General features: G+C 31.4%; 110 protein-coding genes and 1 riboswitch. Of the genes, 107 read left to right on the top strand and 3 right to left on the bottom strand.

Annotated elements, in window-relative coordinates; genetic code table 11:
• Positions 1-167: 167 nt before the first annotated feature.
• The 3 genes from asnA to HNR33_RS11785 all read left to right on the top strand — a co-directional run bounded on the left by asnA (position 168) and on the right by HNR33_RS11785 (position 2,754).
• Complete coding sequence (gene asnA, locus HNR33_RS11775) at positions 168-1,181, top strand: aspartate--ammonia ligase (RefSeq protein WP_429083523.1); 1,014 nt, start codon at positions 168-170, stop codon at positions 1,179-1,181.
• A 107-nt stretch (positions 1,182-1,288) separates the two neighbouring features.
• Positions 1,289-1,762 carry a hypothetical protein gene (locus HNR33_RS11780; RefSeq protein WP_429083525.1) on the top strand — a complete coding sequence of 158 codons (474 nt, stop codon included), beginning with the start codon at positions 1,289-1,291 and terminating at the stop codon, positions 1,760-1,762.
• A gap of 56 nt (positions 1,763-1,818) precedes the next feature.
• The gene (locus HNR33_RS11785; protein ID WP_429083526.1) at positions 1,819-2,754 is read left to right on the top strand and encodes an aminoglycoside phosphotransferase family protein; all 936 of its coding nucleotides are present in this window, start codon (positions 1,819-1,821) and stop codon (positions 2,752-2,754) included.
• Positions 2,755-2,818: 64 nt separating this feature from the next.
• Here HNR33_RS11785 and HNR33_RS11790 read toward each other — a convergent pair whose 3' ends face one another.
• Positions 2,819-3,013 (bottom strand): hypothetical protein, encoded by a 195-nt coding sequence (locus HNR33_RS11790; protein WP_429083528.1) that lies wholly within the window; start codon positions 3,011-3,013, stop codon positions 2,819-2,821.
• 182 nt (positions 3,014-3,195) lie between these two features.
• On the opposite strand from HNR33_RS11790, the gene HNR33_RS11795 reads away from it, so the two are divergent.
• From HNR33_RS11795 to HNR33_RS11870, 16 genes are all read left to right on the top strand, one after another.
• Positions 3,196-3,369 carry a hypothetical protein gene (locus tag HNR33_RS11795; protein WP_429083529.1) on the top strand — a complete coding sequence of 58 codons (174 nt, stop codon included), beginning with the start codon at positions 3,196-3,198 and terminating at the stop codon, positions 3,367-3,369.
• A 155-nt stretch (positions 3,370-3,524) separates the two neighbouring features.
• Complete coding sequence (locus HNR33_RS11800; RefSeq protein ID WP_429083531.1) at positions 3,525-4,145, top strand: DedA family protein; 621 nt, start codon at positions 3,525-3,527, stop codon at positions 4,143-4,145.
• An 11-nt stretch (positions 4,146-4,156) separates the two neighbouring features.
• Positions 4,157-4,834: a TIGR01906 family membrane protein gene (locus HNR33_RS11805; RefSeq protein ID WP_429083532.1), complete on the top strand. Its 678-nt coding sequence runs from the start codon at positions 4,157-4,159 to the stop codon at positions 4,832-4,834.
• A gap of 78 nt (positions 4,835-4,912) precedes the next feature.
• Positions 4,913-5,887: a restriction endonuclease gene (locus tag HNR33_RS11810; protein WP_429083534.1), complete on the top strand. Its 975-nt coding sequence runs from the start codon at positions 4,913-4,915 to the stop codon at positions 5,885-5,887.
• 64 nt (positions 5,888-5,951) lie between these two features.
• Positions 5,952-6,053: riboswitch (THF riboswitch) on the top strand.
• A gap of 71 nt (positions 6,054-6,124) precedes the next feature.
• Entirely contained in the window at positions 6,125-6,895 is a 771-nt protein-coding gene (locus HNR33_RS11815) for a folate family ECF transporter S component (RefSeq protein ID WP_429083535.1), read from the top strand.
• 55 nt (positions 6,896-6,950) lie between these two features.
• Complete coding sequence (locus tag HNR33_RS11820) at positions 6,951-7,523, top strand: flavodoxin family protein (RefSeq protein ID WP_429083537.1); 573 nt, start codon at positions 6,951-6,953, stop codon at positions 7,521-7,523.
• A gap of 150 nt (positions 7,524-7,673) precedes the next feature.
• Complete coding sequence (gene pduL, locus HNR33_RS11825; RefSeq protein ID WP_429083539.1) at positions 7,674-8,246, top strand: phosphate propanoyltransferase; 573 nt, start codon at positions 7,674-7,676, stop codon at positions 8,244-8,246.
• A gap of 13 nt (positions 8,247-8,259) precedes the next feature.
• Positions 8,260-8,931, top strand: a complete 672-nt coding sequence (gene deoC, locus HNR33_RS11830) for a deoxyribose-phosphate aldolase (RefSeq protein ID WP_429083541.1) — start codon at positions 8,260-8,262, stop codon at positions 8,929-8,931.
• Positions 8,932-9,056: 125 nt separating this feature from the next.
• Positions 9,057-9,869: a metallophosphoesterase gene (locus HNR33_RS11835; protein ID WP_429083543.1), complete on the top strand. Its 813-nt coding sequence runs from the start codon at positions 9,057-9,059 to the stop codon at positions 9,867-9,869.
• 96 nt (positions 9,870-9,965) lie between these two features.
• Complete coding sequence (gene hgcA / locus HNR33_RS11840) at positions 9,966-11,051, top strand: mercury methylation corrinoid protein HgcA (RefSeq protein ID WP_488167841.1); 1,086 nt, start codon at positions 9,966-9,968, stop codon at positions 11,049-11,051.
• A 21-nt stretch (positions 11,052-11,072) separates the two neighbouring features.
• Positions 11,073-11,282 carry a 4Fe-4S dicluster domain-containing protein gene (locus HNR33_RS11845; RefSeq protein WP_429083545.1) on the top strand — a complete coding sequence of 70 codons (210 nt, stop codon included), beginning with the start codon at positions 11,073-11,075 and terminating at the stop codon, positions 11,280-11,282.
• Positions 11,283-11,428: 146 nt separating this feature from the next.
• Positions 11,429-12,181 (top strand): YwaF family protein, encoded by a 753-nt coding sequence (locus tag HNR33_RS11850; RefSeq protein ID WP_429083547.1) that lies wholly within the window; start codon positions 11,429-11,431, stop codon positions 12,179-12,181.
• A gap of 108 nt (positions 12,182-12,289) precedes the next feature.
• On the top strand, positions 12,290-12,967 hold the full coding sequence (locus HNR33_RS11855; protein WP_429083548.1) for a metal-dependent hydrolase: 678 nt from the start codon (positions 12,290-12,292) through the stop codon (positions 12,965-12,967).
• 92 nt (positions 12,968-13,059) lie between these two features.
• Positions 13,060-14,022: a 1,4-dihydroxy-2-naphthoate polyprenyltransferase gene (locus HNR33_RS11860; protein ID WP_429083550.1), complete on the top strand. Its 963-nt coding sequence runs from the start codon at positions 13,060-13,062 to the stop codon at positions 14,020-14,022.
• 91 nt (positions 14,023-14,113) lie between these two features.
• Complete coding sequence (locus HNR33_RS11865) at positions 14,114-14,545, top strand: DUF2383 domain-containing protein (RefSeq protein ID WP_429083552.1); 432 nt, start codon at positions 14,114-14,116, stop codon at positions 14,543-14,545.
• A gap of 215 nt (positions 14,546-14,760) precedes the next feature.
• A complete protein-coding gene (locus tag HNR33_RS11870; protein ID WP_429083554.1) occupies positions 14,761-15,573 on the top strand; it encodes an alpha/beta fold hydrolase in 813 nt (270 codons plus the stop codon).
• Positions 15,574-15,695: 122 nt separating this feature from the next.
• On the opposite strand, the gene HNR33_RS11875 is transcribed toward HNR33_RS11870, so the two are convergent.
• Positions 15,696-16,022 (bottom strand): DUF1904 domain-containing protein, encoded by a 327-nt coding sequence (locus HNR33_RS11875; protein WP_429083555.1) that lies wholly within the window; start codon positions 16,020-16,022, stop codon positions 15,696-15,698.
• Between the two features lie 171 nt (positions 16,023-16,193).
• On the opposite strand from HNR33_RS11875, the gene HNR33_RS11880 reads away from it, so the two are divergent.
• From HNR33_RS11880 to HNR33_RS12080, 41 genes are all read left to right on the top strand, one after another.
• Positions 16,194-18,896: a sigma-54-dependent transcriptional regulator gene (locus HNR33_RS11880; RefSeq protein ID WP_429083556.1), complete on the top strand. Its 2,703-nt coding sequence runs from the start codon at positions 16,194-16,196 to the stop codon at positions 18,894-18,896.
• Between the two features lie 247 nt (positions 18,897-19,143).
• Entirely contained in the window at positions 19,144-20,058 is a 915-nt protein-coding gene (locus HNR33_RS11885; protein WP_429083558.1) for an N-acetylglucosamine kinase, read from the top strand.
• Positions 20,055-20,366 (top strand): PTS sugar transporter subunit IIB, encoded by a 312-nt coding sequence (locus HNR33_RS11890; RefSeq protein WP_429083560.1) that lies wholly within the window; start codon positions 20,055-20,057, stop codon positions 20,364-20,366. The genes HNR33_RS11885 and HNR33_RS11890 overlap by 4 nt, the downstream gene beginning before the upstream one ends.
• A 79-nt stretch (positions 20,367-20,445) precedes the next feature.
• Entirely contained in the window at positions 20,446-21,729 is a 1,284-nt protein-coding gene (locus HNR33_RS11895; protein WP_429083562.1) for a PTS sugar transporter subunit IIC, read from the top strand.
• Between the two features lie 130 nt (positions 21,730-21,859).
• Entirely contained in the window at positions 21,860-22,168 is a 309-nt protein-coding gene (locus HNR33_RS11900; protein ID WP_429083564.1) for a PTS sugar transporter subunit IIA, read from the top strand.
• 78 nt (positions 22,169-22,246) lie between these two features.
• Positions 22,247-23,581: a 6-phospho-beta-glucosidase gene (locus HNR33_RS11905; protein ID WP_429083566.1), complete on the top strand. Its 1,335-nt coding sequence runs from the start codon at positions 22,247-22,249 to the stop codon at positions 23,579-23,581.
• A gap of 1 nt (position 23,582) precedes the next feature.
• Positions 23,583-24,677 (top strand): DUF871 domain-containing protein, encoded by a 1,095-nt coding sequence (locus HNR33_RS11910; protein WP_429083568.1) that lies wholly within the window; start codon positions 23,583-23,585, stop codon positions 24,675-24,677.
• Between the two features lie 132 nt (positions 24,678-24,809).
• Entirely contained in the window at positions 24,810-25,109 is a 300-nt protein-coding gene (locus HNR33_RS11915) for a hypothetical protein (protein ID WP_429083569.1), read from the top strand.
• A gap of 131 nt (positions 25,110-25,240) precedes the next feature.
• Entirely contained in the window at positions 25,241-27,052 is a 1,812-nt protein-coding gene (gene pepF / locus HNR33_RS11920) for an oligoendopeptidase F (RefSeq protein WP_429083571.1), read from the top strand.
• 454 nt (positions 27,053-27,506) lie between these two features.
• Positions 27,507-29,711: an extracellular solute-binding protein gene (locus HNR33_RS11925; protein WP_429083573.1), complete on the top strand. Its 2,205-nt coding sequence runs from the start codon at positions 27,507-27,509 to the stop codon at positions 29,709-29,711.
• Positions 29,712-29,934: 223 nt separating this feature from the next.
• Positions 29,935-31,428, top strand: coding sequence for a S8 family serine peptidase (locus HNR33_RS11930; RefSeq protein ID WP_429083742.1), 1,494 nt, complete (start codon positions 29,935-29,937; stop codon positions 31,426-31,428).
• A gap of 33 nt (positions 31,429-31,461) precedes the next feature.
• Entirely contained in the window at positions 31,462-33,675 is a 2,214-nt protein-coding gene (locus HNR33_RS11935; RefSeq protein ID WP_429083575.1) for an extracellular solute-binding protein, read from the top strand.
• A 56-nt stretch (positions 33,676-33,731) separates the two neighbouring features.
• Positions 33,732-35,936, top strand: coding sequence for an extracellular solute-binding protein (locus tag HNR33_RS11940; protein ID WP_429083576.1), 2,205 nt, complete (start codon positions 33,732-33,734; stop codon positions 35,934-35,936).
• A gap of 57 nt (positions 35,937-35,993) precedes the next feature.
• Complete coding sequence (locus HNR33_RS11945; RefSeq protein ID WP_429083578.1) at positions 35,994-36,866, top strand: carbohydrate ABC transporter permease; 873 nt, start codon at positions 35,994-35,996, stop codon at positions 36,864-36,866.
• An 11-nt stretch (positions 36,867-36,877) separates the two neighbouring features.
• Positions 36,878-37,741 carry a carbohydrate ABC transporter permease gene (locus tag HNR33_RS11950; RefSeq protein WP_429083580.1) on the top strand — a complete coding sequence of 288 codons (864 nt, stop codon included), beginning with the start codon at positions 36,878-36,880 and terminating at the stop codon, positions 37,739-37,741.
• A gap of 12 nt (positions 37,742-37,753) precedes the next feature.
• Positions 37,754-39,043, top strand: a complete 1,290-nt coding sequence (locus tag HNR33_RS11955) for an efflux RND transporter periplasmic adaptor subunit (RefSeq protein WP_429083582.1) — start codon at positions 37,754-37,756, stop codon at positions 39,041-39,043.
• 21 nt (positions 39,044-39,064) lie between these two features.
• Positions 39,065-40,483, top strand: a complete 1,419-nt coding sequence (locus HNR33_RS11960; protein WP_429083584.1) for an ABC transporter permease — start codon at positions 39,065-39,067, stop codon at positions 40,481-40,483.
• 79 nt (positions 40,484-40,562) lie between these two features.
• Positions 40,563-40,997, top strand: coding sequence for a hypothetical protein (locus tag HNR33_RS11965; RefSeq protein WP_429083585.1), 435 nt, complete (start codon positions 40,563-40,565; stop codon positions 40,995-40,997).
• Between the two features lie 225 nt (positions 40,998-41,222).
• Positions 41,223-41,933, top strand: a complete 711-nt coding sequence (locus tag HNR33_RS11970; protein ID WP_429083586.1) for a GntR family transcriptional regulator — start codon at positions 41,223-41,225, stop codon at positions 41,931-41,933.
• Between the two features lie 132 nt (positions 41,934-42,065).
• The gene (gene phnG / locus HNR33_RS11975) at positions 42,066-42,488 is read left to right on the top strand and encodes a phosphonate C-P lyase system protein PhnG (RefSeq protein ID WP_429083588.1); all 423 of its coding nucleotides are present in this window, start codon (positions 42,066-42,068) and stop codon (positions 42,486-42,488) included.
• Between the two features lie 17 nt (positions 42,489-42,505).
• Positions 42,506-43,090, top strand: coding sequence for a phosphonate C-P lyase system protein PhnH (phnH, locus tag HNR33_RS11980; RefSeq protein WP_429083590.1), 585 nt, complete (start codon positions 42,506-42,508; stop codon positions 43,088-43,090).
• A 12-nt stretch (positions 43,091-43,102) separates the two neighbouring features.
• A complete protein-coding gene (locus HNR33_RS11985) occupies positions 43,103-44,206 on the top strand; it encodes a carbon-phosphorus lyase complex subunit PhnI (RefSeq protein ID WP_429083592.1) in 1,104 nt (367 codons plus the stop codon).
• Position 44,207: 1 nt separating this feature from the next.
• Positions 44,208-45,053: an alpha-D-ribose 1-methylphosphonate 5-phosphate C-P-lyase PhnJ gene (locus HNR33_RS11990; RefSeq protein WP_429083594.1), complete on the top strand. Its 846-nt coding sequence runs from the start codon at positions 44,208-44,210 to the stop codon at positions 45,051-45,053.
• A 14-nt stretch (positions 45,054-45,067) separates the two neighbouring features.
• Complete coding sequence (locus tag HNR33_RS11995; RefSeq protein WP_429083596.1) at positions 45,068-45,913, top strand: ATP-binding cassette domain-containing protein; 846 nt, start codon at positions 45,068-45,070, stop codon at positions 45,911-45,913.
• 18 nt (positions 45,914-45,931) lie between these two features.
• Entirely contained in the window at positions 45,932-47,110 is a 1,179-nt protein-coding gene (phnM, locus tag HNR33_RS12000) for a phosphonate metabolism protein PhnM (protein WP_429083597.1), read from the top strand.
• Positions 47,111-47,203: 93 nt separating this feature from the next.
• Entirely contained in the window at positions 47,204-47,902 is a 699-nt protein-coding gene (phnL, locus tag HNR33_RS12005) for a phosphonate C-P lyase system protein PhnL (protein WP_429083599.1), read from the top strand.
• 87 nt (positions 47,903-47,989) lie between these two features.
• Entirely contained in the window at positions 47,990-49,600 is a 1,611-nt protein-coding gene (locus HNR33_RS12010; protein WP_429083600.1) for an inositol monophosphatase family protein, read from the top strand.
• A 125-nt stretch (positions 49,601-49,725) separates the two neighbouring features.
• Positions 49,726-50,766: a phosphate/phosphite/phosphonate ABC transporter substrate-binding protein gene (locus HNR33_RS12015; RefSeq protein ID WP_429083602.1), complete on the top strand. Its 1,041-nt coding sequence runs from the start codon at positions 49,726-49,728 to the stop codon at positions 50,764-50,766.
• Between the two features lie 59 nt (positions 50,767-50,825).
• On the top strand, positions 50,826-51,587 hold the full coding sequence (gene phnC, locus HNR33_RS12020) for a phosphonate ABC transporter ATP-binding protein (protein WP_429083604.1): 762 nt from the start codon (positions 50,826-50,828) through the stop codon (positions 51,585-51,587).
• A 10-nt stretch (positions 51,588-51,597) separates the two neighbouring features.
• Entirely contained in the window at positions 51,598-52,383 is a 786-nt protein-coding gene (gene phnE / locus HNR33_RS12025) for a phosphonate ABC transporter, permease protein PhnE (RefSeq protein WP_429083606.1), read from the top strand.
• Positions 52,383-53,234, top strand: coding sequence for a PhnE/PtxC family ABC transporter permease (locus HNR33_RS12030; RefSeq protein WP_429083607.1), 852 nt, complete (start codon positions 52,383-52,385; stop codon positions 53,232-53,234). Before phnE ends, HNR33_RS12030 begins: the two co-directional genes overlap by 1 nt.
• Before the next feature lie 354 nt (positions 53,235-53,588).
• Positions 53,589-54,182 carry a 5' nucleotidase, NT5C type gene (locus HNR33_RS12035; protein WP_429083609.1) on the top strand — a complete coding sequence of 198 codons (594 nt, stop codon included), beginning with the start codon at positions 53,589-53,591 and terminating at the stop codon, positions 54,180-54,182.
• A 350-nt stretch (positions 54,183-54,532) separates the two neighbouring features.
• The gene (locus HNR33_RS12040; RefSeq protein ID WP_429083611.1) at positions 54,533-56,110 is read left to right on the top strand and encodes a PTS transporter subunit EIIC; all 1,578 of its coding nucleotides are present in this window, start codon (positions 54,533-54,535) and stop codon (positions 56,108-56,110) included.
• The gene (locus tag HNR33_RS12045; protein WP_429083613.1) at positions 56,107-56,862 is read left to right on the top strand and encodes a MurR/RpiR family transcriptional regulator; all 756 of its coding nucleotides are present in this window, start codon (positions 56,107-56,109) and stop codon (positions 56,860-56,862) included. Before HNR33_RS12040 ends, HNR33_RS12045 begins: the two co-directional genes overlap by 4 nt.
• 4 nt (positions 56,863-56,866) lie before the next feature.
• On the top strand, positions 56,867-58,195 hold the full coding sequence (locus HNR33_RS12050) for a family 4 glycosyl hydrolase (RefSeq protein WP_429083615.1): 1,329 nt from the start codon (positions 56,867-56,869) through the stop codon (positions 58,193-58,195).
• 10 nt (positions 58,196-58,205) lie between these two features.
• Positions 58,206-59,399 carry an N-acetylglucosamine-6-phosphate deacetylase gene (locus HNR33_RS12055; protein WP_429083616.1) on the top strand — a complete coding sequence of 398 codons (1,194 nt, stop codon included), beginning with the start codon at positions 58,206-58,208 and terminating at the stop codon, positions 59,397-59,399.
• A gap of 82 nt (positions 59,400-59,481) precedes the next feature.
• Complete coding sequence (locus tag HNR33_RS12060; protein ID WP_429083618.1) at positions 59,482-59,955, top strand: PTS sugar transporter subunit IIA; 474 nt, start codon at positions 59,482-59,484, stop codon at positions 59,953-59,955.
• Between the two features lie 278 nt (positions 59,956-60,233).
• Positions 60,234-61,172 carry a helix-turn-helix transcriptional regulator gene (locus tag HNR33_RS12065; RefSeq protein WP_429083620.1) on the top strand — a complete coding sequence of 313 codons (939 nt, stop codon included), beginning with the start codon at positions 60,234-60,236 and terminating at the stop codon, positions 61,170-61,172.
• Positions 61,173-61,273: 101 nt separating this feature from the next.
• Positions 61,274-62,227: a hypothetical protein gene (locus HNR33_RS12070; protein WP_429083622.1), complete on the top strand. Its 954-nt coding sequence runs from the start codon at positions 61,274-61,276 to the stop codon at positions 62,225-62,227.
• Positions 62,228-62,340: 113 nt separating this feature from the next.
• Positions 62,341-62,982, top strand: a complete 642-nt coding sequence (gene trhA, locus HNR33_RS12075; protein ID WP_429083624.1) for a PAQR family membrane homeostasis protein TrhA — start codon at positions 62,341-62,343, stop codon at positions 62,980-62,982.
• Positions 62,983-63,449: 467 nt separating this feature from the next.
• Positions 63,450-65,000, top strand: coding sequence for a hypothetical protein (locus tag HNR33_RS12080; protein WP_429083626.1), 1,551 nt, complete (start codon positions 63,450-63,452; stop codon positions 64,998-65,000).
• A gap of 173 nt (positions 65,001-65,173) precedes the next feature.
• Here HNR33_RS12080 and ychF read toward each other — a convergent pair whose 3' ends face one another.
• Positions 65,174-66,265, bottom strand: coding sequence for a redox-regulated ATPase YchF (gene ychF, locus HNR33_RS12085; RefSeq protein WP_429083628.1), 1,092 nt, complete (start codon positions 66,263-66,265; stop codon positions 65,174-65,176).
• 336 nt (positions 66,266-66,601) lie between these two features.
• Between ychF and HNR33_RS12090 the strand changes: the two genes are divergently transcribed.
• From HNR33_RS12090 to ltaE, 47 genes are all read left to right on the top strand, one after another.
• Positions 66,602-67,564 carry a PstS family phosphate ABC transporter substrate-binding protein gene (locus HNR33_RS12090; RefSeq protein WP_429083630.1) on the top strand — a complete coding sequence of 321 codons (963 nt, stop codon included), beginning with the start codon at positions 66,602-66,604 and terminating at the stop codon, positions 67,562-67,564.
• A 188-nt stretch (positions 67,565-67,752) separates the two neighbouring features.
• Positions 67,753-68,679: a phosphate ABC transporter permease subunit PstC gene (gene pstC / locus HNR33_RS12095; RefSeq protein ID WP_429083632.1), complete on the top strand. Its 927-nt coding sequence runs from the start codon at positions 67,753-67,755 to the stop codon at positions 68,677-68,679.
• The gene (gene pstA / locus HNR33_RS12100) at positions 68,679-69,536 is read left to right on the top strand and encodes a phosphate ABC transporter permease PstA (protein WP_429083634.1); all 858 of its coding nucleotides are present in this window, start codon (positions 68,679-68,681) and stop codon (positions 69,534-69,536) included. The genes pstC and pstA overlap by 1 nt, the downstream gene beginning before the upstream one ends.
• Before the next feature lie 12 nt (positions 69,537-69,548).
• Positions 69,549-70,304: a phosphate ABC transporter ATP-binding protein PstB gene (gene pstB, locus HNR33_RS12105; protein ID WP_429083636.1), complete on the top strand. Its 756-nt coding sequence runs from the start codon at positions 69,549-69,551 to the stop codon at positions 70,302-70,304.
• A gap of 14 nt (positions 70,305-70,318) precedes the next feature.
• A complete protein-coding gene (phoU, locus tag HNR33_RS12110) occupies positions 70,319-70,966 on the top strand; it encodes a phosphate signaling complex protein PhoU (protein WP_429083637.1) in 648 nt (215 codons plus the stop codon).
• A 96-nt stretch (positions 70,967-71,062) separates the two neighbouring features.
• On the top strand, positions 71,063-71,563 hold the full coding sequence (locus HNR33_RS12115) for a YhcN/YlaJ family sporulation lipoprotein (RefSeq protein ID WP_429083639.1): 501 nt from the start codon (positions 71,063-71,065) through the stop codon (positions 71,561-71,563).
• A 103-nt stretch (positions 71,564-71,666) separates the two neighbouring features.
• Positions 71,667-72,860, top strand: a complete 1,194-nt coding sequence (locus HNR33_RS12120) for a ferrochelatase (protein WP_429083641.1) — start codon at positions 71,667-71,669, stop codon at positions 72,858-72,860.
• 23 nt (positions 72,861-72,883) lie between these two features.
• Positions 72,884-74,161 carry an EF-P 5-aminopentanol modification-associated protein YfmF gene (yfmF, locus tag HNR33_RS12125; RefSeq protein WP_429083642.1) on the top strand — a complete coding sequence of 426 codons (1,278 nt, stop codon included), beginning with the start codon at positions 72,884-72,886 and terminating at the stop codon, positions 74,159-74,161.
• Positions 74,162-74,186: 25 nt separating this feature from the next.
• Positions 74,187-75,458, top strand: a complete 1,272-nt coding sequence (gene yfmH, locus HNR33_RS12130) for an EF-P 5-aminopentanol modification-associated protein YfmH (protein WP_429083643.1) — start codon at positions 74,187-74,189, stop codon at positions 75,456-75,458.
• Positions 75,459-75,591: 133 nt separating this feature from the next.
• On the top strand, positions 75,592-76,338 hold the full coding sequence (gene lgt / locus HNR33_RS12135; protein ID WP_429083644.1) for a prolipoprotein diacylglyceryl transferase: 747 nt from the start codon (positions 75,592-75,594) through the stop codon (positions 76,336-76,338).
• 178 nt (positions 76,339-76,516) lie between these two features.
• Positions 76,517-76,687 (top strand): aspartyl-phosphate phosphatase Spo0E family protein, encoded by a 171-nt coding sequence (locus HNR33_RS12140; RefSeq protein WP_429083646.1) that lies wholly within the window; start codon positions 76,517-76,519, stop codon positions 76,685-76,687.
• A gap of 264 nt (positions 76,688-76,951) precedes the next feature.
• Positions 76,952-77,383, top strand: coding sequence for a division/cell wall cluster transcriptional repressor MraZ (mraZ, locus tag HNR33_RS12145; RefSeq protein WP_429083648.1), 432 nt, complete (start codon positions 76,952-76,954; stop codon positions 77,381-77,383).
• A 63-nt stretch (positions 77,384-77,446) separates the two neighbouring features.
• The gene (gene rsmH / locus HNR33_RS12150; RefSeq protein ID WP_429083650.1) at positions 77,447-78,379 is read left to right on the top strand and encodes a 16S rRNA (cytosine(1402)-N(4))-methyltransferase RsmH; all 933 of its coding nucleotides are present in this window, start codon (positions 77,447-77,449) and stop codon (positions 78,377-78,379) included.
• Positions 78,380-78,409: 30 nt separating this feature from the next.
• Positions 78,410-78,871 carry a hypothetical protein gene (locus tag HNR33_RS12155; RefSeq protein WP_429083651.1) on the top strand — a complete coding sequence of 154 codons (462 nt, stop codon included), beginning with the start codon at positions 78,410-78,412 and terminating at the stop codon, positions 78,869-78,871.
• Positions 78,872-78,882: 11 nt separating this feature from the next.
• Complete coding sequence (locus tag HNR33_RS12160; protein WP_429083652.1) at positions 78,883-81,060, top strand: stage V sporulation protein D; 2,178 nt, start codon at positions 78,883-78,885, stop codon at positions 81,058-81,060.
• 126 nt (positions 81,061-81,186) lie between these two features.
• A complete protein-coding gene (locus tag HNR33_RS12165; protein WP_429083653.1) occupies positions 81,187-82,656 on the top strand; it encodes a UDP-N-acetylmuramoyl-L-alanyl-D-glutamate--2,6-diaminopimelate ligase in 1,470 nt (489 codons plus the stop codon).
• A gap of 61 nt (positions 82,657-82,717) precedes the next feature.
• Complete coding sequence (gene mraY / locus HNR33_RS12170; protein WP_429083655.1) at positions 82,718-83,683, top strand: phospho-N-acetylmuramoyl-pentapeptide-transferase; 966 nt, start codon at positions 82,718-82,720, stop codon at positions 83,681-83,683.
• A 27-nt stretch (positions 83,684-83,710) separates the two neighbouring features.
• Positions 83,711-85,066 carry a UDP-N-acetylmuramoyl-L-alanine--D-glutamate ligase gene (gene murD / locus HNR33_RS12175; RefSeq protein WP_429083656.1) on the top strand — a complete coding sequence of 452 codons (1,356 nt, stop codon included), beginning with the start codon at positions 83,711-83,713 and terminating at the stop codon, positions 85,064-85,066.
• A gap of 2 nt (positions 85,067-85,068) precedes the next feature.
• On the top strand, positions 85,069-86,172 hold the full coding sequence (gene ftsW, locus HNR33_RS12180) for a putative lipid II flippase FtsW (RefSeq protein ID WP_429083658.1): 1,104 nt from the start codon (positions 85,069-85,071) through the stop codon (positions 86,170-86,172).
• A gap of 5 nt (positions 86,173-86,177) precedes the next feature.
• Positions 86,178-87,284: an undecaprenyldiphospho-muramoylpentapeptide beta-N-acetylglucosaminyltransferase gene (gene murG, locus HNR33_RS12185; protein ID WP_429083660.1), complete on the top strand. Its 1,107-nt coding sequence runs from the start codon at positions 86,178-86,180 to the stop codon at positions 87,282-87,284.
• A 98-nt stretch (positions 87,285-87,382) separates the two neighbouring features.
• Positions 87,383-88,633 carry a UDP-N-acetylglucosamine 1-carboxyvinyltransferase gene (murA, locus tag HNR33_RS12190; protein ID WP_429083662.1) on the top strand — a complete coding sequence of 417 codons (1,251 nt, stop codon included), beginning with the start codon at positions 87,383-87,385 and terminating at the stop codon, positions 88,631-88,633.
• A 58-nt stretch (positions 88,634-88,691) separates the two neighbouring features.
• Positions 88,692-89,453, top strand: coding sequence for a cell division protein FtsQ/DivIB (locus HNR33_RS12195; RefSeq protein ID WP_429083664.1), 762 nt, complete (start codon positions 88,692-88,694; stop codon positions 89,451-89,453).
• A 10-nt stretch (positions 89,454-89,463) separates the two neighbouring features.
• Complete coding sequence (locus tag HNR33_RS12200) at positions 89,464-90,198, top strand: DUF881 domain-containing protein (RefSeq protein ID WP_429083666.1); 735 nt, start codon at positions 89,464-89,466, stop codon at positions 90,196-90,198.
• Between the two features lie 18 nt (positions 90,199-90,216).
• Positions 90,217-90,948, top strand: a complete 732-nt coding sequence (locus tag HNR33_RS12205; RefSeq protein ID WP_429083667.1) for a DUF881 domain-containing protein — start codon at positions 90,217-90,219, stop codon at positions 90,946-90,948.
• Positions 90,949-90,950: 2 nt separating this feature from the next.
• A complete protein-coding gene (locus HNR33_RS12210) occupies positions 90,951-91,295 on the top strand; it encodes a small basic family protein (RefSeq protein WP_429083669.1) in 345 nt (114 codons plus the stop codon).
• Between the two features lie 106 nt (positions 91,296-91,401).
• Positions 91,402-92,649: a cell division protein FtsA gene (ftsA, locus tag HNR33_RS12215; protein WP_429083670.1), complete on the top strand. Its 1,248-nt coding sequence runs from the start codon at positions 91,402-91,404 to the stop codon at positions 92,647-92,649.
• Positions 92,650-92,673: 24 nt separating this feature from the next.
• On the top strand, positions 92,674-93,765 hold the full coding sequence (gene ftsZ / locus HNR33_RS12220) for a cell division protein FtsZ (protein WP_429083671.1): 1,092 nt from the start codon (positions 92,674-92,676) through the stop codon (positions 93,763-93,765).
• 147 nt (positions 93,766-93,912) lie between these two features.
• Positions 93,913-94,818 (top strand): sigma-E processing peptidase SpoIIGA, encoded by a 906-nt coding sequence (gene spoIIGA / locus HNR33_RS12225; RefSeq protein ID WP_429083673.1) that lies wholly within the window; start codon positions 93,913-93,915, stop codon positions 94,816-94,818.
• A 3-nt stretch (positions 94,819-94,821) separates the two neighbouring features.
• On the top strand, positions 94,822-95,550 hold the full coding sequence (gene sigE / locus HNR33_RS12230; protein WP_429083675.1) for an RNA polymerase sporulation sigma factor SigE: 729 nt from the start codon (positions 94,822-94,824) through the stop codon (positions 95,548-95,550).
• 156 nt (positions 95,551-95,706) lie between these two features.
• On the top strand, positions 95,707-96,480 hold the full coding sequence (gene sigG, locus HNR33_RS12235) for an RNA polymerase sporulation sigma factor SigG (protein ID WP_429083678.1): 774 nt from the start codon (positions 95,707-95,709) through the stop codon (positions 96,478-96,480).
• 110 nt (positions 96,481-96,590) lie between these two features.
• Complete coding sequence (locus HNR33_RS12240) at positions 96,591-96,866, top strand: YlmC/YmxH family sporulation protein (RefSeq protein WP_429083680.1); 276 nt, start codon at positions 96,591-96,593, stop codon at positions 96,864-96,866.
• 142 nt (positions 96,867-97,008) lie between these two features.
• Positions 97,009-97,464, top strand: coding sequence for a transcriptional regulator NrdR (gene nrdR / locus HNR33_RS12245; RefSeq protein ID WP_429083682.1), 456 nt, complete (start codon positions 97,009-97,011; stop codon positions 97,462-97,464).
• A 74-nt stretch (positions 97,465-97,538) separates the two neighbouring features.
• Entirely contained in the window at positions 97,539-98,360 is an 822-nt protein-coding gene (gene pgeF, locus HNR33_RS12250) for a peptidoglycan editing factor PgeF (protein WP_429083683.1), read from the top strand.
• Positions 98,361-98,377: 17 nt separating this feature from the next.
• Positions 98,378-99,073 (top strand): response regulator, encoded by a 696-nt coding sequence (locus HNR33_RS12255; RefSeq protein WP_429083685.1) that lies wholly within the window; start codon positions 98,378-98,380, stop codon positions 99,071-99,073.
• An 11-nt stretch (positions 99,074-99,084) separates the two neighbouring features.
• Positions 99,085-100,860 carry a two-component system histidine kinase PnpS gene (pnpS, locus tag HNR33_RS12260; protein ID WP_429083687.1) on the top strand — a complete coding sequence of 592 codons (1,776 nt, stop codon included), beginning with the start codon at positions 99,085-99,087 and terminating at the stop codon, positions 100,858-100,860.
• A gap of 164 nt (positions 100,861-101,024) precedes the next feature.
• Positions 101,025-103,142, top strand: coding sequence for a methyl-accepting chemotaxis protein (locus HNR33_RS12265; protein ID WP_429083689.1), 2,118 nt, complete (start codon positions 101,025-101,027; stop codon positions 103,140-103,142).
• Positions 103,143-103,228: 86 nt separating this feature from the next.
• Positions 103,229-104,638: a sigma-54 interaction domain-containing protein gene (locus HNR33_RS12270; RefSeq protein WP_429083690.1), complete on the top strand. Its 1,410-nt coding sequence runs from the start codon at positions 103,229-103,231 to the stop codon at positions 104,636-104,638.
• A gap of 204 nt (positions 104,639-104,842) precedes the next feature.
• A complete protein-coding gene (ord, locus tag HNR33_RS12275; protein WP_429083692.1) occupies positions 104,843-105,889 on the top strand; it encodes a 2,4-diaminopentanoate dehydrogenase in 1,047 nt (348 codons plus the stop codon).
• Positions 105,890-105,900: 11 nt separating this feature from the next.
• Positions 105,901-106,215 carry a 2-amino-4-oxopentanoate thiolase subunit OrtA gene (gene ortA, locus HNR33_RS12280; protein WP_429083693.1) on the top strand — a complete coding sequence of 105 codons (315 nt, stop codon included), beginning with the start codon at positions 105,901-105,903 and terminating at the stop codon, positions 106,213-106,215.
• Entirely contained in the window at positions 106,208-107,626 is a 1,419-nt protein-coding gene (gene ortB / locus HNR33_RS12285) for a 2-amino-4-oxopentanoate thiolase subunit OrtB (protein ID WP_429083695.1), read from the top strand. Before ortA ends, ortB begins: the two co-directional genes overlap by 8 nt.
• Positions 107,627-107,641: 15 nt before the next feature.
• Positions 107,642-108,007, top strand: a complete 366-nt coding sequence (locus tag HNR33_RS12290; protein WP_429083697.1) for an ornithine aminomutase subunit alpha — start codon at positions 107,642-107,644, stop codon at positions 108,005-108,007.
• Positions 108,007-110,223, top strand: a complete 2,217-nt coding sequence (gene oraE, locus HNR33_RS12295) for a D-ornithine 4,5-aminomutase subunit OraE (RefSeq protein ID WP_429083699.1) — start codon at positions 108,007-108,009, stop codon at positions 110,221-110,223. The genes HNR33_RS12290 and oraE overlap by 1 nt, the downstream gene beginning before the upstream one ends.
• On the top strand, positions 110,213-111,580 hold the full coding sequence (locus HNR33_RS12300) for a GlmL-related ornithine degradation protein (RefSeq protein ID WP_429083701.1): 1,368 nt from the start codon (positions 110,213-110,215) through the stop codon (positions 111,578-111,580). Before oraE ends, HNR33_RS12300 begins: the two co-directional genes overlap by 11 nt.
• A 163-nt stretch (positions 111,581-111,743) precedes the next feature.
• Positions 111,744-112,808 carry an ornithine racemase Orr gene (gene orr, locus HNR33_RS12305; protein ID WP_429083702.1) on the top strand — a complete coding sequence of 355 codons (1,065 nt, stop codon included), beginning with the start codon at positions 111,744-111,746 and terminating at the stop codon, positions 112,806-112,808.
• Between the two features lie 77 nt (positions 112,809-112,885).
• Positions 112,886-113,215: a DUF4870 domain-containing protein gene (locus HNR33_RS12310; protein WP_429083703.1), complete on the top strand. Its 330-nt coding sequence runs from the start codon at positions 112,886-112,888 to the stop codon at positions 113,213-113,215.
• A 61-nt stretch (positions 113,216-113,276) separates the two neighbouring features.
• The gene (locus tag HNR33_RS12315) at positions 113,277-114,230 is read left to right on the top strand and encodes an NAD-dependent epimerase/dehydratase family protein (RefSeq protein ID WP_429083705.1); all 954 of its coding nucleotides are present in this window, start codon (positions 113,277-113,279) and stop codon (positions 114,228-114,230) included.
• A 48-nt stretch (positions 114,231-114,278) separates the two neighbouring features.
• Positions 114,279-115,313: a low-specificity L-threonine aldolase gene (gene ltaE, locus HNR33_RS12320; RefSeq protein ID WP_429083706.1), complete on the top strand. Its 1,035-nt coding sequence runs from the start codon at positions 114,279-114,281 to the stop codon at positions 115,311-115,313.
• Positions 115,314-115,343 lie beyond the last annotated feature (30 nt).

Below are 115,343 nucleotides of genomic sequence, written 5' to 3' on the forward strand. Positions count from 1 at the left end.
TTGAACAATGTGAAAGCCAGCGTCTTTAGGCGCTGGCCGGTAACAGCCCCTTATAGGGGCAGAGCAAACCACCCGTTAGACGGGTGGTGCTGATTTTCAAAAAAATATGTTTGTGAATAAGAAAACTTAAACTATATTAAATTTACTAAAACTAAGGAGGCAAAATTATGGTAAACAGTTTATTAATACCTGATGAGTATTTCTCGAATCTTGATGTAATAAGTACTGAGATAGCAATTAAGAAACTTAAAGATTTTTTTGAAGAGGAGTTAGCAAAGGAACTTAATTTGACTAGAGTATCTGCACCACTTTTTGTTAGACCAGAAACTGGACTTAATGATAACTTAAATGGTATTGAAAAGCCGGTATCATTTATGGTAAGAAGTGATAATAACTCTAAACTGGAGATAGTTCATTCCTTAGCCAAATGGAAAAGAATGGCGTTGCATAAGTATGGATTCAAACCTGACGAAGGTCTTTATACCGATATGAATGCAATAAGACCTGACGAAGATTTGGATAACATACACTCAATATATGTTGATCAATGGGACTGGGAGAAGGTTATAGAAAAAACTCAAAGAAATGAAGAGACTCTTAAAAGTATAGTTAGTGGGATATTTGGTGTATTCAAAAGAACTGAAGATTATGTTTCAAATCTTTATCCACAGCTTGCTAGAATCTTACCGGAAGAAATCACATTTATTACAACACAAGAATTAGAAGATAAGTACCCTCAGCTTACTCCAAAAGAGAGAGAGCATGCTATATCAAAAGAAAAAAAGGCTGTATTTATTATGAAGATAGGTGATGTTCTTAAGTCAGGAATAAAGCATGATGGAAGATCACCGGATTATGATGATTGGGATCTAAATGGAGATATAATATTTTGGAATCCAGTTCTTAATCAAGGGTTAGAATTATCGTCTATGGGAATAAGAGTAGATGCAAATGCTTTAAGCAGACAGCTACAGAAAGCTGACTGCGAAGACAGAAGTGAACTCGAGTATCATAAGTTACTATTAGAAGAAAAGCTGCCACTTACAATTGGTGGAGGTATAGGGCAGTCAAGAATATGTATGTTCTTCCTTCAAAAGGCTCACATTGGTGAAGTACAGGCGTCTATTTGGCCAGAAGATATGATTGACAAATGTAAAGAATCGAATATTTACTTGCTATAAATTGATACAAATAGAGATATACATTTAGCTTTGTATATCTCTATAATTATGTTATTATATTGTAAGAAGGAAATAGAATGTAATATTTTTATAGGGAGTTAGACTTTATGGCTATCAATAAAAAAAACATGTATTTTTTATTATTAGGGATTGGAATAGGAATGCTAGTAACTAGCCTGCTAAATATGATTTACCCAGAAGTTAAACATACTCAGTACACCGACGAACAGATAAAGCAGAGAGCTACTGAATTAGGGATGGTTTCTTTAAAAGATGTTATTAATGAAAATGAAAAAGAGAAGGAAATGGCTGCAAAAGAAAAAAATGATGATAATGCAGCTGCAACCAACGAGAATAAACAAAAACAGGAATCTGAAACAGTTAGCTTCATAATAAGAAAAGGGGATACAAGTGAGGAAATAGTTGAAGGGCTTTATGAACAAAAAATCATAACGGATAAAGAAAAATTAATGGATGTTATTATACAGAAAAATGCACAACGTAGGTTTAATTATGGAAAGTATGATATACAAAAAGGAATAGACTATGAAGCTTTAGTTGAAATTCTAACAAAAAAGTAGCAAATAATACTTGATAAGACCCTTTGCTGAAAATTGCAGTCTGTGGGGGAATTTAAATGAGCTATATTAATGAGAGATTAGAAAATATAATCAATGAAACTATAAAAGGAAACTACAGCATTAAGGATATTGGACATCATCAGCTTGGAAGACACTATGTATATGAAATCACTGGAGAAGATAAATCAGAATATATATTAAAAATATACGGGAAAGCATTTAGATTTTGCAATGAGATTATTGGACTGGAATTGCTAAACGAAAAGATAATATGTCCGAATATTATTAATAAAAGCAAATCAGAAAGTGAAGTCGAATGGCTACTTATGAATAAATTAGATGGAGTAGTATTAGAAGATGTTTGGAACGATATAACAACTGATAACAAAATAGCTATTATTGAAAAACTTGGTGAATTAATGGGGAAAATGCATAGCTGCTATAAATATGATTACTACGGTATATGGGAAACTTGTGGTACAGCAATCCTCAATCACAAGAATTTTATAGAGTATAGAAAAGATAAAGATAGAGTAATAATTAATAACATAATTAGCCAACAGCTACCTCATATGGAGTTGTTGGCAGACGCTTATTACAATTTGACAAAATATTATCAAACATTGTTTACTGATAGTTCTCCAAGGCTATGTCATCACGATTTTTCTCCAAGAAACATTCTAGTTGTAAAAGATGATGAGTATTGGAGAGTAAATGGAATCATTGATTTTGAGCATTGCTATCCGGATGATCCAGACATAGACTTTACTGATCTATATCAAACAATTTTTCTTGATGAACCATACTTGGCTAAATATTTAATTAATGGATATTCTAAATATATGAGTATTTCTGAGGACCTAGCTTATAAAATGCAGTATTATTTATTAAATAAAGGATTATTTATATGTAGCTGGGCATATGAATACACCATAGATTATTATAATCAAGGAGTTAATCTACTAAGAAGACTGCTATATAATAATCCATAAAAGGGAGTGGATAGTAATTAATATCCACTTTCTTATTTATTAGGTACAAGTAGAGTTTTTATTGTTAGTATTTGAAATTAGATCCACCAAATAAGAAGATAATTATAATAATAATAAGAAATAACCAAATATAGCCATCAAAAAAATAGTTTGTGATTGCTTCTTTGTTTTCTACAATATTTATTTCTGGTCTTTCATTTTCTGGCTGCTTTATCTGTTCTAATTTTGGCTCAATATTGATTCTTTTTCTTCTAGCCATTATACGGCACCTCCTTTTATACGCTCAATATATATTATGTTAGTTATAGTATATTGTTACTTGTCTAGAAGGTGTTAATGTACTACTTTGAATTATTAAATCTTTAATATAGATTTTAGAATATTTTAGTTCTCTCTTTATCATACTATTAATGAATGAGTTAATAGTAAAGGAGTGGTACGATGCAAAACAATGTTAATTTTGAAGATATTAAAAAAAGATTCCAAAATGCAAGTGTTGATGAAAAGATACAAATATATACTACAACACAAGGACTAACAGTTGAACAATTTAAAGAGCTTCTTAGAATGTTTCCTATACAGCATTTAGATAAACTAGAAAGAGCAATGGCATGAGACCCGGATAACCGGGTTTTTTCTTTATATATCATAAAATGTTAAAGAATTCTATTAATAATGAGTGTTGATTTTATAGCAATTTTCTAATATTATACTTTTCAGGATAAGTTTTTCGGGTAATAATATTTTGAAAAATATAAGGGGAAGATTTTATGGAGCAAGCTATAGTTCAATTTGCAAAAAATATTGTTTTAAACAATACATTATTATCATATATATTCTTTTTTTTATCTCAATCATTACAGGTATTATTTCCACCTTATCCTGGAGATATGATTCTTATTTTAGAAGGATATTTATCAGGATTAGTTGGATTAAATACACTATTGATTGTAGCAAATGCAGTTACTGCAACAATTCTCTCGTCTGTTTTGCTATACAATATAGGATGGGTAAAAGAAGAGAAAATTTTACATTTGAAAATAATACATTACCTATTTGAAACTGGCAAAATAGACAAGCTTAAGAAGCTTTTTAAGAAACTAGGTGTGTCTGTTATAATATTAAGTAAGTTTATACCGGGAATTTATTCGTTAACAGTATTAGCTGCAGGTATATTTAAGCTCAATAAGAGGAATTCATATATTGCAATTTCAGTTATATCATTTTTACATAATACTGCATTTATAATGCTTGGTAAAGTTGTTGGAGAGAACTGGTCTATAATATTTAACAAAATAAACATATACAATAAGTACATAAGCATTATATTAATAGCTGGAGTTCTTATATACTTACTATTATTATCACTTAAAAAGAAACTGCTAGAATAAGGGGGATTATCTTGAAAAAGACATTACTGTTCAAAATTTTACTAGTTATTTCGTTACCTTTATTATTACTTCTTACAAATATAGAAGTAGCTACATTTGACTTAAGCTTTTTTGAAAAAAAGTATACTGAATATAACATCATGGATGAAACAGGAATAGATAAAGAGAACCTTATGAAAGTTACAGAGGGGCTACTTGATTATCTAAAAGACAAAAGACAGGATATTATTATGTTTACCGAAGTAAATGGGGAGGTCGAGCAAGTATTTGAGGAACGAGAAATCCTACATATGAAGGACGTAAAAGATCTATTTGATAAGGGGTATAGATTAAGAAATATATTCTTATTTACATCTATCATATCTATGGCTTACATGGTATTATTTCAAAGAAAGCAGCTTGGTAAGACATTCTTGATTTCGGCCATTTGGCCGCTGGTATTGATGATCATTTTAGCCATATTAATGTATATCGATTTTTACAAATATTTCACTTACTTCCATGAGATTTTCTTTACTAATGACTTGTGGTTGCTTAATCCTAAAACAGATATTCTTATTCAAATGCTCCCGTTAGAATTCTTTAATAGTATAGCTTATAAAATAGTTGTATTTTTTACTATAGAACTAGCTTTAATTTTGATAATAGGGACAGTTCTATATAAAAAAAGCAAGCATATTCAAAACTGATTGTAAGCAATAATTACCCTCAAATAGTTATAGATTATTTCATTTTTGGAAATAATTTAGAAAAATAGGAGGGTTAAAATGGATACTAATGTATATATAAAGAAAGTAAAAAATAAGTTGACTGAAACTACAAATAAAATAAGGCTGCGAAGATACTATACTGAGAAATTAAGTGAAGGTAAAACTTATATAGCTACAATAGTAGACAAGATTGTTTTTAGATCTTTTATTACCTTAATTTGCTTTTTATTTATTAACATTAACACAAAGAGTATATTATTTTCTTTACTAATTACATTCCAACTGTTTATTTTATACAACATTTTAGCTTATAAAATAAATCAAAAAAGATTAAATAAAAGAATTGAAAAAATAAATCATGTAGTTGTAGGTGAAAAAATACTTAAAGATTTACTAAATAAGTCTCCCTATGATTTTGAGGAATACATTAAAGAAATTCTTGAGAAATGTGGGTTCCAAAGCATCGAATCAGTAAATAGAAAAGATATAGACCTAATAGGGACTTTAGGTAATCAGAAAACAGGGATAAAGCTTTACCAATACAATAGCGATTATAAAGTAAGTATTAACAATATAAGAGATTTTTTTCTTGAACTAAGGGAACTGGACATTTCAGAAGGGATAGTAATTACAACATCCACATTTTCTAAAGACATTAATAATTTTTTGCCTAAACTAAAAAACTACGCTGCCATTAGGTTATTTAATCTAGAAGCAATTATTAAGCTAATGAAAAAAGCAGATATGTATCCTTCAGAATCAGAAATTAAAAGAATAATTCTAAGTGAAATAATAGAAGGTAGGCCTAAGTTAAAGAACTATAAAGATACGGTGCTTTCTAAGAATAAGACATTAAAATATTTTGTTATCAGCTTTATATTGATGATGTTTAGTAGAATTACTCCATACAAATCATACTATAAGATAGTTTCTTATATATTAGTGTTTATTGGTGTTATTTCCATTATTGGTATAGTCATTGAGTTTTTTGCTAATAGAGCTACTGCTCAAGAAGATAATAATATTTTGTAGAAATAACACAAAGTCAAAAGTATTTACAATAGCAAATAAATAATATAGAATATGCTTGTTAAAAGACAGAGTAGGTAAAGCGCGTTAAGTGTTAAAGGATGGGAAGTTGCCTTTGAACGAAGGGCTTATCGAAGTAAGTCTGCGATACTTTACTGCATCCGCTGTTACATTAGAGAGCTGATCTTCTCTTTAGTGTGGCAAAAGACTGTCACATAAAAGAGAAGGGAGGTGAAGTAAGTGATCAAATTGTCATCAAGAAAGTTGATGGACACAAGAACACTTGTAGGAGCTAGCTTGCTTACTGGGATAAGTATAATATTGACAAGAGCATTTTCTGTTATTTTACCACTTGCAGGTCTTCCTGCTTTAAGGTTTGGATTTGGAGAGATACCCCTTGCTGTTACAGGTATATTATTTGGACCTTTAGCTGGTGGATTAAGCGGTGCAGTTGCTGATATACTTGGAGTAATAATAAATCCTCAGGGAGCATTTTTCCCAGGGTTTACACTGAGCAGTATTTTATGGGGAGTAATACCAGGCATTATTTATAAATTAATTAGAAAAAGAATGTTTCGTATTAACTTCAACATTATAAATACCTCGGTACTAATAGGATTAGCTTTTGGAGTAGTAAATGTTTTGTTTAGTAATAATGTATTGACATTGAAAAACGGGACATACTATTTATATGCTAAACCTATGCCTATATTCTATGCTGTAGGTTACGTAGCTATTGTTTTAGCTTTTATTGTTGTGCCAATCATAGTAAGTAGAAAAGAAAAGCAAAAGAACAAGTTATACACCTTAGACAAAATTCTTTTTACCATCACTGTTCCATACGTAATAATATCATTAGGGCTGAATACTCTTTGGCTTTCTATTATGTTCCAAAAAGGATTTGTAATACTTTTGCCAGGTAGAATATTAGCTGGGTTGGCAGTTATACCAATGCATTCAACTATAGTATATACGCTTTCTAAGTATTTTAAATATGTTAAAGAAAAATAATAATAAGCTACTAGTCTATCTAGTAGCTTTAATTTTAAGGAGGGTAAATTCACACATGAAAAAAGTTTTAGCTATAATGGGTAGCCCTAGAAAAAATATGAATACAGACAAGCTTCTTGACAGTGTATTAGATGGAGTTAAAACTACTGGTGCGCAAATAAAGAAAATATACCTTAAAGACCTTAAATTTTCACCATGCATAGGTTGTGATTCATGTACTAAAACGGGAATATGCTTTATGAAAGATGATATGAAAAGTGTTTATGAGGATTTCAATACTAGTGATGCTATAATAATTGCTTCTCCACTATATTTTAATACTGTAAGTAGTTTAACAAAAATGATGATAGACAGATGTCAAGTTTATTGGTCAAGCAAATACGTTTTGAAGAATCCATCTATTGATGTGAATAAAAAGAGAGAAGGGTTATTTATTTCTGTTGGTGGAGCGCCGTTTAAAGAGGATCATTTTATTGCATGTATTCCTGTGATGGATTTGTTTTTTAAAGCGATCAATACTAAATATAAAGATAATATTTTTGCATCTCATACAGACGCTTCGCCAATATGGGAGAGGAAAGAATTATTAGCAGAAGCTTATAATAAAGGAACTAAAATATTTGAATAAATGATGATAGTTTCTCATACTCATGTAAAGTAACTCATAAAGATTTTTATGTGACATTTGATTTTTCTCACTAAAAGCTTTATAATCTTATTGTTAGATCGTTTGTTAAATGTCAACAATATATAAAAGATACATAAGGAGGAAGAAAGTATGAGAAAAGAACTACCGATAGCATTATCAAACAGACACGTACATCTAAGCAAAGAACATATTGAAACATTATTTGGTGAAGGATATGAGCTCAAAAAGATGAAAGACCTTTCACAACCGGGACAATATGCATGTGAAGAAAAAGTTGATGTAGTTGGACCTAAAAATACATTAAAAGGTGTAAGAGTATTAGGACCAGCTAGAGGAAACACCCAGATTGAGGTATCATTAGCTGATGGATTTGTATTAGGTGTTGTACCACCAGTTAGAGATTCAGGTGATTTAGCTGGAAGTCCAGGAGCTAAGCTTATAGGACCTAAAGGCGAAGTTGAAATAAGTGAGGGAATAATAGCAGCTGCAAGACATATTCATATGCATACATCTGATGCTGAAGAATTTGGGGTAAAAGATAAAGATAGAGTAAAAGTAAGAATATCAGGAGAAAGAGGACTTGTATTTGAAAATGTCTTAGTAAGAGTGCATGAAAACTATGCATTAGAAATGCACGTAGATGTAGAAGAAGGAAATGCCGCAGGAGTAAAAAATGGCAATATAGTTGAATTAATAAAATAATGGAGGTATCTTGATGAATAACATAGCTTCGTTTATCGATCACACCATTTTAAAACCAGATACAACAAAAGAAATGGTAAGGAAGGTTTGTGAAGAAGCAAAAAAGTATAATTTCGCTTCTGTATGTGTTAATCCTTACTATGTAAAATACGTTAGCGAACAGCTTAGTGGAACAAATGTAAAGGTCACTTCTGTCATTGGGTTCCCTTTAGGAAGTTCTACTAAAGAGATTAAAGCTCTTGAGGCTAAGAATGCTATAGAAAATGGAGCTCATGAGTTAGACATGGTTATTAACGTTGGAGCTTTAAAGGATAAGGATTATGACATTGTAAGAGAGGATATAAAGGCAGTAGTTGAGGCTGCAAAAGGAAAAGCTTTATTAAAAGTTATAATCGAAACTTGTTTGTTAACTGATGATGAAAAAGTAATGGCATGTAAGCTTTCAAAAGAAGCTGGCGCAGATTATGTTAAGACTTCTACTGGATTTAGTACAGGAGGAGCTACTGAACATGACATTAAGCTTATGAGAGAAACTGTAGGATCAGAAATGGGAGTTAAAGCTTCTGGTGGTATAAGAGATCGTGAAAAAACTGAGGCTATGATAAACGCAGGAGCAACAAGAATTGGAGCTAGTTCATCTGTAGCAATAGTTCAAGGAAAAAATTCTGCTGAAGATACTTACTAAAGATAGCTCATTTATAAAATTGAGTAGTGAAATTATAGGATAGATGGTATACAATATACTTATCTATCCTATTTATTTTTTTGCATTCTAATTATCATATATTTCTCAATGAAAGGAAATGTGTTATGAAAAGTATTATTAAATATTGCAGTATCATATTATTGATAACACTAATTATAGTTATTTTTGAAATAAGATATCCAAAAGTAAACCATGTGTCTATAAGATCGAGTAAAATAAATAGAGGAAAACAGTTAAAAATTCTTCAATTATCTGATATTCATAATAAGATCTACTTAAATAAAAATGATAAGCTCATAAAAAAGATAAAAGAACTTAATCCAGATATTATAGTAATTACTGGTGATTTGATTGATTGGAAAACAAGGGAGTATGGTGATATATATTTATTGGTTGAAAAATTAGCTGAAGTCAATGCTAATATATATTTTGTTTCAGGAAATCACGAATGGAGAAATGGAAATGTTGAACAGCTTGTAAAAGAACTTACGCGAAGAGGGATAACTATTATAAATAATTCTAATGAGATTTTTTTTAACAATAATATTCAGGTAAATATGTGTGGAATAGATGACCCTTATTCAAACCATGATGATCTAGATACAGCTTTAAATAGCATAGACAGAAATCTATATACAGTGTTGTTATCACATTCACCTAATATAATATTCAAGAAAGATGTTAGTCAAATAGATCTTATATTATCTGGTCATACTCATGGAGGGCAGATAAGGCTTCCAGGTATAGGAGCAATTGTTGTACCAGGGCAAAAAATATTTCCTAAATATGATAAAGGATTGTTTAATGTTTCAGAATCAACTAAACTATATATAGATAGTGGGCTAGGTACAAGTGTATATCCAATTAGATTGTTCAATAGAAGTCAGATGACACTAATAAAAATACAAGGGATATAATTTTATGAAAGGAGTATCTATATGAGCACAGATGTTTCTAAGAGTAAAGCATGTTGAGTAGTTGAAAAACCAAAGTCTTCTAGTTTAGAAGAAAAATTGAAAGATAAAATTAGACAAAAAGAAGAGATTGTAGATGATAAAAAAATTAAGCATCTGTTAAAGGGACGGATAGAAACTTCTTCTGGGGAAGTAAACGTTTTAACTACTGAACTCATGGCTATAGATAAAATAAGAAATATAGGAGTAAGATTAGGAATAGGTAGGGATGATTACAGAGTTCCTGTAGGCATCTATGCAATAGGTGCTCCGAACGAAGAGTCTCCAGTATTGGTAACAGCAAATTATAAACTAACAGTAGATAAGCTAAGGATAGAGCTTGAAGGGCTAAATCTATGGCTTCTAGTAATTGACACAAAAGGTGTAAATGTTTGGTGTGCAGCAGGTAAGGGTACATTTTCTACTGAAGAAATAATTTATAGAATACAAAAAACTAAGCTTAAGAAGCTAGTTACTCACAATCAATTAATTTTGCCACAGTTAGGTGCACCAGGTATAAGTGCTTACGAAATTACCAGATTTACAGGATTTAAGGTTATATACGGACCAGTATATGCTAGGGATATAAAAGAATTTTTTAAGAATAACTATGAAGCAACAGAAGAAATGAGAAGAGTTAGATTCAGTCTTTTAGAGAGGGTAGTTGTCTCACCACTTGAAGCAGTAAGGACTATTAAATATTTACCTTTTGTGTTCATATTTTTTTTATTAATGCAATTACTTGAAGGGAACGATGGAGGAGTTACTCAGGCGTTGGAAAATGGATTAATAAATACTGTACCTTATGCTATAGCAGTAATAATTGGCACGATATTAGTTCCCATACTTCTGCCAATACTTCCGTTTAGGATGTTCTCTATGAAGGCACTTATTCTAGGGGGCATATGGTCAGTCGTTGTTATTAAATATTCTAGTGCGTTTAATTATGATAATAATTTTATGATTTATATTAGTAATTCATTATTATTAACTTCAATAATAAGTTTTTTAGGTATGAATTTTACTGGAAGCACAACTTTTACATCTTTGTCTGGTGTAAAAAAAGAGACGCTGCTGACGGTACCTGTTGTAGTGGCTGCTTCACTTGCAGGCGTAGTGCTTATGATACTTGAAAAATTTGTATAGGTCAGAAGGGGGTAAAGAGACATGGAGTATATTAAAAATGTGGCAAAAATAGAAATTCATTCTGAGAGATGTACAGGATGTGGTATCTGTGTTAATGTGTGTCCCCATGCTGTAATCAGGATAAAAGAAGGCAAGGCTTTCTTGGATAATAAAAACAGATGTATTGAGTGCGGGGCGTGTGGTAAGAATTGCCCTGTAAACGCTATTGAGGTTGAAGCAGGAGTTGGTTGAGCTTATGCTATCATAAAAGGCTGGCTCACAGGTAGTGAGACAAACTGCTGCTAATTATTAAATGATTCATCAAAATTAAAAGGATACTGAAACAACAGAAAATTTGAGAAGTACTAAAAGTACTATAGATAAAATGGAGGCAATATATGAATCATATTATTGATCAATTATTTAAATCATCAAACCCAGGACTAATACCATTTTCTTTGCAGCATATTATTTTACTAATTGCACCAATTGTTTTGATACTACTATTAGTGCTAAACAAAGAAAGGCTTAAGAGTAAAAAATATTCGTGTGTAATTAAAAATGGACTATTAATAATGCTGCTTATACATCAGGTATTGTTATACACATGGTATTTATTTACAGAAAGCTTTAATATAAAGGATGCTCTTCCCCTCTATCCATGTAGGATATGTGGTATACTTTGCATAGTACTATTAATAAAAATGAACAAACAGTTATTTGATTTGCTTTTTTTCTGGGGGCTGCCTGGAGCTACTATAGCACTTTTAGTACCTGATACTTCTAATCTAGGATTCCCTAACGCTATGTTTATACAGTTTTTTATTGGGCACATAGGGATATTAGTAGCTATCGTATATCTTTTGCTCATACAGAACTATTATCCTACAAGAAAATCGCTATTAAATTGCTATAAAATTAGTTTTGTTTATGTAGCAGGAATAATTATATTCAATAAGCTTGCTAATAGCAACTATGCTTATTTGGCCGAAAAACCCAGTAGTTCTTTTTTAGATAAATTGCCTGGGTATCCGTTTCACATACCGATTTTTGTTGGCTTTATGTTTTTATCATTTTATATAATTCAGGCTTTATGGACTTTTCTTTTTTATACAGATAATATAACTAATACAGCTGATACTACCATATAGACAGTCATGGCATTTTTGGTTTACTAAAATGCAAAAGTATTATAAAATTAAGGTAAATGCCTAATCGGGTAATTTTTCGTTTATTATATTAACTAGGATGGTGATATAATGAAAATTAGATTTCTTGGACATTCTGCCTTTATGATTGAAGGCAGAACAATTAAGGCTTTAGTTGATCCGTTTATTAGTGGGAACCCAAACAGTGGCATAGGTGTGGATGAGCTAAAAGGAATTACGCATATTTTTGTTACACATGGTCATGGCGATCACTTAGGAGACACTATAAACATTGCCAAGAGTAATAATTCAAAAGTAATATGTAACTTTGAAATTGGTCAATATCTCAGCGATAAAGGGTTATCTGTGCATACTATGCATATAGGTGGAAGAACAAGCTTTGAGTTTGGCATAGTTAAGATGACACCAGCGCTACATGGATCTGGAATATATAATGGAGAGTATTTTATCTGTGGAGGAAATCCATGTGGTTTTTTAATTAAGTTAGAAGGGAAAAAGGTTTACCATGCTGGAGATACAGGACTTACAATGGATATGAAGCTACTAGAGGATGAAAATATTGATGTAGCATTGATTCCTATAGGAGGAAACTACACTATGGACATATATGATGCAGCTAAGGCTGTAGAATTTATAAAGCCTAAATTAGTTGTTCCAATGCATTATAATACATTTCCAGTAATAAAGGCTGATCCAGAAAAGTTTAGAGAAAGTGTTCGAAATACAGGGGTAAGAGTTATGTCAATAGGAGAAACTATCGAAATATAGCTTCTAGATTGCTCAATATTTAAAATGCTATATACTAGAATACATAGTATATAGCATTAATTTTGCTTATAACTAAAGATGGGGGTAGAAAAATGACATTAACTAGTTATCTTAAATTAGTGGAAATACAAACAAAAGTTGCTAGTGTGTTCCCTTTTTTATTAGGAACAGTGTATACGTTATACAGATTTAAAGCATTTAATCCAGCAAACTTTATAATTATGTTCATTTCTTTGATATCCATAGATATGGCAACAACAGCGATCAATAACTATTTTGACTATATAAAGGCCAAGAAAAAGCATGGGTTTAATTACGAGAGCCATAATGCAATAGTTAAGTATGGTTTAAAAGAATATACAGTACTAGCGGTTATAGGTGTATTGCTAACGACTGCTACAGTATTTGGAATCATGCTGTACACTAAAACAAATATAATAGTTTTAATATTAGGAGCTATATCCTTTGTTGCAGGTGTAATGTATTCTTTTGGACCAGTTTCTATTTCTCATACCCCTTTAGGAGAATTATTTTCTGGAATATTTATGGGATTTATAATTGTATTTATATCTATATACATTCATATATTTAATGAAAATATTTTGACCCTCACATATATTAATGGCTTGTTGAATATTAGGATAGATATTAAAGAAATATTGTATATTGCACTTGTGTCAATACCTGCAATACTGACTATTTCAAATATTATGCTTGCAAATAATATATGTGATATAAAAGATGATATTGAAAACAAAAGATACACCTTACCAATATACATAGGTAAATCAAATGCATTAAAGCTTTTTAAAATATTGTATCGTATTGTTTATATTGACATCGTGATACTTATTATACTAAGAATAGAACCTATTGTTTCAGTTGTTGTATTATCCACATTAATACCTGTTAGCAAGAATATAACTCAATTTTTTAAAAAGCAAACAAAGAAAGACACTTTTGCTTTAGCAGTAAAAAACTTTCTATTGATAAATGGTACACATGTACTGGCATTAGGAATAGGTGTAGTTATTAAGCTGATAAAAGCTTTATGATATAAAAAATTATTATAATTGACTCCTAAAATTATAGTGATAAGGGAATACTAAAGCTATGAACTATATTAATATGAAAGGGGTCAGTTGAATGGATAAGGATGTAAAACCAATAAAATCTCTTAATCAATTACTACAGGGAGAATATATGGCTGTTGATGCGTTCAATGTCTTTATATCAAAGGTTGAGGAAGAAAAAGTGAAAAAGACATTTCAACAAGTTCAGGACAACCATAGAAACAATATAAAGACATTGGCCAAATTTATTCAAGATATGGGAGGCCAGCCTGATGAAAATATTGGGCTAAAAGGAAATATGGCAGACATGAAAATAAACATAGAGCTAGGGTCAAAGGCTGATACTTCTCGAGTAGTAAAGAAAGCTATTGAAGGTGAAACTCAAGGTATAAATATGGCTGAGAAGGTATTGAGAGGTAACTTAGAGGATAAATCAAGAGATATAGCAGGAGAAATACTTCACAAAGATAGAAGTGCTCTTGATAAATTAAGAACCTTAATGTAATATCAAGCTAAAAAAACATAGTGTACGAATTGCATACAAATAGATTGTACAAAAATCAAACAATTTAGTTGTATTATTTCATTAGAATATTGTTACTAGCGCTATGCCTGTGAATTCAACACATATATTCTAAACATTCTCTAGAATCTGTATAATTGGTTGGCATGTTATTTGCTTGTATAAATATTAAGAATATTATATAGGAGGTAACATATATGGCTAATTTCAATTTTAATGGAGTTAATTTATACTATGAAGTAAGAGGTGATAAAAACTCAAAAAATGCTATAGCTTTTTTAAACGGTGTAATGGCTTCTGTAAATAGCTGGAATTACCAAATCCCAATATTTGAGAAAATGGGATGGAAAATAATTTTACATGATTTCAAAGGACAAATGCTATCAGATAAACCTGAAGGGCCATATACATTTGAACAGCATGCTAAAGAAGCTAAAGCACTTTTCGAATACTTAGGAGTGGAAAAAGTTCATTTAGTGGGCACATCTTATGGGGGAGAAGTAGGGATGAAATTTTCTATTCTATTTCCTGAGATGACTCAATCATTAAGTGTAATTAATTCTGTGAGCGAATTAGATAACGTTTTAGACCTATTTATTTCTGGATGGAAAGTATTGGCACGTTTAGAAGACGGAGAGCAATTTTTCTGGGGAATGGCACCATCTATATATGGTGATAATTTTATGAAAAAAAATGCTTCATTTCTTGAAGATAGAGCATCTGCACTCGCAAAAATACCGTCAGACTATTTTAGAGGACAACTGATTCTATATGATACATTTGAAAGGGATGTCTATATGACTGATAGTCTACATAAGATAAAATGTCCTGCATTGGTTGTATGTGGACAAGACGATTTATTAAAGCGACCAAAATTCTCTCAAGTTATTGCAGATAATATTTTGAACTCTGAATATGTATTAATTCCTGATTGCGGGCATGTGACAATATTTGAAAAACCAGAGGTTTTGAATAGTATTCTTCTAGGATTTATAATGAAGAATAGTTAGGGACTTTTACGAGTTCCTGCTTTTAAAAAATATATTTTCGAAAAGGACCCTTAATAACTTTAATATAACAAATAAAACGACCACTGAAAATACGCTTCTTATATTTTCAGTGGTCGTTTCATTTAAAAGTGTTTTCCGTTCTCATAATATGAAGATTCTTTGAACAAAGTAAAAAATATATCGCATGCAGAGTATCCTGCGTTTTTAAGCTCTTCTGTTATTATCTCAGCAACTTTATCTTGTATCTCTTGACCTCTATCGAACCAAGCAACTTCAATAAATGGGTATCCATTTGATATTTTTCCTTCGTTTATAAATGTTGATGGAATATGTTCTAGAGTAAAGTACTCTCTTGGGCATTTCAATATGTTTTCTAGTTGATCTACAAGTGAAATTGAAATAGTGCATATATCTTCTACTTTAACTCCTCTAAATTTTAGCTGCGGCATTATACTCCTCCTCTAAAAGATTATAAGATTTTTTCTATACTTAATATATAACTATAATGTAGAAAATTCAAGTATAAGTAGTTTAATGCAGGTTCTTTTGTTTGAAAATTGCGACATATAATAGTAAAATAAATGTATAAATATCATAAAAATGGGAACAAGGGGGATAAAATGAGGAGGATTACTCAGATATATGAAATGCTTGTGAAAATTGAACAACAAAATCAAGATGGAGTTACAGCAGCAGAATTGAGTGAAAAGCTTAAAATAGATCGTACTAATACAAGTAGATATTTAAACCAGCTTTATAATGAAGGAAAAATTCAAAAATCAAATGGCAGACCTGTATTTTATAGAACAAAATCTTCCTGTCCAACTCATAATACTGTTGTAAATAACGAATATAGTTTAGACATGATAGTAGGTGCTAATCAAAGTTTATCAATACCTATACAAAAAGCAAAAGCAGCAGTTTTATATCCTCCTAAAGGCTTACATACACTTTTGCTTGGTGAAACAGGTGTTGGAAAATCGATGTTTGCAGAAATGATGTATAAATTTGCAAAGGAATCATTGACGATAGAAGATGATGCACCGTTTATACGATATAATTGTGCTGATTATGCAGATAATCCTCAACTTCTTATAGGTCAGATATTTGGAGTTAAAAAAGGAGCATTTACTGGTGCAGAACGTGATAAAGACGGCTTATTGAAGAAAGCTGATGGAGGATTTCTTTTTTTGGATGAAGTCCACAGATTATCAGCTCAAGGCCAAGAAATGCTCTTTACTTTTATAGACAAAGGTTATTTTAGACCTTTAGGAGAAACTGAAAAGGTTACTTACGTAGACGTAAGACTTATAGCAGCTACAACAGAGGATACACACTCATATTTACTTGATACTTTTTCTAGAAGAATACCTATGATCATTAAGATGCCTCCATTAAGAAAGCGAAGCATATGTGAAAGATATTCTCTTGTAGAGACTTTTATCAATGAAGAATCTAGCCGGATAGGAAATACTATCTATATAAATAGGAATTCGTTAATCTCTTATCTGATTTATGAATGCCCTAACAACATAGGCCAGCTTAAAAGTGATATTCAGCTAGCTTGTGCTAAAGCATTTTTAAACTATAAGTCGTCAGATATAAGGTATATACTGATTACTCAAAATGATATTCCAAATCATGTTAGAAAAGGATTAATGAAGATAAAGTATTATAGAGAAGAAATTGAGCATGTGCTGATTAATAAAGATAATATATTAGGGTTTAGTAAAAATGAATACATTGACTTGTATAACGACTATGAAGTAGATAATCCTGAAGATTTTTATAACTTGATAGAGAGAAAGCTTGAATCCCTAAAGTCCATAGGTATTGAAGAAAATGAAATAAATGAAATACTAAATATAGATATAGAAGCTCATTTTCAAAAATATATTGGAAATATATCGAGAAAATTCAGAAAAAATGAGATTATTAAGATTGTTGATATAGAAATAGTTGAAGTAGCAGAAGAAATATTAGGACTTGCACAGAAAAGTTTTAATCGAGAATTTGATGAAAAGATTTATTATGGTCTAGCACTTCACTTAAAAAGTAGTATAGAAAGAATAAGGAACGGAGAAAAAATATATAATCCTAAGCTTAACTTTATAAGAGTTAACCATGAAGAAGCTTTCTTATTTGCCATGAAAATAGCTAAGCTAATTGACAATAGATTTGATATTGAGACACCTGTTGATGAAATAGGATATTTAACCATGTTTCTAACATCAGGTTCGTATGAGTTAGACAATGATCAGCAGAAAAAAGTTTCAGTAATCTTAATAATGCATGGAAATTCTACGGCTAGCAGTATGGCGGATGTTGTTAATAGCTTGATTGGTATAGACCATGCTATTTCACTTGATATGCCTCTTAATATGAAGCCTGAAATAATGTATGATATGGTTAGAAATAAGATACTTGACATTGAACAAGGCAAAGGAGTCATATTATTAGTTGATATGGGATCTCTTACGGGGTTTGGAGATATGCTACATGAAGAAATAGGAATAAAAATAAAAACTATAGATAAGGTTAGTACTCCAGTAGCATTAGAGATATGCAGAAAGGCAGTTATGGGATATGATATTGATCAGGTTTATAGTTCATTTAAAGATAAAAATAGTAATTTTGAAAACATATCTAATATGAAAGAAAATGAAAAAAATAATATTATAGTAACTGCTTGCTTCACAGGCCAAGGCTCGTCAGTTAAGCTAAAAGAGATAATACAAGACAGCTTGACGGATTATGAATATGTAGAATACGTTGCTTTAGAGATTTCCAGTCGTAGTGAGTTTATAAGAAACCTTAATAGTCTTAATAAAAAATATAATATTATATCTGTAATAAGCGCAATAGATATAGAAGTTGAGTATATTCCGTTGTTTTCACCAATAGAAATACTAGATGGAAGTGGTATTTCAAAAATAAAGAAGTTAGTTGAAGAAGAAGATATGTTTAGAAAAGTTGGGAAGTCCTTAAATGACCATATGACAGCAATAAGAGGAGAAGAAATAGTATATAATACAAAGCTTTTAATAAGCAATATTGAATATAGCCTAGATGTTAAAGTTCCTAGTGATGTAAAGCTAGGGGTCACACTACATATTTGCTTTTTAGTTGATAGTATACTAAATGGTATAGAAACTAAGAAATTTGAAAATTTGAAGGAATATAAAAGACAGCATGAATCTGAGCTTAGCAAAATAAAAAAATGTATGTCTTTAATAGAGAAAATATATAACATTGAGATAGGTGATAATGAACTAGCTTTTATATTAAAGCAGGTTTTATCAAATAGTGATACTGTGCAATAGTGTGTAAATGTTTTACACACTATTTTTATATAATTACACGCAGAAATTTTCATGGAAAAGTAACCTTTATAATTATATTTTCTGAAATCGTTCAGTTAGCTTGATACATGATATCATTCGTGAAAAAAAGGCACATTCTAAATTTGGCACGAATGTTGCTATATATTGATAATGTAATGGTTTCAAATATAAACATAATTATGTTTTCTGTACAAAGCCATATTTTGCATATGAGAGGAGGGAGAAAGTGAAGTATTATGTTGGTATTGATGGGGGTGGTTCAAAGACATTTGCATGCATAAGCGATGGACATAACATGATTTCTTCGGTCGAAGTAGGTGCTACTAATTATCATTCGGTGGGAATTGAGTCAGTACAAGTTGAACTGGAACGAATATTTCTATACTTATTAAAAGAGCTTCATATACAAAAAGATGATATAAGATCTTTGTGTTTGGGTTGTGCTGGAATAGACTGCACTAAAGATGAGCAGACAATCTATAACCTTTTTAGAAAAATCGGATATAAGAATAGATTACAGGTATGCAATGACAGTATTATCGCATTAGTAGCTGCTAATGGTAAAAAAACAGGTGGACTAATTATCAGTGGTACAGGCTCTATTGCAGTTGGAGTAGACGAGAATGGTCAAGTTTATAGAGTAGGGGGATGGGGACATATTTTAGATGATATTGGAAGTGGTTATTTTATAGGAAAAAGAGCTATTCAAGCTATTATGAAGTATTATGATGGAAGGGGTAGTAAGACTATACTATGGGATGAAATTAAGGAAAAGTTAAAAATAACTAGCCCAGAAGATTTAATACCTTATACATATGATAATAAGCTGTCAAAACAAATGATTTCATCTCTAGCTGAAAGTGTTATTAATGTTTCTAAATTTGATGGAGTTGCTAGAAATATAATAGATGAAGCAGTTAAAGGGCTTACAGATATGGCGATAACTCTTATTTCTAAAATTGACAAGTATGATATTCCTTTAGGATTATACGGCAGTATTTTATTGAAATCTGAAATTATAAGAGAAGAGTTGTGTAAACAAATCAATAACCATTATCCGGATATCATTATAAAAATACCTACTATAAGTGCTGCAGAAGGTGCTTTGATTTTAGCTATGGAAGGAGATGCATGTCAATGAAGAAAATATTATTAATATGCTCAGGAGGTATGTCTACTAGCTTACTTTCTACGAAGATGAGTAATGCGGCAGCAAAAAAAGGAATAGAAGTTAGTATATCTGCAGTTGCTGAAGCAGATGTAAAAAATAATATAGATGATGTTGATGTTTTGTTGCTTGGACCACAAGTTAGATATCTTCTTCCTAAAGTGAAAGAATTACTTGGGTCTAAAGAGGTTCCAGTAGACATTATAAATGGAATACATTATGGAACAATGAACGGTGAAGCAGTATTAGATCACGCATTAAAGATGATAAAAGGGGATTAACGGGAAAATAATTTTAGAATCAATTGATTCTAAAAAGAGAGAAAGTAGTATTTTAAAATTATACTAGGGGGATTGTAATATGGATGGTTTTTTAAGGTTTATGGAAAAACGATTTGTTCCTGTAGCATCTAAAATAGGTGGGCAAAGACACTTATTAGCTATACGTGATGGCTTTTGTTCAATTATGCCGATACTTTTAGCAGGTGCATTTGCAGTGTTATTAAATAATACTTTGGGTGCGTGGATTCCACCATTAGGTGCGATATTGACGCCAATAAATGGTAATGCATGGTGGGGTACGTTTGCAATAATAACTTTAGTTGTTACTTTTTCTATCTCATATCACTTAGCTAAAGGATACGGAGAAGATGGTCTTGCAGCTGGATTAATAGCTGTTGCTTCATTTTTCTGTATAATGCCACAAGCACATGGTGACGCAGGTTGGGGATATATTCACTGGGGATATCTAAATTCTTCAGGTTTATTCACTGGTATGATTGTTGCTCTAATTGCAACTGAAATATTTGTAAAACTAACAAAAAGAGGTCTAATAATAAAAATGCCTGAAAACGTACCTCCAGCAGTAGGTAAAGCTTTTGCATCAGTAGTGCCAGGCTTTGTTGCAATATTTGTCTTTGGAGCTATAGCCTTTATAATCAATAAGCTAGGAGCTAATAGCTTGTACGATATAATTTACAACGTAATTCAAAAACCATTACAAGGATTTGGCCAAAGTATAATATCAGTTTTATTATTACCTATCCTTATGAATTTATTTTGGTTCTTTGGATTACATGGAGCCAATATATTCGAACCAATAATGCAAAGTGTCTATTTACCAGCACTTGAAGCAAATGCTAGTGCAATACAACAAGGATTGGCAGCTCCTAATTTAATAACTAAGTCATTCTTTGATTCTTATGTACATTTAGGAGGTTCTGGTGCTACTTTAGCTTTGATAATTGCAATATTAATTGCTTCGAAGAAGAGAAAAGAATACAAAGAAGTTGCAAAGCTGTCTCTGGCTCCTGGAGTATTCCAAATAAACGAGACAGTTATATACGGATTACCAATAGTTCTTAACCCAATGTTATTTATACCTTTTTTAATCACACCTGGAATTCTTTCATTAATTGCATATATCGCAACTGCTACAGGTTTAGTACCTCCAACTTATGTCCCAATACCGTGGATTTCGCCAGTTGGCATTGGTGCTTTTCTAGCAACTGGAGGGGCTGGATTTGCTAGTATAAGAGCTGCTATTCTAGCTATAATAAACTTTGTGATTGCTATAATAATATATTTGCCTTTTATTAAACTATCAGATAGGCAGGTTAAAGATAAAGAAAAACAGAGTGCTTAATAAAGGGTAGGGTAAAGGGCATTTGCCCTTTACCTTGCTATTTGAGCTATACCAAATATTTTATGCTGTTTTTATAAGATAAAGGTATAATTAATATAAAAGGCTTTGAATAGAGGAAGGGGACATAAATATGGATTTTGAAATGGTCATAATAAATATTATAAACCATAGTGGAGAAGCTAGAAGCTTAAGCATGGATGGAATAAGATATGCTAAGAATAATGATATCGAAAAGGCAAGAAAATGCATCGAAGAAGCTAATGGAAAGCTTTCTCTTGCTCATAAAAGTCAAACAACTCTTATCCATGAAGAGGCACAAGGAAATAAGCAAGAACTATCATTACTTCTCGTTCACGCTCAAGACCACTTAATGAATGCAATAACTATAAGAGATTTAGCAAATGAGTTTATAGATATTTACAGCAAAATGACTGAGTAGGACAGCAGCCTATTCAGTCATTTAATATATAACTAAGCATAGTGAACAACTAAAAACTTTGATCAGGGAGGAACTACAATGGCAGGACTCAAAATAGCTGTTATCGGTGGAGGAAGTAGTTATACTCCTGAATTAATAGAGGGTTTTATTAAAAGATATGAAGAATTGCCCGTCAGTGAAATTTGGCTTGTGGATATAGAAAAAGGCAAAGAAAAACTAGAAATTGTATCAGATTTAGCTAGAAGAATGATAAAAAAGAAAGAAATGAGAATGAAAATAATTAATACTTTAGATAGACGAAAAGCTATCCAAGGAGCAGATTTTGTTCTTACACAGCTAAGAGTAGGAGGATTAGATGCTAGAGCGAATGATGAAAAGATTCCACTTAAATACGGTGCTATAGGACAAGAGACTGTTGGTGCAGGAGGGTTTGCAAAAGCAATCAGAACTATTCCAGTTATTAAAGAAATCTGCGATGATATTGAAGCATTATCTCCTAATGCTTGGCTTATTAACTTTACTAATCCTGCAGGAATAATTACTGAAATGGTATTGAAGTACACAAAGGTAAAAGTAATAGGCCTATGCAATGTTCCTATTAGTATGTCAAATAATATTTCGAAGATAATGGATGTGAATGTAAATAGAATAAAAATTGATTTTGTTGGTCTCAATCACATGGTGTATGGCAAAGAAGTATATCTTGATGGGCACATTGTTACTAATGAAGTACTTAATAAAATAGCCGATGGGGAAAGCTTCTCAATGAAAAATGTTCCAGATATGAGATGGGATACAGATTTTATCAAAGCTCTAGGTATGATTCCTTGTCCATACCATAGATATTACTATATGAAAGATGAGATGTTAAAGAAGCTGTTAAAAGATATGCAAACTAATATAAAAAGTAGAGCGGAACAGGTTATGGAAATAGAAAAGAAGTTATTTAATATATATGTGGATCCTTTACTTAATCATAAGCCGAAAGAATTAGAGGAAAGAGGAGGAGCATATTACTCAGATGCAGCAGTATCCCTTATAAGTGCAATATTTAATGATAAGAATGAGATTCATACTGTAAATGTAGAGAACAATGGAACTATTCCTGAATTACCCTATGAATCAGTTATAGAAACCAATTGTATAGTAAACAGAAATGGTGCTCATCCATTAAATATTGGCAAGCTTCCCGATAAAATTAGCGGTCTTATAAGAATGATAAAGGACTATGAAGCTTTAACTATTAAATCAAGTATGCAAGGAGACTATCATATTGCACTACAAGCTCTCATCGTAAATCCTTTAGTTCAATCTGTAGATAAAGCTATAAAAATTTTAGATGAAATATTGAAAGTGAATAGGGATTTTATTTACAGTTCATACAGCGAATATTTTAAAAAAATGGAGGTATGAAATGAAAAGATTAGGTATATCAATTTATCCCCATCATGGAACTTTGGATGAGAATAAAAATTATATAGATACTGCTAGCAGTTATGGTTTCGAGAGAATATTTTCTTGCCTGATTTCTACACAAGATAATAGTGATAAGTTAGTATCTGAGTTCAAAGACTTAGTAAACTATGCCAATGAGCTAAAAATGCAAGTTGTAGCTGATGTCAGTCCAGAAGTTTTTACAAAATTCAATATAAAATATGATGATCTAGGTTTTTTTCATGAGTTAGGTTTACATGGAATAAGGCTTGATATTGGATTTTCAGGAAATGAAGAAAGTATTATGACATATAATCCATACGGTTTAAAAATAGAAATCAATATGAGCAACGGTACGAAATATTTAGATAACATATTATCATATAAACCAAATGTAGAAAACTTAATAGGATGTCATAACTTTTATCCTCATAGATATTCAGGTCTTTCTAGAGAACATTTTTATAAATGCAGCAAACAATTTAAAGAAAGTGGAATTAAGACTGCAGCTTTTGTTTCTTCTAATGTCGGGAAAATTGGACCATGGAATGTAACCGAAGGGTTACCTACTTTAGAAGAACACAGGTTTTTACCTATAGAGGTACAAGCAAAAGATCTATTTAATACAGAATTAATAGATGATGTAATCATTTCTCACTGCTTCTCTTCACAAGAAGAATTAAAGTCTTTATCTAATTTAGATAAGAACATACTTACTTTAAATGTTAAATTAAATCAAAATATTTCTGAGATTGAACGTAAGATAGTGCTAGAAGAGTTTCATTTTAATAGAGGCGATGTGTCTGAATATATGATACGTTCTACTCAAAGCAGGGTAAAATATAAAAACAATACATTTGAGCTTTTTAATCCAGCTGAAATTAAAAGAGGAGACATTCTAATAGAGAGCTCACTATATGATAGATATGCAGGTGAATTGCAGATAGCATTAAAACCAATGACTAATAGCGGCAAAACTAATGTGGTTGGGAAAATTGTTGATGAAGAAATATATTTACTAGATTATATTAAACCGTGGCAAAAGTTTAAATTTAGACTTCTAGATGATCAGTAGAGTGAAAAGTACAGTATACTTCACTTTATAGGAGTTTTTGATTTTATTTTTATGATATAATACTGTTAATTGATTTGCTAAAATAATGCCTATTAGTACAAAAGAATAACTAAGATTAAGGAGGAGATGCAAATGATAAATTATGATTCAGATATAGTGTCAAATGAAGAGATGAAAGATAATTTTCATGTAATAAAAAAGAACTTGCCTATATTTAAAGATAAATTTGATATAGTTTTAAGAGATACAGATGGAGATGCTTCAGTTTCTGATTTAGATAGACTCATAAGAGAGTCCTTAGAAGAAGGAAATTTAAACTTTTCAGAAAAAAGAATATTAAATGGCTTCTATGAGACATGGATGGCTATATTTATGATGGTTGGAAGCGCTGAAAAATCTCTTGAAATACTTTTTCGAGACATAGAAGTCTAGTTTTATATCAGACAATTAAAACACCATTTAGTAGAAAGTTATACTAAATGGTGTTTTAATTGTTTTTATTTTCAGATTATTGATGTAAAATAAAACATAGAACAAATATTATTGAAAGAAGGTAGATAATTTTGAGTAGTGAATTAAAACCAAGAAAAGAAATAGACATATCATTGACTTGGAACTTATCCCATATTTTCAAAACAGATGAAGAGTACGAAAAAACACTAAAAGAAGTCATAGAAAGCTCCAGTGAAATAGAAAGCAAATACAAAAGTAAGTTAAGCAGCACTGATACTATTTTAAAATGCATAGAGGAATATGAAGAACTATACATAAAAGCTATGTTGACAAATACTTATGCATCATTAGCAACTTCTGTAGATCAGACAGATGTGGATAACCAAGCTAAAGAAACTAAAAATAACATGATATTGTCAGAAGTTTTTAGTAAGTTAACCTTTATAGAAAGTGAGTTAAAAGAAACAGATGACAAAGTTCTAGATGAAGCTATAAATAAAACTGAGAAATATAAAGTATATCTTGAAGATATAAAAAGAAGCAAGCCTCACACACTTCACCCAGAGGTAGAAAAAGCTTTTGCAGGGCTTTCTCCAGTACTTGAAGCTCCTTATAATGTGTATAATCAAGCGAAGCTAGTTGATATGGATTTTGGAAAATTTGATATAGACGGGAAAGAATATCCTCTTAGCTTTGTTTTGTTTGAAAATACTTATCAGGGAGACAAAGATACAGATGTTAGACGAGCAGCTTTTGATGCTTTTTCTAAAAAGGTTAGAGAATATCAAAATACAGTAGCTACAGCATACCAAACTCAAGTACAAAAAGAAAAAATCATATCAAGCATGAGAAAATATAATTCGGTATTTGATTATTTGTTGTTTGATCAAAAGGTTGATAGAGAGCTTTATGACAGGCAAATAGATGTAATAATGGATAAACTAGCACCGCATATGAGAAAATATGCAGGACTTATAAAAAGAATATATGGGGTAGAGGAAGTAACCTTTGCAGACCTTAAAGTGTCTATAGATCCAGACTATGATCCAGAAGTTACTATAGAAGAATCTAAAAAATATATAAAAGGTGCTTTATCTGTTATGGGTAAAGATTATCTTGAACTCATGATGAAATCCTATGATGAAAGATGGGTAGATTTTGCTCAAAACATAGGTAAATCTACTGGAGGATTCTGTGCAACACCTTATGGAGTACATCCTTACATACTACTCTCATGGAATGGACTAATGAGTGAAGTGTTCACCTTAGTACATGAGTTAGGTCATGCAGGCCATTTTGTGCTGTCTCAGCAACATAATAATATGTTTAATGAGTCTCCATCACTTTATTTCATAGAAGCACCTTCAACAATAAATGAAATGCTTCTAAGTAATTATCTGATTAAACAGAAAGATGATCCAAGATTCAAAAGATGGGTTTTATCCTCCATGATCACTAATACATATTACCATAACTTTGTAACACATCTATTAGAAGCTGCTTATCAAAGAGAAGTATATAAAATAATTGATGAAGGCGGCAGTGTTTATGCAAAGAAACTCAATGAGATTAAAAGAGATGTATTAGAAAAATTCTGGGGAGATGCTGTAACTATAAATGAAGGCGCAGAGCTTACTTGGATGAGACAGCCTCATTATTATATGGGACTCTATCCATACACATATAGTGCAGGTCTTACAGTTGCAACTCAGGTGAGCCAAAGAATATTAAGCGAAGGAGAAAAGGCAGTAGAAGATTGGAAAGGGGTGTTAAAAGCAGGAGGAACCAAAACTCCAGTTGATCTTGCTAAGATGGCAGGTGTAGATATAACTACAGATAAACCACTATTAGATACTATAGAATACATAGGAAATCTAATAGATCAGGTTATAGCTCTTACAGACGAAATAAAAAGAAAGTAACTATAATATCATTTTAAAAAGCTCTTTTCTAGATTAATTTTTTCTAGAAAAGAGCTTTTTTATGTTTAGATGTATTACTTCATTTTAAATAGAATATAGGACATATTTTACAATTTTCCGTTATTTTCTATATTTCAAATTTATAATACATATTTTACTTTTATTCTACATTATGCTATAATTTTCCATAGATAATAAGGTAGTTTTTCATATATAAAGATAAAAAAATATAATCTTAAAGAAGTGATTTATATTCAACTAAAAAATATTTCTTACCATGCTCATCTTAATAATATCAAATCTAATGTATTTAATTTCTTCCATTATAAATAGATATGTCATTGACAGAGGATTATAAGTTTCAAATTGAGAGAGTAATTTAACTTATATTTTTAAATCTATTATTCCCCAAAATTATAAAATGAAAGAATTATCAAAAAAGGAGAGAAACAATATGAAGTATAGGAAAGTAATGATTATGTTACTTATACTCTCACTCATGATTACATCCTACGGTTGTAAGGGAACATTAGACACAAATGGAGGTGTTTCATCGTACAAGGAAATCATACTAAGTGATATTTTAGGAGAAGAGTACATATCAAGAATAGATATAAATAGCGATAATGAATTAGTACTGTGCAGCGAAGGAGATAACAGCAGATATCTAATACTAGATGAAAAAGGAGAAATAAAGAAAGAAATAACAGCAGATTTTGGTGGAAGCAAGGATGTTTTTGCTATTAATAATGCAAATAACATGTACATACTATCAGAAATATCAAAGAGAAATAAAAACAAAGACATAATAGGCTTAGGTACAAAACTCCTTTCCTATAATAATGAAGGTAACTTGATTAATGAAGATAACGTAATAGCAGAAGCAAGTGATAATACTGTAAGGTCAGCACAGGATATGACAATAAAAGTAGAGGTAGACAGTAAAGGAAACATATATGCGTTAAAATTAAATGGAACCATAGAAGTGTATGATAGTAGCTTAAAGTCAAAGAAGACAATAGATTCAGTACAGTATAGGGACATAGAAATAGACGAAGAAGATAATCTTTATGCATTACATAGAAATATACAGAAAAAGATTTTAGATAAGATAGATACAGATAATTACAAGACAATATGGAGTAAAGAATATAAAGATACAGATGCGCCGGAAAGTATATACTACAACAAAAACACTAGGAGTTTATACGGCATAAATGCAAACTGGATAGTGAAGTATGATTCAGAAGGAAAAATGACAAAAAGAATACTAAACACAGGAGAACTATCAATTATAGAGTTCATAGTAGATTTTGCAGTAGATGATAAGGACGAAATATATCTGATAGCACAAAATGAAGATAAATACTATCTGATTAAATATATCAAGTCAGAAGGTGAATTAGGAGTGTATAAAGAAGGTGAAGCAGAGAAAAAAGAGATAACTATTGAATTACGGAAAGATGAGGAAAAATTCCTTACAAATGCAGCAAAGAAATTTGGAAAGGAACATCCTGATATAAAGGTTACAGTTAAGACAAATCCTGATATTGAGGAGAGTCAATATAGAGAGAAACTGAATACAGAGCTGATGGCTGGAAAAGGACCAGATATCATATATTTGGACCATTATGACTATATAAGAACGTATATGGAGAAGGGTATATTAGTCAACCTAGATGATATGATAGAAAAGGACAAAGATTTTAACATGATTGCTTATGACCAAGGAATAATTGATATGGTAAGGCTTAAGGAGAAACTATATACTATGCCTATAGACTATGAGTATTTTCACGTCTTTGTATTAAACGAAAGACTGTTAAATGAGAGCGGAATAAGTCTTGATGATAATATGACTTGGAGAGATGTATACAATATTTCTAAGATCTTGAACAAAAACAGTAAAGAAAAAATATATGTTTTACCTAAAATAGAAGATAATAAATTATTTGATCAGATAATATGGCAGGATATTGATTACTATATGGACTGGAATAAAAAAGAAGCTAGGTTTGATAGTACGGAGTTTGCTGATACTTTAGAGTTATATAGAGATATAAAAGAAGATGATATAATGCATCCAGAGCTAGACTGGTATTATATTTTAACAAAATATGGCCGTATAGATATGGATTTAAGCAACATTGCAATATATCCAGGCTATATTGGTACTTATCACTATATTCGTTTTTTTGGTTCGTATTTTGATGATAAATTTGTGGTAGTATCAGGACCAAAGGGTGAATATACAGGAAGTAGAGAGTTTTATAGTCATTTCTTATCAATAAACACTAATTCTAAACACAAAGAAGAGGCATGGAAATTTATTAAATTTGTTTTAACAGAAGAAATACAGTTAAGTAATGAAGGATATTTTTATATAAATAACAAAGCGAATGAAAAGCAAATAGATGATGTGTTTAAATTTCAGGAGAAGTATAAAAAAGATATGGAAAAACGTAATTATTACTATGTACAGGAAGAAGATATAGAAAAAGTCGATAGACTAAAGAATAATATAAATAAGCTTAGAATAAACGATCCGTTCTATGACGTTATTTACGAAGAAATCCAACCATTTCTAAAGGGTGAGAAAACAGCAGAAGAAACAGCAAAGATGATACAAAATAAAGCTGAAATATATTTACTTGAATAGAAACAAATAAAGAAAATTTGGGAAGGCTGTAGCATTACAGTCTTCCCGCATGATTTTTTTGTATTATTTGCATTAAAGTATCTTGATTTTTTACTATTCCAGGAGGATTTTTCTAATGAACTATAAAAATATTCATGTTGTTGTAGTCGACGATGGAGTAAATAGCTAATATTTTGATGGGATATCTCTCAAATATGACATTGAAATTACAAGAGAGCTAAAAATAAAAGAGAGACTTCCAGAATCCTCATACTCCAATAGTCATGGAACCACATGTGCAGCTATTATAAGAAAGTATTATAAGAAAGGAATACTAAGTAGTATTAAGATTTTAGATGAAAATGATTTGGGAAGTAAGCAAAGACTAATTAGAGCAATAGAATGGTGTATTGATAATAAAGTGGATATAGTACATCTAAGTATTGGGAGTGTGTACTATGGAGATAAAAAAGAATTACAGAAGATAATTGACAAAGCAAATGATTTTGGCTTATTAATTATAGCTGCAAATAAGAATGAAGATGTTATTACATACCCAGCTTCTTTTCATAACGTAATAGGAGTCAAATCTCAGAGACATAAAAGTCTTGAAGAAGGACAATATACATACACATTTAAACCATTTGATGGTATAGAAATTACATCTTGCGGTAGTCATTTACTTGAAAATTATAAAGGGAAACAATATACAACACAAAATTGTAATAGCTTTGCAGCACCAATGATAACAGCAATGGTTGCAGAAATTATTGAAAACCTTTCAAATTATTCAATTGAATTAATAAAGAAAATATTATGGGAAAAGTCAAATAATTATAATGAAGATATGCCTTTTTATCAATCCTATAATAGCTTGGAATGGATAAAAAATGCATTAATATTCACTACTTATGATAACCAATTATCTGTTAAGAATTACATTTTTAATATAAAAGAGATAATTAGTATTAATTTAAATACTAAACTTGAAATGTTCAGAGAAGTTTTTAAATATTTAAAATATCATAAATACGCATTAAATGATATAGATACTGTTATAGTGGAATCAGATATAAATATACATGACAGTTTTACTGAAGATATTTTATTACAATTATTTAATTATTTTGATTTTTATCGAAAAAGCATAGTTTTTTTAAGCCCAGAATCTAACAACTTAGTTATTGTAAGCTCTCTGGATATCAGTATTAAGCCTATTTATTACAACCTCCTAAGTCAAAGTAACTATATGAAAATAGAGCAGAACCAGGATAAACCTATTATACTAGTATATGGTGAAATATGGTATAATGTATTAAATGTACTGTCCCAAATAAATGATGAGCTTATGAAAAGAGGCTATATCCCTATAGTGCTTACCGATGATATAAGAGGTGCATACTTTGGATATCATCATTTTTTCGTGCAAGAAGAAAAGTTATTTAATTATGATACAGAAATAAATGAAAAAGTTAATAATTTTATAGGCATATATAATGGAGATATTGGACTGATAGGATTTAGTGGCTTTAGTAAAGATAATAATTTTGTTGAAAAAATAAAAAAGGTACTTGATATAGATATAGTTATTTTAGTAGATGTCAATAAAGAGAACTTCCTATATAATGAAGCACTAGATGAAAGCAGTACTATTATTTTATCAGACCATAAACTACACAAAGATTCTTATAAAGCTGTAGTTGATAGAATATTAGAAATGTATGAAGTCCAAAAATAATATTTATTAAGATTTCAAAAGGGGGAAAAGAAAATGAAATACAAGAAAATAATCGTTCTAATGCTTATACTTTCACTTATGATCACATCCTATGGTTGTACACAAGACAAAAAAACATCAGACACAAATGTAAATGACTTATCCTATAAAGAGATTATATTAAGCGATACCTTGGGAGAAGAGTATATATCATCAATAAATATAAACAGTAAAAGTGAACTTGTGCTATGTAGTGAAGGAGATAAAATCAAATATCTAATACTGGACGAAAAAGGAGAGATAAAAAAGGAAATATCCTTAGACTTTGACGGAAGAGCAGATCTTTTTACAATTAATAATGAAAACAGCATGTATATACTATCACAAATACCGAAGAGAAATGAAAACAAAGATATAGTAGGCTTAGATACAAAACTCCTTTCCTATAATAATGAAGAAAACTCAATTAATGAAGATAATATAATAGCAGAAATAAGCGATAATACTGCAAGGACGGTACAAGATATGACAATAAAGGTAAAATCAGATAGCAAAGGAAATATATATGCACTAAAGCTAAATGGCAGTATAGAAGTGTATGATAATAATCTGAAGTCAAAAAAAATAATAGACTCAGTGGAGTATTGGGATATACAAATAGACGAAGAAGATAATCTCTTTGCACTTCACAAAAACTTTGAAAAAAAGGCTTTAGAAAAAATAGATACGAATAATTACAAGACAATATGGATTAAAGAATATAAAGATACAGATGCACCAGAAAGTATATACTACAACAAGAATACTAAGAGCTTATACGGCATAAACGCAAACTGGATAGTAAAGTATGATTCACAAGGAAACATGATAAATAGAATATTAAACACTGGAGAACTATCAATTATAGAGTACATAATCGACTTTACAGTAGACGATAATGAAGAAATATATATAATAGCACAAAATCAAGATGAAAGTAACTTGATTAAATATACAAAATCAGAAGTTGGATTGGAGTTAAATAAAGAATCAGAAGAAGAAAAAACAGAGATAGCTATTGAATTATGGAAAGATTGGGGCAATTTCTTTGCGAATGCAGCTAAGAAATTTGAAAAAACTTATCCAGATATAAAAATCACAGTTAAAACAAATCCTGACCTAGATTATAAACAATATAGAGAAAAGTTAAATACTGAACTAATGGCTGGAAAAGGAACTGATATTCTATATTTAGACTCAGGGAATAGCCTGATAACGTATATAGAAAAAGATATATTAGTTAATCTTGATGACATGATAAAAAAGGATAAGAACATTAATCTTGATGATTACAATAAAAGTATTATTGATTTATCAAGGTATAAAGATAAATTATATACTATGCCAATAAACTACTACCAATTTTATGGATTTATATTAAATGAAAAATTGTTAAATGAAAAAGGAATAAGCCTTGATGATAACATGACTTGGAGAGATGTGTACAACCTTTCTGAGAGCTTAAATAAAAACAGTAAAGAGAAAATACATGTCTTGCCTAAAATGCAGGAAGAACTATTATTTGAACAAATAATATGGCAGGATATAGATTATTATTTAGATAAAGACAAAAAAGAAGCTAGATTTGATGGAAAAGAGTTTATAAATACTCTAGAGTTATTTAAGACTATAAAAGAAGATGGCATAATGCATCCAGAAATAACTTGGGATCATATTTTGCAAGAATATGGTACTTTGGAGACTGAATTAAATAATATTGCAATATGTCCAGGACAAATTCATGCATATCATTATATTAACTCTTTTGGTGCGTTTTTTAACAATAATTTCAAAGTGGTATCAGCACCAAAAGGAGAATATACAGGTAATAGACTATTTTATAGTGACTTTCTATCAATAAATACTAATTCTAAATATAAAGAAGAAGCATGGGAATTTATTAAATTTATGCTTACAGAAGAAATACAGACAACTAATGAGGGCGTATTTCATGTAAATAACAAAGCAAATGAAAAGCAAATTGCTGAGATTTTTGAATTTCAGGAGAAATATAAGAGTGTTATGGAAAAAAATAAACTTTACTATGTAAAGGAAGAAGATATAAAAGAGCTTGACAGAATAATAGAGAATTTGAATAAATCTGGGACAGGAGATCCATTCTATGATGTCATTTATAAAGAGATTGAGTCATTTCTAAAGGGCGAAAAAACAGCAGAAGAAACAGCAAAGATGATACAAAATAAAGCTGAAATATATTTACTTGAGTAGAATTATAACTAAATATGCTTTTTAGGAAGCATATCATAACAAAGAGGAGATGGAGGATGAGAACTAAAAGAGAAATAATTTTACTACTTATACTTATACTTTTACTTATCATTACATCCTATGGCTGTACAGGAAAAAAAGAGGCATTAGACACAAATGGAAATAATCTATCATACAAGGAGGCTATACTAAGTGATGCACTAGGAATAGACTACGTATCAGCAATAAATATAAACAATAAAAATGAACTTGTACTGTGCACTGAAGGAGATAATACTAAATACATAGTATTAAACGAAAAAGGAGAAGTGCAAAAGGAAATAACCCTAGACTTTGATGGAAGGGCAGATCTTTTTACAATTAATAGTGAAGATAATATATATATACTGTCAGAACTATCAAGAAAAAATGAAAACGATGACATGGTAGGTCTAGATACAGAGCTTCTTTACTATAATAATGAGGGAAATTCAATTAATGAAGATAGTATAATAGCGCAATCAAGTGACAATACTGCAAGAACAGTACAAGACAGGACAGTAAAAGTAGAGGCAGACAGTAAAGGAAATATTTATGAACTAAAGTCAAATGGTAGTATCGAAGTGTATGATAATAATCTAAAGTCAAAAAAAATAATTGGTTCAGTACAGTATTGGGATATACAAATAGACGAAGAAGATAATCTTTTTGCACTTCATAAAAATACTTTAGAAAAAATAGACACGAGCAGCTACAAGACAATATGGAGCAAAGAATATAAAAATACAGATGCACCGGGAAGTATATATTATAACAGAAATACTAGGAGTTTATATGGAGAAAATTCAAATTGGATATTAAAGTATGATTTAGAAGGAAACATGACGAATAGAATACTAAGTACTGGAGAACTATCGACTATTGAGTACATAATCGACTTTACAGTAGACAATAACGAAGAGATATATGTAATAGGAGAAAATCAAGATAAATATAACCTGATTAAATACATAAAATCAGAAGAAGAAATAGAAGAAAGGCAAGATGAAGAAGAAAAGACAGAGATAACTATTGAATTATTGAAAGACTGGGGTAATATCTTCGGAGTTGCAGCTAGGAAATTTGAAGAGCAATATCCTAATATAAAAGTTACAATTAAAAGAAATCCTGATCTTGATAAAGAACAGTATAGAGAAAAGTTAAATACTGAGCTAATGGCTGGAAGAGGAACTGATATTCTACTTTTGAGTTCAGAGGATAGCTTAATAACATATATAGAAAAAGGTATACTAGTTGATCTTGATGACATGATAGAAAAAGATACTGATTTTAATATTGATGATTACAATAAAAATATAATTGATCTAACAAGGTATAAAGAGAAGTTATATACCATGCCTATAAATTACCACAAATTCTATATCTCTGTATTGAATACAAAATTATTAGATGAAAAAGGAATAAGTCTTGATGATACCATGACTTGGAGAGATTTATATAATCTTTCTAGAAAACTAAATAAAAACAGTAAAGAGAAAATATATGTTTTGCCTAAAGTACAAGAAGATATATTATTCGAACAAATAATATTGCAGGATGTAGGTTATTATTTGGATAAGGATAAAAAAGAAGCTAGATTTAATAGCAAGGAATTTATAGATACTCTAGAACTATTTAAAGACATAAAAGAAGATGACATAATGCATCCAGAACTAACTTGGTATCGAATTTTTCAAGAATTTGATAGGTTGGAGACTGAATTAAATAAGATAGCAATAATTCTAGAAGAAATCAATGAATATTACTATATCAACTATTCAGGTGCGTATTTCAATGACAGCTTTAAAGCAGTATCAGCACCAAAAGGAGAATATACAGGTAATAGACTATTTTATAGTGATTTTCTATCAATAAATACTAATTCAAAACATAAAGAAGAAGCATGGGAATTTATTAAATTTGTGTTGACAGAAGAAGTGCAAAAAAGAGATGAGGGAAGGATTCATATAAATAACGAAGCAAATAAAAAACAAATATCTGAAATGTTTGAACAACAGGAAAAAACTAAGAATGCTCTGAAAAAAAGTAATCTTTACTTTATAAAGGAAGAAGATATAAAAGAAATGAATAGAATAATAGGCAATCTGAACAAAGTTAGGGTAAATGATTCTTTCTATACTATTATATATGATGAGATTCAGCCATTCATAAAGGGTGAAAAGACAGCAGAAGAAACAGCAAAGATGATACAAAATAAAGCTGAAATATATTTACTTGAGTAAAATTAAGATTAGCATAATAAATGCCATGAATTCTTGAGGGGAAGAGGGTAGTATTACATGTTTTTAAGGTTTAGTAAAAAAGATAAGCTTTTAGCTGCCTTATTTATTGCACCAAGTATAATTGGACTACTAGTATTTTACATTCTTCCGTTTATATGGATGATATTATATTCTTTTTTTGACCAGCCTGTAAATGGAAGCTTTGTAGGATTTAATAACTATATTGGGTTAATTAATAACGGAATATATAGAAAAGCACTGCTTAATAGTGGCATATTTACTGGAGTCAGCGTTCCATTGATAATTGTTCTATCATTAGTATTAGCTATTTTGTTAAATCAAAAGATACATTTTAAAAATACTCTAAGAACCTCTTTTATAGTCCCTTTAGTTGTACCTGTAGCTTCGATTATTTTATTTTTTGAATATCTATTTGATTATAATGGATTTATAAATAAGATTTTATCATTATTCAATATGACTAATATTGACTGGGTAAATTCGTCGTGGGCTATGTATTTAGTAATAATTATTTATATATGGAAAAATCTTGGATACAACATAGTATTATTTTTAGCTGGTCTTCAAGGTATTCCTAAGGAATATTATGAAGCAGCAGATATAGATGGAGCTGGAGTTCTGGCAAAGTTTTTTAATATAACAATAATTTATTTAATGCCCACTACCTTTTTTGTAATTATTATATCAATAATTAACTCCTTTAAGGTTTTCAAAGAAATATATCTTTTATCAGGGAACTACCCTCATGAAAGTATATATATGCTCCAGCATTATATTAATAATATGTTTAATAAGCTTGATTATCATAAACTAGTTACATCTGCAGTATTAATGGCTATCTTTGTTTATTTAATCATATTTATACTGTTTAGACTTCAAAAAAGAGTTGAAAGATATATCGAAGGTTAAGGGGGATAGATATGAATAATAATAGAAAGTTATTATTAACTGCGTTTTTAATAGTAATAGCTATAATAATACTTATGCCTCTTATAGTAACAATTACTAATTCCTTCATGGGAGATAGTGAAATAAGAGAAAGCTATGGAGCATTTTCTGATGAGACTGTGGAGGGCAAAGAAGAAAAATATAGAAGTATTAAACTGATTCCAGATAGTATTGTGCTAGATCAATATTATGAAGCTTTAATAGCAAAGTCTAAATTTCTAAGAATGTTCTGGAATTCTGTTTTCATTGTGCTCCCTATTGTAATAGTTCAGACAATAATTTCTTCAATGGCTGCATTTGTGTTTGCGAAAATTAATTTTAAAGGAAGAGATATACTCTTTTTTGTCTATATAATAATAATGATGATGCCATTCCAAGTTACACTTGTTCCTAATTATTTAGTTTTAGACAGATTAGGTATAATAGATAATTTCTTATCTATTATACTGCCAGGGAGCCTAGGAGCTTTTGGAGTTTTCCTCTTAAGGCAGTTTATGATTTCAATTCCTAACGAGTATATTGAATCTGCAATGGTAGACGGATGTTCATTGCCTCGTATTTTTTTAAAGATCATACTTCCATTATCAAAAGGAGGAATTGCTTCGTTAGCCATATTGTCTTTTATAGATAACTGGAATATGGTTGAGCAACCATTGATATTCTTAAAGGATATAAATAAACATCCATTATCTATATATCTTTCTGAAATAAATAATTCTGAACTAGGTATCGCATTTGCTGCTAGTGTTATATATATGGTGCCTGCGCTGCTAGTGTTTTTATATGGTCAAAATTATTTAATCGAGGGTATTTCCCATTCTACAATAAAAAAATAGGGAGAGGTTTGTATGTATGAATTAGAAGATGATAAAAAAGTTGAGTTAAGAAAGAGAAAGATATTAAGAGCAGGTCAAATATTTTTTATCATTATTATAATCCTTACCTTTACATCCAAAAGCATTCATAATTTAACTCTTCCAAAGGTCAATGCTGAAAATGTAAAGTCTGGAAGCTTAACTAAAGAAATTGTTGGTAAAGGGATAGTAGGTGCTAAGGAAAGGATAGAGTATTATACTAGCTTTTCTGTCCCTGTTAAGGATGTTAAAGTATCTGTTGGTGACACTGTTAAGAATGGAGATATCCTATTGATTTTAGATAAGGAACCATTAGTGTCGGACTTAGAAAAAAAGAAGATTGAGCTTAAGGAACTAATGCTTAAATATGAAAAAACTTTGTTAGAAAATCTAGAGAATACATTACATACATATGAACAAAAGGTTGAAGAACTACAGGTTGATTTGTTGAAGTCAGAAAAAGAATTGACAATATATACACAATTGTATAATGAAGGGGCTGCGTCAAAAAATGACCTAGATGATAAGAAAAGTGAATATGAATTAGCAAAGATGAAGCATGAAAATGCTAAAAATGAGGTTGAGATACAAAGAGAAAAGGCTAAGAAGGATAAGGAGAACCATGAGAAGCAAATTGAACTTATGGAGCTTAATATATCAAGTACTCAAATGGAAATAGATGAACTAGAGAAGAAGACTGATAAGGCTACTGTGACGGCACCAACTGATGGTGTAATAAAGGAGCTTAATTATAAGAAAGGCATGGTTGTCAATAATTCCAGTCCTTTATACATACTTGATAGTTCTAATAAGGGATTTGAGATTGAGGTTACACTTAATAATGCAGATTGTGAATATTTACAACCAGGGGACGAAGGACAAGTTTTTGTTAAAAATGAAGATAACAGTGTAATAGATGGAAAAATTGAAACTATAAAGAGAGCTGACAATAAAGATAAAAGAGCAGTAGTGGTAGAACTTGATAGTGTTGATCTTGCCGGAGGAGAATCAGGAGAACTATATATAAAGAAGCCTATAGGTTCATATGAATTTCTCATTCCACGACAAGCTTTAAGAGAAGATGACGAAGGTAAGTTCGTTTATATATTACAGGAAAAGGAAGGGCCTCTAGGCAGAGAATATTATGCTATGAGAAAGAACGTAACGGTAGGAGATTCTGACAATAGATTTATAGGCATAATCTCAGGGTTAATAGGAGATGAAAGAATTATTGTAAGGAGTAGTAAATTTTTAGATGATGGAAGTCAGGTTGTTGTTGAATGATGAAAGTAAGGAGGGGGTGATATGAAAATACATTTTGAAAGAAAATATGTTGTTCTATTTCTATTTATTTTTTCTCTACTCCTATGTCAATCAATATATATTTATATAGAAGAAATTAATAGTACTACTGGATATGAAAAATTGATAATTGGATTAAAAGAGGGTATACCTATTGAAAATGGAATGAGTGTTGATGAAGTTGAAGCACTTAACAGAGCTGTATCACCACAAATGTCTACATATTATGCAACTGATGAGTCAGTTGTAACTTCTGACTATGGGGCCTTTCAGGCTCAAGTTTACGGTGTGCTGGGAAATTTTAATGAATTTAGTAAGGTTGAATTAAATAATGGTTCATTTATAAATGACAATGATAACAATTCTAATAACTATGTAGTAGTAATAGAAGATACTATAGCTCAGAAAATATTTAAAAGCGAAAATGTTATTGGCTTAAATATGAACATATATAATGAGAAGTTTGAAATAATCGGAGTAGTTTCTTCAGAAGGTGCAATAATGGAAAAGATGTTGAACAAAGAGTTGCCACATATATATATACCATTAAACACCATGAAAGACATTAATTCTAATACATATATAGGAAATATTGAATACAAGAATAATGACAGCTATTTTGACAAAGCATTTATGCTGGATAAAATAGAATTAGTGGGAAAAAACTCCAATAATTATTTTGTTGAAGATTTAAACATAACAGGAATTCAGCAAAAACAGAAATATGATATTTTAATATTTATATTAGGAGCATACTGTTTATATAGACTACTAAAAGTTTTATTTTCTATTATTAAATCTATGCATAATTATTTCAAGGATAGTATTAAGAAGGATTATTTGACAGACGCACTTAAGATTGGAAAATTAAGATATATGAAAGGGCTTATAATGATTGCTGGAATAGTGTTATTAGGAGTGTTTATATGGAAGGAAATATCTTTTAGCTTATATATTGCTCCAGAAAAGATTCCAGATAATCCCGGAAGTATTTCTCAACATTTTTTAGTATTGAAAGAGTATTTATTTGATTTTGTCAATTTTGATTATATTCATCCACTGTATAAAATTAAGTTATCTAGATTTTTACAAAGAGTTAATAACATAGTATTTTTAATAGGTATCGTATGTGAGCTTTATTTGATACTATATGTTATTAAAGATAAATCAAATGAAATAAAGGATAAGATAAATAGATTTTTAAATTTAGGTATATATTTAGTTGTATCTGTCTTATTGTCAGCTTTTCTGCTTTATCTATCGGGACTACCAGTTTTGTTATCAGCTGTAGATATAGTATTAATATGGATTTGTTTTACAGTTATTTTACTACCTTATAAAGAAGAATATTTAAAATTACTATATAACATAAATCATTATACAAATAAAATTTACAAAAGTGAATCAAAAAACATTAACTAAAGCGAAACAAAAACTTCAGTGAAAGATCTCAAAGTAGTGTATAATATAAATACTTAGCTTTAAGAAAGGAGGGTTCGTCGTGTCAAATGAAATTCTTCAACAAGTGCTTAGTACGATGAAAGATATGCAAAATGAATTTAAGGGCATGCAGAATGAAATTAGAGGTATAAACAGCAGACTTGATGGCGTAGAAAGCAAAGTTGATAGGCTTGGAAATAAAGTTGATAGTTTTGAAAATAAAGTCAATAGCATTGAAAGCAAAGTCGATAATCTTGAAAATAAAGTCAATAGCATTGAAAACAAAGTTGATAATAACCATAAAGAAGTTTTATCTCGCTTTGACAAACTTGAGGATAAACTAGATGATTTAGAAGGTAGAAATGCTGCAAATCATGTTGCTACGAATACTAGGCTCGATAAACTGACAGACGACTTAGATTTCCTTACTCATAAAGAGCTCCAAACTGAAAAAGAAGTATTTAATATTAAGAAAAGACTCGAAGCTATTAGCTAGATTACGAGTATAAAGATAAAGATTTGAGTTGTTAATATTATATGAGGACTATTATATAGAGGATATTAGTACAAAATTATGTACTGATATCTTTTTGTTTTATTAACTTATCTTTAACATAGAATTTGCTATATATTAACATAGCCATGATATTATCAAAACACAATAATGCAACAATTGGTACTAATGATTCTCAAAAAATTGATTATTTGGGAAGTGATTAATTTGAAAGATGAAAAAGATGTGCTAATAATAGATAGGCTCTTAGAAGATATTGTTGCAGGAAAGTATAATGAAAATGATAAATTGCCATCAGAGAATGATCTTGCTGATAAGCATAAAGTGACTAGGATAACGGTTAGAAAAGCTTATAGTAGATTAGAAGAAATGGGATATTTGTACTCTAAACAAGGAAAAGGAAGGTATTTAAACAATAAGCAGCAAAAAATTGACCTGTCTCTTTCAGGAGATGTAAGCTTTAGCCAGAAAATGAAGGATAAAGGATATAATTTTGATTCTAAAAACCTGTTTTGTAAACAAGTTAAATATAATGAAAAAATTTATAAAGAATTAAATATTGGTGAAAATGACAAAGTATATAAAGTCGGACGATTAAGATTAATAGATAATAAGCCTATTGCATTACACATATCTTATATAGCTCAATCATTGTTTAATGACATTAATATAGTAGGTAAAGATATTAAATCAATGTTTGAGTATTATAAGAATAATGGATACAAGGAATTTGACTCTACTAAAAGTATGCTAAGCATATCTTTTCCTACCCATTTTGAAAGAAAAATATTCGAATGCTCAAATTTAATTCCAATGCTTATTGTAGAAAGTAATTGCATTGACAAGTATACAAGAAAAACCTTAGAGTTTACTAAAATTATATATCGCAGTGATATATTTAAATATCAAATAAAATAGCTACCTTTTGGTAGTTTTTTTGTTTGTTAAAAACTTCCATACATTTAATGTAGAATTAACACTGCTTAACATAGCTTTAACAGTGTATAGCTTGGCAACAAGTTATAATTACAACTGTAGAGGAGGGAGCTTATGAAAAAACGTCGGAGAACAGAAATTTTAGTAAGAGGCTCAATAGACATTGCAAAAAAATTAGCTGAAGAAATAATAAACAATTACAACGTAAAGATAATCGAAGAACCTAATAGTGGGCTTGTAATGATAAAAATGCGTGAAACAGCAAAGAAGAACCTATTTTATTTAGGAGAGATGTTTGTAACAGAGGCAAAAGTTCAAGTAGAAAACAATTTAGGCATCGGTATTGTTTATGGAAACAATCAAGAACTAGTATATTATTTAGCGATTATTGATGCAGCATATAATGGCAGCCTAAAAGAGACAGAGAACTGGTCGGACATTTTAATAAATGAAGAAAATAATATTAGAATACAAAGAGATAGGTATCAGGCAAAGGTAATGAAAACAAAAGTTAGCTTTGAAACTATGGATGTCTAATTAAGGAGAGATAAATCATGAAATTAGATTTAGTGCATGATATTCAAAAGTCTTACCGTAGTGTAATTGATTCTATGTCCAAACCTGGCCATATAAACAGTATAAAAGATCAAGCTAATAAAATTGATTTGGATATAGATTTTGAAAACTCTACTTTTGTATTGATGTTAATGTTACTAGATGCAGAAGTAAGCTTTAAAGTATTTTCTAAAAAAGAAAAAGAAATCACAAAACTTATAAGCCAGTTAACTTATGCTAAGCCAGAAGCCGTCGAAAATGCCAACTATATTTTCGTAATGGAAGATGCTGAAGATGGTGATATAGAGAATGCCATAGAAAAAGCTTATGAAGGTAATTTGATAGATCCGCATAAATCTGCAACAATTATCGTTGAAGTTTTGAAAATTACAAATGATAAAGAAATTGTTTTAACAGGTCCCGGAATAAAGGATGAAAATTATTTAAAAGTAGATGTATGTGGTAATTGGATTGAAAAGCGTAAATTAAAAAATGTCGAATATCCTTTAGGTGTAGATATCATCATGGTTGATAAAAAAGCTGATTTGATTTGTATACCTAGAACAACTAATATTTCCGTATAGGTGGTGAAATAAATGGGATATGTAGCAGTTAAAGGCGGTACTATTGCAATTGATGAGTCAATCAGAAGGCTAAAATATGAGCGTTTTAAGAAAAAAGAGATACTTAATGTAAAAAAAATACAAGCAGGCATGCGTGGGTTAATTGATCAAGTAATGTCTGAAAGTAGTATTTATTGTGAAGAATTAGCAGCGATTTCAATAAAACAAGCTGAAGGAAATCCAGAAGAAGCAGTATTTTTATTAAGAGCTTATCGTTCAACACTTCCTAGAAAGCACTATTCAAAGATTATAAACTCGGAGAATATGATAGTAGAGCGTCGTATATCAGCAAGCTTTAAGGACATTCCAGGAGGACAGATATTAGGTGCTTCATATGATTATACTCACAGATTAATTGATTTTGATTTAGTAGATGAGACAGAGCAAGAATGCTTAGAATGGTTGGAAGATTATGAAGAGGAAAATGACAAGAGGTTAGATACCGTTGATATGAATAAATTACCTAAGGTACTAGATTATTTAAGAAATCAAGGCTTGATTGTAGATTGTAAGGAAAACAATAAAGAACCTAAGGATATTACTAAGAAAAGTATAGAATTTCCAACTGAAAGAAGTGAGAGATTACAGATTTTAACACGTGGCCAAACTGGAGCCGTTACTTCATTAGGATATGCAGCTCTCAGGGGGTACGGCGACACTCATCCAACAATTGGAGAGCTTCGTGTTGGGAGATTACCAATCTATATAGATGATCCATTAAATACTTCACATGATGATGAAGATTCATTTTATATTGGTGAAATAAAGGTAACAGAAGTAGAAACAATATTTCCAAACTCTATAAAAAAAGAAAATGGTAAAAATGAGATGGAATTTGAAATAGGGTACGGAATCTGCTACGGGCAAAATGAAACTAAAGCCATTGCCATGAGTATTTTAGACCATTGCCTAGAAACTAGAGATCCAAGATATCCTACACATGACGAGGAGTTTGTGCTGCTTCATATAGATTCAGTTGAATCTACTGGGTTTATTTCTCATTTGAAATTGCCTCATTATGTAACATTCAAATCTAAACTTGACAGTGTTCTTAAAACAAAAAAAGGAGAGGAGTAAGATGAGAGTAAATTATAATTTTGCTTTCTTTGATGAGGGATCTAAAAGAGAAATAAGAAGAGCCACGCTTAAAGCTATAGCCATACCAGGATATCAAGTTCCCTTTGCTTCACGTGAAATGCCAATTGCTCGTGGGTGGGGAACTGGTGGATTGCAGCTGACATTATCATTAGTGGGGAAAGACGATGTTTTAAAGGTTATTGACCAAGGTTCAGATGAATCTGTCAATGCAGTTAACATAAAAAAGCTTGTTAATAAAACCACAGGAATTAAGCAAACAGATAGTACAGCTGATGCTACTGTTATACAATCTCGACACAGAATACCAGAGATTACTTTAAAAGAAGAACAGATTTTGGTACTTCAAGTACCTATACCAGAGCCACTTCGATACGTTGAACCTAGTGAGTATGTAACGAAAAGACTACATGCTGATAAAGAATATAGCGGAGCTTGGCTAATGTTGTTTGAACAGATAATGAAATATGGAAATATGTCAACAGGAGCTGATCATCCTGTTAGTGTCCATGAAAGATATGTAATGGCTCCAAGTCCAATACCACGTTTTGATAATCCTAAGATGAATAATTCGAAGGCACTTATTTTATTAGGTGCGGGTAGAGAAAAGAAAATTTATGCTGTTCCTCCATATACTAATGTGATTTCGTTAGCATTTAATGATTACCCCTTTGAGGTTGAATCATTTGATGATAAAGTATGCAGATTATGTGGCTCTAAAGGTGTATTTATGGACGAATTAGTTGATGAAAAAACTGGTGAAACATACTATCAATGTAATGATTACAGTTATTGCTTAGGCAACCTAAATGACAAATTAAGCTGCTAGAGGAGGTGTAAATAATGGAGAATTTTGAAAAGCCAGTATTGATAGTTAAAAATCTACGTAAGCAATTTGGTGATGGATGTAAAGAATGTAAGGATTTAAATCCAGATAAATTAGAAAAAAACTATTGTCCAGTTTGCAAGACTATATATGCGTGTCAAGACGTTTCCTTTGAGGTGTATCCGGGAGAAATATTAGGAGTTGTTGGAGAAAGTGGAAGCGGAAAATCTACTATGATGAAATGCTTATATTTTGATCAGGATGTAACTAATGGTGAAGCGTATATAAGTAAATATAAAAATGGTGAGAGCAATATATTTAAAGAATCATCGCAACAGAAGCGACATATTAGGAACAATGTGCTGGGGAAAGTATATCAAAACCCTCTTTTAGGCTTAAAAATGGACTTTTCTTCTATTGGAAATATAGCGGAAAAACTAATTTCAGCGGGTAACAGAAACGTTGACGAAATGGAGAAAAGAGGTACAGAGCTGTTAGAACATGTAAACATTCCAATTCTCCGTATGAAGGAAGCACCTAAGAATTTCTCAGGTGGTATGCAGCAAAGAGTTCAGATTGCTAAGGCATTATCAAATAACCCTCCTCTATTATTGTTAGATGAGGTTACAACAGGATTAGATCTATCTGTACAAGCAAACGTACTAGATTTGATTAAAGAAATTCAACATGAGCTAGGAGTTAGCATGATTGTAGTATCCCATGATTTAGGTGTTATTCGAATGCTAGCTGACAGAACTATAGTAATGTTAAATGGACGTGTTATTGAGCAAGGATTAACAGATCAGATATTAGAAGATCCTCAGCATCCATATACTCAACAATTAGTTCACTCATTACTGTAAATATAGGAGGTATATATAGTGTATTTAATTACGAATGGACAGATTGTAATGGAAGATAGAATCTTAACGGGGTATGACTTAATAGTTGAAAATGACAGGATTAAAAAAATAGCAAAAAAAGGCGAAAATCACTTAACTAGTGATTTTGAGATTATTGATGCAAATGGGGGATATATAGCGCCTGGGTTTATAGATATTCATGCAGACTATATTGAGCATATGGCAGCACCTAGACCAACTAGCTTGATGGACTTTGAATTAAGTATAAGAGAGTGTGAAAAACAATTAATTTGTCATGGAATTACTACAATGTTTCACTCCTTATCATTATATAAATCATCCGAATTTGGAAATAACCCAATCAGAAAGCATGAAAATGTCTGTAAATTCATTGATTTAGTTGAGAAAAGCCATTCGAGCAGGCACCTAATCCGTCATCGCTTTCATGCTCGCTTCGAAATCGACAATTTAGAACAAATAAATAACTTAAAGACTTATATTAATGAAGGAAAGGTACATCTAGTTTCTATAATGGATCATACTCCAGGGCAAGGACAATACCGAAACCTAGAAATATATCGTGAAACCTTAAAAGGATATAGTAAATTAACTGATTTAGAAATCGATGAAATCATTAAAAATAGTCAAAGCAAAGATAAAATGACTATAAACATGATAAGAGAAATAGGATATCTAGCAAGAAAAAAGAGAATTGCATTTGCATCTCATGATGATGATAGTATTGAAAAATTAGATTTAGTTCAAGGTCTTGGCGCCACTATAAGTGAATTTCCTATTACACTGGAAGTGGCAAAAGAAGCAAAAAAAAGAGGAATGTATACTATAGCTGGAGCACCAAATATTCTTTTAGGTGGGTCACATTCAGGAAATTTATCAGCAGCTGTAGCTATTGAACATGATAGCATTGATATTTTATGTAGTGACTATTACCCAGCTGCATTATTGCATGCAATATTCAAATTGCATGAAGAATATGGGCATGATTTACACCAAATGTTCAAATTGATTACTATAAATCCAGCCAAGGCTGTAAATATGGATAATGAAATTGGCTCTATCAAAGAAAATAAGAAGGCTGACATCTTAATAATTGAAAAAATTGAAAATAATTACCCAGCCATTACTTCAGTTTTCGTAGATGGGAAATTAATATCAAAAACAAATTATAGAGTTTAATATGAATAAAAATAAAAGCATGTATGAACTTAATGATTCTCTGTCTGATATCAATAGTCTTGTAGAAAAATATTATGGAAAAAAGGTGATAAAATGACTGATTTACTAAAAATACAAAATTTATCAAAGTCATTTACTTTGCACAACTTAAAAAAACACATAAAAGCATGTAAGGATATTAGCATTTCACTAAAAGAAGGAGAATTTATAGGTATCACTGGGAAAAGTGGCAGCGGTAAGTCAACTATTCTTAAGTCCATATATAGAACTTATTCACCACAGAGTGGAGAAATTTGGTACAACTCAGAAAAGTTTGGACTAATAGATTTAACTTCAATTAGTGAAAGACAAATGATTTATCTTAGGAAATATGAAATTGGGTATGTCTCACAGTTTCTAAATGTTATGCCTCGTACTACTGCTCGTCAAATTGTTGAACAGGCAGTTATAGAAATGGGTGGCGAGAAGGAATATGCAAAAAAAGAGGCAGAAAAAATGCTAGCACATTTTGAATTAGACAGAGAATTATGGGACAGTTATCCAAATACATTTTCTGGTGGAGAAAAATTACGATTAAACATAGCTAGAGCAATGGTTAAGCGACCAAGGTTATTATTACTGGATGAACCTACAGCCAGTTTAGATAGTTCATCTAAACTAAAGGTAAGAGAACTTATAGAGCAGTTAAAAAATCAAGGAACAACTATGCTAGGAATTTTTCATGACTTAGAATTTATGGAGGGATTATGTGATACAGAATTTGATATGCACAAAGGCAATATGAATAACTAGAATAGTGACTAGTAAACAAAGAATCAAAGTAGAAAAATGGAAGTTTTTTTCTGAACTAAGTATATTCAAAAGGAGGCGGTAATTTTTGTGAAAGCAGATTTACATGTTCATACAAATGTATCAGATAGTAGCTATTCAATTGAAGACACTATAAAAATGGCTAAAGAAAATGGTGTGACTCATCTAGGAATTACTGATCATGATACAACTAATGGGTTAAAAAAGGCTATTAAAATAGGCAAGCATTATGGCGTTAATATAATTCCAGGAATTGAAATATCTGCATTTGATTTTGAAAAAAACAAGAAAATTCATATTTTAGGTTATAACTTTAATTTAGATGCTCCGAATATAAGAAAAATATGTGACGAATTTATAGAAAAGCGTCATAATAACTCATTATGGCAAATAGAAAGATTGTCAGAACAAGGCTATGATATTACCGTAGCAGAAGTTGCTAAAAGGGCAAGATATAGCACATGCTTTTACAAACAGCACATTATGGATGTACTAATAGAAAAAGGATACACAGATAAAGTTTACTCAGAATTATATTATCAGCTATTTAAAGGGGAAGGTATCTGTTCAAGAGATATAAGACATATAGATGTATTCGAAGCAGTGAAGGCCATAAAGGCAGATGGAGGAATAGCGATTTTAGCTCATCCTGGTCAGCAGGATTCATATTATTTGATAGACGATCTAGTGAAGGCTGGGCTAGATGGAGTTGAAATCTATCATGAAGATCATACTGTTGAAGATTATACCAAGATTTTTGAATATAGAGACAAATACAACCTAATTCTGACAGGTGGAAGTGACTACCATGGTATCTATGGATCTGATGTCCAAATAGGAAACATATGTATGCCAGATGATTATATTAAATACTTTCATAATGAAATCAATGATACTGTAGAGTTTACAAAGACCTTAGTAAAAAGAGCAGGAAGAATGTTAAAAAAAGCAATGAAGAGTGATATAGAAATAAACTTTAAGAATAGTGACCATCGTGATTTAGTTACAAAGTATGATTTAGAAGTAGAGACCTATCTTACAGATAAAATAAAACAGAAATATCCTGACCATAGCTTCATTACTGAAGAAAATACAAATAATAGTACTACAAACGAAGAATATGTTTGGATTATCGATCCTATTGATGGCACAACTAACTTCATTAATTTCAAAAAAGATTTTACAATATCCATTGCATTATATAAAAATGAAGAACCTTTATTTGGTGTTATATATGATGTAATGAAGAATGATATGTATGTAGCAATTTCAAAACAAGGTGCATTTTTGAACGGAAGAAAATTAAACAAGCTAGACCAAGGAATTAAATTAAAACAAGCTATAGTGGATACAAGCTTAAATACCGTAAGTATATTCAAAGATCATTATAATTTAGACTTAGTTTGGCTTGCTAAAGCGATTAGAGGACATAGGGCATGTGGAACAGCATCTTTAGCTATATGCAAAATTGGTACAGGAGAAATAAATGCATATATATCTGCTAAATTATGCATATGGGATTATGCAGCTGCAGTAATTCTATTGAGAGAGTTGGGAGGAAGTTATTCTTTTATATTTGAAAATTTAACGAATGGACTCAATAAGAATAGAACCACATTTATAGCAACAACAAATTCTAGTATCCATAATGAAATCATAGGTAGGATATTATCAAAATAGGTAATATATGCAACTTGAAATTAGAAATTTAATGTAAAATTAACAAGATCAAAACAGAAACAAAAAAATGTACTGATATAGTTTTATCTAGATTACAAATTCTTTAAAAAAGGGAGAGATGAATTGTGAAAAAAGCATTTTGTTTAATAGTGTCTATTGTTTTATTAACCATTGCCTTTACAGGATGTTCATCCGTTTCAAAGTCTGCAGATAAAGATTACGATACAATCACAATGGTCTGGTATCCAAATGAATCAGGTGAAGATTTAAAAGGTGCAAGAGATGAGTTTGCAAAAATTGTTGAAGAAGCAACTGGAAAGAAAGTAGAGCATAAATTAACTACTGATTATGCAATAGCAATTGAAACACTTGTAAATGGAAATGCTCATATTTCATGGTTAGGGGCACAGGGATATATACAAGCACACAATAAAAATGACAAGGTATTGCCTATAGTTGTTAACAGTGGCAAATCAGGTACTTTAGATGATGCAGTATATTACAGCTGGTTAGCAGTTAAAAAAGGAAATGAAGGAGAGTACAGTAGTGGAGGTAAATATTCTATAGATAATATTCAAGGTAAGAAGTTCTCATTTGTTTCAAATAGTTCCACATCTGGATTTAAGGTTCCATCTGCTGGCATTGTGTCATACTTTTCTAAAAAATCTGAATTTGCAAATTTAGATCAAGAAGATTTGTTAGAAGGTGGAAGTGATAAATTCTTCAAAGAAGTATTATACGGGGGATCACATCAAGGATCAGCTGTCAATCTATTAAGTGGAAGTGCAGATGTTGCGGCTTTTTGCGATTCATGTGTAGATAACTATATAGAACTTGTCGAAGGAACAAAAAATCGTCCAGGTGCAGTATACAGAGTAAAATCTGATGCAGCAGAGCCATTTAACACTATTCCTGGTGAAGAATTTGTACTGATATCAGTTACTCCAGTTTTAAATGCACCATTTGTTGCTAACACTGATGTATTAAGCGAAGATGATTATAAAGCACTTATTGATGCTTTTACTTCAGATAAAGTAGCTAAAAATGAGAAAATATTTGTCCCTGAAGGCTCAGATTTTGTTGGATTATTTAGCAAAAAGGGTAATGAGTGCTTTATTAATGTTGAAGATGAGTGGTTTAATCCAATTCGTGAATTATCAAATTAGTATTATTGATTTTAGAGAATTGATATAAAAACTAAAATTAAATATAAAGGGGAATTAACATGGTATTGTTAGAAATTAATAATTTATCGAAACAGTACAAACAGACTAAGGCTTTATCCAATGTTAATTTCTCTGTTAATGAAGGAGAGTTTGTTTCTATAATTGGACCATCTGGTGCAGGAAAATCAACTCTACTTCGCTGCATTAACAGAATGATTGATGCTAATAACGGAGAAATCATTTTTGACGGCTACGATGTCATGAATTTAAGTAAAAATGAATTAAGGAAATTTAGAACGAGGATTGGTATGATATTTCAGCACTACAATCTGGTATACCGTCTCAGTGTCATTGAAAATGTACTTCATGGACGACTAGGGTACAAATCTACTGTTGAAGGGATTATTGGAAAATATACCGAGGAAGAAAAAAAGCAAGCTTTCGATATTTTAGTCAGACTAGGCTTGAAGGATCAAGTTTATAAGCGTTGTGATGAGTTAAGCGGTGGACAGAAACAGAGAGTTGGAATTGCTCGTTCTTTAGTACAAAATCCAAAGATGATCTTGTGTGATGAACCCATTGCATCTTTAGACCCGAATGCTTCAAAGGTAATAATGGACTATTTAAAGGTTATATCCCAAGAAAAAGGAATTACATGTCTGGTTAATTTGCATCAGGTAGACGTAGCTATTAAATACTCTGATCGTATTATTGGAGTAAACAGTGGGCAAGTAATATTTGATGGCTCACCTAAAGAACTAACTAATGAGAAAATATATGAAATATATGGTACTGAAGCAGGAAATTTGATTATTGATTAGGGAGGTAAATATGAAAAAAGATATGTTTGTATTAAGAAAAAATAGTTTTTTGTTTTTTGTTGTTTTATTAACTTTATTTACCTTTGTTTCAATTGTAATAACTGAATATGAAGTAGTAAAGGGATTTACTTCAGTACCCAAAGCAGTTAAATGGATGCTTTCAAGCTTCTATCCAAACAAGCAGTCATTAGAAAAACTACCATCAATCTTTGAGAAATTGAGGGATACAATAAGTATGTCAATTGCAGCAACTACAGTATCAAGCTGTTTTGCACTATTATTAGCCATTCTTGGTTCTAAAACTACTAGAATTAATAACTTCTTTAGCATGGTAAGTAGATTGATTGCATCAGTTTTTAGAAACGTGCCAATCGTTGCTTGGGCGATGGTACTGTTATTCTCATTTGGACAAAGTGATTTTACAGGCTTCTTAGCATTATTTTTCGTTACATTTGGATTCCTTACTCGTGCATTTATGGAAACAATAGATGAAGCTAGCTTCAGTAGCGTTGAAGCATTAAGAGCAACAGGCGCCAGTTATTTGCATATTATTTTCCAAGCAGTATTGCCATCGAGCATTCCACAATTAATTAGCTGGATACTGTTTATGATTGAGACTAATATTCGTAGCTCTACACTTATAGGGATATTAACGGGTTCTGGGATTGGTTTTGCATTCAATTTATACTATAAAAATATGAATTATAATGCTGCTAGCTTAGTTGTAGCGTGTGTAGTAATTACAGTTTTAATTATTGAATTGATTTCAAATTATGTAAGAAGGGTGATTTTATAATGGAAAGTCATGTAGCTTCAACAACTAGTTACCAACTAACAAAGGTAAATAAAATAAAGCTAAAAAAAGTAACTTCTTCGTCGGTTGCAATAAGAATAACAATATTTGTATTATTTGTTTTGACTGTATACGGCATGATAAATCTAAATAGTAAGGATGTAAACTTCATTGCGGCTTGTAAAGATTTTCTAATTAATCTAAATAAAATGTTCTTTGAATTAAATTATACACATTTTACATTCCAAGAAGCAATATATCAGATAGCAGTAACGTTGGGGTTGGCTTTTCTAACAACGTTAATGGGCAGCTTTTTTGCATTGATTCTTGGGCTGTTTGCAGCTCAGAATTTATCTAATAAAAGAGTATCCATTTTAATAAAAGGTTTTGTAGCTTTTATTCGTGCTGTTCCTACAGTATTATGGGTATTAGTTTTTGCAGTTGCAGCGGGTCTTGGAAGTGTTGCTGCTGTTATAGGTATGACATTTCATACAATTGGATACTTAATTAAAGCTTACTCTGAATCCTTTGAAGAGTTGGATAAGGGAACTATAGAAGCACTGAAAGCTAGTGGAGCAAATTGGTGGCAGATAGTTTTTCAGGCTATACTACCCTCATCAATAACATATATCTTATCTTGGACTTTCATACGTTTTGAGATTAATTTTACTAATGCAGTTGCAATGGGAGCAGCAGCAGGGGCCGGAGGTATAGGATTTGAATTGTTTATGGCAAGTGGTTTTTACTTTGATATAAGAGAAGTTGGATTTATTACTTTTCTAATTGTGATTGTAGCTATAATTTTAGAGGTGCTTTCAACTAAAATTAAGAACAGATTTTTAGTTAATTTATAATATCTCAAGTATAAATAATAGCTATTTATACAACTAAACAAATTAATGGAAACAGTTGTGAGTTCTCACAATTGTTTTTTCTTTTAAAAACCAAATTGATGTGCAGAAATAATATATGCTATGTTTTAAAAGTATCAACATTAGCTGGTATTCAGATAACACAAAGTTTTTCTATATCATATGATAACATAATTATGCTATAAGTTTAGCTACAAAATATATCCACTAAGGATAGTCTATGAGAGGTATTAACATGACTGGAACAAATTTTTTACATAGAATTAATGTTTGCATAATATTTCTTTAAAACAAACTATGTAAAATAAGCATAGATACAATGAAAGGAGTGACGAGATGAGTTTATTAAATGTTTGTATTGATATTGATGGGACAATTACAGAGCCTTACTATTGGCTTGAAAAAGCAAACAGTTATTTTAACACAAGTATTGAACCTAAAAATGTTACTAAATATGAGATACACGAAGTACTAGATATACCTAGACAAGAATACCTTGATTTTTATAATCAATATGGAGAAGAACTTCATTCTAAAGCGAAAATTAGAGATGATGTTCAAAAGATACTTAACGAAATTGCAAAATATCATAATACTTATTATGTTACTGCGAGAGAAAAACGAATGGAACATGTAACAATTAAATGGATAAAAGAAAATGAATTGCCTGATAGTCAATTATTTTTGCTAGGAAGTCATTATAAAGTAGAAAAAGCTAAGGAGTTAAATTGTAATATATTTATTGAAGATAGATATGAAAATGCTATTCAATTAGCTTTAGCTGACTTCAAAGTATTGCTAATAGATTGCGAGTATAATAGATATCCCTTGATTGACGGAATAACAAGGGTATTTAACTGGAAAGAAATCTATAAAAAAATTACTAACTATTCATATAAAAAGAGTGGTGAAGTTCAAGAAATTGCTTAGTTTATGGAAGAAGCTAAAAAACAATTCGCTCTCTAATTGGAGAGATTTTAATAGATTAACCGATACATTCCGATAAAATAGAGGTGTGTGTCGGTTAATTTTTTTATTGAAAATATGAATATTTATATGTGATTAATATGCATGAAGTTATTAAGCCTTTATGACCATCAAAAAATTAATCATGTTGATGAAATAGGACGGATTAAAAGACTAAAGTCACAAAAAATGACCAAATCAAAAGAGTCTTTACATAGTCTTAATAGCAGTATTTCTATTGTTTAAAATAATCTATTGTGAGATACTTACTTGGAAAGTACTTTCTCAAATATTCAAATAAAAGAGGTGAAGGAATGTCAAAACGCAAAAAAATTAGTGAACAAATTCAACGATTCGGTAGGTCATTACTGTTACCTATTGCTGTAATGGCACCTGTTGGAATGGTTTTGGGACTAACGGGAGCTTTGGTTCAGAGCTATATGATTGAAAGAATTCCTATGCTGGGAAACCCTACTTTAAAGCTTATATTGACTAGTTTAAGAAGTATTGCAAACGTTATCTTTAGTAACATCCCAGTTTTATTTGCTATGGGTGTAGCCTATGGAGTTGCTAAAAAGGAAAAGGGCATTGCTGTATTTTCGTCTATCATATCATATTTGATTTTAAATGCTACAATCAATGTCTGGCTAAATGCAACAGGAAAACTTGCTCCTGCAGATCAAATGGCTCAAATGGGACAAGGTATGGTACTAGGAATACAGACGTTGAGATTGGATGTACTAGGTGGTATCATTAGTGGACTTATCGGGGCAAAAATGACTGATCGATTTTATCAATTAGAGCTTCCAGTGGCTTTTGCGTTTTTTAGTGGTAAAAAATTTGTTCCAATTGCTTCGATAGCAGTAACTATGGTAGTTGGGTTGATTGTTCCGTTTTTTTGGCAATTAGTAACTAGTGCTTTAATTTCAATGTCTTCTATCATACTAAGTGGAGCATTTGGAGTATTTCTTAATATAGTAATGGTTCGTCTTTTGATTCCCTTTGGACTCCATCATGTTTGGAGTGCTCTTCTTAGATTTACCCCAGCTGGAGGAACATATGTAATTGATGGAGAGAATTTTGTAGGGGTATTACCGGCTTTAAATAAAATACTATTTGAACTGGGTCCAAGTCACGAAGCATGGGACATGCTCCCAGACTTAACTAGGTTTATGGCTCAAAACCAAATGCTAGTGACATTGTTCATAATTCCAGCTATTGGGTTAGCTATGTATAAAACAGCTTATGCTAAAAACAGACCTTATGTAAAAGGAATCATTATTACTATGGTTCTTACACCCTTCTTGGGAAATGTAACAGAACCTATGGAATTTTCCTTCTTATTTATTGCGCCACTACTATACATACTTTACGTTGGATTAGCAGCAGCTGGATCAGTTGTATTATACTTACTTAAGACAGGAGTAGGTTATATTAGAGGAACTATTTTTGACTTTGCTATATTTGGATTGATGTATGAAAATACTAGATGGTATAACCTACTAATAGTGGGCATTCCACTCTTTGTTATCACATACTTCTTATTTAGTTGGGCTATAAAAAAATGGAATATTCCAACCCCAGGACGGGAAGAAGATGAAGTATCATACAATACTTTATTAAAGGAAAAGAGATATGCTGAAGTAGCCAAGATTGTAATAGAGTCCATAGGAGGAAGAAGCAATATTGTTCATGTTGAAAACTGTGTTACTCGTTTGAGGATTGACTTAAAAGACATGAAGATAGTTGATAAGGATCAATTAAAGGAATCAGGAACTTCTGGTATCTTTTTCCCTAGTAAAAACCACATACACATTGTATTTGGACCTAATGTAGAATTTGTTAAAAATGCTGTAGATCGTGAACTAGAGGGTCAGGAGGTTAAGCAGTGAATCTAAGCAGATTGGCACAAAACTATGGTAAATTAACAGAACTAGAGAGAAAAATAGTTGAGTATATTATGAATAACCCTAAAAAGATAGTTTGTCTTACTGGTAATGAACTGGCTCAGAAGTTATTTGTTTCTAAAACATCTATAATCAACCTGTCTAAAAAGCTAGGCTTTGATGGTTATAGTGAGCTCAGATATTATGTGAAGGATTATATTCAAAATAGGGAGAAAAAAGAACAAGCTTTATCCTATGACAGTATACTAGGCAATATACATGATGAAATTACTAAAACCTTATATTTGCAAAGTGAAGAAAATATAAAGGTTATTGCCCAGAAAATAGTAGAGTCAAGGATAATATATGTTATAGCTAGGGGAGCTTCAAAGCCAATAGCTGACTTTTTGAGCTCTCGACTAGCTATATTAAAGGTTAAATCTATATTTGTTGGAGATCCCAATGTTATTGATGAATTAGGAGAAAGTTTAGGAGCTGGGGAAGCTATATTACTTATGTCTTTATCAGGAGAAACTGAGAAAATATTAAATATAGCTAAAGCAGCTAGAGCAAGGAGCATAGATGTTATTGCTTTAACTTCCTTTTCAAATAATTCATTACAAAATATAGCTAATTATAATATGTTTTGCTTTGCCAATAATACAAAGACAAAGTATAGTGATTTGATTTCAAGGCTTGGCTTACACACACTAACGCAAATACTAATAACCTATATTGCTATGAACAGAGAGGAGTAGTAACATGAGCAGAAAAAAACAAGTAGTTACAATAGTTGGAGCTGGAAGTACAAGAACTCCTGCTTTAATTGGAAGCTTAGTGAATTTAAAAGAAAGATTTCCATTAAAAAAACTAATTTTATTTGATATAGATAAATCACGTATAGATGTACAGAAGCATTATATTAGGTTAGTAATGAATAAACACTATCCTGATGTAGAGCTTTTGTTTACAGATGATGAGGACAAGGCATATATAGGTACAGATTATGTGTTTTGTCAAATGCGTGCTGGAAATTTTGAAATGAGAAGTTATGATGAAAAAATACCATTGAAGCATGATTTAGTAGGTCAAGAGACCTGTGGACCTGGGGGATTCGCCTATGGTATGAGGTCTATAACTCCTATGATAGAAATGGTCAAGAAAATAAGAGAATATTCTCAGGAGGCTTGGATATTAAACTATACAAATCCCGCTGCTATAGTTGCTGTAGCACTAGATAAGATGTTTCCAAATGACAGAAGAATACTAAATATCTGTGATCAGCCCTATTCTATGATTAAATCTTTTGCAAAAATATTAGATGTAGATATGTATGATATTGAACCTAGGTATTTCGGATTAAATCACTTTGGATGGTTTACAAAGCTATATCACACACCAACTGGAGAAGATCTAATTCCAAAGCTAAAAGAGCATCTAACTGATCATGAATTTAAGCCTTTTAATGCTGAGCAAAGAGACCCATCATGGCTAGAGACTTATAAAAATGTAAACAAAATGATGGCTCATTTCCCTAAATATGTGCCTAACACATATCTACAATACTACTTTTTCTCAGATGAAATAGTTGAGAAAAGTAATCCTGAATTTACAAGGGCTGATGAAGCGAGAATTGGTAGAGAAAAACAAGTACTTGATATTTGTAGAAAAGCTAAGGAGCAAGACTCCCTTGAAGGACTCCCCTTGCTTACTGGACAAGTTCACGGAAATATGATGGTAGAGGTTGCAGAATCTATTGCCTATGATCTTAAAAAGGTGTTTGTAGTTATGGTAAGAAACGAAGGGATCATACCAAATTTGCCTAAAGATGCAATGGTTGAATGTGCTGGAGCACTTACCCAAAATGGAGCAGAAGCATATCCTTATGGTGAAGTGGAAACCTTCTATAAAGGGCTTTTAGAAAACCAATACGCCTATGAAAAACTGACTGTGGAGGCGTGTCTAGAGACAGATTATGAAAAGGCATTACAGGCCTTAACTCTTAACCGGACTGTTGTGAATCCTAATAAGGCAAAGGCTGTTTTAGATGATTTAATGGAAGTTAATAGCAAATATTGGAATTTAAAATAGGGGTGATATAATGTATCTATATTCTGAGAATATTTATACTCCTCAAGGATTTCAGATGGGCTATTTAAAGATAGAGGATGGAAAGATAAAGGGTATTTTTAATGAGGTTTCCTCTGAGGATGTAGTTAATTACATGGATAAAATTCTTATACCTGGTTTTATTGATATACATGTTCACGGCTGGGCAACTGGATCTTTTTGGCATGAAGGGACTCAAGAATCTATAGAAAACATGTCTATGGAAATGGTTAAGGCAGGGGTTACTTCCTATCTTGCTACTACTGGGACTGATTCACTAGATGAGATTAACAGACATATTTCCCAAGGAAAAAGAGCTATAGAAAATTGGAGTCCTGATAAGGGAGCACATGTTTTAGGATTTCATTTGGAAGGTCCCTTTATTAATAAAGAGTTTAGAGGAATGCAAAAGGAAAAATATTGTTTAAATCCTTCGATTGAAATATTAGAAGATTTTTTTCAAAATGCTAGAAAGGAAAATATTAAATTAGTAACTATAGCACCTGAGCTAAAAGGAGCAGAAGAATTTATTAAATATGCCAATGGAGAAGGTATTCAAATCTCTGTAGGACATAGTGGAGCAGAATTTGAAGATATTGAAAGATTAAAAGATTTTGGATTAGGTGGATTTACTCATACCTTTAGTGGCATGAGAGGCTTTCATCATAGGAGGTTAGGTGTAGCTGGCGCATCTATGTATTTTGATGATATGTATGCAGAATTTGCTAAACAGACAGGCATGACTGTTAAACCACAGGCTTTTGAATTAGCTTATAGAATCAAAGGACCTGAAAGAATAATATTAAGTACTGATTGTGTAGGATTAGCACATGTGAAGGAGCCCTTTCATCATTATATAAGGAAATGTACCTTTATTCCTGACGGTGAGTATGTTAAGTTATTGCATGATGATGGTAGGGAAGAATGTATTAATAAATATGATTATGATAAGGTAAAAGATTTTGAACTTGGTTTTTTAGGATCAGTTCGAAATGTTGTGAAAAATGTTCAAGCTTCAATCAGTGACATAGTAAAAATGGCTTCTGAAAATCCAGCTAAATATATTGGAGTATATGACAGTAAAGGGTCTATAGAACCAAATAAAGACGGAGACATTCTCGTTATTGATGATGAATGGAGTTTGCTTGATGTATATGTGCATGGAGTAAAACAGGATATTGAATAAATTATTGAAAATGTATTAAACTAAGGGCTGCTAAATTCAGCCCTTTCTAAATCATTAGCTCATAGTAGATAGGAGGGCAAGTATGTTAGGATTTTTACGTAAAAAGGAGATAAAGATATATGCTCCAATGGAAGGTGTATCTATGGATATTACAAAAGTTCCTGATGCAGCTTTTTCGCAGAAGATGATTGGAGATGGTATAGGAATAGAACCAAGCGATGGGTTAGTTGTAGCTCCATGTAAAGGTAGAGTAGTTCAGATATTTCCTACCAATCATGCCCTAGGAATAATATCTACAGATGGAATAGAAATATTAATTCATATCGGGTTGGATACTGTAGAATTAAAGGGAGAAGGTTTTAGACGACTTGTTGAGGTAGGCGATGAAGTTGAGATAGGAACTCCATTGATGGAGGTAGATCTAAACTTTATCAAAGCAAATAATAAATCAACAATAAGTCCAATAGTCGTAACTAATGGAGATAGAATAAAAGGTATGAAAAAAACACAAAAAAAAGTTCATAGAGGGACAGATATTGTACTAGAGATAAAGTAATAAATAATTATATTCATTATTTATTTTATGGTCATTAAGAAATAGCTAATTTTATAAGAAACAGGAGCATTATAAGTAAAATTATTAATATTTTTTGATTTACCAAAGTATATTTGTTATTGAATTATAATTGAATTTTTTGGAGGAGAATAATAGTACCGCAGACAGCAGTGCTATTATTTTTTACTGTCATTAAATCTTAAAACAAATAATAAAGGAATTTTCTTAAGTATATAGAAATGAATATTATTATTATTTTGTAATTAGAGGGCGAAATCATGAAAAAATTGGAACGTTTATCAGGTATTATTTATGCATTAAAAGAAAATAAAAAGATGACTGCTAAAGAACTGGCATCAACCTTTGAAGTAAGCGAAAGGACTATTTACAGAGACATAGATGCTTTGTCTCAATTAAAGGTGCCTATCGTCTCTTTTGAAGGGTACGAAGGGGGATATAAAATTGATGAAAGTTATTTTATACCTAGTTTACCTTTTGAACAAAATGAGATTCTCTACTTGCTTATTTCGTTAAGAGCTGGAGAAGTTTTAAGGGTGCCTAATATGCAGTGTTCCTTTGAATCGTTAAAATATAAGCTTCTCAATATAGTAGATGATGACATGAAAGAAAGATATAAAAAATTGCTTTCTAGGATCACATTAGAAATGAATAGAATAATTCCCAATAGTTATTGCGAAGATCTTTTCTATAAGCTTATAGAGAGTTTTAGTAATTATAAGGATTTAATAATTACATATTATACACCAAAGAACGATGAATATGTAAAAAGAAGAGTTACTCCTTATATTTTGTCCTTTGATAGTGGAGGATGGTATCTAGATGGTTATTGTCACATTAGAAAAACGAAAAGATGCTTTAGACTAGATAGAATAAAGGATATAGAAGTATCCAAAGAGAATTATAGTCAAACCGTTGTGAATGAATATATGGATAGGTTGAAAAAGAAAGAAAAGGATTTTAAGATAAAGTTAGAAATGGATAAGAAGCTATATGAAACTGTAAAGAATGATGATTATTATATTTGGACAAATACAAAAAGTCTAGGCGATAAAATAGAATTAGATATTTATACTAATAATATTGACTATTTCATTCGATTAGCTATAGAAAACTGCAATCAAGTAACAATAATTGAGCCGGAAGAAGTTATAAATAGAGTAAAGCAATTATGCAAGAAAACATTGGAAAAGTATTAAAGGACTCTGACAAGTTTATGTCAGAGTTCTTTTGCTATAGTTATAAAAAAGATAGTTATTCACTGAAATATACTATGATAAATTAATCAGGGGGGATTACAATGGAATACACTAGCTATATTGAGTTAGAAAAAGATTTGATTGCACTTTTAGAACAGGAGAATTATAGAGAAGCAGTAGATTTATTAGGAAAAGCATCAGAAATTCTTCCTCAAAAAGAATTTGAAGAAAACTATTTTGATATTCTTTTTAACAAAGCTCGCTTTTCTACTAATTGTAATATGTATGATGAATCTATTAAGACATTAATATATCTAGTTGAACAAGGTTACGCTTGCCCATTACAATGGAAGCGTTTTGAGCCTTTACAACAAGATCCAAGGTATGCAAATCTTGAGCATAAGAATGATTTATTAATAAAGCAAGCTCAAGAAAAATCTAAACTTGAATATTTTGTGCATCTTCCAGAGAGTTACTATAAGAATAAACAGTACCCATTATTTATTAATCTTCATGGAGACGGAGAAAACGTGAAGCTACATAGCCAATATTGGAAACCTGATGCTTTTCTTAAGAAAGACTTTATTGTTGTGTATATTCAATCATCACAGGTTATGCATCATAATAGCTATGGCTGGACTAATGATCAGTGTAAAGCTAGAAAAGAAATTAAACATATATATGATTTAATGATACAACAATACTCAATTGATAAAGATTGTGTTATCATAGGTGGATTTTCTGGCGGTGCAATAGCCTCTATTGATATAATTATGGCTAATGAATTCCCTATAAAAGGCTTTATTGCTCTATGTGCATCTGAGAAACCTGAATCGTTTACTAAGGAGAATGCTCAGTATGCTGGTAAAAGAGGTATAAAAGGTGTGTTAATGGAGGGAGAACAAGACATACCTGTACTAGATGAGGAAGAAATGGTTAATGTGTTCAAAGAGGTTGGGCTTCCTCATGAATATTATATCAATAAAGGTATAGGCCATTGGTATCCTAAAGACTTAAGCGAAAAAGTTGAGAAAGCATTAGAATTTATATTATAGAAATAGACAAGGGGAACGTATCATATGTTCCTCTTATCTGTTTAATAGACTAAGTCGAATCAAAGGTATATAATTAACATAAACGATACCAAAACAGATACGGGGGAATGATTATGGTAAAGAATTTTAGAGATCCAGGCAGTGCACTTAGTCATTTAATAGGAGCAATTATATCAGTTGTAGGTCTTGGGTTATTGCTTTATACTTCAATAAGCAACAATAATGCAAGAGAGATTGTATCATTTTCAATATTTGGAGCAAGCTTAATACTTTTATATACTGCTAGCTCTGTATATCATATAGTAAAAGGCTCGGATAAGGTTATAAAGGTATTAAGAAAGATTGATCACAGTATGATTTATGTCTTGATTGCAGGTACATATACTCCAATTTGTCTTATTTTATTAAGAGGAAAGTTAGGTTACACTATGTTATCTGTGATATGGACATTAGCAATCATCGGAATAATTACTAAGATCTTTTTTATAAATATTCCTAGGTGGATTTATACCGCTATATACATCATCATGGGATGGATTGTTGTATTGGCAGTAATCCCATTGTCAAAAGCTGCATCAATAAAGGCAGTTTTATGGTTATTCGTAGGGGGCGTTTTTTATACTATTGGAGGAGTAATATACGCTTTGAAAAAGCCAAATTTTATTCCAAAATGGTTGGGATTTCATGAGATATTTCACATATTTATTTTATTAGGGAGTATAAGTCATTTTGTATTTATATATAATTTTTGTTAACATTAAGTTTACTTATCTTTTTCATGAAATGGTATTACGATTAGACAGTTGTAACATTAAGGTGTAAACATGAGAAAAACGCTACAAATCAGCAGCAAAATCAAGGGATTAGCATTGTTTAAAACTTTGCTAGTCCCCATTATTTTAGAAGGGAAAGTATATGTACGATAAGATGAATAGCGTAGTTAATTATATAGAATACAGTATATTGGATGAATACTGCACAACACGTAAAATTGATTTAAATGAATGAAGTAAAAAATAGTGATGAAAAATAGGAAAGAGAAAATGTCTTAGGTTTATTTTGTAATGGAGCAAAGGGATGGCATTGATCTGCAGATAAGTACTTCAGGAAATCATAGAAAAATATAACAGGTAAAAAAAGGTTTTAGAAGATTTACATAGAAAATAATAACTTATACGTAATTATGTAAATTGAGAATATTTTGAATGAATGGGGGATATAGATGAACTTATTAAATGAAATAACAGTCTTAGATTATTATTTAGAGAGGATGAAAAAAGATGAGATAGAGTTTTTAAGAAATAGAAATAGTTATAAAATACAAATTAAAGAACTTATATTAGTCTTAAGAGATGAGAAGGTCATTCATAATAAGATAGAAATATCAAAAAGCTTATGGAAAGTACTATTTGAATCGGCAATGAGCTTCATAGACCCAGATAAAAGAGGATATGATAAACTATTTTTGTACTTTGACAAATATGTGAAGTTTGAAGAGTTAATATTTGCATCAGACTCCTTCTATAGAGATCATACTCTTCACTGTTTATGGGTATATTTTTTTGGGGAATACATATATGGGCGTAAGGAATTTGACTTCATTATGGGTAAAATGAAAGATAATAAAGAATTTAGGAATATAGATAAAGTTCATAATAGTTTGAGTAAATCAAATGTAAAAGGAATTTTTGATGATTTTTTATCAATTACTAGAAAAATTAAAGAGGTTCCCAAGTGTGATGATTCTATTAGATGTATAGCTGCAATTACCCATGATCTAGGTTATCCAATAAAAAAAATTCATAAAATAAATAAATGTATTAAAGATGTTTTACCATATTTCAGTATATATAATCTCAGTGAGTTTAATTTTAAATATACAGAAACACAACAAAAATACATTGAGGAATTTATAGAATCAATTAGCTTACGCGTAGGCGCTCATATTAGCTATAATTTGGACAAAACAGAAAAAGGGAAGGAGTTAGAGGAAAAACTATGGATGACTGGTGAAAACAATGATTTTGTGGGTGTGAACTCAGAAACTCTAATGGAGCTAGATGAAGACGAGCTAGAAATTATCAAGACTAGCTATGAGGCTAAAATGACAGTAAATAGGGTAATAGATGATAAACTAAGGTTTTTAAACGATTTTGAACAATATAATCATGGAATTATGAGTGCCTTTTTAATTTCTAAAACTATTGAGAGTTTCTCAAGATCAGATTTATCTTATTCTGATCCATCAGACCTAAGTATAGACCACTATAACTCTTACAATTCCTTAGCAAAGCAAACAATCATGAGGGCAATCTCAGATCATACCAGCAGAGGTTATCAGATTATATCAATAAAGGATCATTCATCATTTTTAATTCTAATGGATGAGCTAGAGGAGTTTTCTAGAATTTCGAGGGCCAATCAAAATAGACAATATATAAACGAGTTTTGTAAAACTAATATTTATACTGATCAAGATTATCTGAGAGTTGATTTTACATTTGATAATACTGACATATCAAATCTTGATCCAGAGCTTGCTTTTAGAGGAAGATGTAAAAGATTTCTGAGCTTATTTAGAATATCTGATCTAGATGAAAGTTTAAAAATTAAACTGAGATGTATTGGTAAGTTGCCTTATGATAGTAATGTGTATGAATTAGAACTAAGAAGAAAATTCGCGAGTATAACTATTAATGGAGAAGAAAAGGATATACCAAAGTATCTTAAATCCAACGAGTTTTACTCAAAGGAAGAGTATATGAAATTGTAAGCTTTTATGATAATTGAACAATGGTTATATTGGCTGAGGAAAGATAGTAGAATATAAAAATCTAGAAATAGGAACTTGATAATAAAAGCTTAAGAGTTACTAAAGATGAAAGAGGATATAAAAGAAAAGCCGCAGCAATCTAGTCAAATACTAGAATGTAGCGGCTTTGTTTTTTACACATTAAATCTAAACACAACAACATCTCCGTCTTGCATTACATATTCTTTACCTTCTAGCCTTACTAGACCCTTTTCTCTAGCTTGAGGGTATCCACCAGTAGTTACTAAGTCATCTATGTTTATAACCTCAGCTCTGATGAATCCTCTTTCCATGTCAGAGTGGATTTTTCCTGCAGCTTGAGGAGCTTTAGTGCCTATTTTTATAGTCCATGCTCTTACTTCCTTCGGACCTGCTGTTAAGAAACTCATAAGTCCTAGAAGCTTGTAGCTTGCTTTTACAAGCTTATCTAGTCCTGATTCTTGAAGACCAAGATCATTTAAGAAACTCATCTTCTCTTCAGTATCAAGCTCAGAGATTTCAGCTTCAATTTGAGCTGATACTACAATTACCTCAGAGTTTTCTTTTGCAGCATATTCTATTACTTGTTTTACATATTGATTTTCTGGATTAGATACTAAATCTTCTTCAGAAATATTAGCTACATAAAGTATTGGTTTATAAGATAAAAGACTAAGTTCTCTTACAAAGTTTTTTTCATCTTCACTAAAATCTATAGATCTAACAGAGCTTCCTTCTTCTATTGTATCTTTTATCTTGTTTAATATTTCTAATTCTTTTTGAAGTGATTTATCAGCCTTAGCAAGTTTTTCAGTTTTTGTTATTCTTCTAGTTATTACTTCTAAATCAGATAACATTAACTCTAGATTAATTATTTCAATATCGTTGATTGGGTCTATTCTACCTTCGACGTGAGTTATGTTTTCGTCTTCAAAACATCTTACTACATGTACTATTGCTTCAACCTCTCTAATATGTGCAAGAAACTTATTTCCTAGACCTTCTCCTTTACTCGCTCCCTTTACTAGGCCAGCTATATCGAAGAACTCTATAGCAGTAGGAACTTGCTTTTCAGATTGAAATAACTTTTGTAATACTTCAAGTCTTTCATCTGGAACAGCAACAACTCCAACATTTGGTTCTATAGTACAAAATGGATAATTTGCTGATTCAGCACCAGCAGCAGTGATAGCGTTAAAAAGTGTACTCTTACCAACGTTTGGTAAGCCCACGATCCCTAACTTCATACATATCTTCCTTTCAAAAGTTAATAATATTTATACGATGTTTATTACCAGACTAAATTATACACTAATATCCAATTTACTTCAACAGACACAATTTTTTTATGTACAATAATATGAAAGTTGGTCTTTCAATTATTGATAAACAAGATCAAGATGAAAAGTATTCTTCATATTCAATTTCAGCTTCCGATGCTGGGCATCTGTACGAAATAATCATCAATAGAAAAACTTTACATAGTTTTAACTATCCTTTAACATGCTTTATACAAACTGTAAAGTTTATCTTGCTATAATCAGAATGTAAAAAATAATAAAACACAGAGAGAGGGGTAACATATGAAATTATTTAAGAAATCAAGATTAATGACAATGTCGGTTATTTTAGTATTATCAATTATTGTACTTACAGGTTGTGGTGGTGGACAACAAAAGAATCAAGGTGAAGCACCTGAGAAACAAGAAGCTAAGTTAACTGGAAATGTTGAAATAGACGGTTCAAGTACAGTTTATCCAATCACTGAAGCTATAGCAGAAGAGTTCCAAGGACAGAACCCAGATGTTAAGGTAACTGTTGGAATGTCTGGATCAGGTGGAGGATTTAAAAGATTTACTGTTGGTGAGACAGATATAAGTAATGCTTCAAGACCAATAAAGGATAAAGAAGTTGAGCAGGCAAAGGACAATAATATTGAGTTTACAGAACTAGAAGTTGCTTATGATGGTATATCAATAGTAGTTAATCCAGAAAATGACTTTGTAACTGACTTAACAGTAGACGAATTAAAGAAAATTTGGGAGCCAAACAGTACAGTTAAGACTTGGAAAGATGTGAGACCAGAATGGCCAGCTGAAGAAATAAAGCTATACGGTCCTGGAACAGATTCAGGTACATTTGATTACTTTACAGAAGAAATCATTGGAGAGAGCAAAAAGATAAGAACAGATTTTACAGCAAGTGAAGACGATAACGTATTAGTTCAAGGGATATCTGGAGATAAGTATTCATTAGGTTATTTCGGATATGCGTATTATGTAGAAAATAAAGATAGCTTAAAGTTAGTATCAGTTAATGGTGTGTCACCAAGCACAGATACTATCAAAAATGGAGAGTACTCTCCACTTTCAAGACCACTATTTATATATGTATCAAATAACTCAGTAAAAGACAAAGAAGCAGTGAAAGAATTTGCTAGATTCTATATAGAAAATGCGAAAGACATTGTAGCCGAGGTTGGATACGTTCCTTTAACGGATGATGAATATAGCAAGCAACTAGAAAAACTTAATTCAATAAAATAATCCCCATTATAGAGCAGAGACTAAACAGTCTTTGCTCTTTCATTTTTTTACTAGTTAACATAGTTTTAACATAGCATTAACACAAACTAAACCAATGTTCTATCAAAACAAACTATAATTCATATGAAAGTACTTTTTGGGAAGAATATCTATTAAAGAGTGAGGGGACCAATATGGAGTGTGTGGATATGAAGAAAACGAATGTTGATAGTAAAGAAAAAATAAATATTAAGAAGAAAAAGCATAATTTTGGAGAGAAAGTTATAAAGGTTATTCTTTTCATATTTGCTATGATATCAGTTTTTACCACCATAGGAATAGTTGCTATTCTTTTAAAGGAAACAGTAGGTTTTTTTCAGGAGGTTTCAATTGTTGAGTTTTTAACTGGAACCGAATGGACTGCATTATTTAGTCCTCCTAAGTTTGGAGTATTACCATTACTAAGTGGTACACTGCTGATATCAATTCTTTCAAGTGTTATTGCAATACCAATAGGTCTAGGAAGTGCAATATATCTAAGCGAATATGCTTCTGATAAAACAAGAAAGCTACTTAAGCCTGTGCTAGAAGTTTTGGCAGGTATACCTACTATTGTTTATGGATACTTTGCTTTAACGTTTATAACACCATTGATTAGAAATATATTCCCATCTGCTAATGTATTTAATGCATTAAGTGCAAGTATAGCTGTTGGAATTATGATTATACCTATGGTTTCGTCATTGAGTGAGGATGCAATGAAAGCTGTGCCAGACTCATTACGACATGGCGCATATGCTTTAGGGTGTACCAAGCTCGAAGTATCGACAAAGGTTGTAATTCCGGCTGCATTATCAAGCATTATTGCATCATTTGTACTTGCAGTATCGAGAGCAATCGGTGAAACTATGATAGTTTCATTAGCGGCAGGATCTACACCAAACTTAACAGCTAATCCTCTAGAAAGTATTCAGACAATGACTGCATTTATTGTTCAAGTTGCGTCTGGTGATGTAACTCATGGTGGTTTAATATACAAGACTATTTTTGCAGTAGGAATGCTTTTATTTGTTATAACACTTCTTATGAATATTATATCTAGATATATAATTAAGAGATTTAGGGAGGAGTACTAATGGATAATTTAAAGAAAAGAAAGCTTAAAAATAGAATGTTTCATATATTAGTTACTGCCTCTACTCTATTTGGAATAGTTGTACTAGTTGTACTCTTGTTTGATATTTTAAAACAGGGACTTGGTTGGTTAAGTGCTGATTTTTTTACTAATTTCGCATCTAGATTTCCTCACAAAGCAGGAATAAAAGCACCTTTGTTTGGAAGTCTATACACAATAATGTTAACAGCGTTATTTGCTTTTCCTGTAGGTGTTGGCTCTGCTATATACCTTGAAGAATATGCACCTAAAAGCTGGATAACAAATATTATTCAGATCAATATATCTAATCTAGCAGGAGTACCTTCGATTGTGTTTGGAATATTAGGACTTGGAATATTTGTAAACGTATTAGGATTTGGAAGAAGTATTCTGTCTGGCGCACTGACATTAGCATTATTAATACTACCAGTAATCATTGTATCAGCTCAGGAGGCACTAAAAAGTGTACCTAAAGAGCTAAAGCATGGTGCTTATGCTTTAGGAGCTACAAAATGGCAAACAATCACAGGAGTTGTATTACCATATTCGTTACCAGGTATTCTTACAGGAACTATTTTAGCAATTGCTAGAGCTCTTGGAGAGACGGCACCTTTAATAATGGTTGGCGCAGTTGCTTTTGCAGCATTTACACCGAAAAATATATTTGATTCATTTACAGTGCTCCCTATGCAGATATACAGTTGGACTTCAAGACCAAAGGCAGAGTTTCATAGTCTTGCAGCAGCAGGAATAATAGTGTTATTAGTTGTATTGCTAGTAACTAATGCTATAGCAATTATTTTAAGAAATAAATATCAAAATAGGATGAGAGGGTAAGGGGGACAATAAATGACTACTAAGATTAAAGTTGAAAATTTGAACTTTTATTATAAAGATTTTAAGGCTTTAAAGGATATTAATATAGAAATAAAGGAAAACAAAGTAACAGCTCTAATAGGCCCATCAGGCTGTGGTAAGTCAACTTTTATAAGAATTCTAAATAGAATGAATGATTTGATAGAAGGCACTAGACATGAAGGAAAGATACTTTTTGATGGAAAAGATATTTATTCACCGAATATAGATGAAGTGGAGCTTAGAAAAAGGATAGGTATGGTTTTTCAAAAGCCAAATCCATTTCCTAAGTCTATATATGAAAATGTAGTGTTTGGGCCTAAAAGACATGGTGTAAAGTCTAAAACAAAGCTTGATGAAATTGTTGAAAGGAGTCTTAAAGGGGCCGCTTTGTGGGACGAAGTTAAGGATAGGATTAATAGCTCTGCTTGGTCATTATCAGGAGGACAACAACAAAGATTATGTATAGCTAGAGCATTAGCTATGGAGCCAGAGGTGCTATTGATGGATGAGCCTACTTCTGCACTTGACCCTATTGCAACTTCAAAAATAGAAGAACTTATAGAGGATTTAAAAAATGACTATACTATAGCTATAGTAACACATTCTATGCAACAGGCTGGACGTATATCAGATAACACAGCATTCTTTTTGATGGGAGAGATAATAGAATTTGACGAGACTAAAAAAATATTTTCTAATCCAAGTGATAAAAGAACAGAAGATTATATAACAGGTAGATTCGGTTAAAAGGGAGTGGAAATATGAGAAAGCATTTTGACGAACAGCTAGATAAACTTCACTTATCATTACTAAAAATGGGAGCATTAGTTGAAGATGTGATAGATTTAGCGATAAAATCACTAGTAACTCAAGATTTAGACAAGGCTCAAAAAGTGTTGAAGTTAGATGACAAGATAGATGAAATGGAGATTGAGATTGAAGAAAAATGTTTAAATTTACTTGCACTGCAACAGCCTATAGCAAAAGACTTACGAAGAATAAGTACTATTTTAAAGATAATTACTGATTTGGAGAGAATAGGGGACCATGGAGTAAATATTGCGAAAGTGACAATGAAAATCGGAACACAAAAGCATATTAAACCACTTATTGATATACCTAGAATGGCAGATATAACAAAGCAGATGGTCAAGAAAAGCTTGGATAGCTTTATCAATGAAGATACTAATCTTGCTAGAGAAACAGCGGAAATGGACGATATTATAGATGATATTTATGAAGATATATATGTTGAACTACTGGAAATGCTTAGTGTAAATAAGGAAATTATGCAGCAAGTTGTATACTTATTGTTCGTTGGCAGGTATTTAGAAAGAATAGCAGATCATACAACTAACATTTGTGAAAGAATTATATACATGACTACTGGAGAAAGAGTAGAATTTTAAATTCATCCGTGAATCGGATGAATTTTTTTATAATACATAGTCAATATTAATAAAAAAAATATTAAAAGGCAAAATAGTATTAGGAGGTGTATAGCTTTGAAAAAAAATAAATTGATTTATTGTATTCTGCTCTTTATGCTGACATTATCACTAATATCTGTAGGATGTAGGCCAGCTGAAAAACCTAGTCCAGATAATATAACTCAACAACAAGCTGAAATTGACAGATACATAGAGAAAGAGAACTTAAGAAGACAGAATGATAAGGATTACCAGCAAGTAGTTAAGGCAGAATCCATTGCAGACTCATTGGTTGATCAAGAAGGTATCTATGACGCGACGGTTGTACTACATGAAAACAAAGCACTTGTTGGAGTTGATGCTCTAGAAGAAAGAGAAGGAAAGTTATCGCAAGATATGAAATACAAAATAATGAACACTGTAAAAGCATTTGATGCTGAGATAAAGAATGTAACAATAACTTCAAACAAGGATTTGTTCAATAAGATAGATGATATTGAACAATCTTTAATCAGAGGTGATACAAAAAGAAATATCAGTAAAGAAATAGATGAAATTATTAAGAAAATAAAATGAAATAAAGTAGAAACAAGAAATCCAGTCGTTTGATTGGATTTCTTCATATATTGGACTTATTCTAAATACTATATAGTAAATATTAAAAATTAGAGAGGTATTTATGGATAAGTATGGATTTATTAAAAAAAATGGAATATATATATTCTTTTCTGGATTTTTTCTTATTATGTACTTAGTTTATGATGATCCTCAAGAAAGCATTTTTATAATTTTATCATTAATTGCACTAATTAAGTCATCAAAGAATGCTTCAACACAGACTACTTTTACACTATTTTCAGTTTTTGTAGTTTTTATAGCTTTAGCATACATTGTAGTGAATATATTTTTATTAACACAACGCTATAATATGGAATTAAATAATATTAATCCTCTTAGAAAACTTGAGAAGACAGCAGTACTTGTAGTATATGAGGGAGAACCTGAAAGATATAACTTATCAAAATGCTTAACAAATATTAAGTACAATAAAGATATTAGTGAAAAAATATTGACTCCATTTCTACTAAATAAAAATAAAAATAATTATAAAGAAATTGGGAAAAGTGATTATAAAAAAAACACCGATGAAATGAAAAATGAATTACAGCAAGTGCTAGATGAAAATTATAAGGTGTATGTTTCATATATGAATGATTCAAAATATATTGAAGAATGTTTAATTGATATTGTAAATGATGGGTATCATAATGTTATAGTAGTTCCTATGGTCTTGACAGATGGTCATACTCTACAGATAATTAAAGCAAGAATCGAGAAGATGAAACTTTTCAATTTAAACATTAACATAAAATATGTTGAACTTTTATGGAATAATAATGCAATTGCAGCGGCTTACACTAAAACTATAGAGAAGTATATTAATAAAAATGGACTTACAGATATAGGAATTTTACTAATTGGAGAAGGGGAGAAAGGGTATAATAGAGGAAATCATATAGAGTCTGCAAAAGAAAATCTGATGCTTAGAAATAAGATTAAATCTTATTTAATAAGTGATTTAGATATAGAAGAAAATAAAATTAAAACAGCATGGTTTAATTATATACAACCAAATTATATTGACACCATAGATAATCTTTTGGAATATGGCGTTGGAAATATATTGATAGTGTATGTAAAACCATCTGCAACAAATATTGATAATAGTACTATAGCTCTAAAAACAAAGTCTAGCATAGATTTTCCTGAAGGCGTGAAAGTTAGAGTATTAGATGGATTTTTAAAAGACAGCAGTATAATCGATGAGATAAAAAACATGGTGGAATTTACAAATCTGCAAAAATGGGAGTAATAATCTATTAGGAGGTATCAACTTTGAATTTAAATTACTATAGAAAAGAAATAGACAAAAAAACTTATTTAAATTTTATTAAAACAAACAAGTTTAAAACTAATTTAATAAATATTTACTTTATTAGACCTCTTATAAAAGAAGAGGCTACAATTAATGCTTTACTTCCACTAGTGTTAAAGCGTGGAACGAAAAATTATAATACATCTTTAGATATACAACGAAAGCTAGAGGAGCTATATGGAGCAAATTTAAGCATAGATGTTAGTAAAAAGGGAGAGAGACAAGTAATAAGATTTACGATTGAGGCACCTGATGCAAGTTATACAGAGTCTAAAGACCTTATAGCTCAAGCTATTGAAATGTTAAATGAGATAATAAATCAACCACTTTTAGAAGATAAAGCTTTTTTAGAAAAATACGTTGAACAAGAAAAAGAGAATTTGAGAAAGAAAATTAAAGGCAGGATAAATGATAAGAAGAGATATGCAATAGATAGGTGTATAGAAGAAATGTGTGAAAATGAGAATTTTAAAATATATAAATATGGATATGTGGAGGATTTAAATAGGATTGATGGTAAAAGCTTGTATAAACACTATCAAAATGTATTAGCAACAAGTAATATAGAAATAAGTGTAGTTGGAGATATTTCTCAAAATGATTTTGAGGCAATCTTTAAACAGATATTCACAATTATAAGAGGAGATATAGTAGATATTCCTAGAGAGAAAATTGATAAACAAATTGATGATGTTAATGTAGTACTTGAAAATATGGATGTAAGTCAGGGAAAGCTTACACTAGGATATAGAATGAATATTCCTTACGAAGATAAGCTCTACGATGCTTTTATGATTGCTAATGAGATACTTGGTGGGGGTCCAAATTCTAAGCTTTTTTTAAATGTAAGAGAAAAGGAAAGTCTTGCGTATTATGTATTTTCTCAGTCATATAAATTTAAATCTATTATGCTGATGGTATCAGGAATAGAATCTGAGAATTATGATATGGCAGTAGATATTATGAAAAAGCAAGTAGATGAAATACAATTAGGACAGTTTTCTGAAAGTGATATAGACCAAGCAAAGAATTCAATCATGACTTCTATAGTGTCATTAACTGATGATAACTATTCTTTGTCTGAATTTTATTTAAGTCAGGCATTAACAGGAGACAGTCGTACAATTGATAACATGATTAATCAAATAATGAAAGTCAATAAAAGTGATATAATAGAGTCTTTTCAAAAGCTTAAATTAGATACAATATACTTTTTGAGTAACAAAGGAAACAAATAGGCGATTCCGAGGAGGTGGAGTACAAATGAAAAATGATAGATTAAAAGAAGAAGTTTATACTCATGAATTAGAAAACGGATTGAAGGTATTTTATATGCCTAAAAAAGGATATGTTAAAAAGTATGCTATATATGCAACTAATTATGGATCAAATGATAACAAGTTTAAGCCAATAGGAGAGAATGATATAGTAGAAGTTCCAGAGGGGATTGCTCACTTTTTAGAACATAAATTATTTGAAGAGCCTGAAGGAAACATTTTTAATGATTTTTCAAAATTAGGCTCATATGTAAATGCATATACAAACTATAATCAAACAGCGTATCTCTTTTCTTGTACCGATAAATTTTATGAAAATCTAGAGCTACTAGTTAAGTTTGTCCAAAATCCTTACTTCACAGATGAAAATGTTGAAAAAGAAAAGGGCATAATTGAACAAGAGATACGTATGTATGATGATGCTGCAGAATGGAAGGTATTTTCAAACAGCTTAAGTGCAATGTATAATGTACACCCAGTAAGAATTGATATAGCTGGAACGGTTGATAGTATAAGTAAAATAGATAAAGAGATTTTATATAAATGCTATAACACTTTTTACAATCCTGCTAACATGATTATATTTATTATAGGGGATGTAGATTTTGATAATGCATTAGATATTATTAGAAAAAATCAAAAGATCTCTGAAAAACCCAGTAAAATAATAGAGAGAGTAAGAACATCCGAACCGGATAAAGTAAATAGAAAGACAATACAGGATACGCTTAGTGTTTCAACTCCAATATTTAATATTGGATATAAGGATACCGATATAGGGTATGATGGAGACAAATTGATTCATAAGGAAATATGCACAAATATTTTGCTTGAAATGTTATTTGGAAATAGTTCTGAGTTTTTCCAACAGCTTTATGACGAGGGACTAATAACAAATTCTTTTGGATCACAATATGTGGGAAATAAAGACTATGGATATTCTATTATTGGTGGAGAATCTGAATCTCCAAAAACTGTTTTAGAAAGGATTGAACACTATATAAAAAATACTAGAGAGAAGGGTCTTTCAAAAGAAGATTTTAATAGAATAAAGAAAAAACTTATAGGATACCATCTAATGGAGCTTAACTCAATAGAATATATAGCTACCAATTTTGTAAGCTATCACTTTAAAAATTCATCTTTACTGAGATATCTAGATATTATTAATGAAGTAAGTATTTCAGATGTGCAAAAAAGATTTGATGTTCATATGAATGATGACAATCATGTGCTTTCGATTGTAATGCCCAAGTAAGTTTATTGACTTTAACTAAAAATAAAAATATAATTAGAAATAATATAAAAAAGATTAAGCTACTAGGTTTAATGGTTACAATGTGCAATCATAATAAAACTAGTAGCTTATTAACTGCAAAAGGAGGATGGATATGGATCCAGTGGCTTTTGAGATTTTTGGTATATCTGTACGATGGTATGGTATTTTAATATCTATGGGATTATTGTTGGCTACAGTTGTAGCATTAAGGGAATGTAAAAGAATAGGCTTTAATGATGAGCTGTTAATAGATTTACTGATTTTTGCGGTGCCTGCAGCAATAATAGGAGCTAGGATTTACTACGTTGTCTTTTCATGGGACTACTATAAAGGTGATTTTATGAAGATGATAAATATCAGAGAAGGCGGCTTAGCAATACATGGTGGGCTAATAGGAGCTATTTTAGTAGCACTTATTTTCTGTAAGGTAAGAAAAGTTGATTTTTGGCAGCTTGCAGATATTACTGGTCCAAGTATTATTTTAGGGCAAGCAATAGGACGATGGGGGAATTATGTTAATCAAGAAGCCCACGGAGGACCGACAAATCTTCCTTGGGGAATTATGATTAACGGACAAAAAGTACATCCCACATTTTTGTATGAGTCCTTATGGGATTTTGCAGTGTTTTTATTTTTATTGTGGTATAGAAAAAACAAGACTAAGGTTAGAGGCGAAGTATTTTTACTTTATATAGCTTTATATTCTGTAGGCAGATTTTTCATTGAAGGATTGAGAACAGATAGCTTAATGTTTGGGCCAATAAGAGTAGCTCAACTTATAAGCGCTGTAAGTATAATTATAGCTATGCTACTATTTTTCATCAGAAGAAAACAAAGCATGTTGGATAATGTAGAATAATCAACCAATTAAACGACATTTTTTTGGAAATATATAGATAATTGGTAAAAAAGAGAGAAAACAGGAGATATATTATGTCTAAATAAAAAAACGGGTGTAGATAACAGAAACAATCAATTGACACTTTAGGAAAAATTGTAATAAAATGGTCGTACCTAATGAAAAGGCGGGATGAAATATGACACTTAATGACGAGATTATCGTATTAAGGGACAAGCTTAATGCCTCAATAGTTAATAATGACGACTATAATGTTATCTACAACTTAAGTATTGAGTTAGATACGTTGATATCACTATTCTACAAGGCTAAAAAAGAATTGTCTGTGAATAAGAAAAAGGTTTCATAGTTTTAACTCTTAAGTCAGATTATAAATAATATAAAAATAGTATATTTATACTAGATGTTTGTACAGCTGTTTAATATTAGACAGCTGTTTTTATTTTGCATTTTTTGCTGAAAATTGATGTTTTTTAGTACTTAAGAACTAATTAATAAAAATTTATTTTTTTTATTATTTTTAGCAGGAATTCAGAAGTCAGTATAGAAATACTAAAATGTGGTTTGAAGTGGTAGGAAGTGGAGGGGAATCCCTCAAAGTGGGGTGAAGTTAATGTTTATTGGTGAATACCAACATTCGTTAGATAATAAAGGCAGAATTATTATTCCGTCTAAGTTCAGAGAAGAGCTAGGAGATACATTTATAATGACTAAAGGATTGGATAATTGTCTTTTTGTTTACCCTAAAGATGAATGGAAGGTTTTAGAGGATAAGTTGAAACTTTTACCACTAACAAGAAAAGATGCACGAGCATTTGTAAGGTTCTTTTTTGCAGGGGCAACTGAATGTGAGCTTGATAAGCAAGGAAGAATACTGATACCAAGTAATTTAAGAGAGCACAGTAAGTTAGAGAAAGACGCTGTAATAATAGGCGTTTCAAATAGAGTAGAGGTATGGAGCAAGGAACAATGGGATTCATATAATGATGACGATGATCTAAGCTATGAAAATATCGCAGAAAAAATGGCTGAACTTGGAATATAGGTTATATATGAGCTATATTGAGTAAATAATAAGGATAAGTGAAAGTAAATTGAGGTGAAGATTTTGGATTTTAAGCATGTATCTGTGTTACTAGACGAATCAATTAATGGATTAAATATTAAAGAAAATGGAATTTATGTAGATGGAACATTAGGTGGCGCTGGACACTCAAAAGAGATTGCTAAAAGGTTAGGTAGTGGAAGATTGATCGGTATTGACCAAGACCTTAATGCTATAAAGAAAGCCACAGCAGAGCTTAGTGCATATAAAGAAAAAGTTACAATAGTTCACAATAATTTTAGAAATATAAAGAGTGTTTTGCAAAGCTTAAATATTGATAAAGTAGATGGAGTACTACTTGACTTAGGAGTGTCCTCACATCAACTTGATGAAGGTGATAGAGGATTTTCATATAATCAGGATGCATATCTTGATATGCGAATGGATACAACTAAAGATTTTAAAGCTTGGGATATTGTTAATAATTATGAAAAAGAAGAAATAGAGAGAATTATTAAGCAGTATGGAGAAGAAAGATGGGCAGCTAGAATCGCACAATTTATTGAGGCAGAAAGAAAGAATAAGCCAATAGATACTACAGGAGAATTGGTTGAAGTAATAAAAAAGGCTATACCTAGTGGAGCAAGAAAGGATGGGCCTCATCCTGCTAAGAGAACATTTCAGGCAATAAGAATAGAAGTTAACAGAGAACTAGATATATTAAGAGATACTATTATTGACATATGTGGAGTACTAAATACTAAAGGAAGAATATGTATCATAACATTTCATTCGCTAGAAGATAGAATAGTTAAAGAAACATATAAAGAGCTTAGCTTAGATTGTATATGTCCACCTGAGTTTCCAATATGCCAATGTAATAAGAAAAAAGAATTAAACATTATAACTAGGAAACCAATTATACCATCAAAAGAAGAACTCGAAGCTAATCCAAGGTCACGAAGTGCAAAATTAAGAGTTGGAGAGAGAGTTTAGTGTTCTAAAAACATAAGGGAGTGAATAAATTTGTTAGTAGCCAAAAAAGAAATGTACTCATATGTCGATGAAAAACAACATAAGCCTTTACGAAAAAATAAAAAGAATACTAAAAGTAATACGGCTATAAAAGTGAAATTATTTGCTTCTGCACTTATGTTGTTATGTGTATGTTTATCGGTATTATTAAGATATGCTTATATAACACAAATAAAGTTTGATGTTTCACAGCTTGATAGAGAGATAACTAACTTACAAAGCGAAAAGCAAGATTTGCTACTTGAGTTGGATAAAATTAAGGAGTCAGGCATGATAGAATTTGAAGCTCAAAGTAAGCTAGGAATGGTTTATCCATCTGATGAACAGGTAGTATACGTATCTTTAAATAACATAGATGAAAAAAATGTAAATGAAGATAGTGTTGAAGAAAAATCATTTATATTTTTAAAATCATTTAATAGTTTTTTAGATAAAATATCGGATATGTTTTAGGGGGCAGAGCTGTGTCATTACCCACTGTTTCAACTAAAAGAAGACTTATCGTAACATTATTTTCCGTTTCACTGATTGTTTTTGCACTAGTTGTTAGATTAGGAGTAATACAAATAGTACAGGGTGAAGAACTTAAAAAACAAGCTCTAGAACAGTGGACAAGAGGAATCCCTATTAAAGCAAAAAGAGGGGTAATATATGATAGAAAAGGCAAAAAACTAGCTATTAGTGTAAGCAGAGATACGGTGTGGTGCAGACCGGCTGATATAAAAGATGCAACAAAAACAGCTAAAACTGCAGCAGAAATACTTCAATTAGATGAAGAAGAAGTCTATGAGAAAATTACAAGCAAAAAGAGTGTTGTTAAGATAAAACAATGGATAGAAAAAGAGGAAAGTGATGCTTTAAGGAAAGCAGACCTTAGCGGAATAGATATAGTTGATGATAATAAGAGATTTTATCCATTTGGAAGCTTTGCAGCGTATATATTGGGTCACACAGATATAGACCAAGTAGGACAGTATGGCGTAGAGAAAACCTTTAATAAATATCTGACTGGAGTTCCTGGAAAATGGGTTAAAACAACTGATGCAGTTGGCAGGCAACTTCCGTATGATAACGAAGCACTATATGAGGCCAAAGATGGACTAAGTACGGTATTGACTATTGATGAAACAATACAGCATTTTGCAGAGAAAGCAGCTTTAGAAACTATGATTACTCATAATGCTAAAAATGTTTCTATAATAATAATGGAGCCTAAGACTGGGGATATACTAGCTATGGCAACTAAGCCAGACTACGACCCAAATTCTCCAAGGATTCCGACCAATGAGGGTCTTGCAGAAGAATGGGTAAATCTACCTGCAGACGAGTTATACAAAAAGTGGTATGATATGTGGAGAAATTTTCCCATCAATGATAATTATGAGCCTGGTTCAACCTTTAAAATCATAACCGCAGCTGCAGGATTAGAAGAAAATGTAGTAACTCCGCAAAGTCAGTTTTACTGTGATGGTTATGTGAGACAGATTAATAGTGGTAGTAGACCAATAAAATGTTGGAGATATTACAATCCTCATGGAAGTCAGACATTTGTTCAGGGTGTTCAAAATTCGTGCAATGAGGTTTTTGTAGAGTTAGGATTAAGACTTGGAGCCGAAAAATTCTATGAGTACATTAGAGCTTTTGGTTTTGGAGAAACTACTGGCATAACTTTACCAGGAGAGACAGCGGGACTTGTGACTAGTCCTAAATATATTAAAGATGTAAACTTGGCAACTATATCCTTTGGCCAGGGAATAGCGGTTACACCAATACAGCTTGTAACTGCAGTATCAGCAGTAGCTAATGGCGGTAACCTGATGAAGCCTAGGCTAGTGAAAGAATTAATTGATGAAGAAGGAAATGTAGTACATCGATATGAGCCTGAAATAAAAAGAAAGGTAATATCCGAAGAAACATCAAATACGCTTCGTAAAATACTAGAATCTGTTGTTGCTGAAGGTACTGGAAAGAATGCTTATGTACCAGGATATAGAGTAGGAGGAAAAACAGGAACGGCTCAAAAGGTTATTGACGGAAGATATGCAGATGGTAAATACGTAGCTTCTTTTGTTGCAATTGCTCCAGCTAATGACCCTAAAATTGTAGCCTTAGTAATAATTGATGAGCCTTCTAATGGAGCCTATTATGGTGGCCAAATTGCTGCACCAGTAGCAGGTCAGGTAATTAAAGATACATTAAATTACCTTGATGTTGAGCCGCAATTTACAGAGGAAGAGAAAAAAGAAAATGAAAGCAAGACTATTGTTGTTCCAAATGTAATAAATAAAACCATCAAAGAAGCAAGCAAAACTATTTTAAGTTTAGGACTCAATTACGATACAGATGCTTACTATGTTGAAAGTGATGCTATAATAAAAGATCAATTTCCAGCTTCTGGAGCTGTAGTCAAGAAAGGGTCAAATATTGATCTTTACATGGAATCAACTAGAAGAGAGAATAACAAAATAATTGTTCCTGACCTGACTGGTAAAACTTCTCAGCAAGTTACCGATCTTTTGAATAGTGTTAACTTAAGATTCGAATACACAGGAACAGGGGTAGTATCAGAACAGATACCTAAAGCTGGTACTGAGGTTGATTTTAACTCACTTGTACAGGTACACTTTCAAAATTTGAATTAACATTAGACCAGAAAGGCAACTTCAAGCAAAGTGTTTGAATGTTGCCTTTTAAGCAGACTATAACAAATACAAAATTTGTGGTATTATCTAATAGGTTATACTAATTTTTCTTGTGAGGTGTAAGAGATGAAGCTAAGTAAATTAATTAGCGAACTTGAGATCGTAAGTATCAATGGTGAAACTGATATTGATATAAATAGTATTAACCATGATTCAAGGAAGGTCATTCAAGGAAGTCTTTTTATAGCAATAAAAGGATTTAAAGTTGATGGGCATGACTATATTTTAGAAGCTATTTCAAATGGAGCAAGAGCAATAATTGTAGACAAGAAAATTATAATAAATAGTGACATAAAAGATATAACTATAATAGAAGTTCATGATACTAGGTTGGCGTTAGCAAGCGTGGCTTCAATTTATTATGACAATCCTTCTGGAAAAATTGAATTAATAGGGATAACTGGTACTAATGCTAAAACTACAACCACTTATTTGATAAAGTCAATATTTGAAGCAGTGGATAAAAAAACAGGTATTATAGGAACTATAGGAAATGTAATTAATGATAAACTTGTTAAATCAGAGAATACTACACCTGAATCATTAGAACTACAACAGGCTCTTTATTCAATGGTTAAGGAGGGTCATAGTAGTTGCGCAATGGAAGTGTCGTCACATTCCTTAGAATTGAATAGAGTGGCTTTTTGTAAGTTTAATGTTGGGGTTTTTACTAACTTAACAACTGATCATTTAGATTATCATAAGACCTTTGAAAATTACTTTAAAGCAAAAATGAAATTGTTTTATATGACTGACAAATATAACATTATTAACATTGATGATAAGCATGGCAGAGAAATGATAGATCAAATATCTCATATTAATACTCCTTTGCTTACTTATGGAATAGAAGAAAAGGCAGATATTTACGCTGATGAAATTGAGTATTTTGCTGATGGAGTACGATTCATGCTCAACACGCCTAAAGGAAGTGTTAGGATTAAGATGAATATACCTGGTCATTTTAGTGTATACAATAGTTTGGCGGCTTCAGCTTGTGCATACTCCTATGGAATTAGTCTCGATGAAATCCAAAAAGGACTTGAAAGTGTAAAAGGAGTAAGAGGAAGATTAGAAATAGTTCCTACAAACAAAGACTTTACTGTAATGATTGATTTTGCACATACTGCTGATGCATTAGAAAAGGTTTTAGGTATTGTGGATCAATTTGCACTAGGAAGGAAAGTAATTGTATTTGGAGCTGGAGGAGATAGAGATACTTCGAGACGAGCACCTATGGGAAAAGTTGCTGGGAAATACTGTGACTTATGTATAGTTACTTCTGATAATCCTAGAACTGAAGATCCTCAGGCAATTATTGACGACATAGTTCAAGGAGTAAAAAGTGTAAATGGAAACTATGTTGAGATAATAGATAGGAAGGAAGCTATAAGATATGCTATAGAAAATAGCAAACCAAAAGATATAATAATATTAGCAGGGAAGGGACATGAAACATACACTATTTTAGGAGATAAAAAATATCCATTTGATGAAAGAGAAATCGTAATGGAAATATTACAAACATTGAAATAAAAGCACATTAACATAACTAAAAAACAGATATATCTATCATGTACTTGAGAGGAGAAGAAAAATGTCAGATTATAAAGATATAATACGAGTAATTGTCATTTCTTTTGCTATTACTTTATTATTAGGACCTATATTAATTCCTGTTCTCAGAAGGTTAAAAGTAGGGCAAAGCATTAGAGAGGAAGGGCCTAAGACCCACTACAAAAAGAGTGGAACACCTACTATGGGTGGAATAATAATGATAATTGCACTTATAATTACTTCTGTGACTTCAGGTGTTTTAAACAAAGATATGATCATACTTATATTGTCGACAGTAGGGTTTGGGTTAATAGGATTTATTGATGATTTTATTAAAGTAGTGCTAAGAAGATCATTAGGATTAAGAGCATACCAGAAGCTAATAGGACAGATAGTACTAGCAGTTATATTAGCTGTTTATCAATCACATAATTCAATGCTAGGAACAAAGGTAATAGTACCTTTCCTTGACAATACTTATCTAGATTTAGGAATGCTGTACGTACCTTTTATTGCTTTTGTGGTAGTTGGTACGGTAAATAGTGTTAATTTGACTGATGGTCTTGATGGCTTGGCTTCAGGTGTAACTTTAATAGTTTTGTCTTTCTTCAGTTTAGTTGCACTAAATATTGGTATGAGTAGCATAGCAGTATTTTCTGCAGCTTTGGCTGGAGCATGTCTAGGTTTTTTAAGGCACAATGCTTATCCTGCAAAGGTATTTATGGGCGATACTGGATCATTAGCCCTCGGTGGAGCTGTTTCAGCAGTTGCTGTGTTACTTAATCTACCTTTAATAATACCTATAGTTGGAGGTATATACTTTGCAGAAACCTTGTCTGTAATAATTCAGGTAACTTCATTTAAGTTAACTGGCAAGAGAGTATTCCTCATGGCGCCTCTTCATCACCACTATGAGCAAAAAGGTTGGAAGGAAACAAAGGTAGTTGTTGTATTCTGGGTTGTAACAGTGATACTATGTCTAATTGGAATATACAGTCTAAGCTAATTTTTAAAAAAGTAGGTGGATAAAATGATGTTAAAAGATAAAAACGTATTGATATTAGGTTTAGCAATAAGTGGAGTTTCTACTGCAAAAGCTTTAGATAAGCTTGGTGCACATATTATTATTACAGATATGAAAAAAGAAGAAGAACTAAGCCGATACATTGAAGAATTAAAGGATATAGACATTAAATATGTGTTAGGGAGTAATGATGTCGCTCTTGATGATATAAGTATTATCATTAAAAGTCCTGGTATACCACTTGATATACCTTTGATTTGTGAAGCTAAAAATAAAGGTTTAGAAGTTATAACAGATATTGAATTAGCCTATAGAATATCAAAAAATCCGCTTATAACTATAACTGGAACTAATGGCAAAACAACCACTACAGCATTAACTGGTGAATTATTTAAAAACGCAGAGAAGAGCTGTCATGTCACAGGAAATATCGGAGTAGGTATACTTTGGGAAATAGTAAACTCGAATGATAATGATATCTTTGTTATAGAAGCGAGTAGCTTTCAGCTTGAAAGTACAAAGAACTTTAAGCCTAAAGTAAGTGTTATTACAAATATAACTCCGGATCATATTAATTGGCATAAAAGCTATGATAATTATATCAATGCTAAGAAAAAAGTATTTATAAATCAAGATAAAAATGATTTTACAATACTAAATTACGATGACCAAACTTTAAGAGATATTTATAAAGAGGTAAAGTCAAATGTAATTTTCTTTAGTGCAAGTAATAAATTAGAACATGGTGTATATTTGGATGGTGATTATATCGTAGTAAATGATGGATCATGTGTTGAAAAAATTATGAGACATAGTGATATAAGAATACCTGGAAAACACAACTTGGAAAATGCATTAGCTGCTGTTGCTATTAGCTGGTGTATGGGTATTAAATATAATATTATTGAGAAAACTCTTAAAGAGTTTGAAGGTGTAGAGCATAGAATAGAATTTGTTGAGAAAATTAATGGAGTTTGCTTCTATAATGACTCTAAAGGCACAAATTCAGATGCTTCAATTAAGGCAATAGAGGCAATTAATAGTCCAATTGTGTTAATAGCAGGGGGAATGGACAAAGGAAGTGAATTTGACGAGTTTATCGAAAGCTTTGATAACAAGGTTAAGGCACTAATATTATTAGGTGAGACTGCAACAAAAATAAAGAAAGCTGCAATAAATAGGGGCTTTAATAATATATATATAGTAGGAAATATTAATGAAGCAGTTCAAAAATCATTTGAAATTGCAAATAGTGGTGACAATGTACTACTTTCCCCTGCTTGCGCAAGCTGGGATATGTTTGATAGCTATGAAGAAAGGGGAAATGTATTTAAGAGAGAAGTGAGAAGTATGAGGGAGGCTTGAGAATGGCAAAAAAGAAAGCCAGTGATTTTACCCTGATGATAGCAGTTATTTTACTCGTTTTTATAGGCATTATCATGGTGTTTAGTTCAAGTTGGCCTGATGGACTATATAAAATGGATGATGGGTACTATTTTTTAAGAAAGCAGCTTATATCAAGTGTACTGGGATTGTTTGCAATGTTGTTTTTCATGAACTTTAATTATTGGAGGTTAGATAGATTATCTAAATTGATTTTTATAGCATGTATTGGTACGGCTTTCTTACTATATACACCTCTTGGAACTGAATTTAATGGAGCAAAAAGATGGGTAGATATTGGTTTTACAACATTTATGCCATCTGACGCTATAAAGCTTGGATCAATAATATTTCTAGCATCCTTCTTAGCTAAGAGAAAAGATAAGCTTAAGAACATAAGACAGGGTTTTATGCCTTCACTTATGATAATAGGGCTATCATGTGGGTTGATTTTAATGCAGAAAGACTTAAGTACTAGTGCAACTTTAGGGTTAACTCTTTTTATAGTTTTATTTATTGCAGGAGCAAGAATCTTTCACTTATCCTTGCTAGGAATTCTAGGTTTAGCAGGTGGGACAGCAGCCATTATAGCTCAACCTTATAGATTAGAAAGAGTAACTTCATTTCTTGATCCTTTTGCAGTTAAGAGTGGAGCAGGATGGCAAGCTGTACAATCTTTATACGCTTTAGGCTCTGGCGGATTATTCGGATTAGGACTGGGTAAAAGTAGACAGAAATTTTTTTACATACCAGAACCATACAATGATTTTATTTTTGCAATTGTAGGAGAAGAGCTAGGCTTTTTAGGATGTGTAACAGTAATACTGCTGTTTTTGGTGGTAATATGGAGAGGAATAAGGATTGCATTAGGCGCAAAGGATTTGTTTGGATGCTTACTGGCGTCAGGTATAGTTGCTTTAATAACAGTTCAATCAATGATTCATATTGCAGTAGTAACTTCGTCTATACCTCCAACAGGGATTCCATTACCCTTTATTAGCTATGGAGGTACATCATTGATGATTTACATGGCTGCAGCAGGTATATTGCTTAACATATCAAGACATACAGAGTTAGATAGGAGTTGAGTTAGATGAAGGTTTTAATAACTGGAGGAGGAACTGGTGGACATATATATCCTGCTTTGGCTATAGCGCGTAAGATTAAACAGGAATATAGGGATGTAGATATATTATATGTAGGAACTGAAAAAGGTATGGAAGCAGAAATTGTTCCAAAAGAAGGATTTGCTTTTAAAACTGTGAGAGTAAAGGGGTTTACTAGAAAGCTTTCAGTAGACACGATTAAATCAATAAAAGAGCTTTTTTTAGGGCTTAATGATGCTAATAAAGTTATAAGAGATTTTAAACCAAACATAGTTATTGGTACAGGAGGATATGTTTGTGGACCAATAGTATTTTTAGCAGCTTTAAAAAAAATACCTACTATGATACACGAACAAAACGCATTTCCTGGAGCGACAAATAGAATACTATCTAAATTTGTTAATAGAATTGCTGGGAGCTTTGAAGAGTGTAAAAAGTATTTTAAAGACCCTTCAAAGATAATTATAACAGGAAACCCAATTCGTCAAGATATATTAAATATGGATAAAGAAAAATCATATAAAGAACTCAAAATTGACCCTTATAAACATTTTATACTATCTTTTGGTGGAAGTGGTGGTCAAAGTTCCTTAAATAAGGCAATGCAAGAAGTAGTATTAAATATTAATAACAACAAGAACATACAGCTATTGCATGTAACTGGAAAAAGACATTATGAAAAATTTATGTCGGAACTAAAAGATAGTGGAATAGGAAAGTTAAACGATAATATAAGAATTGTACCATATTTTTTTGAAATGCCAAAAGCATTATCCATAGCAGATTTAATGATTACAAGTGGAGGAGCTATTGCGATAGCAGAATTAACTGCAGTAGGAATACCAAGCATATTAATTCCTAAAGCTTATACTACTGAAAATCACCAAGAATATAATGCTAGAGCACTAGAAAAAAATGGAGCAGGGATAGTTATATTAGAAAAGGAATTAAATGGAAAATTACTGCTTGAAACAATAAATAATTTATTATCTGATAGTAAAAAGCTGTCTATAATGGCTACAAAAAGCAAGGAGATGGGAATTGTTGATGCTGACAAAAGAATAGTAAATATTGTTAGAGACTTAGTAAAATAGAGATAATTAAGTAGTTGTAACACCTTTTTAGATTATGCATAAGATAGGTATATATTGTTTTTTACATATAGCTTGTAGCATATTCTGGAGGTGTAATGATGGGAAAATATATTATAGAAGGTGGGAAGAAGCTAGTTGGTGAAGTATCAATAATTGGCGCTAAAAATTCAGTTCTTCCTGTTCTAGCAGCTACAGTTATTAATAATAATACAAATACTATATTTAATACTCCAAACCTTAGAGATGTAGAAATTATGGAACAAATACTTTCATCTATAGGATGTAAAGTTAATAGAGTAGATAATGTAATATTTGTAGATTCTAAACCCGTATCAAAGATTCGTATACCAGAGGATTTGGTCAGAGAAATGAGATCTTCCATAATTTTAATGGGAGCTATGTTAAGTAGATTTGGGGAAGTTGAGATTAGCTATCCAGGTGGTTGCGAAATTGGACCTAGACCTATTGATCTACATCTTAAAGCACTTAAAGAGATGGGAGCAATAATAGAAGAATCTCATGGATTCCTTTATTGCAAAGCTAAAGAGTTAAAGGGTTGCGAAATTCAACTGGATTATCCTAGTGTTGGTGCTACAGAAAACATAATGCTGGCAGCTGTAAAAGCAAAAGGCACAACCGTAATTAGAAATGCTGCTAGAGAGCCAGAAATAATTGATTTACAGAATTTCTTGAACTCTATTGGATCAAAAATATATGGAGCTGGAACAAGTGTTATTAGAATAGAAGGAGTAACTAATTTCACTAGCACTGAGCATACAATTATACCAGACCGAATAGTTGCTGGTACTTATATGGTTGCTTCAGCAATAACTGGAGGAGAAGTAGTGCTTAAAAATATAGAAGTTGATCATATTCAATCTATAATAGCCAAACTAAGAGAAACAGGTTGCTTGATATATAATAATTGCACTACTTTAAAAATAATAGGGCCAAAAAAGATTAATGCAATTGAAACTGTTCAAACCCTACCTTATCCTGGATTTCCAACAGATATGCAAGCGCAAATGTTATCATTATTGTGTACTGCCAACGGAACCAGTATAATAACTGAAACTATTTTTGAAAATAGATATAAACATGTTGAAGAATTAGTTAGAATGGGTGCAAATATTAAAACAGTTGGAAAGGTAGCTGTGATTAAAGGAGTAAAAGAGTTAACTGGTGCTAAAGTGACAGCTAAAGATTTAAGAGGAGGTGCTGCTCTTGTTTTAGCAGGGTTGGCTGCTAAGGGAACTACTGAAGTTGATAATATATATCATATTGAAAGAGGATACGATGGAATAGAAGATAGGCTAAGAGCATTAGGAGCTGATATTGTTAAAATATAATAGCAGCCTTTCGCTGCTCAGTCCTAATTGGACAAGCTTATACTTGGGGGTAGGTAAAATGAGAAAAACAAGTGTTATTGATAAAAAGTTAAGAAAAAAAAGAATGGGACTTATTTTTGTTATATTATCATTGTTAGCTGCTATTTTTTTTATCTTATCTACTAGGACAAGCTTTTTTCATATATCTCAAATAATTGTTAAAGATAATCACGTTGTAGAAGATGAAAAAGTAATTATGGCATCGGGAATAATAACAGGAGAAAATATTTTTAAGATTAATGTTAAGAAAGCAGAAAAGAATCTTCTTTTACATCCTTATATAAAACAGGTAAATGTTAAGAGAAGATTACCAAATAAAATATTAATTAATATCACAGAAAGACAAGAGACATTAATAATAGACTATATTGGTTCGTACTTATATGTAGATGATGAAGGTAGAATATTGAATATTCTAACTGTAAAAAAAGATGACAAACTACCTGAAGTTATAGGCCTAAAGCTTAACAACCCTTCAATAGGTGAGATATTAGAATACAAAGATAAACATATTAATGAACAATTTCAGGTTTTTTTTGATATATGTAAGCAGCACAAATTGATAGAATCTATTAGTACTATTGTGTTTGATGACAATCAAAACGCCACAATTGAAATGAAGAGTGGAACAAAAGTTGCATTTGGTACCCTAGATAATGTAAAATATAAATTAAGTTTTCTATCAGCAATTTTAGAAGACTTAAGAAAAAAGAACCAAAATTGTCAATCTATTTATTTAGACAAGGGCAATAACGCTATCATAAAAAAAGATAGTAACTAGGAGGATTTATATGAATGATATTAGGAGTAAGGTAGCGATAACTGGAGTTTGTATTATTTTAGGTCTAATACTAGCTATTCAGTTTAAAACCGTTGAAAATACTGTTGGACAGGGTATGATTCCTACTCAAAGAGCACAGCAGCTAGCTATAGAGTATAAAAAACTTCAAGATGAAAGGGAAAATATGAGAAAAGAACTAGACAGCCTTGAGTCTAAAGTAAAGCAGTATGAAAAAGGAGAAGCAGAAAAAAGTATTTACTATGAAAACCTATACAAAGACCTAGAAAAATATAGGATGCTTGCTGGGGTTGAAGATGTAGAGGGTCCCGGTGTAATAATTGAAATAAATGACCCTCCTATGGAAATACAATATGGGGATGAAACAAGTACTATAGTATCAAACTACGATTTTTTACTTCAATTAATTAGTATGCTAAATGCAGCTGAAGCTGAAGCCATATCTATTAATGACCAGAGATATACTGGATTTACTGAGATAGTTCCAGCTGGTGGTCATCTGGAGATTAACGGGGTTTCATTTGGGCCTCCTTTTGTAATTAAGGCGATTGGAAAATCAGATGATTTAGAAAACGCTTTAAGAATTAAAGGCGGTTTAGTATGGCATATGGAGAATATGTTCGATTTGAATATTCATATAAAGCAAGAGCAAAATATGGTAGTGCCAAAATATAAGAAGATAAAAGAATTTAGATATGCTAAACCAGTAGAAAAGATATCTGATTAGCCCTTAGGAGGGTTTTTTATGAAAAAAAAATTTGATGGTAAAATGTCCTTGGTAATTTTATCTATTTTGTTAGGGACACTATTGTCGATTCAAATGAAGCGTAATATTGATGATTATGATTTAGTGTCGTTAAAGTCTATACAGCTAATGAAAAATGAAGTGGATAATGTTCATAAGGAAATTAGTGATTTAAATAAACTCATTGATAAGAAGAAAAAGGAACTAAAAGATTTTGAAGATGCACTAGATGACAATGGTGATGCTGCAGATGTATTGCAGAAAGAAATCGATGAGACTAAACTTTTAGCCGGATTAGAGGATGTGCAAGGACCAGGAATTAGAGTTATTGTTGCGGATAATGCTGATAGAGAAATAATAGGATCTAATATTAACGAGGATATTATACATGACTCGGATATTCAAATAATTTTAAATGATTTAAGAAGAGCAGGTGCAGAAGCTATTAGCATAAATGGTCAAAGAGTACTGTCCAGATCAGAAGTAAAGTGTGGAGGACCAATTATAAGAATAAATAACAGAAGTTCTGCTAATCCATTTGTAATAACGGCAATAGGAGATCCAAAAGTGCTATATGCTGCCATAAATGCACCTAATAGTCATGGTTGGATTTTAAGAGAGGTATATAAAATAAAAGTAGAAACAGTTATAAAAGATAATGTATATGTCCCGAAGTACTACTGGACAGGTTCAAACTTTAAATATGCAAAACCTATAAAAGAGGGTGAATGATTATGATAATTTTAGCTTTTGTTGGCATCATAATAGGTATAGTTGTTGGGATTTATTTGCCTATAACCTATTCTCCAAGTTACTCCTTGTATGTATCAGTAGCAATACTGGCATGCATGGACTCAGTATTTGGCGGCTTAAGAGCTATGCTTGAAAAGAAATTTAATACTGGTATTTTTGTTTCAGGTTTTTTTGGCAATGCGATATTAGCAGCATTTTTAGCTTATATTGGAGATAGATTGGGAGTTCCTCTATACTATGCAGCTATATTCGCATTTGGTGGACGTTTGTTCCAAAATTTTGCAATAATACGTAGATATCTTTTTAATAGAAAGAATATAAGCTAGTAAAATAGTATCAAAAATTATCATAGCCTATCAAAAAAAGAGGAAAATTGATAGTTTTATTGAACTTATATATTGATACTGTTTAATGGTTAGAGGGGGCAAAACCATGGGTGATTTACTAGCTTCAATAGATATTGGAACGTCAAAGGTATGTGTAATAATAGCAGATGTAGATAGAACTGGCGGTGCTCAAATAATTGGAATAGGCAAAAGTCAATGTAATGGAATAAAAAAAGGTATCGTTGTTGATATAGAGTCTACTGCAAGCGCCATTGTCGAGGCTTTAGTACAAGCAGAAAATATGGCAAATGTAGAAGTTGTCGAAGTATATATAAATATACCAGGGGGATACACTCAAATTATTAACAATAAAGGAGTAATTGCCGTATCAAATGATAATAAAGAAATAACCTTTGAAGACGTAAAAAGAGTACTCAATTCAGCTACTATTATATCAATTCCCCCTGATCAGCAGATAATAGATATTATTCCTACACAGTATATTGTGGATGGGTATGATGAAATAACGGATCCTATAGGAATGGCAGGCATAAGACTTGAAGCAGATGTAGATATTGTACTAGGATCTACTACTACAGTATTAAATTTAGTTAAAAGTGTGAACAAAGCAGGACTTGAAGTTTTAGGAATAATAATGGAGCCCCTTGCTACATCAAATTCAGTTCTCACACGAGATGAGGTAGAGCTTGGAGTTCTACTAGTAGATATAGGAGCAGGTACGACTGATATCTCATTATTTAATAACGGTAAACTTGTGTATTCAAATATTATACCAATAGCAGGTAATCATATTACGAATGATATATCTATAGGATTAAGAGCTTCTTCTAAAGAAAGTGAAGAAATAAAGCGAAGATTTGGCTTAGCTTATACCCCTTTGGCCAAGGAAGAAAGCTATTTTGATGTAAGTCCAATTGGGATTAACGAGAAAATAAAAGTAACAGAAGTACAGCTTGCTAAAATTATAGAGGCAAGAGTATGTGAAATTTTTGAAATAATCCACTCTGAATTAATTAACAAAGGGATTAAAAATCAGATATTAGCTGGTGTAGTCGTTACAGGAGGTGGAGTAAGTTATCTAGGAGGAGTAAAAGAAATAGGTAGTAGGATATTTGGTCTGCCTGTAAGGATTGGACAACCCAATAATCTAGGAGTTAAAGAACCAATTTTTTCAAGTGGAGTAGGTATGGTAAATTATGTAAAAAAGAGGAGATTTAATTATTATATAGAATATAATAATGTTGAAAAGAAAAAATCAAAGTTTAGAACTAAAAGTAGAGATGAAAATAGAATTACTTCGTTTTTTAAGAAAGTATGGGATGAATATTTTTAAGATATAAATTAAGGGGGTCATAAAGTGTTTGATTTCGATGTAGACATGGAACAATTCGCTCATATAAAAGTAATAGGAGTAGGTGGCGGAGGTAATAATGCAGTAAATAGAATGATAGAAAATCAGGTTAAAGGCATAGAATTTATAGCAATAAACACTGATAGACAAGCACTTCATTCCTCTAAGGCAGAAGTCAAAGTACAGATTGGCGACAAGCTAACAAGGGGATTAGGAGCAGGCGCTAACCCAGAGGTTGGGATGAAAGCGGCAGAAGAAAGCAGAAATGACATACTAGAAGCATTGAAAGGTGCAGATATGGTATTTATAACAGCTGGTATGGGTGGTGGAACAGGTACGGGTGCAGCTCCGATTGTAGCTGAAGTAGCAAAGGAATTAGGAATACTAACTGTTGGTGTTGTGACTAAGCCATTTATGTTTGAAGGAAGAAGAAGAATGGTTCATGCAGAAAAAGGAATAGAAGAATTGAAGAATAAGGTTGACACCTTAGTTACTATACCAAACGATAGACTTCTCCAAGTTGTTGAAAAGAAAACATCAATCGTGGATGCATTTAAAATAGCTGATGATGTTTTAAGACAAGGTATTCAAGGTATATCGGATCTTATTGCTGTACCAGCATTAATAAATCTTGATTTTGCGGATGTTAAGACTATCATGTTAGATCAAGGACTTGCTCATATGGGTATTGGTAAAGCAAGTGGTGAAAACAGAGCTACAGAAGCAGCTAAACAAGCTATACATAGTCCACTCTTAGAGACCTCAATAGAAGGTGCAAAAGGAGTTTTATTAAATATTACTGGTGGCCCTAACCTTGGTTTGTTTGAAGTTAATGAAGCAGCAGATCTCATTAGGCAATCAGTTGACCCAGATGCAAATATAATATTTGGTGCTGGTGTTGATGAAAACTTGAAAGACGAATTAAAAATTACTGTTATAGCCACTGGATTTGATGCAAATAAAAAGGAACAGATAGTAAATACTATAAAAAATGAAAAGAATGAAGAAAAGCCAAAACAAGATGTGACAAATGATAACAAACAATTTGACACAGACGACTTGGATATACCTACATTTTTAAGAAAAAGAGATAGATAGCCCTTTCTAAATTTTAGAAAGGGTTTTTTTTTCGACTTCAGCATATGACATAATTTTAAAAAAGTATGGTATATAATAGACATATTAACAAGGACAACTGAATAGTAGTAGATTAAGAAAGGACTTGTAATAAAAGGGGGCAATATATTGTATATTTATGCTGAATACCTTTTATTAGAAAACATTGTAATAAACTATATAATATTATATGTCACAAAGCGTTTTACAAGAACTAAAACACATAATTTTAGGTTGCTTTTAGCTTCAATAATAGGTGCTCTTTATACATTAGTTGTTTTTTTCCCATCCCTACGATTTATGACAAGATTTATTGTTAAAATATCTATTTCTATATTGATAATCATCGTAGCATTTAATCCGGCAAAACTAAGAAAATTTATAAAATTATTTGCAACTTTTTATGTTGTTGCTTTTGTTTTTGCTGGAGCTGCTTTGGCACTATTTTACTTAACTGATGTTGAGACGTATGTTGGAAGTGGAATTTTCTATATAAAAAATTTTCCAATAAAGCTTCTAATCTTTGCAGTAGTTATGTCTTCAATTTTAATTAAGTTAACATGGGGATATATTCAGACAAAAATGAATAAGAGCAAAAATTATATACCTATAACGATTAATTTGAATAATAGAAAGGCGGATATAGTTGCATTATTGGATACAGGTAATTCGTTAAAGGATCCAATTTCTCAAACGCCAGTTATTATTGTGCAGTTTTCTGCCATAAAAGATCTGTTACCTGAACGGATTCAGACAATATTTATTAAATACAAAGAAAATAATTTAGACGTAGTGTCTGCTGTTATGTCTGAAACGTCAAGTGAATTTAAATTTAGACTTATTCCTTACAAGTCATTAGGGAAAGACAATGGTATGCTTCTAGGCTTTAAGCCAGATAGCATAATTATTAAGGCTGATGATGACAAGTCAATATCTGATATTGTCATAGGAATTTATAATAATAATCTTTCTAGTGACGATGAATATACTGCTTTGCTGCATCCAGAGATATTAACTGAGAAGGGGGGGTTATAAAGTATGAGGTTAGTTGATAAGGTTAAGTTGTCATTGAGAATATTCTACATCAAAATTTTAAAAAAGCTAAAGCTTTATGATGAAGAAACTATTTTTTACATCGGAGGTAGCGAAGTATTACCCCCTCCTCTCACACCTGAAGAAGAGAATTATCTTATGTCTAATCTTAAAGAAGATGATACTATAAGAACTGTATTAATAGAAAGAAATTTAAGGCTTGTAGTTTATATAGCTAGGAAATTTGAAAATACAGGAGTTGGTGTTGAGGATTTAGTTTCTATTGGTACTATAGGACTCATAAAGGCTGTGAATACATTTAATCCAGACAAAAAAATCAAGCTTGCTACATATGCATCAAAGTGTATTGAAAATGAAATATTGATGTATTTAAGAAGAAATAGCAAGATTAAGTCAGAGATATCTTTTGATGAACCTCTTAACATTGATTGGGATGGTAATGAATTGCTATTATCTGATATCTTGGGGACTGATAATGACATAATCTTTAAATATTTAGAAGAAGAAGTAGATAAGGATTTATTAAATCAAGCGATTGGAAGATTATCAAAAAGGGAAAAAAGAATTATGGAATTAAGGTTTGGCCTAGCAAATGGTGAGGAGAAGACCCAAAAAGAAGTAGCAGATATGCTTGGAATTTCTCAGTCTTATATTTCTCGATTAGAGAAAAGAATAATAAAGAGATTAAAAAAAGAGATTAATAAAATGATATAAAGAATGGTTTAAGAACTGCTAGTGTAACATAAACTGGCAGTTTTTTTCTATAAAAATACTTAATCTATTTACATTAATTACTGAATAAAAAAATAAATTAAGGCAATAATTTTTTGTAAAAGGGGCAAAACATCAAGAAAGGAATGGATACACAATATGCATATAAACAAGGTAGAAATATGTGGAGTTAATACGTCGGAATTACCTGTACTAACAAATAAAGAAATGAGAAAACTTTTTGACCGAATAAATTCAGGAGATATGAGTGCTCGCGAAGAATTTATTAGAGGGAATCTTAGATTAGTTCTCAGTGTTATTCAGAGATTTAATAAAAGAGGAGAGCATGTTGATGATTTGTTCCAAGTGGGATGTATTGGGTTGATAAAGGCTATTGATAATTTTGATTTATCTCAGAATGTTAGGTTTTCAACCTATGCAGTACCTATGATTATTGGTGAGATACGAAGATACTTAAGAGATAATAACTCTATCAGAGTTAGCAGATCCTTAAGGGATATAGCTTATAAAGCTCTTCAAGCCAGAGACCAGCTTATAAATAAGAATTCAAAAGAACCTACTATATCACAGATAGCAGAAGTTCTTAACCTCCCTAAAGAGGAAGTAGTTTTTGCTTTAGATGCAATACAGGATCCTATTTCTTTGTTTGAACCTATTTATCATGATAGTGGTGATGCAATATACGTAATGGATCAAGTAAGTGATGAAAAAAGCGAAGACGAGACATGGCTTGAGGGCATAGCTTTGAGAGAAGGACTTAGAAAACTTAATGACAGAGAGAAATTAATACTTAATCTAAGATTTTACGAGGGTAAGACTCAGATGGAAGTAGCTGAGGAAATTGGAATATCGCAAGCCCAAGTATCAAGATTGGAAAAAACAGCTTTGAGACATATGAAAAAGCTAATTTAATGTAATGCCATTGCCAGTCTAGTAAACAAATTATTAAATTTTATTAAAACAGTAATATTATGAGACAAGTGACTAGTATATATTAGTAATAAGAATAAGAAGGTGAGGCAATGGTAAAAACTAGTGACTTGAGAGAGAAAGAAGTTGTTAATGTTCGTGATGGAGCTAGACTAGGTCTAATATCAGATATAGAAGTGAATTTAGAAAAAGGATTAGTTGAAGCAATAGTTATACCAGGTCCAGGGAAAATACTAGGTTTTTTTGGAAGAAATCAAGAATTTGTAATAAGATGGAAAAACATTGTTAGGATTGGATCTGATGTAATATTAGTAGATTTCAATTTCCAAACAGATGCGGGTTTATCTTATAATAATGATGATGTCTAGCAGAATGGTTACTAGGTATTTAATTAAAGTAATTTAATACCTAGTAATTCTATTAAATATCAAATATTAGACATATTAAAAAAAATATATTATAATTTGTATATAAGTTTAGCCGAACTAAACATGATAAGGGGTGAAATATATGAAATGTCCCTATTGCGACTATTTTGAATCAAAAGTAATAGACTCGAGGCCTACAGATGAAGGACAAGCAATAAGAAGAAGAAGAGAGTGCATCCAATGCAACAAGAGATTTACTACGTATGAAAAGATTGAAGAAATACCTTTAGTAGTCATAAAGAAAGATGGAAACAGACAATCATACAATCGAAACAAACTGCTTAATGGTATAATTAGAGCATGTGAGAAAAGACCAGTATCAGTTAAACAAATGGAAGAAATAGTAGATGAAATAGAGAAAGTGTTATTTAATTCAATGGAAAAAGAAATAACTACGGAATATATTGGTGAAATGGTCATGAATAAATTGAAGAATACTGATGAAGTGGCATATGTCAGATTCGCTTCTGTGTATAGGCAGTTTAAAGATATAAATACATTTATGGATGAACTTAAGAAATTACTAGACGAAAAATAGAAAGACTATGATAAATCTTACCCAAGGACTCTTTTTGAGTCCTATTTATTTAGGAATTGTGATGAGGTGATTATATGGATTATGATAATAGGTTTGTGATAAAAGAAAAAAAAGGAGTAAAATTTTATACAATATGTAGTTTTGAAAAAACCGGATTAGTATCTCATGCATTTACTACTCGAATAGGTGGAGTGAGTTCTGGCAGTTATAGTAGTATGAACTTAGGAATAAAGACAGATGACGATTTTAATGATGTTAAGCATAACTTTAATATAATTGCAGATTTGTTTAATACTTCATTGGATAAAATAGTATTATCAAATCAAGTTCATGGCACAAATATTAGGATAATTGACGAAGTTGAGAGCAAAAAAGATGAGTTGAATTGCATAGATGACGGAGTAGATGGTCTTGTTACGAATATTAAAAATATAATGATATGTACCTTCTATGCTGACTGTGTTCCTATATTTTATCTTGATCCCATTAACAAAGTTGTAGCTTTGGCTCATGCTGGCTGGAGAGGAACTGTTAATAAGATAGCTGGCAAAATGGTTGATATAATGCAACATACTTACAACTCAATACCAGAAGATATCCTTGTAGGAATTGGACCATCAATAGGGCCATGCTGTTATGAAGTCAATTCAGATGTCTATAATAAATTTAACGAAAATTTTACAAACAACGGCAGCCTGCTAAAACAGCAAAGTCCAACTAAATGGCAGTTAAATCTTTGGGAGGCAAATAAAATTGTGTTAGAGGAAAAAGGAATCATTAGTAGAAATATAACAGTTAGCAAGATATGCACTAGCTGCAATAGTGACGAATTTTTTTCTTACAGAAAAGATAGCGGAGTAACTGGAAGAATGGCAGCGATTATTCAGCTAATATAGAATAAGGAGGAAGTTTTATGGGATTTGGTAGAGTACTCGTAGTAGATGATGAGGAACATATTGTTGAGCTAATAAAATTTAACCTTGAGAATAATGGATACGATGTCATAGTTGCATTCGATGGGAAACAAGCATTGGAAAGAGCAAAAGAAGAAAAGCCTGATTTAATAATACTTGATCTAATGCTTCCTATCATTGATGGGATTGATGTATGCAAGAAAATAAAAAATGATGATGAAATAGGAAACGTTCCAATAATAATGCTTACTGCAAAAAGTGACGAGGCAGATAAAGTAATTGGATTAGAGATTGGGGCAGATGACTATATGACAAAACCTTTTAGTGTTAGAGAGCTTATGGCTAGAATTAAGGCAGTTCTTAGAAGAAGTGTTGATGTAAAGCAACCTGAGCCAGATAAGGTTATTAAAATTGGAGATATAATTATTGATGATGAGAAACATGAGGTTTTAAAAGGTGGCAAGAAACTGGAATTGACCCTTAAAGAATTTGAGTTATTAAGAATATTAGCTCAAAATAGAGGAAAGGTTTTATCTAGGAATCTATTGCTTGATGAAGTATGGGGTTATGATTATTTTGGAGAAACAAGAACGGTTGATGTTCATATAAGACACTTAAGAAAAAAAATCGAAGATAACGATAGAAATCCAAAGTATATTGAAACTATTAGAGGTATAGGATATAAAATGAAATAAGGGGAAATACTATGCAAAAAAGAATTTTTATAACTTTCATGGCATTAGTTCTGATAGGAGTATTGATTACAGGTGTTCTTGCACTTAGTCTTTTAAGAGTAAATTATTTAGATAATGTGCAGGAAAAGCTTATAACAAATTCTAGACTAATTGGTGAGGCTCTACGTGAATCAGACAATTATGATAAGAGTTACTTAAATAGTATTGCTTTAGTTTATTCAAAGCATACTAATGCACGTGTAACTTTTATTGATAAAGATGGGTGGGTTATAGGTGACTCATCAGCCAACGCTGAAACTTTAGAAAATCATAAAGATAGAATAGAGGTGCAAAAAGCTTTTAGCGGACAAATAGGAGTAAGCCAAAGATACAGTGAATCAATTGGAAGGGATATGCTGTATGTTGCTATTCCATTTAGTTCATCAAATAATGATTTGGCAGTAATTAGATTATCTGTATCAATCAAAGACATGACTGTAACCAATATGACATTATTCAAATATAGTGCTATTTCTATGCTTACGGGATTGACCGTCGCGATTTTACTAGGACTTAGATATGTTAAGATAGTTACAGATCCTATAAGACAGTTGACATATGCTACTAAAAAAATATCAAATGGAAATTATGGAGAAAAGGTATATTCTAAGACAGGTGATGAGTTAGGAGAGCTTTCAGACAATTTTAATATTATGAGTATAAAACTTAAATCCACAGTAGGGGAGTTGCAGGAAAGCAATACGAAGATGAAAGCTATACTGACGAGTATGTTCAATGGAGTTATTGCTCTTGATAATTCGCACCGAATTATTTTAATAAATCCTTCTGCAGAAGAGATATTTGGTATTTCTGAAAACGAAGTCAAAGGTAAGCATATATTGGAAGCTGTAAGAAATAATGTATTGGATGATTTGATAAATAGTATGTTATATGAAAACAATATAGTGAAAAATGAAATAGAAATTTTTGAACCTAGGTACAGGATTTTAAGCATACATTCTAATATGATTAGATTAAACAATGACCCAAATAGAACATTAGGTACAGTTATTATTATTCAAGATATAACAGAGATAAGAAAATTAGAGAATATGAGAAAAGATTTTGTTGCCAATGTATCACATGAACTAAAAACGCCTCTTACTTCAATAAAAGGGTTTGTTGAAACACTTAAAGAAGGAGCAGCTGAAAACAAGAATATTAGAGATAAGTTTTTGGATATTATTGATATAGAAGCGAGCAGATTAACGTCATTAATACAGGATTTACTGTTACTATCTGAGATTGAAAATAAAAACAATCTGCCAAGTAAAGAAACTATTGATGTAAATAAGTCCATAGACGAAGTAATGCAGATGCTTAGTGAGATTGCAAAGCAAAAAGATATAGAACTCATAGATAAGGTTAATAAAAATCTGCCTTCTTTACAAGGAAATAGTGGGTGGTTTAAGCAAATGCTAATTAATCTTATAGATAATGGCATTAAATATACTCCCAATGGAGGGAATGTTGTAGTTACTGCATATAGCGTGTCTGGAAAGATATATATTAAAGTTAGCGATACTGGCATTGGTATTGAAAAAGAGCATCTATCACGGCTTTTTGAAAGATTTTATAGAGTAGATAAGGCAAGGTCTAGACAGGTAGGTGGAACGGGATTAGGATTGGCTATTGTAAAGCATATAATAATAGCACTAAGAGGAAATATAGACGTAAAAAGTGAGATTAATAAAGGTACAGAATTTATTATATCTCTACCACTTAGCAATAATTCAAGCAATATGTAGTGTGATTAAAAGAGCAAGCAATTTTAGCTTGCTCTTTTGTGCATAAGTTAACGGAAAGTTAACAATAAGATAACAGTGTGTTAATTCCCCTAAAGTTAGCAGATGATAAAATAAATTCATGGCATATTTAGGTAATTATATTCAGAGGAGATGACAATAGGGGAATGGGAAAATTATTTTTTGCTGCTAAGAAACAAATAATCTTTTGTAGAAATAAGATAAATAGGTTAAAAATAAAATCTATTATAAGAAATTCATTCTGTAACTTATCAATTAGCAAACAGCTTGGCATATTATTTGTGATTGTATCAATAATTCCAATAATATTTTTAGGTTTTATTACATATAAGATATCTTATGACCAAGTAGATAACACTAAGAAAGATAATCTGATGGTTTATGCTGATGGAGTTAGAAGTAGCATGAGTTCAACTATAAATGGAACAAGCAATGTTTTAAAAGGACTAACATCTCAATCAGATTTGCTCGTGCTTCTAGAAGACATAAACAATGATGGAGTATTAGATGATAAAGTTAGACTTAATAAGATCATATTGTCTCTGAAGAATGCTGTAAACAGCTCAGAAGGTCTTTATGATACTGTATTAATAACTGGAACAGATGGAAGTATTATAGCCAGTTGGCCTAAAAATGGTGATAGTACATCAAAATTGAATATTTCTAACTCAGAGTATTTTACTAGAGTAATGAATAAGAATGAATTAGTTATCGGCAATCTAACAGATGCATCGACTACAAAAAAATTAGTTATCCCTGTGGCAATGCCAATAAACAGTCTATCAGACAGGCTTGGTGTTATTATTGTTATGCTAGATTTAAATAAGTTTACTGAGTCAATTGATAAAATTGATGTTGGTAAGTCGGGAAGTGTTTTTATTGCTGATGGCAATGAGAAGATTATATATCATAATGAAAAAGATAAGCTTAATAGTAAAGTTGAGAATAGAGAAATACTAGATGCTATATCAAAGTCAGAGTACAATCAAACGTTTGAATATACAGATAATAGCCAAAAATACATAACAGCACATAAAAACATAGAAGGAGTTTCATGGCATGTATTTACTTCAATACCTAAGCATGAATATCAAAAAGCTTTTAATGATATTAGAAGTTATATAGTTTTTACAATAGTAGGATTAATAGCTGTTATCTTTTTTATCTCATTATCATATTCAAGGTTAATAGTTCTTCCTTTAAGAAACTTGATATATATGCTAAAAAAAATTTCACAAGGCAATTTAAATGCTAAATCTCAAATACATACATGTAAAGAAATGATAACTTTAAATAATACTTTTGATATTATGATTGCATATTTAAAAGATATTGTACAGGAGATTACCATTACTTCTACGGATGTTTCTGATACTGCACATAAATTTGCAAAATTATCAGGTGATGCTCATGATTATACTGAGCATGTCGCTAATACTGTTAAAGAAGTATATGATGGAGCTAAAATACAAATAAACGAAGTTGATAAAGGAATTGCTGAAGTAGAAAAACTATCTGATTTTATGTTAATGATAAACAAAAAAGTAGAAATTATTAATCAAAGCTTTTCAGCTACAGAAAAAGTAGTCCTTGATGGAGTTAATAAAATAGAAAAACTCAGTAATGGATTTGATGATAGCTTTAATAACTCATGTAGATTAAATGATGAAATGATAGAATTAAACAGTTCAATTTCAAGAATTGAACAAATAACTGATGTAATAAGTGATATAACAAAACGGACTAATCTACTTTCGCTTAATGCAGCAATTGAATCAGCAAGAGCAGGAGAGTCTGGAAAAGGGTTTGCTGTTGTGGCTGATGAAATAAGAAAATTATCTGAACAGGTTTCATTGCAAACATCAGAAATAATAGATATTGTTCATGATGTTGAAAGTAAAGCCCAGAAGCTTAAACATGTTGCTGAAGATAACAGTGATATTGTTAAAGTGCAAAAAGATCACTTAAATGAAACAGAAAAATCTTTTTATACAATTAAAGACGAGATCAAAAGAATGATAGATGAGATAATGAGTATATTAAGAAATATTCAAGACGTTAATGTGCAGAGAGATATGATATCTACATCAATTGATGGTATTTCTCAGATGGCATACAAAATCAGCACAATCGCGTCTGATGCAAATAGTAAGTCTAAAAAGCAATTTGGTATAATACAATCAATAAATGATCACGTTAATAAACTAAATATACTATCAACTAAACTAAAGCAAAGTATAGATATGTTTACTACAATAGACTAGGTTTAGTTATTTTTAAACATCAAAATTGAAAAAGTGAAGTGAATCATCTATAATGGAGATATATTATCTACTGAAGGAATGATATTATGAAAATGATTGGCTTTGATAGACTTATACTGCAAAATATCTTGCACCATATAGATGTAGGAATTCATGTAATAGATAAATATGGGAAAACATTATATTATAATGATGCTATGGCGTATATTGAAGGATTGGAAAAAGATAAGGTGTTGGACAAACATATCCTTGAGATATTCCCAAGCTTAGATGATGATACAAGCACTTTGTTAACAGTTATGAAAACAGGTGAGAGAATACTAAATAGAACGCAAACATATTTAAACTATAAAGGAAAAGAGATAACTACGGTTAATACTACGATACCAATAGTATACGACGGTATTCATCTTGGAGCATTAGAGATTGCTGATAATGTTACTAATATTAAAAAGCTGTCCGAGCAGCTGGTAGATCTTCAAAAAGAGCTTGTTGGAAAGAATGATGATAAATATGATTTTGAAATTCATAAATATGTTTTTAAAGATATAATAGGAAATAGTGATAGTTTAAAAAAAGCCATAAATGTAGCTAGAAGAGCTACTGATTCTTCTTCAAGTGTACTGATATATGGCGAAACAGGTTCAGGAAAAGAACTTTTTGCACAAAGCATTCATTATGATGGCAAAAGGAAAAATAAGCCTTTTATAGGACAAAACTGTGCGGCACTACCCGAATCACTTCTGGAAAGTATTCTTTTTGGTACAGTAAAAGGCAGCTTTACAGGCGCTATAGATAGACCTGGTCTTTTTGAACATGCCAATGGAGGAACACTGTTATTAGACGAAATAAACTCTATGGGTCTTTCTTTACAAGCCAAGCTTTTAAGGGTTTTACAAGAGGGATACATAAGAAGGGTTGGTGGGTTAAAAGATATACCGGTAGATGTAAGAATCATTGCCACAACAAATGAAGATCCTCAGGAGGCTATTAACAATAGTACGATAAGAAAGGATTTATACTACAGGCTAAATGTTGTTTCTATAAAAGTACCTCCTTTGAGGGAACGAAAAGATGATATTAAAATACTCAGTGAGCATTTCATAAGAGTTTATAATAATAAGCTCAATAAGGATGTTTGGATGATATCACAAGATATGTTAGATGTTTTATACAAGTACTCATGGCCGGGAAATGTAAGGGAATTGGAAAACTCTATCGAAGGAGCTATGAATTACATATCTAATGATGAGCATGTCTTAAAGCAAGAACACTTCTCATCACATATTGTTAGTATAAAAGAGTCACAGTTTGATTTTAATAATATTATCCAATGTGATAGTTCTTTACCAAATATTATGAATAAGCTAGAAAGAAGTTTAATTCAAAAAACTCTTAATGAATCTAATTATAATATTTCTGAGGCAGCAAGAAGATTAGATATAAAAAGACAAACTTTACAGCATAAGATGAGAAAATATAACATAAATACTTAGCCGCAAAAACATTTGCATGTGCATGCAAATGTTTTTGCGGTTTTTTCTGTTTTTGAATTAATTTATAATTTATTTTATTTATATAAAGAAGTCAAAGCTTGAAAAATAGCAGAAAGTTTAGAATATTAATTTTTATATATTGTTGGCAAGTTTATTGCAATGTTAAACAATGAAAATATTGTGAGAAAACTTGGAGGTGTTGGAATGGAAAATGTTAAGGTAGTTATATGGGGTTTTGGTGCTATGGGTAGCGGTATGGCAAAAATGCTGCTAAAGAAAAAAGGTGTAGAAATAGTTGGTGTTTGTGATATGGCAGAATCAAGAAAAAATAGGAGTATGTATGATGTACTAGGTGTAGAAAGAGGAGATAGACCTGAAGTTATTATTAACGAAAATGTTGACGAAGTTTTAAAGGAAGGATGTTGTGATGTCTGTTTATGTGCAACAGATTCGTTTACTAAAAATGCTTTTTCTAAATTAAAATTTGCTTTAGAGAAAAAAGTAAATGTTATCTCTACTGCAGAGGAAATGTCATACCCTCAAGCTCAAAATCCAGAGCTAGCAGCTGAATTAGATAAGATAGCAAAAGAAAATGGAGTAACTGTTCTAGGAACTGGTATAAATCCAGGATTAATTATGGATTTGTTAGTAGTTTGTTTAACAGGATGTATGATTGATGTTGAGCATATAGAAGCTAAAAGAGTAAATAGCTTATCTCCATTTGGACCAGCTGTAATGGAAGAGCAAGGTGTAGGAATAACTGTAGAAGAATTCGAAAATGGGGTTAAGGATGGTTCGTTAGCAGGACATGTTGGATTTTCTGAATCAGTTCGTATGATAGCAGATGCTATTGGATGGAATGTTGAAAAATTTGAGCAACAAATGAAACCAATTATTACATCTGTGGATAGAAAATCTCCATATGGATTTGCAGCAGCAGGGAATGTAGCTGGAGTAAACATGACTGGACAAGGGTATGTAGACGGTGAGGTTAAAATAGACATGATTCACCCACAACAAATCGAACCTGAGATGGAAGGAACATTTACTGGTGATTATATAACTATAAAAGGAACTCCTGAAGTTAATATGTCAATTAAACCAGAAGTTGAAGGTGGACTAGGCACAATTGCAATGTGTGTAAATATGATTCCACATGTAATAAATGCACATCCAGGTCTAAAAACTATGATTGATTTACCTGTACCTAGAGCAATCATGGGCGACATGAGACAATTAATTAGAAAGTAAGGTGAAGTTATATGGCTACTGCTAAGAAGGGTGATTGGGTTAGAGTACACAATATTGTTTTGACTCCTGAGCAAAGAGCACCTCAGGTGCCTGAAGATACTAAAAAAGTGCCCCTTGAAATGTGGGATAAAGGGTTTTTATTAGATAGTGAAGCTAATATTGGTGAAATTGTAGAAGTTGAAACTTATATTGGCAGGAAAATAAGTGGCAAACTTATAGAAATAAAACCATATTATGAACACGATTTTGGGAAATGTGTGCCAGAACTTTTATATATTGGCAGACAATTAAGAGGTATTCTTGAGGATGGTGAAGAAGATGAGTAAAGATATGAGTTATAATGCCATCATGGATAGAAAAAACCAGATAATGAAGCAAGCTGTAGGGATAGATTATCAAAAATTTGAATCAGATGGTATTGCTTTTGATTATGAAAGAATGATGAGAGAAACAGGGTATACATTACAGGAAATGCAGCAAATACAAAGAGAAACTGGTATAGGTAATACTCCACTATTAGAGCTTAAGAACCTAACTAAGCTTGCTAGAAAGTTAGCTCCAAAAGGAAAAGGAGCAAGGATATTTTTAAAAGATGAGGCATCAAACCCATCAGGAAGCTTTAAAGCGAGAAGAGCTGCAATAAGCGTGTATCATGCAAAAAAATTAGGATATAAAGGAGTAATAGCGGCGACAAGTGGTAACTACGGTGCAGCTGTAGCGAGTCAAGCTGCAATGAGAGGGCTTAAGTGTATTATAGTTCAAGAATGCTATGATTCTAGAACTGTTGGACAGCCCGAGATTGTTGAAAAGGCGAGAAAGTGTGAAGCATATGGTGCTGAAGTTGTACAGCTGACAGTAGGTCCTGAGCTATTCTATACATTTTTAAGACTATTAGAAGAAACAGGCTACTTTAATGCTTCATTATATACACCATTTGGAATAGCTGGAGTTGAAACATTAGGATATGAACTAGCTATGCAATTTAGAGAAAAAGAAGGAAGAGATCCAGATGTAGTAGTTGCAACTAACGCTGGAGGAGGAAATCTTACAGGAACAGCACGTGGACTTATAAAAGCAGGGGCAATAAATACAAAAATCATAGGAGCAAGTGTTAATCTTAAAGGACTACATATGGCTAGTGATACTCAATTTAACAGGAAATCGTTTACAACTGGTCATACAGGTTTTGGAATACCTTTTGCTACTTGGCCAGATCGTTCAGATGTGCCTAGATCAGCAGGAAGACCTTTAAGATATATGGACAGATATGTAACTGTAAATCAAGGTGAAGTATTTTATATGACAGAGGCATTAGCTCAAATAGAGGGATTAGAAAGAGGACCAGCAGGCAATACATCTTTAGCTGCTGCATTCTCTTTAGCCCAAGAGCTAGATTATGACAAAATAGTTGTTGTTCAGGAAACTGAATATACAGGAGCCGGAAAGCATATTCAGCCTCAGCTTACATTTGCAAAAGAAAATGGTGTAAATGTTGTTATTGGAAAACCTGAAGATGAGATTCCAGGAGAAAACATAGTATTACCTGAACAGCCATCATTTATTAAAGCTAGAGACTTAGATTTAGATAAATTAAGAAGATCATATATTAAGAATTGCATAGAGACCACACATGCTACTTCAGTTTCTAATGAAGATATAAAGTTCCTAGCTGAAGATACCAACTCAAGCACAGAATTTGTAAAGCATGTACTATCTGAACTTAAAGTGGTTTATTAATACGGAGGTGTTGAAATGAAAAGAGCAGATGATTTTGAATCTAGAAGACAGCACTTAAAAGACCTTACTGAAGAACAACTTGAAGCAAGATTTTGGGAATTAGCAGGAAAAATAGTAGATCCACTAGTAGAATTAGCCAATAAGAATACAAGTCCATCAATAGAAAGATCGGTTTTATTGAGAATGGGCTTTTCGAGCTTAGAAGCTAAGGCTATAGTAAATGGTGCAATAGATAGAGGATTACTTGGGAAAGGTGCAGGTCACTTAGTATATAGGTTAGCTAGAGATTATAAAATGGATATAAGAGAAGCTGGTTTAAGACTAGTTGAAGGTGAGATGTGGGACGAAGTAGTTAACATATTCTCTGGAGGTGAAAAATAATGCAATTAAAACCAAATGAAAAACTAGATGTAAATAAAATACTTGAAAATCTTGACTCTTATAAGCCAAGACGTAGAGGATGGCATTGGAGAGATGGAGTAGGCCAAAAAAGACAGATTGGCAAATTTGAGTACTATGATACTTCAGAGAATTTGCAGCAAAGTCAACCACTACCCGCAGCACATTATTTTGATGATATAGATCCTCAACCAGACTGTGTAATAACAACTGAAATTGCTTCAGGTAGATTTGAAGATGATATAAGAAGGATGAGAATGGCAGCATGGCATGGTGCAGACCATATAATGGTTATCAGAACTGCAGGTCAAAGTCACTTTGATGGGTTGATTGAAGGAACACCTCAGGGGATAGGTGGGATACCTATAACAAGAAAACAAGTAAGAGCTCAAAGAAAGGCATTAGACCTTATTGAAGATGAAGTAGGAAGACCTCTTAACTATCACTCGTATGTTAGTGGGGTAGCTGGTCCAGAGATTGCAGTAATGTTTGCTGAAGAAGGTATTAACGGTGCGCATCAGGATCCGCAATATAACGTTTTATACAGAAATATAAATATGGTGAGATCATTTGTTGATGCAGCAGTAGCTAAAAAAGTTATGTCGTGGGCTGATATGGCACAAATAGACGGTGCACATAATGCAAATGCTACTGCAAGAGAAGCATGGAAGGTTATGCCTGAGCTAATGGTACAGCACGCATTGAATTCAATCTATTCTGTTAAGATAGGAATGAAGAAAGAAAACATTTGTCTTTCTACAGTACCACCTACAGCACCTCCAGCTCCTTGCATGAGAATAGACTTGCCTTACGCAGTTGCACTTAGAGAATTATTTAGAGAATACAAGATGAGAGCACAGCAAAATACTAAATACATGGGTTCATCTACTAGAGAGGCTACTGTAACGCACACGTTAAATCTGCTTATATCTAAGTTAACAAGAGCAGACATACAGTCAACTATAACACCTGATGAAGGAAGAAATGTTCCTTGGCATATTTATAATATAGAAGGAGCTAACACAGCAAAACAAGCACTTATAGGTATGGATGGACTAACAGAAATGGTTCAGATTAAGAGAGATAAGGGAGAATTAGCGGATAAGGTTAGAGAGCTTAAGGAAAGAGCAATATTGTTTATGGAAGAAATACTTGAAGTAGGCGGATACTTTAAGGCTGTTGAAGAAGGGTTTTTTGTTGACTCTGGCTACTATCCGGAAAGAAATGGTGATGGAATAGCAAGAAAAATTGATGGTGGCATAGGCGTAGGAACTGTATATGAAAGAGAAGAAGATTATATGGCACCAGTTACTGCACATTTTGGTTATAACAACATAAATCAATATGATGCTAATGCTGTTGATAATCCTGCTAAACTAATTGGGGGAAGTACCCTTGAAGTTCCTGAAAAAATTATATATATTGATGAACTTGATGATACAGATAATGTAAATATAAGGCTTGAAGAAACAAAAGAATTAAGAAAAACTACTAAATTAAAACCAGAAATGGAATGGCAGGGCGATGGAATAATTCAGATTACACTCTTCCTTCCAACAGAAGAAAGAGTTGCTGAATTTGCAGCTATTGAAATCGGTAAAAAGATGGGGTTAGAAGATGTTGAAGTAATTCATAAAGAAGTACTACAGAGTGCTGAAGGGACTAGAGTTGAAATAAAAGGAAGAGTTCCATTTACCATAGACACAAAGGATCTAGTTATACCACCTAAGCCAGAAGTTATGACAGATGATGAAATACGACAAGATATTGAGAAGCATCCAATGAAAATAGTTGCAGGAACAGTTGGAGAAGACGAACACTCAGTTGGACTAAGAGAAATTATTGATATAAAACATGGTGGCATCGAAAAATATGGGATAGAATGCCATTATTTAGGAACATCTGTGCCTGTAGAAAAACTTGTAGATGCAGCTATAGAATTAAATGCAGATGCAATACTAGCTTCAACAATAATTAGCCATGATGATATTCACTACAAGAATATGAAACGCATACATGAACTATGTATAGAAAAAGGAATAAGAGATAAGGTAATGATTGCTTGTGGAGGTACTCAGGTTTCAAATGAGCTAGCTGTTCAGCAAGGAGTAGACGTAGGATTTGGTAGAGGTTCGAAAGGGGTACATGTAGCTACTTTCCTTGTTAAGAGAAGAAAGGAAATGAGAAATGAAAATTAATGTGTTAGTTGCTGAAATTGGAAGCACTACTACTGTTATTAACGCATTTAATGGGATTAATGACTCTTGCCCTATTTTTGTAGGGCAAGGGCAAGCTCCTACAACAGTTTTAGAGGGAGATGTAAATATTGGTCTAAAAGCAGCAATAAACGATTTAGAGAAAAATCTTAATGTCAAAGATATAGATTATGATGATCTTTTGTCGACTAGTAGTGCTGCAGGAGGATTAAGGATGACAGTTCACGGACTTGTATACGATATGACTGTAAGAGCTGCTAAGGAAGCAGCGTTAGGCGCAGGTGCTAATCTCCATATGATAACATCAGGCAAGTTGAGAAGAACAGATATTAATAAAATAAAAGAAATAAAACCCAACATTATATTAATAGCAGGCGGTGTTGATTATGGAGAGAGAGATACAGCAATTTATAATGCAGAACTAATAGCCGCTCTTAACATGGAGATTCCTGTAATATATGCTGGAAATGTAGAGAATCAAGATGAAATTAAAGAGATATTTAGGGATACAAGGACTAAGTTATATGTTGTTGAAAATGTATATCCCAAAATAGATCAATTGAATATTGAGCCAACTAGAAGAGTAATACAAGAAGTCTTTGAGGAACATATTATACACGCTCCAGGGATGACTAAAGTAAGAGATATGGTAAATGGTTCAATTATTCCTACACCGGGTGCTGTAATGCTTGCTGCAGAGCTCTTAAAGGAAGCCATTGGGGATCTTATGGTTATAGATGTTGGTGGAGCCACTACAGATGTACATTCAGTTACTGAAGGCAGTGAAGAAGTCAGCAGAATGCTGGTGAGTCCCGAGCCTATAGCAAAAAGAACTGTTGAAGGTGATCTTGGGGTATATGTTAATATGGAAAATGTAGTTGAAAGGATTGGTGCTGAAGAGCTAGCTAGGAAACTGAATATATCAATAGAGCATCTGAGTGAGCTAATGGAAAATCATAAACCAATACCTACTACACCTGTTGAGACGTCTTTTGTTGAAGAACTTTCTCTAGAAGCTGTTATTACAGCTGTAAAAAGACATGCTGGGCACTTTAGACATTTATATGGACCTAGTGGCAAGAAAACTATAGCAGAAGGTAAAGACTTAACAAATGTAAAATACATTATTGGGACTGGTGGTGCATTAACTAGGCTTCCAAATAGAATTGAAATTATGACACAAATAGCACAGAGTAATAAAGGAAATGAATTATTGCCAACAAAAGATACCAATATTTTAGTTGACAATAATTATATTATGGCATCTTTAGGAGTGTTATCTACAAAATATCCTGAAGCGGCACTTAAATTATTAAAGCAAAGCTTAAACATTGATTGATAGTCCAACAAAATTGTTGGACTAAATTTATAGCCCATAGGGAAGTTCTAGTTTTCTTTAATGTAAGATTTCCACTAAATGGGTTTTAGAAAGACTTCCTTAAATAATATATTAATGCTTCTATAGAAGTCTTTTTATAATAAAATCTACCGGAGGTGTAATAATGATGTATCCAAGAGTAGAGATCTCACTTGATAAAATAAAACATAATACAAAGCGTTTAGTTGAGCTATGTGGTAAGAATGAAATTGAAATTGCTGGAGTTACAAAGGTTTTCTGTGCAATTCCTGAAGTTGCTAAGATATTAGCAGATAATGGAGTCAAGATGCTAGCTGACTCAAGAATTGAGAACCTTAAGGAGATAAGTCATATAAAAGTGCCTAAGCTTCTTCTTAGACTTCCAATGATTAGTCAAGCAGATGAAGTAGTAGAGTATGCGGATATTTCACTTAATTCAGAGCTAGAAACTATTAGAGTATTATCTGAAAAAGCTATATCTAAAGAAAAAATCCATAAGATAATTTTAATGGTGGATTTAGGCGATTTGAGAGAAGGGATCATAGAAGAGGCTCATATATATAATATAATTGAAGAAATGTTAAAATTAAAAAATATAGAGCTTATTGGGATTGGTACTAATTTGACTTGTTATGGCGGAATAATACCAAAGCAAGATAATCTTAGTAAACTAGTAGAGTTAAAAAATAATATTGAAAACAAATTTAATGTTATATTAACTATAGTATCTGGTGGAAACTCAAGTAGTTTATATTTGCTTGAGCAGGGTGGTATTCCAAATGGTATAAACCACCTCCGATTAGGGGAAGCTATAGTATTAGGACGCGAAACAGCTTATGGAGATAGAATAAAGGACACGTATGATAATTGCTTTAAGCTAATTGCTGAGATAATTGAAATAAAAGATAAGCCTTCTGTACCTATAGGAGAAATAGGTATGGATGCTTTTGGAAATAAACCAACTTTTGAAGACAGAGGGATTAGAAGAAGAGCTATCTGTGCTGTAGGAAAGCAGGATGTTAGTATTAATGATATAACTCCTGATGATGAAAAAATAGCAATACTAGGAGGTAGTAGTGATCATTTGATACTTGATATTACAGATTGTTTTTATAGGTATAAGATAGGAGATAAAGTTTCCTTTAAGCTTAACTACGGTGGCATATTGAGTACGACTACATCTAAATATGTGCACAAAAAGATTTTATAAACTGTATATGACTATTTTCTCTTTTAATTCATATGATATTGTAATATAATAATATCATAATTGGAGGGGGGAAATATATGTTAACTACTGAACAAAAACTCTTATGTGCTCTAGCGCATTTAGGAACATTTGTGGGCATACCAATTTTAGCTCCATTGATTGTTTTATTGGCATCAAGTGACCATTTTGTAAAACAACAAGCAAAAGAGGCATTAGGCTTTCAGATTTTTCTAATAATAGCATTGGTAATTTCAGGAATACTGACAATTGTTTTAATAGGCATTCCATTATTGATAGTAGTTGGAGCAATTGGGGTTATATTACCGATTGTTGCGATTGTTAAGGTAGTGGATGGCACAGACTATTCATATCCTATTTCAGGTTCATTTATAAGAAATCATTTTTAATTATCAAAAAAGGCCCTTTTTTCATATATTAGTTATAAGAACATATGAAAGGGGTTTTTTTATGATTTTAGTGACTGGAGCGGCAGGTTTTATTGGAAGTAACTTGTGCCAACTTTTGCTAAACAAAGGTTATAATGTGTTAGGTGTAGACTCGTTTTACAACAACTACCCTAAGTGGATAAAAAACTATCACTTAAGGTATTGTTTTGGTAACCCTAATTTCATTTTTCTAGAAAACAACATACTTGAACCAAACATAGGCAAGCTCATAGAAGGCTTGAACATTGAGTGTATAGTTCATCTGGCTGACATACCAGGGGTTACTACATGCACAGAAGTGAATTTTGATGAATATATCAGCTATAATATTACAGCAACTCAAAGACTACTAGAAGCAATAAAGAATAAAGGAATTAGGAAGCTTATATACGCATCTTCATCAACTGTTTATGGCAACATTGAAGAAGTGCCAATGGCAGAGATACATAATCTTAAGCCTATTTCGCTATATGGAGTTACGAAACTGACTGGAGAAACACTATGTCATTACTACGGAAGCACATATGGAATTGATGTTGATACATTTAGATTTTTCACAGTATATGGTCCACATCAAAGACCAGATATGGCGTTTCACAGGTTTATAAAAAATATACTGATGGATGAAGAGATAAATGTATATGGGGATGGCTCTCAAAAAAGAGATTTCATTTATGTAAATGATATTTGTAACATAATATCAAAAGTTATTGATTATGATATTAAAGACGAAGTGATGAATGTTGGAGGAGGGCTATCATTAAGCGTTAACGAATCAATAACTATAATAGAAAATATTTTGAAGAAAAAGGCGAAAATTAACTATATTGGGCCAATAATTGAAGAACAAACTGCGACACACGCATGTGTAGAAAAGCTAGAGAAAATAGTTTCATTAGATGATAAAACTGATATCTATGATGGATTGAAAGAACAAGTAAATTATATTAAATGTTTATATGGGTTGCTAAGCTGAAGAAATATTATATAATATTTTTAGATATATAAACGGGGAGATGAACGTATGAAAATAGTTGACTTTAGAAGTGACACTTTGACAAAACCGACTGAAGAGATGAGAAAAGCAATGTACCAGGCTGAGGTTGGTGATGATGTTTATAGAGAAGACCCTACGGTGAAAGAACTTGAAAGATTAGCAGCATCAAAGTTAGGGAAAGAGGATGCTTTACTTGTTCCTTCTGGAACAATGGGAAATCAGCTAGCTCTAATGACACATACTCAAAGAGGTCAGGAAGTAATTTTAGAGGATTGGGCTCATATATTTAGATATGAGGCAGGAGGCTTAGCATTTCTTTCAGGGCTTCAGGCAAGAACAATTGCTGGAACAAGGGGTATAATGAATGTAAATGATATAAAAGCTGCAATAATAAAAGATGATGATTTACACCATGCTCAAACAGGACTGATTTGTATTGAAAATACACATAATATGGCTGGAGGAGTTGTAATTCCTTTAGATAAAATGAAAGATATATACAATACTGCAAAAGGATATAGTTTACCAGTTCATCTTGATGGAGCAAGGCTGTTTAATGCAGCTACGTATTTAAAATGCGATGCATCAGAGATTGCAAGATATACGGATAGCGTAATGTTCTGTTTATCAAAAGGACTTTGTGCTCCTGTCGGGTCCATTCTTGCAGGAAATACTGAATTTATTGATAAAGCAAGAAAATATAGAAAGATGCTTGGTGGAGGTATGAGGCAGGCAGGTATAATAGCTGCGGCTGGAATTATATCATTAAATGACATGGTAGATAGACTCGTAGAAGATCATGAAAATGCATATAAACTTGCTGAAGGTTTATCGAATATCAAAGGTATTAGCATTGATTTTGAAACAGTTCAAACGAATATTGTTATGGCAAATATAAGCGGAACAGGTTTAAAGTCAGACGAATTAGTAATGAAAATAAAAGAAAAAGGTATATTGGCATCTTCGATAACTGATAATATAATAAGGTTTGTTACTCATAAATATGTTGAAAATATAGATATTGACTACTCATTAGATGTAATAAATGAAATATTGAAATAGAGGGACTTTTGTCCCTCAATTTTTACATAA

Source organism: Brassicibacter mesophilus (assembly GCF_050433385.1).
GTDB lineage: Bacteria > Bacillota > Clostridia > Tissierellales > Proteiniboraceae > Brassicibacter > Brassicibacter mesophilus.

What these genes read in the sequence shown, in the direction of transcription:
- pgeF (WP_429083683.1), top strand. Translation starts at nt 97,539, where the DNA reads ATGGATTATGATAATAGGTTTGTGATAAAAGAAAAAAAAGGAGTAAAA.
- HNR33_RS12240 (WP_429083680.1), top strand. Translation starts at nt 96,591, where the DNA reads ATGGTAAAAACTAGTGACTTGAGAGAGAAAGAAGTTGTTAATGTTCGT.
- ftsA (WP_429083670.1), top strand. Translation starts at nt 91,402, where the DNA reads ATGGGTGATTTACTAGCTTCAATAGATATTGGAACGTCAAAGGTATGT.
- HNR33_RS12165 (WP_429083653.1), top strand. Translation starts at nt 81,187, where the DNA reads ATGAAGCTAAGTAAATTAATTAGCGAACTTGAGATCGTAAGTATCAAT.
- ortA (WP_429083693.1), top strand. Translation starts at nt 105,901, where the DNA reads ATGGCTACTGCTAAGAAGGGTGATTGGGTTAGAGTACACAATATTGTT.
- HNR33_RS12265 (WP_429083689.1), top strand. Translation starts at nt 101,025, where the DNA reads ATGGGAAAATTATTTTTTGCTGCTAAGAAACAAATAATCTTTTGTAGA.
- HNR33_RS11990 (WP_429083594.1), top strand. Translation starts at nt 44,208, where the DNA reads ATGAGAGTAAATTATAATTTTGCTTTCTTTGATGAGGGATCTAAAAGA.
- HNR33_RS11925 (WP_429083573.1), top strand. Translation starts at nt 27,507, where the DNA reads ATGAAGTATAGGAAAGTAATGATTATGTTACTTATACTCTCACTCATG.
- trhA (WP_429083624.1), top strand. Translation starts at nt 62,341, where the DNA reads ATGGTAAAGAATTTTAGAGATCCAGGCAGTGCACTTAGTCATTTAATA.
- phnC (WP_429083604.1), top strand. Translation starts at nt 50,826, where the DNA reads ATGGTATTGTTAGAAATTAATAATTTATCGAAACAGTACAAACAGACT.
- mraZ (WP_429083648.1), top strand. Translation starts at nt 76,952, where the DNA reads ATGTTTATTGGTGAATACCAACATTCGTTAGATAATAAAGGCAGAATT.
- HNR33_RS11835 (WP_429083543.1), top strand. Translation starts at nt 9,057, where the DNA reads ATGAAAAGTATTATTAAATATTGCAGTATCATATTATTGATAACACTA.
- pstB (WP_429083636.1), top strand. Translation starts at nt 69,549, where the DNA reads ATGACTACTAAGATTAAAGTTGAAAATTTGAACTTTTATTATAAAGAT.
- mraY (WP_429083655.1), top strand. Translation starts at nt 82,718, where the DNA reads ATGTCAGATTATAAAGATATAATACGAGTAATTGTCATTTCTTTTGCT.
- ltaE (WP_429083706.1), top strand. Translation starts at nt 114,279, where the DNA reads ATGAAAATAGTTGACTTTAGAAGTGACACTTTGACAAAACCGACTGAA.
- ychF (WP_429083628.1), bottom strand. Translation starts at nt 66,265, where the DNA reads ATGAAGTTAGGGATCGTGGGCTTACCAAACGTTGGTAAGAGTACACTT.
- HNR33_RS12315 (WP_429083705.1), top strand. Translation starts at nt 113,277, where the DNA reads ATGATTTTAGTGACTGGAGCGGCAGGTTTTATTGGAAGTAACTTGTGC.
- murG (WP_429083660.1), top strand. Translation starts at nt 86,178, where the DNA reads ATGAAGGTTTTAATAACTGGAGGAGGAACTGGTGGACATATATATCCT.
- murA (WP_429083662.1), top strand. Translation starts at nt 87,383, where the DNA reads ATGGGAAAATATATTATAGAAGGTGGGAAGAAGCTAGTTGGTGAAGTA.
- HNR33_RS11955 (WP_429083582.1), top strand. Translation starts at nt 37,754, where the DNA reads ATGTATGAATTAGAAGATGATAAAAAAGTTGAGTTAAGAAAGAGAAAG.
- oraE (WP_429083699.1), top strand. Translation starts at nt 108,007, where the DNA reads ATGCAATTAAAACCAAATGAAAAACTAGATGTAAATAAAATACTTGAA.
- pstA (WP_429083634.1), top strand. Translation starts at nt 68,679, where the DNA reads ATGGATAATTTAAAGAAAAGAAAGCTTAAAAATAGAATGTTTCATATA.
- HNR33_RS11945 (WP_429083578.1), top strand. Translation starts at nt 35,994, where the DNA reads ATGTTTTTAAGGTTTAGTAAAAAAGATAAGCTTTTAGCTGCCTTATTT.
- HNR33_RS12300 (WP_429083701.1), top strand. Translation starts at nt 110,213, where the DNA reads ATGAAAATTAATGTGTTAGTTGCTGAAATTGGAAGCACTACTACTGTT.
- HNR33_RS12140 (WP_429083646.1), top strand. Translation starts at nt 76,517, where the DNA reads ATGACACTTAATGACGAGATTATCGTATTAAGGGACAAGCTTAATGCC.
- HNR33_RS11935 (WP_429083575.1), top strand. Translation starts at nt 31,462, where the DNA reads ATGAAATACAAGAAAATAATCGTTCTAATGCTTATACTTTCACTTATG.
- HNR33_RS11810 (WP_429083534.1), top strand. Translation starts at nt 4,913, where the DNA reads ATGGATACTAATGTATATATAAAGAAAGTAAAAAATAAGTTGACTGAA.
- HNR33_RS11915 (WP_429083569.1), top strand. Translation starts at nt 24,810, where the DNA reads ATGATAAATTATGATTCAGATATAGTGTCAAATGAAGAGATGAAAGAT.
- HNR33_RS11880 (WP_429083556.1), top strand. Translation starts at nt 16,194, where the DNA reads ATGAGGAGGATTACTCAGATATATGAAATGCTTGTGAAAATTGAACAA.
- lgt (WP_429083644.1), top strand. Translation starts at nt 75,592, where the DNA reads ATGGATCCAGTGGCTTTTGAGATTTTTGGTATATCTGTACGATGGTAT.
- ftsW (WP_429083658.1), top strand. Translation starts at nt 85,069, where the DNA reads ATGGCAAAAAAGAAAGCCAGTGATTTTACCCTGATGATAGCAGTTATT.
- phnL (WP_429083599.1), top strand. Translation starts at nt 47,204, where the DNA reads ATGACTGATTTACTAAAAATACAAAATTTATCAAAGTCATTTACTTTG.
- HNR33_RS11865 (WP_429083552.1), top strand. Translation starts at nt 14,114, where the DNA reads ATGGATAAGGATGTAAAACCAATAAAATCTCTTAATCAATTACTACAG.
- pstC (WP_429083632.1), top strand. Translation starts at nt 67,753, where the DNA reads ATGAAGAAAACGAATGTTGATAGTAAAGAAAAAATAAATATTAAGAAG.
- HNR33_RS12310 (WP_429083703.1), top strand. Translation starts at nt 112,886, where the DNA reads ATGTTAACTACTGAACAAAAACTCTTATGTGCTCTAGCGCATTTAGGA.
- HNR33_RS12270 (WP_429083690.1), top strand. Translation starts at nt 103,229, where the DNA reads ATGAAAATGATTGGCTTTGATAGACTTATACTGCAAAATATCTTGCAC.
- phnE (WP_429083606.1), top strand. Translation starts at nt 51,598, where the DNA reads ATGAAAAAAGATATGTTTGTATTAAGAAAAAATAGTTTTTTGTTTTTT.
- HNR33_RS12040 (WP_429083611.1), top strand. Translation starts at nt 54,533, where the DNA reads ATGTCAAAACGCAAAAAAATTAGTGAACAAATTCAACGATTCGGTAGG.
- HNR33_RS11950 (WP_429083580.1), top strand. Translation starts at nt 36,878, where the DNA reads ATGAATAATAATAGAAAGTTATTATTAACTGCGTTTTTAATAGTAATA.
- HNR33_RS12035 (WP_429083609.1), top strand. Translation starts at nt 53,589, where the DNA reads ATGAGTTTATTAAATGTTTGTATTGATATTGATGGGACAATTACAGAG.
- ortB (WP_429083695.1), top strand. Translation starts at nt 106,208, where the DNA reads ATGAGTAAAGATATGAGTTATAATGCCATCATGGATAGAAAAAACCAG.
- HNR33_RS11795 (WP_429083529.1), top strand. Translation starts at nt 3,196, where the DNA reads ATGCAAAACAATGTTAATTTTGAAGATATTAAAAAAAGATTCCAAAAT.
- HNR33_RS11960 (WP_429083584.1), top strand. Translation starts at nt 39,065, where the DNA reads ATGAAAATACATTTTGAAAGAAAATATGTTGTTCTATTTCTATTTATT.
- HNR33_RS11850 (WP_429083547.1), top strand. Translation starts at nt 11,429, where the DNA reads ATGAATCATATTATTGATCAATTATTTAAATCATCAAACCCAGGACTA.
- pnpS (WP_429083687.1), top strand. Translation starts at nt 99,085, where the DNA reads ATGCAAAAAAGAATTTTTATAACTTTCATGGCATTAGTTCTGATAGGA.
- HNR33_RS11995 (WP_429083596.1), top strand. Translation starts at nt 45,068, where the DNA reads ATGGAGAATTTTGAAAAGCCAGTATTGATAGTTAAAAATCTACGTAAG.
- HNR33_RS12030 (WP_429083607.1), top strand. Translation starts at nt 52,383, where the DNA reads ATGGAAAGTCATGTAGCTTCAACAACTAGTTACCAACTAACAAAGGTA.
- HNR33_RS12090 (WP_429083630.1), top strand. Translation starts at nt 66,602, where the DNA reads ATGAAATTATTTAAGAAATCAAGATTAATGACAATGTCGGTTATTTTA.
- HNR33_RS11860 (WP_429083550.1), top strand. Translation starts at nt 13,060, where the DNA reads ATGACATTAACTAGTTATCTTAAATTAGTGGAAATACAAACAAAAGTT.
- ord (WP_429083692.1), top strand. Translation starts at nt 104,843, where the DNA reads ATGGAAAATGTTAAGGTAGTTATATGGGGTTTTGGTGCTATGGGTAGC.
- HNR33_RS11785 (WP_429083526.1), top strand. Translation starts at nt 1,819, where the DNA reads ATGAGCTATATTAATGAGAGATTAGAAAATATAATCAATGAAACTATA.
- HNR33_RS11900 (WP_429083564.1), top strand. Translation starts at nt 21,860, where the DNA reads ATGGATTTTGAAATGGTCATAATAAATATTATAAACCATAGTGGAGAA.
- yfmH (WP_429083643.1), top strand. Translation starts at nt 74,187, where the DNA reads ATGAAAAATGATAGATTAAAAGAAGAAGTTTATACTCATGAATTAGAA.
- HNR33_RS12060 (WP_429083618.1), top strand. Translation starts at nt 59,482, where the DNA reads ATGTTAGGATTTTTACGTAAAAAGGAGATAAAGATATATGCTCCAATG.
- HNR33_RS12200 (WP_429083666.1), top strand. Translation starts at nt 89,464, where the DNA reads ATGAATGATATTAGGAGTAAGGTAGCGATAACTGGAGTTTGTATTATT.
- HNR33_RS11875 (WP_429083555.1), bottom strand. Translation starts at nt 16,022, where the DNA reads ATGCCGCAGCTAAAATTTAGAGGAGTTAAAGTAGAAGATATATGCACT.
- HNR33_RS11890 (WP_429083560.1), top strand. Translation starts at nt 20,055, where the DNA reads ATGAAGAAAATATTATTAATATGCTCAGGAGGTATGTCTACTAGCTTA.
- HNR33_RS11985 (WP_429083592.1), top strand. Translation starts at nt 43,103, where the DNA reads ATGGGATATGTAGCAGTTAAAGGCGGTACTATTGCAATTGATGAGTCA.
- sigE (WP_429083675.1), top strand. Translation starts at nt 94,822, where the DNA reads ATGAGGTTAGTTGATAAGGTTAAGTTGTCATTGAGAATATTCTACATC.
- HNR33_RS11905 (WP_429083566.1), top strand. Translation starts at nt 22,247, where the DNA reads ATGGCAGGACTCAAAATAGCTGTTATCGGTGGAGGAAGTAGTTATACT.
- HNR33_RS12290 (WP_429083697.1), top strand. Translation starts at nt 107,642, where the DNA reads ATGAAAAGAGCAGATGATTTTGAATCTAGAAGACAGCACTTAAAAGAC.
- HNR33_RS12080 (WP_429083626.1), top strand. Translation starts at nt 63,450, where the DNA reads ATGAACTTATTAAATGAAATAACAGTCTTAGATTATTATTTAGAGAGG.
- HNR33_RS12255 (WP_429083685.1), top strand. Translation starts at nt 98,378, where the DNA reads ATGGGATTTGGTAGAGTACTCGTAGTAGATGATGAGGAACATATTGTT.
- murD (WP_429083656.1), top strand. Translation starts at nt 83,711, where the DNA reads ATGTTAAAAGATAAAAACGTATTGATATTAGGTTTAGCAATAAGTGGA.
- nrdR (WP_429083682.1), top strand. Translation starts at nt 97,009, where the DNA reads ATGAAATGTCCCTATTGCGACTATTTTGAATCAAAAGTAATAGACTCG.
- phnH (WP_429083590.1), top strand. Translation starts at nt 42,506, where the DNA reads ATGAAATTAGATTTAGTGCATGATATTCAAAAGTCTTACCGTAGTGTA.
- HNR33_RS11845 (WP_429083545.1), top strand. Translation starts at nt 11,073, where the DNA reads ATGGAGTATATTAAAAATGTGGCAAAAATAGAAATTCATTCTGAGAGA.
- HNR33_RS11800 (WP_429083531.1), top strand. Translation starts at nt 3,525, where the DNA reads ATGGAGCAAGCTATAGTTCAATTTGCAAAAAATATTGTTTTAAACAAT.
- HNR33_RS11790 (WP_429083528.1), bottom strand. Translation starts at nt 3,013, where the DNA reads ATGGCTAGAAGAAAAAGAATCAATATTGAGCCAAAATTAGAACAGATA.
- HNR33_RS12070 (WP_429083622.1), top strand. Translation starts at nt 61,274, where the DNA reads ATGGAATACACTAGCTATATTGAGTTAGAAAAAGATTTGATTGCACTT.
- HNR33_RS12120 (WP_429083641.1), top strand. Translation starts at nt 71,667, where the DNA reads ATGGATAAGTATGGATTTATTAAAAAAAATGGAATATATATATTCTTT.
- HNR33_RS12050 (WP_429083615.1), top strand. Translation starts at nt 56,867, where the DNA reads ATGAGCAGAAAAAAACAAGTAGTTACAATAGTTGGAGCTGGAAGTACA.
- HNR33_RS11855 (WP_429083548.1), top strand. Translation starts at nt 12,290, where the DNA reads ATGAAAATTAGATTTCTTGGACATTCTGCCTTTATGATTGAAGGCAGA.
- pduL (WP_429083539.1), top strand. Translation starts at nt 7,674, where the DNA reads ATGAGAAAAGAACTACCGATAGCATTATCAAACAGACACGTACATCTA.
- HNR33_RS11910 (WP_429083568.1), top strand. Translation starts at nt 23,583, where the DNA reads ATGAAAAGATTAGGTATATCAATTTATCCCCATCATGGAACTTTGGAT.
- deoC (WP_429083541.1), top strand. Translation starts at nt 8,260, where the DNA reads ATGAATAACATAGCTTCGTTTATCGATCACACCATTTTAAAACCAGAT.
- HNR33_RS12065 (WP_429083620.1), top strand. Translation starts at nt 60,234, where the DNA reads ATGAAAAAATTGGAACGTTTATCAGGTATTATTTATGCATTAAAAGAA.
- HNR33_RS11895 (WP_429083562.1), top strand. Translation starts at nt 20,446, where the DNA reads ATGGATGGTTTTTTAAGGTTTATGGAAAAACGATTTGTTCCTGTAGCA.
- HNR33_RS11820 (WP_429083537.1), top strand. Translation starts at nt 6,951, where the DNA reads ATGAAAAAAGTTTTAGCTATAATGGGTAGCCCTAGAAAAAATATGAAT.
- phnG (WP_429083588.1), top strand. Translation starts at nt 42,066, where the DNA reads ATGAAAAAACGTCGGAGAACAGAAATTTTAGTAAGAGGCTCAATAGAC.
- HNR33_RS12055 (WP_429083616.1), top strand. Translation starts at nt 58,206, where the DNA reads ATGTATCTATATTCTGAGAATATTTATACTCCTCAAGGATTTCAGATG.
- HNR33_RS12210 (WP_429083669.1), top strand. Translation starts at nt 90,951, where the DNA reads ATGATAATTTTAGCTTTTGTTGGCATCATAATAGGTATAGTTGTTGGG.
- phoU (WP_429083637.1), top strand. Translation starts at nt 70,319, where the DNA reads ATGAGAAAGCATTTTGACGAACAGCTAGATAAACTTCACTTATCATTA.
- HNR33_RS11780 (WP_429083525.1), top strand. Translation starts at nt 1,289, where the DNA reads ATGGCTATCAATAAAAAAAACATGTATTTTTTATTATTAGGGATTGGA.
- sigG (WP_429083678.1), top strand. Translation starts at nt 95,707, where the DNA reads ATGCATATAAACAAGGTAGAAATATGTGGAGTTAATACGTCGGAATTA.
- HNR33_RS11870 (WP_429083554.1), top strand. Translation starts at nt 14,761, where the DNA reads ATGGCTAATTTCAATTTTAATGGAGTTAATTTATACTATGAAGTAAGA.
- orr (WP_429083702.1), top strand. Translation starts at nt 111,744, where the DNA reads ATGATGTATCCAAGAGTAGAGATCTCACTTGATAAAATAAAACATAAT.
- HNR33_RS12205 (WP_429083667.1), top strand. Translation starts at nt 90,217, where the DNA reads ATGAAAAAAAAATTTGATGGTAAAATGTCCTTGGTAATTTTATCTATT.
- asnA (WP_429083523.1), top strand. Translation starts at nt 168, where the DNA reads ATGGTAAACAGTTTATTAATACCTGATGAGTATTTCTCGAATCTTGAT.
- HNR33_RS12195 (WP_429083664.1), top strand. Translation starts at nt 88,692, where the DNA reads ATGAGAAAAACAAGTGTTATTGATAAAAAGTTAAGAAAAAAAAGAATG.
- HNR33_RS11940 (WP_429083576.1), top strand. Translation starts at nt 33,732, where the DNA reads ATGAGAACTAAAAGAGAAATAATTTTACTACTTATACTTATACTTTTA.